A 115343-nucleotide genomic window follows, 5' to 3' on the forward strand; every position below is an offset into this window, starting at 1 on the left:
GCGGAGCCCAGCTCTGGTGGTGTTGCATCCTGATCGTCCGGCACCGTGACATTGAGCGGATCGCTCTCATTGCCGGCCTCATCGACGGCGGTGACAGTCAGTTGTTCACCGGCGCCCACTGCATCGGGGGCAAGGGCAACATCATAGGTACCATTTTCTCCAATTGTCCCTGTACCGACTTCTACACCCTCAGGATCTGAGACCACAACGGTGTCACCCGGTTCTCCGGCTTCACCAAAGACGTTATAGCCGTCAACGCTGTTCCCGTCAATATCGGCGGAGCCCAACGCAGGTGCTGTCACATCTTCATCAAATGTGATTGTATCCTGACTTTGAAGACTGCTTAGAAGTGCCGCATCAATCACTGAATCCTGGATGCCAGCGCCTTGTACAGGGACTTCACCTTGGACTCCTGCAGGGTTATCTACAAGAACATCCAGATTTACCGAAGTATTTCCAATGACTTGTGCACTTGCGAGGCTGTTGGCCAAATCAATTGATCCATCTGTCAACGCACCAGAAACATTTGTTACTTCATCTGTGATTGTACCCACAATCGGAAGAAGGACTTCATTCATTACTCCATCTACTAAATCTCCAATGCCTGGTATGCTGCCAAGAAGTTCTATTTCTAAATTATTTGCTGCGGTTGATACATCGTCCAACAGACTTTGAACGGTATCCACAACTGCTGTTTCCAGGTGGTTGCCGATACCATCGCTGAATTCTACAACAATCGCACCATCTTCAGTGATTGTATAATTCACTTCATCACTGTAGTTGGTAAGGTTCTGCAACGAAGCATCGAGATTATTCAAATTATCAATGGCTGTATTTAGCTCTTCAAGACCCTCTATATTAACAAGTTCCGGTGGAATAGCATCGTTTACTCCTGAAACCAGATCATTCACCAGTCCTGTTAATGTATCCGTTAATCCGCCCACGGTATCATATAGAGCGGGTAGATCTTCCTGCAGATTAATCGGCAGTGTTTCTACCTGCACAGTGGCTGTACCACCACTATGTTCTAGCGATTGGGCCAACTCAGGTGCGTGAAACACCACAGTCCTCTCTGGACTTGCAAGCTCAACATCTGCAAGTCCCGTGCCCGTCAGACCCAGGTTAAGATTATAATAATTCGAGTTTGCAGAATCTGTAAGATTTGCATCAATATTTACATCAGTCAATAATTGTACTTCACCGAGCGAGGCTGCTTCTGCAACATTTGTCTGACCATCGGTATCCTGTATGTACGTACCGACTGGTGCAACCATAATGTTCGCAGCAACAACTGTCATGCCGATTTTCTTCAGCATTGAATGTTCTGATTTTCGTTTGAAAGCACGTTTGTAGTCAAAGTTCCTGATCGATTTTTTCTTACTTTTGTTAGACATTACTTCCCTCCTCGTGAAATTGTCAGTTCAAAATTTAAAATATTCTAATAAAAACTGACAATTTTAGAGTAACAAAAATATACAAGAAAAGAAATATATGACAGCATTTTTCCAAATTTTATTTATCGTAATGATTAAGGTATTGGATATATCCCGATATATAATGCTGGACATCATCGATTCTGACTCTGTATCCATGATGTTTGATGAAGAAACTCCCCAATACACTGCCAGGATTTTTAAAATACATCGCTACTTCTGGATAAAAATATCCCGTTCGCTGGTAATCAACTCGTTTTTCTATCGTTTTATGAAACATTTCTTCATCCAGATGCTCTCCGATAACATCCTGCATCCCTTTTTCCTTCATGAGTCTTGTCATCTTATACCCAGCCATCAGCATTTCCAGGAATGTCGGGAATGTCGTCTCTCTCTGGTAGATATATTTCAACCTCTTGGAGACGTTTTTAAGCCCAAAGACAAAATATTGTTCTTCCGGTTTCACTTTAGTGAGTTCATATGTGCAATAGCTTAACCAGTGGTCTGAATATTTCCAGTAATCGTTTTTAATGAAATGATCAAACAGTATTTCCACATATTCCAGCCATTCCGGATGTTCATCAATCTGATAAAGTCTCATCAACCCGAAAGCTGCTTCGCCATCATAGTATATGACACGCTTTTCATCTTTGATCGTCAGATCCGGGTAGTTAAGTACATGCACCGTGTCCCCGTCGCCGATCATGCGTATCGTTCCTCTGGCCAGTTTCCGGGCAACATCCATATATTCATCACTGCCGGTCATAGACATGTATTTGGTCAATGTGATAAGTGCAATTCCATTCTGACCCAGTTTAATTTCATTAATATTATTCGTATCGTCATATATATAGGCGGTATCCTTTTCTTGCGGATTGATATAGAGATAGTTGTCAAGCACATAGTCTATAGCCTGCTTTGCCTGCCTTATACCTTTTTTATCATTCAGATATTCCAGACCTTCCAACAGTGAATATGTAGTTGAAGCATGTCTCAGCACATTATAAAATCCGATTTTCTTATTGAAATGCGGAAATTTCCCATATTCATATCTGCCGTTTTCATCCATTTGATCTGATAGATACTGGGTCGCTGTTGTCACCAGACGTCTGTACTCCGATTTGTTCTGGTTGGCTGTGATTTTTCTGATGCCGTGCATATAACCGGAAGATATCAGACTGAAAACTTTTTCTCCTTCGATTAGATATCCTTTCGTATAAAATTTCTTTACATTTTTATTGGCATATTTTTTATGGAAATAAACCCCTCGGTAACCTTTATATTTTTTTAAATATGTATTAATATTCTGCTCGCTGACAAAAAGTGTCTGATGATCTTTTCCTTGTACCGGTCTCACAAAGGCATTTGCATTAACTTCTTCAGGAAGGAAAGCCATACTGTAATTCGGATCGAATGAGATTCCATACTCTACATAATTTCGCCGCGTTTCAGTCAGTTCGTCAAGAAGTTCCGGAAATTCAGTATCAATTTCAGAGACAATGAAATCCACTTTTAACCAGTGAGTTCTATGCCCCCTGCGTTCAAATTTCTTTATCTCATCCTTTATCTTTTTTAATATGTAATTATTGTTCTTTAATTTGAACACATGTGCTCTTCGATTCAAAAAGCCTAAGGATATGAACAGCCATTTTGAATCCTGATGCTCTTTCTTCTTCTTTAGGTCGTTGATCAATTCGAGCTTCATCAAGTGCACTCCCCATACAATAATATTTATACATTCAGTATACATGACTTGTGCAATAATTGGAAAAAAACAGAGAATTTTCCTTAAAAATAAAGACTTCCACCGGAAGCCCTATGCCACTATTCATTTGTACCGGACATTTGTTTTTCTCCATGCAATTCATAGAGTTTCTCCAGATGATCCTCAGCACTGCTTAAATATTTGATACTGTTCTCAATATGGACATCAAGCAATCCGCCATAATTTTCATCATTCTCATTCATCTGCTTAAATTCAATCAGTGCAAGGGAACGATTGGAAATAGCAAGATTTAAATCTGATTTCAGCCCTTCGATACTGCTTGAATATTCCGCTGATAGAAATTCGGGATTTTCAATCTCCTTCACTTCAGATTCCAGCTCAGAATATTTTTCCTGAAGGTTTTGCAGTTCTGAAGCCACATCGTCTGTGCTGACACCGTCCCCATAATACGCATGATACATAGGTACAAATGCATCATTCCACACCATTGTAATTTCTGCATGAATGTTCTCTGCGTGCTCAGTGATTTCTTCCATGTCCGAAGGACCTGCTTCGCCGTACTCAACATTTTTGATAAATGCTTTTGTTTCATTTTCCGTGGTATACACATGGCGCTCACTAGCTTCCATTTCCCCGCCGGCTCCCTGAGCGTCTGTTTCATCCAGCGGAAGGCTGTAATGATGGAGAATATATAAATTTTTAGCTTCCTTGTTAAAATCAGCCGGCTCCCCCGCCTGTTTCGCATTCTGGCTGCCGCATGCACCAAGCAGGAGCGTGACGAATACTAGACATATTCTCTTCACATCATTGGCCTCCTCTGCTGAATAATTGTCACGGTTACCGAAACATTGCTGACTCATTGTAACACAACTGTAATATTTGTAAAATAGTTATCTTTAATTCGAGATAACATTTTAAAAAATAAAAACCTCCGCATTATACGGAGGTTCATTTTACAAATCTCTGCTGTCCTTATTCAAAATAAGATAGTCCAGTTCTTCCTTGGTCAGTGCGTTAAGGTTCTTGTATTGGAAAAGGAAGAATATTCCGCCGAGTATTACCCATGCCAGCAGTGCGATATAGGACGGGGCGGTCAGTGATGCCGGTGAACCCGGGTACAGGAGCAGCACAAGGAAGACGATTGAAATGATCGTGCCCAAACCACCAAAAATGATATATGTCAGATTGTAGTTCGCTTTCTGGCTGAAGAATTTTACAGCGACCAGACTGGTGATCAGGAAGGCTACAGATACACCGGTGGACGACATATCGACAATCCAGTTGAGTGCTGTTCTGCCAAGCCATGGTGCCGCAAGACAGACGGCCATGACGAACAATACAGCAACATAAGGGGTCTTGTGATCCTTATGCACTCTGGCAAATACCGGCGGGATGAATTTCGCACGGCCAAGGGCAAAGAGCAGCCTGGATGATGACAGATAGAAGCCATTCAGACCGGTGAAAACACCAAATGAAATTGCCATTGCCAGAAGTGTCATGCCGATCGTGCCCATGGAAGTCTGTACGACTGAACCGGTAACCCACAGCGCACCGCCGACTTCACTCTGATTCGGAAAGATCCATGAAGTGATCAGGATCATCGCTACGTAAGTGATAATGGATGCAACAATACCAAACACAATCAGTTTGAATGTTTTATTCGGACTGAATTTGAATTCTTCCGCCGCCTGGGGGATATTATCAAATCCGACATACATCCATGGTGCGATCGCTACGATTAAAATGATGGATGTCCAGATGCCGCTTTCATTGTTGAACAACGGTTCTGTATTCGCCAGAGAGAATTCCCCGACATTGAATGATGTGACAAAAAGAATCGCTACCGTCAATGCCATGAACAGACAGAACAGAAATTGAATATTACCAGAAAATCCGCTGCCCTTGATACTGATATAGGCAAAAAGAATCAGTGCCAGTGATGACAGGATGACTTCCATTATATAGACATCCCAGCCGGCTATGGAATATAAATAACCGACTTCAAGGAACTCGGGCAGCACGAACTTGAACAATAAGCTGAAGGCACTGGCGTTTAGTGCGACCACACATATGTAGCCGAGCGCCAGGAACCATGAAGCGATAAAGCTGACATGCCTGCCGAATCCGGCATAGCTGAATGCAAATTCCCCGCCGGATACGGGGAATTTTTTCGTCAGTGCCCCATAGGCCACCGCGATAATCAGCATCAGGATGCCGCCGATTGTGATGCCGAGCGACGAGCCGAGTGTACCGGAAGAAATCAGCCAGTCTCCCGGCAGGATGAAGGCGCCCCATCCAATGCTTGAACCGTAGGCAATCGCCCATATGAAACGCTTGGACATCGTATTGTCCAATTCGGTCCGTTCAATTTTCTGTGTACTCTGTACCATGTGAATTATAGCTCCCCTATTATTTGATTTACATTTCACATCTTACCAGAACGGGCATGAAATATACAACATTATTGTGATAGGATAGTGTGAAAAGAGGGAGGGTGGATCTTGGGCAGAATTTTATCAGCAGCTGCAGTTATTTTAATGTTGATGGCAGTCAGTGCATGTGAAGAGGACACAGCCAGCAACGAATCGATTGAAAATATTGATACATATGGTGCCGAAGAATGGTCACAATACCGTCTGCAGCCCGATAAAAATGCAGTGATTGATACGGGAGATGCACCGCTCAGCTATATGGAGCTGGAAACTGAAGAGGAGGTCCGGGCGACACCGGTAGTGGCAGACGGAAAGTTATTTGCCGGCAACCATAATTCCGGAGATCTTATGGCTTTTGATCTGGCCACCGGTGAAAGGGTCTGGGAAAATCAAGCGCCTAACTGGGTCCATTCAGAATCCATCTACCATGAAGGCACTGTTTACGTCGGATACGGCAACAGAAACTTCAGAGAAAGTGGAATACGCGGCACTGGTGACAACGGGATCCTCGCCATCGATGCGCAAAGCGGCGAAACCCTCTGGCAGTTCGAAACCGAAGGTGAAGTCATGCCCACTCCGGCCGTTTACGAGAACCATTTGTACGTAGCTACCGGAGATACACACTTGTATAAATTAACTTTGGACGAAGGTGAACTGGTCCATCGTTATGAACTCGGCTCCGTGGTCAGTATGTCCGCGCCCAATATACATGAGGACACCCTGTATGTCGGCGGCAGTGCACCGAAACCTTATACAGAACCCTATACATTTTATGCCTACGATCTGAGGACCGATAAGATAAAATGGGAAACGCACTTGCCGGAAGTCGCCATGGGGCTTGACGACGTGCCGCCGGCAGTACATGATGGGATCGCGGTAACCACTGCGCTTGTCATCAATGCTCAGGGTGAGTCGGAACATGAAATCTATGCACTCGATACCGATACCGGCAAAGTCATCTGGCAAGATAACTGGGGCAGCGGCGCGCTCGTCCAGAACAATAAATCCGGCGCACCCATGATACACGAAGACAAAGTATTTGTCGCAAGCCCAAAGACAGAAACCTATTATGCCTACGATCTTGAGTCCGGCGAACAGCTGTGGGCATATGAAGATGAAGCTGCCAAAGCGCCGCCTGTCGCACAGGACGGTATCGTTTATTATTCAAATGCCGCCGGGGCAGTCGCAGGGATAGACATTGAATCCGGTGAAAAAGTGCGAGAAAAAGAACTGGGCGGCGCACTCGCTCCCTCCGGACCCATTATTGTGAACGATACGTTGATCGTCGGGAGTCAGGACCACAACGTCTATGTCGTTCCACTGTCAGACTTTGATGAAGTCAATGAAACATAGATAAATATTGCTTGAAAATCAGCATAAACACGAAAAGATGCCAAATCTGAAATGCAGATTTGGCACCTTTTATCCTTAATCACTCATGGTTGTATGCTAACAGGTCTATGCCGAATATAAGCGGCATCAGGAAGTACACAAATGCAACGACAAGCAGAACACCTATGATATTCAGAGCAAACCCTGCTTTTGCCATATCCTGTATGGATATTTTATTCGTACCGAATACGATGGCGTTCGGCGGTGTGCCGACCGGCAGCATAAACGCACAGTTTGCAGCCATTGCTGCAGGGGCCATCAACGTCAATGGATGGACGTCAAGTGCTATGGTAAGTCCGGCCAGCACAGGCAGAATCATTGTTGCGGTTGCTGTGTTAGACGTAATCTCAGTCAGGAATAATATACCAAGAGATACGATTGTAATAATGATAATAATGTGCACGCCCTGAACATTTGTCAGCAGATCGCCAAGCCACTGGTCTACACCTGCTTCAACAATTGCTGCTGCAATTGCCAGCCCGCCGCCGAAGAGCAGCAGGACCCCCCATGGCAATTCTTTGGAGACTGACCAGTCCAGCAGGCGTCTGGATTTACGTTTGGTCGGTATCAGGAACAAGAGCAATGCGGCCAGCATTGCGATTGCACCATCCGTAAGCATGCTGGTGAGTTCAATATTTTCCCATATGAATCCCCTGGTGATCCACATGAATGCTGCAAATCCGAAGATGATAAGTACCAGCACTTCTTCTCTGGTGATCTTTCCCAGTTTGTCCAGTTCACTTGTGATGATTTCTCGTCCCCCGGGTAATGTTTTCATACTATGTTTGAATTGGACTCTGTTCATGTAAACCCAGGCGATGCACATGAAAATCACAACGATTGGCACACCGAACAGCATCCACTGGGCGAAGCTCATCTCTATATTGAAGAATTCATTCATTTGTCCGGTCATGATAATCAGTGGCGGCGTACCGATCAGTGTTCCTAATCCGCCGATTGTACCGGCATAACCGATGCCCAGTACGAGTGATTTTTCAAACTGTCTCAGATCATTTTCCAGACCTGGTTCTGACAGTGAATTCGCTTCATTTACAATTGCCATACCGATTGGGATCATGATCATGACCGCTGCCGTGTTGCTGACGAACATGGACAGCAATCCTGTAGCGATCATAAACCCGAGCAGTATTGTTGAGGTTGTGGTGCCTATAGCTTTGATGATTGTCAGGGCAACACGGGTGTGCAGATTCCACCTTTCCATCGCCAAAGCCAGCAGAAAGCCCCCGAGGAAAAGAAAAATGATGTCGTCCCCATAGGCACTTGTCACTGTGTCACTGTTCATGACACCCCCGAGCGGGAGCAGGACCAATGGCAGAAGGGACGTTGCAGGGATTGGAATGGCTTCTGTTATCCACCAGGCAGCAATCCACAGCGTCACTCCCACAACATACACACCAGCACTGTCCAGACCTTCTGCATCTAAGAAAAGTAGTGTAAGTATGAAAAGCAAGGGACCAAGGATAAGCCCGATCAGCTGCATACGGCCATAGGAATGTTCAGGTCCTTCTTCAGGTTCAGTATTTTGCTGATGATCTTGCTCAGCACGCTTTTTAGCTTCATCAACACTAAAGAATTTTAACATTGATTTTGTCTTTTTTGATTCTCGCCATAAATTATTATATGACTTTTTAAATTTGAAACCGGTCACAAAATTAACCTCCTTACTTGATAATATTAAACAAAGTATCATGTATTCAGAGCAAATACTATATTTTAGTAAATATTCATAATTATCAGATCTTTAATTTTGAAGGACAATTCTCTTTTTATGATGAACTGTAATTTAGATCTTTTATGTTAAATACAAAAAATACACTGCTTCCGCAGTGCATTTTAATCAGGGATATATTATAAGGCTAACAAGAGGGAAAGGGATACATTATGCATGTACCGGCCTTCAGATTACTGGAGGTGTATCTGAGGCTATTTTTATAATAACAAAGATTTTTGAACATTCATTTAAGTAAATGTAAATATTGTGTAATGAAATTGTTATGAGTGGATGCTGTTATCTTAACACAGCACTGGCAATCAACCGGTCGAACGCACGCACATCAACTTTCCTGCCCAGATTGATTTTGAAATGGCCGACTTTTGTCCACAGTTCAACTTCAGCGCTGATATCAAACATTCCTTTTGCATTTTCAGTCGACCACATATCAATCGAAGCATAAGGCAATGAATATACCTCCACTTTTTTCCCCGTCACCCCTTGAGAATCACGTATAATTAGCCTGCGGCTTGTGAAGATTGCTGAGTCCCTGATCGTCTTAAATGCTTTGACCGCCTTTTCTCCATCGACCAAAAGCTCGTCAATATCATCCGGGATCTCAGTTTCAAATTGCAGTGTCCATGAGAGTATGCTGTCTGTTTCCATAATTACCTCCAATATTGTATCTCTTATTTACTCCATTATAACCATACAGGAATTGATATCAATATTTTTAAAATTGATAGAAAATTTAAAATTAAAAGTCAATTGCTTTGGATAACCCGGCATCACTTGGTATCATTAAGATGATCACAATCAAGGGAGAGGATAAAATTGACCAGAGGAGAAGCGAAACAGACTGTTTACGTCGACCAGTTTACAAACGGTATACTCGATCCCGATGAAGCAATGCATTACCATGTCAAAGATGGCGGACACATCGTTGCAAACACTGCTCCGGGCTGTTGGGGTCCGATGATCACTCCCGAATTAAAAGGCGGACATGAGGTTACCCGGCCGGTATTTGTGGAAGGTGCTGAGCCTGGAGATGCTATCGCCGTCCATATTCACTCGATCCGTGTGACCTCAACAGCTACCGCTTCCGGCAATGACGAACCAGTAGAGGGGCGCTTCAATGGCGACCCGTTCATCGCCGGCATCTGTCCGAACTGCGGGGCGAAAAACCCAAAGACCAGGGTAGAAGGCATTGGCCAGGGCGCAGTCAGATGTGCGGAGTGCGGCGAAGATGTCACCCCCTTCAAATTCACAAATGCGTATACGATGGCGTTTAATGAAAGTAAAACGATGGGCCTCACTTTGAATAAGGAGAACGCGGAAATCATCGCCAGAGAAGGCAATGAAAAAATGCGCAAGCCGGAGAACTCCATACAAAATCCGGTGGTCACCTTCGCTCCGCATGACATTCCGGGTGTGATGGCCAGAACGATCCCATTCCTGGGTCAGCTCGGTACCACCCCTTCCCGCGCATTCCCCGACTCCCACAATGCCGGTGATTTTGCACAGTTCCTGATCGACGCACCGCATGAATACAGTATGACAGAGTCACAGATTGAAGACCGGACAGACGGACATATGGACATCAACTGGGTACGTGAGGGTGTCACAGTCATCTGCCCTGTCAAAGTCGCCGGCGGGGGTGTTTATCTCGGTGATATGCATGCCATGCAGGGTAATGGTGAAATTGCCGGCCATACCACAGATGTTGCCGGCATTGTCGACCTCCAGGTCGATGTTATCAAGGATCTGAGCCTTGATGGACCAATGGTCATGCCGCTGACAGATGATCTGCCGCCGCTTGCCAAACCGTTTACAGAACGTGAGAAATCTCAGGCGTGGCAGCTGGCAGATACGTTGAATATGTCCATGCTTGAGGAGAGCTATCCGATATCATTTATCGGGACCGGTGCAGACTTGAACGAAGCCACTGACAACGGCATGGAAAGGGCCGCAACGCTTTTCGGTGTCACTGTCCCGGAAATCATGAACCGCGCTACGATCACGGGATCCATTGATATTGGCAGAAACCCGGGTGTAGTCACCGTCACCTTCCTCAGTCCAAAAGCATATATGGAAAAGGCCAAATTGCTGGCATTGGTCAAAAATATGTACGAATAATACCCGCTGATTCCAGCATATTCTTCACCGGATATGCTGGTTTTTCATTTTCATACTTTAGACCGAACACGACTTTAATGCAATCATCGAGATACTCATTTATAATAAAAATATAGTTAGTTACTTAACATAAGGGAATGAAATGAATGGAACAGTACAGAATCGATCAGCGTAAAGGACTCGAATTCGGTCTTTATACCCTGGGCGATCACCTCCCCGAACCGCATACCGGGGAAAGGATTTCCGCCCAGCAAAGACTCAATGAAATCATCGAAGCAGCTAAATTGGCCGAACAGGCAGGCCTTGACATATTCACGGTGGGCGAAAGCCATCAGGAATTCTTTACGACACAAGCCCATTCCGTTGTGCTCAGTGCAATCGCACAGGCGACTGAGAAGATCAAAATTGCGAGCTCCTCCACAATCATCAGTACACTCGACCCTGTCCGTGTATATGAGGATTTTGCAACCATCGATCTGATTTCTGACGGCAGGGCTGAAATCATCGCGGGCAGAGCTTCCCGTCTCGGCAACTTCGAACTTTTAGGTTATGACCTGCACGATTACGAAGCATTATATGAGGAAAAATTTGATCTGCTGAGACAGATCAATGACAATGAAATCATCAACTGGGAAGGACAATTCAGAAAACCGCTACGGAACGCCGAAGTACTGCCGAGACCTAAATCGGGGGCACTGCCAATTTGGAGAGCTGTCGGCGGTCCGCCTGCCAGCGCGGAAAAAGCCGGGCGCGCCGGTGTACCGATGTTCCTCGCGACACTCGGCGGCCCCGTTTCTTCATTTAAGCACTCGATTGACGTCTACAGACAGGCTGCATTTGACAATGGCCATAATCCGGATGCGCTGCCGGTCGCCACAGCCGGATTCTTCTATACTGCAGAAACCACCCAGCAGGCACAAAGGGAAGTCTATCCTAACATCAATGAGGGCATGATGCGGACAAACGGCAGAGGATTTCCAAAATCGCATTTTGCACAAGGCGCCCATCCGAGAGACGTGATGAATGTGGGCAGTCCAAATGAAATCATAGAGAAAATACTCTATCAGCATGAGGAATTCGGCCACCAGCGTTATATCGGCCAGATGGACTTCGGCGGTGTGACATTTGATCAATTAAAACGGAATATTGATATCATCGGACGGGAAATACTTCCGGCTGTCAGAAAACATACACAGAAATAGGAGCGAATACCAATGAATATCGTACTTTTAGCTGGTTCAATTGTAGGTTCAAAGACGAGAACTGCATTGGAATATGCAGAACGTTCAGCGATAAATAATTACAGTGATCATCAGATTCAGCTGATCGATCTTGCGGAACATGACCTCCAGTTCAGCGACGGCAGAAATTACCTGGATTATGAAGGAGACACTGGTTACGTGACAAAAGCGGTCATGGATGCGGACATTGTCATTATCGGCACACCGATTTTCCAAGCCTCCATTCCTGGCACTTTGAAAAACCTGTTGGACCTGCTGCCACAGGACGGCTTTAGAGATAAAACGGTCAGCATGCTCGCTACAGCCGGATCATCCAAGCACTTCATGATACCGGAACAGCATCTGAAACCGATTCTTGGCTACATGAAGGCGCAGATCGTCCAGACCTATGTCTATATAGAGGAAAGAAACTTTGCCAATAAAGAAATCATCGATGATGATGTGCGCTTCAGGATCAACCGGCTGGTTGAAGATACAGTGACGCATGCAAAAGCATATAAACAATTCCAGAAAGAAAAAGAAGCTTCTTACGGCTTCTGATACAAACAGCCCGCCTCACGGCGGGCTGTTTTCTAAGCTCTATTATAAAAATTTATAGGCCTGTGAAATTCTTAACTGTACATCTCCATCACACGCCGGAATGAATCTTTCTTCTCCTGCCAGTCATGAAGATTGCACAGAATGAGCCAGTCCTCACACTGGTATAAATCACTGTAATAATCGAGCGCTGCTTTCACTTTTTGCGGACCGCCGATGATCATGCGGCGCTTATTCTTCTCGACGGAGTCACGCTCTTTTCCTGACAGGCTGTTCATCTTTTTCTCCGCTTCCTCTGCAGGGGGCACCTGTGAATTCAGCCCCTTTTCAACATTGAGCAGCCAAACATGCTGACTCTGGGCAATGTATTCGGCGTGTGCATCGTCCGCTCCGCATACGACAAATACACATGCTTTCGCATCAGGGGCTTCCATCAATCCGGGCGTGAAGCTGTTGCGGTACGCATCGAATGACGCCTTACCCCGGTCGGGCTTGATGAAGTGACCGAACACATAACCAATCCCCAATGCCGCTGCCGTTTTGGCACTGTTTTCACCGAGTCCCAGCGAATAGAGCGCCGGTTTCCCGGCTGTTCTCGGCGCCGGCTGTATCTGGCCCTCCCGATTGATATAACCGGCCAGATCTTCAAGTTTCTGCGGATATTCTGCCACCTGGTTCGGCTTAAAATCGGCAAGCCGCTCCCTGAGGAACTCCCCGCCGCCTGGAGAACGTCCGACTCCCCCTTCTATCCGCCCCGGATACAGTGATTCAAGTTGTGAGAACTGGGCAGCTACTTTATATGCGCTGTATTGAGGCAGTAAAATCCCGCCGCTGCCGACATTTATCCGCTCTGTATTAGCGGCTGCCGCCGCCATCATGACCTCAGGTGAGCTCGACACCATCCCCCGTGTGGCATGGTGTTCGGCAAACCAATATCTTTCATAACCAAGATTCTCTGCATATTGGGCCATCTCTATCGTATGTGCGGCCGTTTCTTCCGCTGTCTTTCCTTTCGGCTGAGGCATCTGTTCCAATATACCCAGTTTCATCTATCTCATGCACCTCTGAATTCGTAAGTATTTCCCAACCCTTTGATTATAAAAACCATACCATATAAATGATCGAACTTGCGATCATCATGGTTATGAGCGACAAAGGCGTACCCACTTTTATATAATCCCTGAACGTATAACCCCCGGGGCCGTAGACAATCAGGTTGGTCTGATACCCGATCGGTGTGATAAAGCTGGCTGAACTTGCGATTGTGATCGTCACAACCAGCCCCATATAGGCGATATCCATCTGATTGGCAATCTCGAGAGCAATGGGAAACATCAGTACAGCTGCGGCTGTGTTGGTGATGAGTTCAGTAAAGATATTCGTCACGATATAAAGCAGGACGATGATGCCGATGACCCCCAGCGGTTTTGCGAAATCCATCATATTTTCAGCAACAAATTGCGCCAGTCCGGACTCCCTGACAGCCGCTCCGACACCAAATGCACTGGCGATAAGCAGAATGACATTGACTTGGACATAGCTGAACGCTTCCTCTGCGTTGATCAATCTGAATGCCATCAGCAGCACGACGGAAATCAGCATGGCTTCGAACATCGACAGGAATCCAAAAGTCACCGAACTGATCATGACCAGAAGCAGGATCAGCGACCCCCATCCCTTTATACTGTTCTGTTTCAATGGTTCCGGCGGCGTGACTGAAGTAACGACATAGAAATCCGATGAATGCATATGCCGCTCGATAAAACTCTTACTGCATAACATGAGCAGCGTATCCCCGGGTTTCATGATGATGTCGCCCACACGGCCTTTGATCCGTTCGTTATTACGGTGCACAGCGATCACACCCGCATTGTATTTCGTTCTGAAGCGGGAGGATTTCAACGACCTGGAAACCATGGACGACTGATGCGAAATGACCGCCTCGACCAATTCCATATTTTCGTCTTCATTCAGACTGTCGAGCGTCAGATCCGTACCGGTATCCACTGACACACCTTTCTTCCTCTGTAAGGAGGCAATCGTGTTAAGCGTCCCGGAGAATAAAAGGCGGTCACCTGCTCGGAGTGTCGTCGTCGGGGTTACCGGAAAGATATGTTCCGCTTCACGGATGATTTCAATGATATATATGCCGTTTAAGGAATTGGAAGTAATATCGATAATATCCTGATCCACATGTTCAAAATCCTTGCCAATCGCCGCTTCGGCTAAAAATTCCTTCGATTCCTCCCTGATCTGCGCCTTCGCACCTAATGTTTCCGGCAGCAGCTTATACCCCAATGTCAGTATATAGATCAGCCCGGCAATAGCGATGGGCACCCCCACCACCGACAACTGGAAAAATGAGTAACTCTCGAGCCCCTCACCGATCAGCAGACCGTTGACAACGAGTGTCGTAGACGTTCCGATCAGCGTGATTGTACCGCCCAATATCGTTACATAAGATAAAGGGATCAGGAACTTGGACGGAGAAATATTATTACGCAGGCACCAGTCCCTGATGATCGGCGTCAAAGTCACAACAATGGGTGTATTGTTTAAAAACCCGGAAGCCAGTGCTACAGGCGGCAGCAGCCTTATCATTGACATGCGCGGACCATTGCTTTTCTGCAGCACATTGTTGATGAAATTTTCAATAATCCCATGTTTTTGAATCGCACCGGCGACGATGAACAACAGAAGCACGGTCAGCATCCCCTCATTGGAAAAGCCGCTGAGTGCCTGTTCCGTAGAAATGACGCCGGTGAGCAAAAATACAACGAGGAAAAAGAATACGATAAAGTCCGCCCGCATGACCTCAAAAAGCAATCCGAGCAGCATCAGGACAATCATCACCGCGACAAACAGCATTTCAAAAGTCAACGTCATCCCTCCCGCTATCCTCATATTTGTTAAAATATAACACAATTTATGGATACATTGTCAGTTATTATTCTGAATCTTTTGATAAACACAGGATAATATATTCTTTCCAATGTGAAATCAGTTTTTTATTATCTCTATGATTAAAATTTTTAAAATCGGATATACTGTTTTTGTTAAATATTATTGTAATTTGTCACACTGAGGAGGATAGATATGTTCAAGTACTCAAGTTCAGAGGTTACAGAATTATTAAAAGAAAAGCAGCGGGAAGCATTACTGAATTCCCGGATGCGCTGCCTGCACCATAATATTGTAAAGAGCTACAGTGCCGGCAGAATGAGCGCTTATGTATGTACAGAGTGCGGAATGATCAGCAGAAAACGGGCAGCATTCCATCATGAAAAATATATAGACAAAGCAGCTGATGAGCCCATTTCTGGGTGATGCCGTTAATTTCATCTATAATATTGTATAGATACTAAAATGAAAAGAGGTATTATAATGATTATATACGATATTAATGTAAGAAAAGCAAGCGGTGAATCCTACGATTTAAGCCAGTATGAAGGAAAGCCGATGCTTATCACCAACACTGCGAGCAAATGCGGATTGGCCGGACAATACGATGAACTGGAAGCACTCCACCAGGAATATAAAGATCAGGGGCTGGTGGTACTCGGGTTCCCTTCTAACCAGTTTAACAATCAGGAGCCGGGCAGCAATGAAGATGCCGAAAACGCCTGCCGCGTGAACCACGGTGTCACATTCGACATCCATGAAATCAAGGATGTGAATGGTGATGACGCCCATCCATTATTCAAACACTTAACATCGGAAACGGGCGGTACATTTGGAGACAAGATCAAATGGAACTTCACCAAATTCCTCGTGGACAAAGATGGCAATGTCATCTCACGGGTCGCACCGACCACATCACCGCTGAAGATGAAAGAAGATATAGAAAAAGTACTCTAGACATTGTGCCTTGCCGGAAAATAACTTCCCCAATGGTTTTTACTTTACTTTAAAACAAAATGGTATTATATTGTGTGCTACATCATAAATTAATGATGTAGCACATTTTACCTCCCCCTAAATATGACTCGGCTGCAGCTGTTACAGGTGCGGCCGGGGATATACATAATCGTTTATCGAAGAAGCCCCGCAATCCGGTGATTGCGGGGCCGTCTGCATTACGTGCCGCAAAATGTCTGATGGACGACTTCCTCCGCTTTCGGCGGATTTTTGTAAATATCGTCATGATTATCTTCAAACGGGCGTTTCAATACTTCGTTCAAATTGTGGAAATAGCTGTAATCCCCATGATGCATGGCTTCATTCAATGCCTCTTCAACCAGATGATTCCTTGGAATCACTGCCGGATTTACGGATTTCATCAGTTCGAAAGCATCTTCTTTTGAAACATTCTGTCTCTCCAGTTTCTGCTGCCATTTCGCATACCATGCTTCAAACCCTTCCTGCCTGAACAGCTCGGATTCTTCTATCCTGTCGAGCGACAGCAGTCTGAATGTCTCTGTATAATCCGCCTCGTGCTCAACCATCAGGTTAAGCAGCTCTTCAGCAAATTCACCGTCATCTTCACCTGCTTCAATAATCCCAAGCTTTTCTCTCATGCCGGAAAGAAAGTGGGATTCATACAGTTTGCCGAACCTGGACAGTGCTTCCTGCGCCAGTTCCTTTGCGGTCTCCTTATCTTCATGGAGGAGATCAAGCAGTGTCTCGGCAAACCTGGCGAGATTCCACTGGCCGATTCCCGGCTGGTTTTGAAACTGGTATCTGCCGCCCACATCCACTGAACTGAATTTCGTCGCCGGATGGTATTCATCCATGAATGCACACGGACCGTAATCAATCGTTTCACCACTGATGGCCATGTTATCTGAATTCATCACTCCATGGATAAAGCCAACCAGCATCCATTTGGAAATCAATGATGCCTGTTTGTCCACGACCGCATGCAGAAACTGCAGATACTTTTCATCCTCCGGCAGTTCTTTCAATTCAGGATAATGACGTTCTATCGCATAGTCCGCTAAAACTTTATGGTCATTCTCCCCTTCGGCACGCACCGCATATTCAAAAGTGCCGACACGCAGATGACTTGAAGCGACGCGTGTCAAAATGCCGCCGGGCAGCATTTCTTCACGGGTCACGGCTTCCCCAGTCGTCACAACAGCCAAGCTTCTCGATGTTGGAATTTCCAGTGCGTGCAGTGCCTCGCTAATGATATATTCCCTCAGCATCGGGCCGATCGGGGCCCGCCCGTCACCCATCCTGGAAAATGCCGTCTGCCCCGCGCCTTTCAGCTGGATATCATATCTTCCGCCGTCCGGGGTCATCTGTTCGCCGATCAATACCGCACGTCCGTCACCAAGCATGGTAAAACTTCCAAACTGGTGACCCGCATACGCCTGCGCAATCTGCGCACTGCCGTCAGGCCATTGATTGCCGGAGAATATATGTGCACCTTCGGTGGAATTCAACGCGTCATGATTCAAACCCAATTTTTTCGCTAAATCATCATTAAACGCAACCAAATTCGGGAAATCTACAGGTGTAGCCGCTGCACTCTGATAGAAACTATTGGGGAGATCCTTGTAAGTGTTGTTGAAATTGAAGCCAAATTCGTTCATCTAATCCCTTCCTTCATTAGGGTAGTCATTGCATTTTAACATTGATCCGCCCCAACGCCCTAACGAATCGTTTTTTAAAACCAATTGTTTGATTAAAAAATTTTATTCCATTAATCTGGAATTGTTGGAAATCATAGTTTATTAAAAAAGAAAGAGGTATTTAGAATGACAGAGGTCAAATTAGGCAAATCAGATTTATATGTGAACCCGATCGGTCTTGGTACCAATGCAGTCGGCGGTCACAACCTGTATCCGAATCTGGATGAGGCGGCCGGCAAAAGCCTGGTACGGACCGCCTTCGAGAATGGCATCACGATGATCGATACCGCTTATATGTATGGGAAAGGCCGTTCCGAAGCGCTGGTGGGAGAGGTGATCAACGCCTACGATAAACGGGAGGATGTTGTTCTGGCGACGAAAATTTCACCTGTTTTCGACGGCGAGGATGTGACGAACAATAACGAACCGTCATTCCTGAAAGAAGAAGTGGATAAAGCGCTGGAAAGACTCGGTACGGATTATATCGATCTGGTATATATCCATTATCCGGATGAAGATACACCGAAAGATCAGGCAGTCGCTGCCCTGAAAGACTTAAAAGATGAAGGCAAAATCCGTGCCATCGGCATCTCCAACTTCTCACTCGAACAGTTGAAAGAAGCCAACAAAGACGGCGACGTTGATGTGTATCAGGGCGAATACAACTTGTTGAACAGAGAAGCTGAGGAAGAGCTCTTCCCATATTTGAAAGAACAGAATATTTCATTCATCCCGTTCTTCCCGCTGGCTTCAGGACTGCTGACAGGCAAGTTTTCAAAAGACGATACATTCGATGACCTGCGCCAGGGACTTCCTGCGTTTCAGGGAGATCAATTCGCAGCCAATATCGACAAAGTAGAACAGCTGCGCCCAATAGCAGAATACAAAGATGTGGAAATCGCACACCTCGTGCTCAACTGGTATTTGACCCGCGACGTCATCGATACGATCATACCTGGTGCCAAAGACGGTGAACAGGTCCTGAATAATTTGAAGGCACTGGACATCGAACTGACGACAGAAGAAGTATATGAAATTGATAATATATTCAATGATGAAGAATAAGTCAGTTGAATCCCCCTCTGTGTGAGGGGGATTTTACATATTCAGGGACCTTTGATGTCTCAATACCATTAGGCGGCGTTGTCTCGGCCTCATCAACACCTCAAACATGCCTTCTTAAATACTTTCGTAAAATAATATAGTCATGCTTAAAGCCAAATTCAAAAGTTTTAAAATGGAACTGGTGAATGATTATACTTTACCATGATATAATCGCTTATTATGCACTGATGAAGTATACAGGAGATGAGAATTTTATCATGAAGAAATTGAGAAACACCCTCCCTCACGAACTGCCACTCTGGCTGATCTACCCTATTCTGATGCTTTGTGTTGTCATTTGGGGCAGCAACTTCATCATCGGGAAAATACTCTTGGATCATTTTGATCCATACAGCATTACCGTCATCCGTCTTATTGCCATTAATATATTCCTATGGGTTTTTTCCTCGAGATACTTCACAATGCCGAAAGTACCGTGGAAGGTATGGGGCATACTCGTTATCTCCGGCATCATTGGTATTGCAGGAAACCAGTACACATTTTTTCTGGGTCTTGTGACTGCGAATCCTGTCACTTCTGCCCTCATCCTGGCATTGGCACCGATTACGACGGCGATTCTCACTCTATTTATATTCAATGAAAAACGAGGGGTGAAATTTTGGACGGGCGCGGTTCTGGCATTCGCAGGTGTCACTCTGAGCACGGTAGACGGCGGCTCGATCGTGTTTGGCATCGGTGAATCAGTGATCATACTGACAATGCTGACATTTGCAATTTTCATGGTTCTGATTCAATGGCTTTCCAAATACCTCAATGCGATCCAGATTACGCTGCTGACCAACATATTTGGTTTGCTGGTCATGATTCCTTTCCTGCCTGCAGCAAATCTTGAAATGCTGAGAAGTGCAAATCTTTCAATGTGGCTGCTGCTCATCATCAGCGGCATTATCGTTCATGGGCTGAGCAACATGATTTGGAATAAGGAAATGCCCAAGGTCGGTGCGGCAAATGCTTCATTGCTGATGAATATGGAACCATTTGTCGCGATGATCGGCGCTGTACTTGTGCTGGGAACTTCCATACTGATTACGGAAATACTGGGTGCGATTCTTATCGTGCTGGGCGTCACCCTGTCACTGTACAGACAAAGACAAAATAAGAGCGAAAAGATATATGAGAAATAAAAACCCGGGCGCATCTCCTATAAGATCCGTCCGGGTCGATTTTACTTCACACCGGCAATGATCTGTATCTCCACCGGTGCTTCATTCGGCAGTGAACTGACGCCGATGGTTGTCCGGCTGGCCAACCCTTTGTCTCCGAGTGCGTCAACGAGGTATTCCATGGCAAAATCCGCCAGTTCGGTATGCTTGTTAAATCGCTGTTCTGCCTGGATATAGACATTGATGTTAATGATTTGGGCGATTTCTTCGTTGTCTGCAAGCTGGCCTTCGACTGCTGATAATGCGTTGGCGGTAGCCTGCTGGACAACCTGTTTATAACCGATCAGGGGATTGCTTGCCATGATTTTGCCGGTCTTTATCAGTTTGCCGTTTACTTCTGAAGTAATTCCGGATGTATGGATAATGTTGTCAAAACGTGTCGCAAGTACATAATTGCCTGCCGGTGTAAGTTTACCTCTTATGATTTCTGTCATTTTCGATACCTCTCTAATAGTGTAGTCACTCTTTTTATCGCGGATACTGCCTTATCATGATCCTGAGAGAAGTTTATCCTGAAGCTGTTTGTGAACTGTGCACCGAATTCTGTACCCGGTGTAACGGTGACACCTGCCTGGATCCTTAATATTTTGGCGAATTCCACGATGGATACTTTTAGCTCCGGGAGTTTTGGAAACAAGTAGCTGCCGGCTTCTGTCGGTCTGACTTGGACACCTTCTGCCATTCTCAGGATTTTAATGAGATCGTCCCGGATATTCTGATGTGCCTGGATTCTTGCAGCCATCCAGCCTTCCGGTTCACTGAACCATTGTTTCAAGACTGCCTGGTTATAACCGCTGGCACGCAATGATACGATGGCCTGCAGCTGTTCCATACGATCGATGATCGTTTTTGAACCGAAAGCAATACCGAGCCGGTAGCCGCTCAATGATTCGGTTTTAGAGGGGCCGATGACCGAAATGATCGCCTCAGGGTCCATTGATGGCTCTGCGGCCAGATGATGATAGTCACGCCCGTCGAACACCTGCCTGCTGTAGAGTTCATCGGCAATGACCGTGACACCATATCTCCCGGCCAGTTCTGCAATCCCTTCAATCTCTTCCTTAGAATAAATACTGCCGGTCGGGTTATTCGGATTGGAGAATATGAATAGTTTCACACCGCTTTTAAACGATGCTTCCAATCCGTCAAGATCAAGACCGGCCCCTTTCTCCGTCTCATGATAATTGAGTTCTACAGGGATCGGTTCCGCTTCGAAGAACTCAATCATTTTACGGTTGTCAAAGTAATCCGGCTGGATGATGGTTGCTTTGTCACCGGCAGCGATCATTGAGCCCACCGCCAGAAACAGCGCGCCTTGAGTTCCTGGGGTGATAATAATATTTTCTTCCGGGTCGATGCTGACACCGGCAAAATCACTGATTTTCTCCGCTGTCTCCTTTCGGATGCTGGCAGCACCGCGGTACTCTGTGTACGCCTGGCTGTTGCCGGCTTTAGTCACCCCTTCTGTGAATTGGGCCAACGACCCTGGAATCGGTGCGTGTGCGTCGACATCACCATGGGAGAAATCCACCGGCGCCCCTTCCAGCTGTCCGCCGATCACCTCTATACCGTCAGACTGCTGTCTGTCTTCCTGCCCGGGTGCATTCTCAACACCGAGCTTTGAAAATTTTTCTTCAATATTCATTGTCATCCCCTATTTTCTTTACTAATTGTATCTATTCAGCACTGCTTGTTCCATCTGCATCCATTTTAATATAAAAAACCGGTTTCATAAATCGATATATCCAGCATTGAGCCAAAAATCTGAGAGCATCCCCAATCACGTGACGGCCATCAATTCTGCTATTTATCCTTATTCTTGAACCTGCGTATCAGGTATACCAGTATGACAATCACACTGATGGTGAGTATCGCCAATGGAACGACGACCACAATCACCCGGTTCAACGGGGTATCCGGCAGGGGCTGTTCACCAGCGGCTGTGTTCAGGATGAGTGTACCCGCCGTCGGTGACAACATCAGGGCCCATGTACTCAATAATAGGAATAGATTCATAACCAATTCTCCTTTTTGTCAAACTGCAGGTAATAAAAAGACCGAAGTGTCCATCGCTTCACGACTTCACCTCAGTCAACTGCTATTCATGGACTGTCATGGGTCACATACGTACCGGCAATCAGATCATGGATGGCCCGCTTATCTTCTCTCAGCCCAACCATGAAGACAGATACAATCACCAACAGCCCTAGTGTCAGGCCATATGCCAGCCCAGCGACGAATTCTCTCATGATCATTGTCAATAATGAAACTTGCGAACCGTTCTTATGCACGATACGGATGCTGAACACACGCTTGCCGACGGTGTAGCCCAGCCACAGTACCGGTACAATGATGAAATACAATAATGAAATGAGTGACTCTGAGAACTGAACGGCTCTGGACTGTGTATCCAGGCTAAACACCGTCAGCACCACAGCAATAATGATTCCAATCATTAAAGCATCAATAATCCTCGACCCAAAACGAATCCAAAAACCTGCTGGATTGCTCATGTTCTTCGTCCTCCATTTTACGCGTTTGTTTGTATTGTATCATTTTCTAAGTACTATCCAAACCGAAACTTAGAACATATGCATTGCTATATAAATGACAAACGTCACCGTCAGACTGCTGAGCACAGTGGAATACAGGACCACCTGCGCACTGAGTTCCGGCTCTACATCATACTCAAGTGCAAGTGTTGCGGTGTTTCTGGAAGTTGGAAATGCACTGGCAATCAGCAAGGATTGTGCAATAACGCCTTCAATACCGAGAACGAATATCAGCAGGAGCGCGAGCGCCGGCCCAATGAATAGACGTCCAAACAAGCTCCAGCCGATCACCCGGTGAAAGGTTTTTAACTGAATACTTTCCAGCTGCATGCCGAGGAGAATCAGTGCAATCGCCGCAAACCCGCCGGCCAGCTGCTCGATGGGTACCATCAGGAAGTTCGGGAGTTCTGTATTGAAGACCTTAAGCAGTATCGCCAGCAATAGAGCATAAATGATCGGTAATCTGAACAACTCCCTGATAATATCAGCCACCGGCTTTGAAGCGGAATTCAGGTTGTACAGACCATAAGTGAAAGTGAGCAGATTCTGTACGACCAGTACGATGATCTGGACAGATACACCCGCAGGATTCGCGCTGAACACCAGCTGGCTCACCGGCAGACCGTAGTTGCCGGAGTTCATGAGTGAAATACTGTTTTTTAATGCCGTTTCCTCACCTTTCTCCAGATTCAAAAAACGGCTGATGACATTCGCTAGAGCCATGAGAATCGCAATGAACAATGTCAGATACAAAGCCAGCTGACCCAGGAGCGAAAGTTCAATTTGGGCATTATAAATATTTAAGAATACGGCGGCAGGCATAAAACAGAACGTGACCAGATTGGCAATCGGCCTCAGGCGGAATTGAAATTTCTTCTGCAGAATTACGCCAACCCCCAGAAGTATCAGGATCGGCACAATTACATCCAGGAAAACCAGACTGATATAAGACATATGATGCATCTTCTTTCTGTATAATAAGTTACCCTTACTATAATATAAAGCATTGATAAGAAAAACTATAATGATTGTTGGAGTGAAATTTTTTGGCGGGCTGATCTCATTGATGTGCTGCTGGACAGATATTGGCATTTATCCATCAGAAAGCAGGTGAAAGATACCAATATGTAAAAACGGCTTACATTAAAGTAAACCGTCTTTGAGTCTAGCTGTAATTTCGCAGAATTTGTTTTTCCCACGTTTTGCTGAAGCACTTTTCTCCATTATTGTAAGCGGTAAGTCTGTTGGTTAAATAGTAGTAATTCTCATCACAGGACATGATACTTGTCGTTATCATCTCCGTATCGATATCATCATCTTTGACGATAACGCTCCAATCACATTCCACTTTTGCTGATAAGGGATCATTTTCTTTGACTGTATAGACATTATGATTCTTTGTGCCGTAAGTGATATGAGCATCTGTCAATGTCCTTAATCCTTCATCAGAAAAATCATCAAGAACCCACTCCCCAGTGGTCAGTCTTTTTATCACGTCGCGTGTTCTTGAACCATCTCGATGAATGATCTTATCCAGCGGTGCAGCGGTTTCTGCCTGTGTGTGCTTTAACTCTACTTCAGTAAATTCATTGACTGTTGGTACAAGCAGTTGTGATTGAGCCATATCAACGGTCAACCCTGCAATTTCCTTTGACGGCCATATCTGCGGCCAGTAGGTCGGGGACACGGAGATTTCTATCTGATGGCCTTTAGGCATTTGATACCCAATGACATCAAGTGTGACTTCTGCGTCAATATATTCATCCACTGGCAGATCTTCCGGATATTCATGGCTGTTATAATGGTTCAGATTCAACTGTCCCATTGTTACCAATGTTTTTTCACCCGTCGGATGTACATCGGAGATCCTGACATGAACATTTGCTTCTTTTACATCGGATTTAACTCTGAGCCTGGCAATCGGCTGACCGACAAAGTTTACTGGTTCTGTCGAAGGCTCCAGCACGAAAGTACTTGTCAGTGCATTATCTATCGTCTGGTCATCCGGAAGATCCCCATCCTGTCCAAATGGGCAGAAAACTCCGGAATAAAGTCCGTGCTGCTGGATATTTTTAAGGTGTATTTCATTGTTTAAATTTTTAAACAAATCAATGTTTTCCTGCTTTTCGTCAAACAGATCCAGCCATTTTCCGTTTCTGTAATCATATGAGGTTGCCGGTTTGACACTATCCTGCACATAGACAAGGAAAGCGTCCTCATGATCCGGGCAGCTTTTATCCGTCATCCATTTGTCAAGCCATTCAGTAACTTCCTGCAAATATCCCATTTGTGGGCCGGGGATCGCCGTATCCGGAAATTCGTGGGCCCAGGGACCGACGATACCTTTCTTTGGCACGTCAAGATTATTCATGAGTCTGAATAAAGCGTCTGTATAACCGTCTGCCCAGCCGCTCATCGTAAGGACTGGGATTTTAATATCTCCATAGTTTTCACCCACTGAACCATGCTTCCAGTAATCGTCCCGCGTCTGATGAGAAACCCATTCTTCAATGAACGGCGGCGTATTCTCCATGCGATCCAACCACATTTCATACCATTTATCTCCCACAAATTTTGGAAAGGGCGGTCTTGCATTATATGCAAACATTGTTGAGCTCCACCAGAGCATATCTGAGCCCATCAGCGTACCACCGCGGTAATGGACATCATCTGCATAACGGTCGTCTGTTGAACACAGTGTGATGATTGTTTTCAGTGCTGCAGGTTGAAGAGCGGCGAGCTGTAATCCGTTAAACCCGCCCCATGACTTGCCGATCATTGCGACTGAACCGTTGGACCATGCCTGATTTTCAATCCATGAAATAATTTCCAGAGCGTCATCCTGCTCCTGCTTGGGATACTCATCTTTTATAATACCTTCAGAATCCCCGGTGCCTCTTATGTCTACACGGATAGATGTATATCCACAGCCAGCGAAGTATTTATGTCTGATTTCATCCCTCAGGGCTGTGAACTCATCCTTTCTGTATGGCAGGTACTCCAGGACGGCCCCTTTTGTTTTATCCTCAATATTTTTTGGCTGCCACAATTTTGCTGACAGTTTCACACCATCAGACATCGTTATCCATGTGTGTGCTGTAATTTCAACTTCATATGGAAAGTCTGTCCGCTCCTGTATCATATTATAGTCAACATCAAAAACGCCCACTGTTAATCCTCCTCAACTTTGTCTTTAAAATCTGCTTTTAGCCATTTCATCAGTGAAATGATTAAAAGTATATAAAGTATGACCACTGGCACCGCAACAACAACGGCCGATGTCTGTACAACATTCAAGCCTCCGATCAGAAGCAGTGAAATGGACAATCCAGCCATGATCAGCCCCCACACAATGATATGCCAGGATGGCGGTTCAACGCCCTCTCCGACTCTCACAGATGCCGTCGATGCCAGAATATAAGAAGCGGAATCCAACGAAGTAGCAAGAAATATGAACCCTAGAATTACGAAAAATAGAATTGCAATATAGCTCGCCGGCAGTGTTTCTAATACATTGATAATGGTTGATGCATCACCGTTTTCTGCCATACTTCCGACTACATCAAGCGCACCCGTCTGCTGAAGATTCATCGTGTAACCGCCGAAAACTCCAAAGTAGAGCCAGCTGCCGAGAGATCCCCAGCCAAGAATGTTAAGGACAAGGCTTCTTAATGATCTCCCTTTGGAAATCCTTGCAATGAACAATCCCATGAATGGTGCTGTCGCTGCAAACCATGAGAAATAGAATACTGTCCAAGCCTGTGGGAAACCGCCGCCGTTAATCGGATCTGTATAGAAACTCATTCTCAGGAAATTTTGTGCCATGATACCAAAACTGTCTGTGAAATAAGTTAATATAAATCCGGTCGGACCTGCGATGATAACAAAAATCGCCAGTCCCAATGCCAGATAAACATTTAGGTTACTCAATCTGCGAATCCCTTTATATATACCAAGAGAAGCACTTGTGACGTATATGATCGACCAGATAATCATGATAATGACGCTGAGCATCGCTGATTGTTCGATCCCCAGAAGATGGCCAATCCCTGCGGATACCATTGGTACACCAAGCCCAAGGGAAGTACCCAAACCACCGACCAGACTCCAAATGACAAGTATGTCGATAATGCGTCCGATATTGCCATCCGCATACTTGCCAATGGCACCTTTAACTGCCTGACTGATCTTCAGGGATTTATTCTGCTTGATAAAAAACGAATAAGCGATCACCAGTGTCGGAAATGCATATATACACCATGCGGAAATCCCCCAGTGGAACATACCATAGGCCACAGACCATTCTGCTGCCTCGTTACTTCCCGGCTCAAATCCGAATGGCGGGCCAGTAAAGTAATACATCGGTTCAATAATGGACCAGAACATAATACTCGTCCCCATACCGGCACAGAATAGCATTGCGCCGTAACTGAAATTGCCAAATGCGGGTTTGCCTTCACCAAGCTTCACTTTTCCGTATTTTCCAAAAGCAATCCATAACAACAGTATGAATAAACCAAATGTCAGGAATTGAAACACCCAGTCCATGCGAGTGTTAATCGCTGTAAGTAAACCGTCGAGAAAAGGCTCTGCTGATGATTGGAAAATGACCAGAGACAGCGTTATCGTTACTAAAACGACAATTGCCGGCCAGAAAACCAGATGATCTATCTTTGCTCTTTCTTTCATTTTATCCCTCCAAAAAAGTTATTTTATCAGCTTATAAAACGCTCATGGCAGCGTTTCATAAACATTTACCGGTTAACGCTAACAAAGATGCAAAAAGGAATCAAATGGAGATGTGAAAAAGAACCCATTATAATACATTTTATAAAGTTAATTTACGTCAAAGAATAAATCGGTTTTCATTGTCTTCAATCGAAAGTTTTACTATAATTATGTATGTTATTGAAAATTAGACGGGATGTAGCTCAGCTTGGTAGAGCACTAGCATGGGGTGCTAGGGGTCGCGGGTTCAAATCCTGTCATCCCGATAAGTTAAAACGCTTGGAGCGCAATGCGCTTCAAGCGTTTTTCAGTATGCGAGCCTTGGAAACGAGAGATGTTTTATACTTTGAAACGCCCCACTCATTCGAGATCTGCTAATGGGTGTTTCCTTTCAGGCCAGCTGTATTCGAAAAAGGAAGCAACGTCTGCATCCGAAACGTCCGATAAGGCTGCTGGCTGCCATGCCGGCGAACGATCTTTATCCACTAACACGGCACGGACGCCTTCATAAAAATCATGATGGTTCATAAAGTTCATCGCCATGTCCAGCTCCATGCGTAAGCAGTCTGTGTAGGAGCGGCCTTTTCCTTGTTGTTGTTTAAGTGCCACCTTTAAGGAAGTGGGTGATTTAGACAACAGTTTTTGTCTCATTTTATCTTCCCAATCATCCGTATTCCGGCTGGACTTTTCAAGTGAATGGATAATACCTTCTACGGTATCCAAAGAAAAATGGGCATCGATTTTCTCCTTCATTTCCTGTAAAGAAGACGGGACGTCATTCGTTTTCTTAAACGATCCAACGAGTTCATGTAAATCGTTTCCCGCATCGCCAGCCGTCCAGTCTTTCTCAGAAAGTACCTGCAATAGCTCGTCCCAGTCTTTTTCTTCCAAATAATAATCCGCAAGTCCTAAATAGACTGCGTCTTCTCCCTTGATAACCTCCGATGTCAACGCTAAATAACGGCCGATTGCGCCGGGCAGACGATTCAGGAAATAACTGCTTCCGACATCAGGGAAAAAACCAATGTTTAACTCAGGCATTGCCCATTTAGTTTTCTCAGTTACAATCCGATGAGAGGCGCCGACTGATATGCCGGCACCCCCGCCCATAACCACGCCATCCATATACACTAGAACGGGTTTCGGAAAATGCCAAAACATGGCATCCATCATATATTCTGCAGTAAAAAAATGAGCCGCATGTCCAACGATATTCGATGACCGGTAATCATACAATTTCCGTATATCCCCTCCAGCACACAACCCTTTTTCACCCGCGCCAACCACACAAACCATTACCACATCCGAACGGCTTTTCCATGTGTCTAAACGCTCTTTAATACGAGTTACCATATCAACATCAAGTGAATTCAGCACCTGAGGACGATTAAGCGTAATCCAGCCGATTCCATTGTGAACATTAAACAAGACCGTTGACGTTTGCATTTTATTTCTTCACCCCTTAAAAAATTCTCTCAGCATTAAGTCCGATGATTATGAACATCTGATCCATCAACAATTTATCACTCATACTAGTATATTGCCTTAATCGTTTTTAACATAGCTTTGTGAGCTGCACTATGTCCAAAACCACTGCTCTGATTAACCGTGCCTGTAAAGTATATGTCACGCTCAGGGTTGTAAAAGGCAAAGGCACCCGACTGCCCCCAAAAACCCAATATTTCTTTGATCGGTTTCATAGGGGAAATAATTCTCCCTAAAAGTTGATAGTTTGTGTCTGAATAATTCACTTCCTGTTTTTCCGGGTTTAAATTTGGGTTTTTGCTCTTTTACCAAAGTTAAGGATTTTTCTAAATGCCCTTTTTCATCTTTTGTCTCTACATTAAATAATAACTTTATCTGTTGATCGAAGCTGCCATTCTGCTGAACGTGTGCCGTCTGCCGCGGATGGCAATGGAATAGGTAAAAATGTTTTCAGGCACAGCAATGCCATAGAATCCGGCATCACCGATATGATGAATATCCGCCCCGGCCATCTTAGCGTTCAGTGCAATCTGTCTGATGGTCGCTTCATCCGCGCCTTCCTGGCTTGTGCCGATCGTCAGCATGACGAGTGCCCCTTTTGACTGGGCGTACTGGACATATTTCACTGTCTGATCCATCGTTATCCCCGGGACTGTCCCGGGTGCCGGCATGAGAATGATATCCGCACCCGCGGAGGTGAATCTGTCAATATCATCTTCAGTGATGATGCTGCTTCCTGATTCACTTCTAACACCGGCACCATGCATCTTACCGGCAATGATCAGTCCTTCTGATCCGAACACTGCACGTGCTTTTTGGATGGCTGCAGCGGTCTTGTCATTCGTCACCCCCGTTTTCGGGTTGCCTGTCAGGCAGATGAAATCGAATCCGAGATGCTTTGCTTCCCTCAGGGATGCTTCAGTCGCCGTTCTCCCCGGCGTCAGTGTTTCCAGCGGTTCTGAGGCGCCCGCCTCTTGATCCGCCGGTTCAAGATTAATACCGACCGGACGGCCTGTCAGATGCTTGACCTGATTCACGATATCCTCGCGCCCGCATCCTTTCACCTCAGGGTTGAACACATCGAAAACATTCAATAGCAGGAGATCCGCTCCGAAAGCAGCCGCCAGTTCAGAGTTTGTCACATTCGGATACAAAGGCGGCACCGTCGACATATTCTCCGACAGCATCACTCTGCCCTCACTCGCTTTAACCGCCTGTTTCAATTCCTGTCCCGTCATCGTTTTAAAGTCCGAAGCTGTACAGTCAAGTAACCGTTTCATATTATCGCCCCTTTGATTTCATTATAAATAAAAGCATCCAAAAATGCTTCTAGAAACTGATCTTATATGGATGATTGTTTTAATAGTTATAAAGTGTCATTTAATGCAGTTCTCGATGACCGTTAAACTTTTAATGGTCATTGAACATATCCCTGAATGACGGTTAACATCTTTCACTCCTCATTTCGTTGCAAATAGTAAATTGCCAGCTGGGTCCGATCCCGGATTTCCAGCTTATCCAGGATGACGGACAGCATATTCCGCACTGTACCTGCGCTCAAAAACAGATCGTCTGCGATTTCCTGATTTGACAGCCCTCGGGCGACGCACTCTACGATATCGTTTTCCCGATCCGTCAGTTCATCGAAAGATTTGTAGTCGGGCTCCATAATTGTCTTCAATACTTCGGCATCCAGCACAGTGGAACCGGAGGCCAGCGTTCTTATCTGCTGGGCCATATTTTCAATGGAAGCGGATTTCAATAAATATCCTTCTGCACCGGCTTGGAGTGCCTGCCTGATATTGCTTTCATCCTGAAATGTGGTAAGCACCATGATCTGGATCCCCGGCCAATGTTCTTTAATGATTCTGGTACTTTCTATCCCATCCATGACGGGCATCCGCAGATCCATCAATATGACATCGGGGGACGTCCCTGTCACAGAAATCCACCGCTTCTTGGCCGTTTTGTGCCGTTTCAACATTTTCAAAATCAACTTCTTTACTGAGCAGCAATTTCAAACTCTGGCAAATTAAAGGGTCGTCATCAACGATCAGCAGTTTCATCTGTACGTTCCTCCTCTTAATTACCTCTGAATGGGGATTATATGTATTCCATTATCTAATGAGCACTGACAAGCCTTGGGTGCAGTACAAAAACTCAATAAGAGTTGAGAATATTAGACAAAGATAATTGTACGTGTTTTTGTACTTACAACTATAGTGAATGTCAGTTTTGGAGTTATATGGCATAAATTTTGCACTTTAAATGGCACAAAGCAGATAGACAACTATTTCACTGTCTACCTGCTTTATTTTATAATGTTTCTCTAATTATTCTATAGATAGAACTCCTACTTAAACCGGTCATTTTAGCAATTTCTTCACCCGTATAACTATCGCTATCATATAACTGTTTAATATATTGCTTTTGGCTTTTTTCGATTTTTTGAGGCCGTCCTCCTTTTCGTCCTTTTTCTCGAGCAGCATTTAAACCATTTGACGTTCTCTCTTGTACTAGTACTTTTTCGGATTCTAATAACATTTTGAATAACCTAATAAAGTATTGCCCATATTCATTTTGAGTATTTATATTCAGGGTAAGTACTTCTAAATGAAAGTTTTTTGAAATTATTTCGCGATCTAGAAAGTTTATAAACTGTTTAGGCGTTAAACCTAAAGTTTTCAAGTCAGTTATAACTAAAATGTCATTCTCTTTTAATTCTTCTAAACAACTTTTGAGTTCTATTTGCTCTCTGTTATAAATGTTTACTTTTTCAGAAAAAACTAAATCACATCCATTGATTAATAAATGGGTTACTTGGGTATCTAAATTTTGATCAGCATAAGGTACACGTGCATATCCTATTTTTCTCATTTACGACAGCCCTTTCAAATCACTCATTTTCTCCGATTAGTAAACCTTCTCTAGCAGCTTCTATCACTTCAACATTTATTTTATTTAATTCATTAATCTCCATAATTCGTATAATTTGAGAAAACAGTCTTTGTACGAGTCTAAAATTGCCATTAGTTATTTTTATTACGGTATTAACAGATTCATAATCTTCAAAATCATCATAACTTAAAGGTAATGAAAGTTCATTCCATCTATATTCTAAAACATGTTTTAATTCATCGTTACTTAATTTTTCAAAATGATGGCTGAACCCAATACGAGAATACAATTGAGGGTACCTTGATAATCGCTTTTCTATACCTGGCATACCAATTAAAACAACACCAATATCAAGTTGATCATAAATATCTCTAATAATTTCCAAAGTTTTATAGTTTAATCTATCAACTTCGTCAATGATTATTAAATCAATTTCATAATTACTTGGTTGCAATCTAACAAGTTCTTCTAATCCATTAAATTCCTTTTGCTCTTTCAATGCTCTGTATCCAATTTTTCCCAATGTTAATTCACTAGCTAGGTTTAATAACTCTTTATAAATTCTTGAAGGCCTAACAGGAGGTGCTGTATAAAAAATTGTTTTACAGTTTAAAAATTGATCATTGTGTATATTACTTCCTTTATCATCAGCTTTTTGAAATTCAGTAATGATTGGATTTACATAATCCCAATTTGCATAATATTGAGCAGAAAACGTTTTACCGACACCTGGATTTCCATAACAAATACCCATATATTTATACTTAGCGCAGTTATCACAAAACTCTTCAAATCGCCGATATTGTTTCGTTTCAACAAAAACTTTATTAGTCATTTTTATACCTCTTAAGTTTTGACTTTTTAACTTTTTTATCATTATTGTTTAATTCTTCTTCTGCTAACTTAGGACGATTGAGGTTTTGAACAAGATTCCGTGTTCGAGTAATACTTGTTCCTAATTCTCTTTTTTTATTTGCTCTTAGCCTTTCAATTTCTTTTATACTTATACTTTGATTTTCTAAATCACTGCAATACGCAATACTTAAAAATTGATTGTTTAAATAGACTCGAATTTCTGAAATATCTTGAGGATCATATCTTATAAAAACTTCTTCTGTTATATAAGCAATGAGGTTAGTGGAGAAATACCTTAAACCTTTAAAATAAATACCATCTTTGTGTATTTTTCTAGGCTTAGTTGTAGTTAATAGTAGTAAATCTAATAATTCTCTAGATTCTGGTAATTGAGGGAGAAAGTCTGGTTGATTCCATTTTTCTATCGGGTTTTCTTTTGTTGTTCCATGTTGACGATAGTGGTATTCATTTAATATAAAGTGTTCAAACTTATTATTAAGGTCTTCCAAAGTAAGATATTTTCTTGATTTTTTATTTTTGGTATAACCAGGGAGCAATTCAAGAAACATTAAATTAACTGTTTGGAAAAAACGTTCTATTTTCCCCCTACCTTTTGGTATACCTATTTTGGAATATATCAGTTCTATTTTGAGATTAGCTGATACTTGTTGCATATGTTCTGAGGTATAGTCTTTGCCATGATCAGTATAGAATTTTTCTGGTATACCACAAATTGGCCAATTTGAATTTCCTTTTTTCCATATTGCTTGTCTTAGAACAAGTGCTGTTCTCTCGGTATCTGGTGTTCCAAACTCTATTCTAAAACCTGCAATTGCTCTGCTATAATCATCTAAAACGATTGTTAGCCATGGTCTTTCAATTTCGTTCTTTTCATTTAGTACTTCTATGTCTAACATGGTATGGTCGGCTTGCCAAATTTCATTAGGACGTTCGCACTCACGTGTGTATATACCATCGTATTTTTCAGCATATTTTTTTGAATTCATATTTGAATAAGCCTTTAAGTTTTCAGGTATTCGCTTAATAATATTATAAACTTGATAATAGCTAGGTTCAGAGAGATTCTTATTATTACACCACTGTTTTGTTTTACGGTGTATAGAAGCTATAGAAATTCCTCTGTTACTAAAATACTCATTCTGAACAAAATTGATAGTATCTTCATCTATCTTTATACGATTTCTGTCTTTTCTCGTTTTATCTATAAGACCTGCTAATCCATCATTTTTGTATCTACTAATCCAATTATAAAGTGTGCGATTTGGTACTTTTTCTGATTCACTAACTGCTCTTACTGATTTTAATTTTTTAAAATAAGGTTCAAGTATATAATACCTTTCCATAGCTTTTTGACGTTCTTCTTCGGTAAAGTCAGCTAAGTTTTTAATCATTTCAGCACCTCCATAAAAAAAAGGAAGCATACTTTTATGCTCCCTAATTTAATTGTTAATGATACAGCATTAACAACAACCTTTATTATTCTGTTGATCTTTATTTGTATTTTCTTTTTTGTTCTCTTCTTTTTCCTCAATTTCTACAGAGCAACAAGCTTGTTCTTTAGGTTTTAATTTAGAAATAGCTTTTTTAAATGCATTTTTTTCCATTTTAACACCTCCTTTAATTGGTTTTTAGCAACCACATGATGTATCGCAACATTCTTCTATATCAATTGCTTCTTCATTTTCATTAATAAATTCAAAGACATCTTTATATGGATTTTGCTGTAATATATTAAATGTTTTTTCACATACAAAGGCTCTTTCTCCACGCTCAAAAATATGATTATCATCATCTTCAATATGTTTAAATGGGCCTTTGTATATAACAGATTGTCCTTTATCAATACAAGGGCCTTCTTTGCCTTTATGAGCTATAACAGTCATACTTCTAAAGTTAATATCTTCTATAGTAGTCCATGTATCTTCGCGTTTATCTATTTCCACACCATAAAAGCCTACCTTTTCGAAAGCTTCAACAAAAGATTTTTCTTCAATAGCGCCTGAATAGCAACCACTCCACAAGTCTTCGTCTTGTCTCAATTGTTCAGGAACTTCTACGTTAGAAACAATATCTGAGATGACAGCTTTACCACCATCTTTTAAAACACGATAAATTTCTTTGAAAAGTTCCTCTTTTTCTTCGGTTGAAACTAAGTTTAGAACACAGTTAGATATAACCACGTCTATGCTATTATCTTTTATCATAGTCATTTCATCTTCTAAGTAATTAATATATTGATTGGTAGATTGATAAGTACCTAAATCACTAACAGGATGTTCTTGTAAATATTTATCCAAAACTTCTAAATCTAATTTTAAGTTTTGAATCTTTCCTTTATAAAAACTTACATTGTCATAACCAATTTTTTCAATCATTTGATTCTGATATTTTTTAGCAAGATTTAACATATCGTCATTCATATCTACGCCAATAACTTTACCTGTTTCACCGACAATCTGCGAAACTATATAAGGAACTTTACCTCCGCCAGAACCTAAATCCAAAACGGTATCTCCTTCTTTAATCTTACCTAAAGGATCGCCACAACCATAATCTTTTTCTATGATTTCATCGGGTATGATTTTTAAGTATTTCGTATCATATTCTACTGGACAACATAAATTTTCTTCATGATTTTTTGCAGCATTCCCATATCTACTGATTACTGATGCTTCTTGATTCATTAATTTATCCCCCTTAAATTTAAACAATCATATTAACAATTAATCCGGTAGCAATAGCTACAACTAAAATTGCGATAACAAATGAGACTACAAATTTTTTCTTAAATAACTTAGATAGCAATACAACTTCTGGAATGCTTGCGCCAGCGCCACCAATTATCAATGCAACAACTGTTCCTAGCGACATTCCTTTTGATACTAATGCTTCAGCGATAGGTAACATTGTTTCAGGTCTGATATACATAGGAATACCGATAACAGAAGCAATGAATACGGATATAATGCCATCTCCACTTGCATATTTAGTTATAAATGTTTCAGGTACGAATCCATATATAAAGGCACCAACAAACACACCAATAAATAAATAAGGTAACATTGGGTATAAAAATGCCCATGCGTCGTTTAACGCCTGTTTAAAACGAGACCCTGTTTTATTAGCGAAAAATCCATCGCCTTTAACATTAACTCCTTTATAACTTTCAGCTAAATTCATTTTTGAAAATACTAGACCTGTTAACATACTGAAAATAGCTAGTACTACAAAATAAACAACAGCAACTTTCCAACCTAATAAAGCCCATAGCATAAAGATCATTAGTGGGTTCATTAATGGCGAAGCAATTAAGAAACTCATTGATGGACCAAAAGGTACTTTAGAATTTAATAGACCTGCAAGTATTGGGATTGTCGAACAAGAACAAAAAGGCGTAATAGCACCAAATACCATCCCCAATATGTAATTAATCGCTTGATTGGGTCTGCTTAAAAATCTTTTGATTTTTTCTTCTGAAACAACTTGTTGAATTAAACTTACAATGAAACTCACGATTATAAATAGTACTAATAATTCAAAAAACAACATTAAAAATGTTTTTATGAATTCTATAATTGAATCTAACATTAGTGTAACGCCTCCGAATCTATTTAATCAAGTTTTTTTGATATATTAATCAAAAAAACTTGATTAATATTGTAATAAAAGAAGATACTTATAGTATCTTACAACAAGTATCTTCATTCAAAACTACCTGTATTTGTTGCTCATTAATTTTATAATAGTTCCATGTACCATGCTTTTCAGCAATAAGAATATTTGCATCTACTAATTTTTTTAAATGATAAGAAAGTTTTGATTGTTTTAGTTCTAATAATTCCTCCAAATCACATACACACAAAGATTTTGTATTACTTTGCCGTATTGAATGCAAAATTTTAAGTCTAATCTTATCAGCAAGAGCATTAAACATCTGTTCATAAAAATCCAATTGTTCTTCCTCAGTTCTATTAGGACTGGATTTAATAACTTCCATTGAAAGATCACCCCTTTTGTACTTTTAAACACTTCTATTTTTGTTTAAGTTCTTCTATTGCTAGATTAAAATGAGTTTCTGTCATTTTACCATACACATCAGTTTCTCCTTAAAAAAACTCTTTCTTCATATATAATATAGCTTCTTTTAAAGTGACTTCTCTTGATATCATAATTAAATTTAAATAACAAACAAAATAATCAACTGATAATGTACTTGCATGATTTACTCTCATAAAACAGAACTCCTTTATAAGATACTGAAACAATAAATCAACTTTTTTTGATATATTAACTATAAATGATTTTTTCTCTTTTTACAAGATACTAATAAAAAAGTAATATACGCAAGAGTGTACAGAAAATGGTTATTTTCTGTACACTCTCTTTTTATGTCTAAATAAGTAAGTATTATATATATTTTTGTGTTCATAAACCCAACCAAAAATCTATGTTCACAAAAGACCTAAGAATTAAGTTATGGTACACTAGTTATGTATATAGGAGGTTTGTATTTTGAAAATAGGTTATGCAAGAGTTTCAACGGGATTACAAAATTTAAATTTACAGGAAGATCGATTAAATGCATATGGTTGTGAAAAGATATTTAACGACCATATGAGTGGTTCAAAAAGTAAAAGGCCTGGTTTAGATAAAGCAATTGAATTTGCTAGATCAGGAGATACGATTGTCGTTTGGAGATTAGATAGACTAGGACGCAACATGGAAGATTTAATCACATTAGTTAATGAACTTAACGAACGAGGCGTGAGTTTTCATAGTTTAGAAGAAAATATAACGATGGATAAATCAAGTTCTACTGGGCAATTATTATTTCATTTATTCGCAGCATTTGCTGAATTTGAACGTAACTTAATTTTAGAGCGTTCTTCAGCTGGTCGAATTGCAGCTCGTGCCAGAGGACGTTATGGAGGAAGACCTGAAAAATTAAATAAGCAAGATTTAAATTTACTCAAAACACTTTATGACAATGGCACACCAATTAAAACAATTGCAGAGCAATGGCAAGTTTCACGTACAACAATTTATCGTTACCTTAATAAATTAGAAGAATAATTAGAGAAATTTAGTAAAATAAAGCAGGCAAACAGTTGTATTAGATACTACCTGCTTTGTGCCATTTAAAGTGCAAAATTTATGCCATATAACTCCAAAACTGACAAGTGAAGTCAGCTGTGTTTTATCTCCTTCCATTCTTCCAATAAACGGTCGTTAAATAAACTTGAAATTCACAGAAAAATATTGATAGGATGAGAAAATAAAGACTATCAGCATTGTAATAAATTTGATAAGTTAAGTGCTTTAAGAGAATGGGAAAATATAAAATAATTTGCCATTATTGTCAAACACAAGATGATCAACGTATGTATCATGAACTTACAGCGCAAAAGGACATCTTAAAGTGCTTCGTTAAACGGCCCCAATATTCTAATAAGAATCGGCACACCTTATGAAAATTGAATTACTAAGAAAGATAGTCAATTTTTAAATGTTATTGAAAAAGGGGACCAAAGCAAATGCTTAAAAAGTACAGCAATTTGTCAACAATTTTAGGTATTATTTGTGTGATAACAATTTTTACATCTTATGCAATTGCTCCAAGACAACCTGAAGGGGCAATGGTTGTTGTAATCCAGATACTATTTTTCACGTCCATTATTACAGGGTTGCTTAGTTTGATTTTTAGCTTCATAGGTTTTAAAAAGAAGGAGCAAGGATTTTTGAAAATGGTCGCACCTATAATAGTTATATTGATTCTATTGATATTTCTTATCTCCTTTCTCCTAATGGTTATAAGCTTTTTTTAAGCAATACCGAACATAAACTTTCTTCCGTTAACGGGCCATTTTGTGGAGGAGGTGTAAAGATGTTTAAACGAAAATTATACTGTTCCAATTGCAATCGAGAAATTCAAGGCGGAGAAGAAATCAATGCGAAAATGAAAGCTCCAGAGAAAATAATAATGGTCGAAATAAAAGCGTATTTGAAAAAGAATAGTAAAATAATCTGTAAGAATTGCATTGATGACTCTAAATAAATATGCAACAAAAGGGCGTAATTGTAGAATGAAACTATTGCTTAAAAGCTTAAGGGGTTGCCATCAAGGCAACCTCTTTTTGCTTGTTAATGAGGAAGCTCCAATATTCTATTTTTTGAAAAGGATATTGGAGATTCTTCTGTACTTATAACGTCTATCAATTAATTATCATATGTAAACTTACTTACATTTGATTTCAGCTAGTTAAAATAGAAGAAGAACATATCATTAATCATTACCTTGCATTATTAAGTATATTGTTTTATGTTATATGAAGAGGTGAACTCAGTGGAAGTTAATAAAGAAGTTTTAAAAGGAAATATTGATACGATCATCCTTTCCCTTTTGACGAATAAAGACAGATATGGCTATGAAATCGCTAAACTGGTTCGGGAAAAAAGTAACAATCAGTTCGACCTAAAGGAAGGCACTCTCTATCTTTCTCTAAAACGTTTAGAAAAAAATAAGTGGATTGCTTCTTATTGGGGTGACGAGCAAGGGCCTGGTGGAAGAAGGAAATATTATTATCTTACTCCTTTAGGAACAGAAGGCTATGAACAGAAATGCAAAGAATGGGAATTTGTTAAGCAAATTATTGATGAATTTATTGGAGGTGAAAAAAGTTTTGAAACAGATTGAAGAATACGTTGAGAAGGTCTATCGGCATGCGAAAGGCAACGATAAAGAAGTACAAGAATTAAAGATAGAAATGAAAAACCATTTAGTTGAAACAGTGTACGAATTGAAATCTGAAGGATTCTCTGAAGAAGAAGCCATGCGAATTGCCAAAGAACGGTTTGGCGAAGTGAATGAGTTACGTTCCCAAATCAATCAAATAGTTCAAACTCAGAAGTTTTTTGGAAAACGTATCCTTTATATCGGTTTGAGTTTACTCCTAGTATCAATCGCTTTATTCGGAATTATATTAGCAGCCAATAGTGGACAGGAATCAGACCAAGCTATTATTGCCTATGAAATAGCTGATCTAGTCGCTGACACTGAAGTACTTTCTTCAGCTGATGAGAATCAGATTCAATCGCTCATCCAAAACGCCCCTTATATTAAGGAAGTAAAAGCATATAGTACCGGAGATTTGATTGTAAATCATAACGCCATTTCATCTGAACCTTTGTATAAAATAGAAAGAGAGATGTGGGGCCCGCTCACTTTCCTATTGAATACTTATAGTTATGGTACCGATGATAGTTTTGTCGTATTGGAAGTGACAGATTACCGTATATTTGCCGCTATGATTTTGTTTGCTGGGTTAGCCAGTTCTGGAACGCTGTTTGCGATTCGGCTAATCATTAACGTATATCATAGAAAAATTGAATAATATATAAATTCACTGATTCATTAAAAATTCCGACTCACGAAAGGAGAAAAAATGAAGCATTTACTCAAAATGGAATGGAGGAAAGCAATAACTCTGCAGAAGATCCTTTTATGTTTAGCTGTCATTTTTATTCCAACAAGCTTCCAATTTTTCATAGTAAAAACCGGCTATACCTTTTACCGGCCTGTTGACGTGCATGCGGAAGTAGTCGGAAATGTTATCGCACTACTATTCCCGTTGCTTTTTATCGTACTATACGCAAACAGCTTCGCAGCTGAGAGGAAGGATAACTTCATTGCTTACACAAAAATACGAGCTCGATTGTCCCACTATATCATGGCAAAAGGTATTGTAAATGCAGGAATGGTCTTTGTTGTAGCTTTTGCCATGGTGTTTCTTCCCTTTGTCTTTCTTGTCTTTATTGAGCCATCTATCGGATTGATTGTTTACGAATCCAGAAGTCCTGGTTCTTTTTCTTCATCCATCGGAACACTCGAGATTTTTCTGCAATACGGGAGTTTAACTTATGGTATTATTTTTTCAACGTGGATTGCAATCAATGCAGTGCTTTATGCAACAGCCGCTTATGTACTGACGTTAATTATTAAAAATAATTTCCTAGCTCTTTCGTTGCCGTTCCTTTGGTATTTCGTCATGAACTTTATTGCTAGTATTTTAGGGCATCCGGAATTTTCGACAACCAGTACGGTCTTCCCTTTCAATATTACCGCACAACCAATTTGGACTATTCTTATCCCATTCTCAGTCCATCTCTTATTTTTATCTATTTTGATTGCTTATGTGAATAAGGACTATAAGGAAAATGTATATGAATATGCGGATTAATTTTTCTGGATTGAAGTGGTTTATAGTGGCTACTTTCATTTGTCTTTATTTATGGAATGAGCGTAATTCACTTTTAGCAGAAGCTGAAAGTGTATCTTTATCAGTCAATTTTTGGGATTTGACACTCCGTGGCGTTAGCGACGTGTACTTAATCGTCTACCTTATGTTTCCACTGTACCTTTTTAAAATTGGTTATCAATTGACCGTTTCGTTCGACTATACTCAACTCATCCGTTTCAAATCATATGGCCAATGGATTATCAACCAAATGAAAGGTTTCGCCTTATTTAATCTGCTAATTCTTTCTTTATGGAATATATGCAGCCTACTTGTTTCCATCGGCCTGCCTTTTTCCGGTCAGTGGAGTGAATTTTCAGCTCTTGAGAAAAGCGGAAATGAAATCCTATTCGTATACAACCATATTTTTTCAATGCCTGTAATTGCCTGGCTCTTGCAATTTCTACTATTTTTCATGACATTGATGGTAATTCAACTGAGTACAGCAATATTGTACACCGTTTCAAAAAGAAAATGGGCTCTCAATTCATTCCTTGTGTTGCTGATGCTGATATCTATCTTGTCTTTCCAGGTCATTCCAGCATCTTTTTCCTTCATTTCTCTGCCCAACTACTTAAGCTTGTTTCATGGAATAGAAAGTTTCAGCAGTCCTGTGACACCATTCCTCGTCTTGTTCATTGTCTTGGGGATCGGCTGCTTACTCTTGCCTTTCATCGGCAGAAATTTTCAATCTGTACAAGTTTTAGTCAAAGATCATTGGGCTGGCGGATTATTCGTCGGAATGATTGGATTTACGATTATTTCTAATGCCTTGCAGTATGAGAACGAAGCGATGACTGCAGTTGATCTTTGGATTCTCTCCTTTTTCGGTACGACAAATGAAGAGTTTAGCCTTTTATCCTTCAGCTTTTATATCATTGCTTTTATGGGTTTTGTCTATTTCGTCCAGCTCTTTTTGCACGAACAAATTGTGAAGATGAGTTATATGTCCATTATTCGATACGAATCATTAACGAAGTGGTTTTTAGCAAGTTTCAATCCAATAATACGCAAATTGATCCTTTTCTTATTACTGCTTTCGGGCTTCATAGCAATAGTTGCATTTTGTTTTGGTTACCCATTTCCACTACAGTCTAATTTATATCCGGAAAGTTCAATGGGAATCATTGCTTACCACTTTTTTGTAAATGGATTTTTGCAGGTCACTTTTTACATCTTATTGGTTGTTTTAATATCCATCGTCACCATGGATGTCATGAAAAGTTTTATTACTCTTCTCGCTTTAAGTATATTTATGTTGCCGAAACTGAATTTAAGTTATCTTTTTCCGGTTGGGTTGAATAGCATGGGACTACTGGGGGCATCACAATCAATTTTTCTTCACACCTCAGTTTTGCTTGCTTATGCTCTGTTAACATTAACTGTTCTTGCTTATATTTTGAATAAGAAAGATTTTAGTTTATGAAAAGGAAGTGTGTGTAATGTCTTTAATTGAATTGAAGAGTGTACATAAGTCATATAAGGGAATGGTTCTCTTTGAAGATACCGACCTTTCTATTGAAAAAGGAAAAATCTACGGTTTAGTTGGCCCGAATGGATCCGGAAAATCTGTTCTGTTCAAAATGATATGCGGGTTTGTCTTCCCGGATCAAGGAAGTGTGACAGTAAGGGGTGAACAGTTGGGCAAGAAAAACCGGTTTCCACAAAACTTTGGAATCATTATTGACCGCCCCGGCTATTTAGCCAATAAAACTGGTTTTGAAAACTTGAAGTATTTATCGATGATTAAAGAAAAGATAGCCGATAAGCAAATCAAAGAAGCGATGATTGCTGTCGGTCTACAGCCAACAGCAGAGCAGAAAGTAAAAAATTACTCACTTGGTATGAAACAGAAATTAGCTCTTGCGCAAGCTATCATGGAGGATCAGGATATCTTGATTCTTGATGAACCCTTTAACGCTTTGGATATTGACAGTACTGAAAGGATGCGCAACCTTATTTTTACTTTGAAGGAACAAGGAAAGACAATCATCTTTACAAGCCATAACCAAGAAGATATCGATATTTTAAGTGATCATGTCTTTAGAGTGAGGAATTTCAACTTAGAACACTTGAAATAAATGCTTGAGGAAGACTTTCGATAAGCACTTGAAAAAGACAATCAAGGATATACAGCTATTTAGCAGCATCTGCCACTTTTGTCTTTTTCCTTACTTAATAGTTCATCTTTCTTTCTAAATTTTTAACCGCTACCATTTCAATTCCCCCCTTATCTTCCTGGTCCGTACACTTTTTTCTGGCTAATCCCAGCAATTCCTTCACAGGTACATTGATGAAACAAACAGGTTTCATTACCGCATCAACAGGTTCAACAATTAATACTTCTTTTACTTGAGGTAATGTTTTAATATCTATAATGATTTTGCTCAGGTGATTTCTTTCTGTGTAGATTAGCCCTTGCTATTTCATTTCCTTATAAGCCCGTTGTTTTTCCCTCTTAAATTTTGATTGATTAGAGTAGACCCTAAATAGACATTATAGTGATATTGATTTTATTGGTTTCTAAGTATGTGCTTAGTATTTTTGATTTATGAAATTGAAAGAAGGATGCAGCGTCTCGAAGTAGAGATGCTGCACCCTTTTTTTATTATTATCATATCAGCTTTAGAACGTCCCCCACGCTACCAAATGAACGATAACCAAAGCTACGCCCCGATGCCATATACTAAAAGGAGGAATGGCCAGATAAATTTAAGCCAGTTATGACTGCTAAACTAAACTGGAAAGTTCTTGCTTGATGGAACTGAAAACTTTTCCCAAATACATTTTCTCATCAGTTACGCTAAGAAATTATAGAATAACTGGTGTATTGGAGGATTAGAAAGGTGTCGAAGTTAGAAGTAGTGATTGTAGAAGGTCGTTTTTTTAAAGGGATAGACCGTATGGTTGATGATAAATATGCGTAAAACTATATTTTAAAATTTGCTCTTTGACATATTCAACTTCAGCTCTCGTAATACCCTATCTTTTCTAGAACTGCAATATAAAAGTAAACTAAACTTTACATTTAAGAATTAATGATATATCTTGAAATTACATGAGGTGAGCAGATGATAATCAATTGTGTAAAAGAATATCGTAAAAAAAACAACTATTCACAAGAATATTTAGCTTCTCTTCTTAAGGTATCCAGGCAAACGGTTATCTCTATAGAAAAAGGGAAATTCTATCCATCCCTAGAATTGAGTTTTAAGTTAGCGCGACTATTCGAAGTCAACATTGAAGATCTATTCAAGTACGAGGGGGAATAAAAATGAGTCTATACGAAAAAAAAGAATACTCTAATCATTCAAATGCTATAAATTACATCGTTTACATCATATTAGTAATAGTTGGTATTGGAAGTATACTTTTGAATAACACAAACTTATTTTTGTTTAATATAGTTGTAATTACCATAGGATTAACAGGAATCATTGAAGAATATTTTTTTAAGTCCAACGAACCTCGTGATGAGAGAACAAAATTGATTAATTATAAAAGTGGATTCTTCTCTCATCATATAACTAATTCAAGTATCATTGTATTTTCTTTTTTAGTCACTGTTAACTATGTAAATGATGTTACCGTAGTTCTTCTATCACTCTTATTAATCAATTCTTTATCCTTTATAATATCGCTAACTATAAACAGTATAAAAAGTTAAATTATTTAGGACCATGGTTACTTCATTTCAATTACAGGGGGTGGGACAAAAGTCCCGGCCCCGGGGAAATTCGACTTTAGCTGGAAATTTTGTTTTGCTTTTGCAATAAAGGGAATTTTAATTGAATAAGATCACCTAGAAAAATCGGTTCCATTTTATTGTTTAGGAATCGATTTTTTCATGTTTCCACTTGAGCATTGAATGTCCTCCGTGTGCCGTGTCATCGTGGGAAGCATTTGCGTATCCTAAGCTGTAGTATTATAATTAATACAAGGAATCCTAGAAAAAAGAAATGAGTTTCTCGTGTCTAGGAAAACGTACATACTTGGAAAAAGAAGGGGCATACTAATGGCTATAGAGGAAACTGTAAGGAGGAGTGGAGATATGGCTCAAGGACCTAGAAAAAAAGCACGCCGTATATCTATATCCAACAAACGCCAAATCACCGTCCCAAAAGAATATTATGATTATCTCGAAATGAAATCCGAAGCAAATATTGAACTCGAAGGGAACAAAATCGTGATTACCCCGGTCCGGGAGACCAATGACGATTTCTCGGAGTTTATTCTGAAAGACCTGATTGACGAAGGATATGGAGGGAACGAACTGCTCCAGGAATTCAACCGTCGGAAAAATAGCATACGCCCTGCGGTCGAAGCTTGGCTCAAGGATGCTCATGAAAACGCTGAGGACGTAGAATCTGTGTCAGACCTGTTCGACGAGGACGAATAGCCATGGAAAAAACGAAACTGAGAGTCCAGAACCCGGCCAAAAAGTTCTTCAAGAAAATCAAAGACAAACAGCTCAAAGGTAAGTACGAAGATGCGATCGAGACCATACGCTTAGACCCCTATCAGGCAGGCGAACCGAAAACAGGAGACCTCGCATGGGTCTATGGGTATGATATCCGACATAACAAAACAGGGTACGAGTTGGCGTACACCATTGAAGAAGATGACATAGGAAGCACTGTCATCATTCTCCATGCAGGTACGCGGGAACAGTTTTACAAGGAACTAAAACGGTACCTTTAGTAATTGCTATACATAGTAAAATAGAGCGGAAGGCGGTTCAATCGCCTTCCACTTTATTTTATTCAGATAAAGAAAATGTAAATCAAGAAGGAGGCGAGGGAGAGAAAAAACGTTTTTATTCTGCCCTTGACCTACAATTGGGATGGCAGAGAAGATATTGGCGCAAATAAACAGTAATGATAAAGCCATTATATGGGTTTCAAACCTTCATTCGAATTACGATGTTACTTCCATAGAGTATACCAATGAGGTATATGTTGAGGATAAAATGAATGCGCGTGTTGAATCACTTGGTGCGTTGCTTCGAGAGAGTGAACATAGTGTTTATAATGCTGGCCTATTTCATAATGAAGCCGAGGATTATGAACTCCTTCCTGAGGATTATGCAACACCGAGAAGAGACAAAGATAAAACTTTGGAAGGATATATTGGGAATCAGGTTCAAAAAGATATCTTTATAGATTTTGCTACGAGTGATTTTATCGAAGAAAATCAGTATACAGTTCATTGGGAGGGATATTACGGCTATAGAATGGTACCTCAAGAACAATTTGATGGGCTAATCTACATTGATCACATTAAAGAATGACACCAGTACAATACTGAGTTCATCTACTTGCTGCATAACGCTTTTTAAACTGTCTAGATTGTGGGTTCCAGTTCATAACTTTAGTCAATAACTTTTAAGTTCATTATCAGCATAGTCTGGGTAGACCCCTGAAATTATACTGATTTGATTTTATTGGGTTCTAAGTACGTACTTAGGATTTTTGATGTATGAATTTGAAAGAAGGATGCAGCGTCTCGAAGTAGAGATGCTGCACCCTTCTTTCATTATTATCATATCAGCTTTAGAACGGCCCCCACCCTGTCAAATGAGCGATAACCAAAGCTACTGCCCCGATGCCATATACTAAAAGGAGGAATGGCCAGATGAATTTAAGCCAGTCCGTGTATTGAACCTTGGCAATGACAAGCGCTGCCATGAAATAGCCTGAAGTCGGATAGAATATGTTTGAGAAACCATCACCGAGCTGGAAAGCCAGCACCGCATTCTGTCTTGTCATTTCTGTGATGTCCACTACACCGATCATGATTGGCATGGTTGCTGCTGCTTGTCCACTGCCTGAAGGGATCAGGAAATTGAGCAAGCCCTGGGCAATCATCATCACAACAGGTACCAGGTTCTCAGGAATTGCAGTGATCATAACACTGATTCCATATACGACTGTATCAAGGATCTGTCCATCTTCCAAGACAATCGAAATCGCCCTGGCGACGCCGACAATCAGTGAACCCAGCAGAATGTTCTTTATACCGTCGTTAACGGAGTCTGCAATCCTGGACGGGCCCATTCCGGCAATCAAACCACTGATAATTCCTGCGAACAGGTAGAAGCCGGCGAGCTCTGTGAAATACCAGCCGTGGACCAACACACCGTAGAACATGCCGCCAAATGATAATATGAAAATTGCTGTGGCAATTTTCGTACGTATACTGGTTGCTTCTTCCAGATTATCGTCTTCATCTGTAATGAATTCTGACGCCGGCACTTGATTGGACTGTAAAGTTTTTGCCGGGTTATTCTTCACTTTATTCGCGTAACGCAGCACGAACAAAATACCGACAATCAGCATTACAGTCAGAAGAATCGCTCTGTATCCCATACCGGAATATAAAGGAAGTTCAGCGATCGCCTGTGCTGTCCCCAGATTTGCAGGTGCTGTCAGGGCTATCGCGAAACCGGTAACGGTCGCAATCAGAGTCGTTGCAGCAGCAGTTATCCTGTCAAAACCGAGTTTTAGAAATAGTGGCAGCAACGCTGGTAAGAATATCAATGAAGATTCGATATTTCCTGTCACTGCAACAAAAATAGCCAATGGAATCATCACTGTCGGGATGATCAGCAGTCCTTTATTTGAAAATGTTCTGGATAAATAGTTGATGATCAGCCTGATGATACCGGCATCCTCTACAATTTTAAAGAGTGCCCCAATCGCCATGATGCCGAAGATAATCTCGATTGTGGCAATGACACCCCGGGGAACGGCCGTCATATATTCCATGAGACCGACAGGTGTCTGTTCAACATTGCCATATGTATCCGGTATGATCATGTCCACACCGTCAACCGTTTCACGTTCATAGCTCCCGGCCGGAACAATATATGTAGCAATTACACCGATTGTTATCAGGGTGAATAGAATAACGTAAATATGCGGCATGGTAAATCCTTTTTTCCTGTTTGGTTTATCTTCTGCCATTTAAACACTCACCTTTTCTTCCATATATATTTGGTGGAGATATTATGAAATGGACCTCTCAATATAATTTTCATAATAGTCCGTATTTATATAATAAAATACTATAGCCATCATCTAATGTAAATAAGAATACGGCGAACGAAGGTAAGTATTTAAAAAAAGACATTCCGATAAACATCGCAATGTCTTTAGCATGCCTGCCTTTTGCACTTCATTCGGCTTTTATTTGATGGGATTCCTTTGCCACAGCGTAATGCTGGCGATGCACATCCATATCCAGACAGAAGCGTATAGTATCCGCTGCATTAAACCGGCCGGCAAGCCGATAACGAGGGCAGCGAGGGCGATGACTGAAATGATCATGAAAATATACGTCAGCCGGGACAGTTTTGGCATGCGTTCCCTGATTGCCCGGGCGGTGATCCACATTGCAGGTATCTGGAGGAACATGCTCGGAATCGCTGGTATGGTATGCAGCCAAAAATTCACATCATACGGATAGAGACCGGACATCGCATAGCCAAGTCCATATATGACCCATAACCATGCGGCTACTCTGGTTTTCTTGCCATTTGACCAGTATTGATGGAGGATGATTGCGCCCGCAGCGATAAAAACCCCCTGTATTATGAATGTACTGTTCATTAACGCGCTGGACGGTGAACATATCTCTGGATTACCAATCAAATATGTATCACTGACGCATGGCAGTATTCCCAGATCGCTCATTGCCTGGGTCATAAAATCATAAGGGACCGGGGATATGGCAATCGCTACCACTTCAATCGGGAAATAGAGCACACTTACAATCCATGTTAAAAAACCGAATAGCTTAGCGCTTGGCCACTGGTGCCGCTTTCCTCCAAAAAAAACCAGCGCCAGCATCGCCAAAAACGCGATGATATAGTATGCAGCCATAGTCCATCCCCTCCTCACTATAAAAATTTCCCTCCAAGCTTATTATACCTGAAGGGAATTCTTTCTATCCAGTACCCAGTTACACATTAAACAATCCATTAAATGATTCGGACATCACAGGGTGATTGTACATCATATCCCGCAGTGCCGTATAGGGCAAATCATGATCCATTGCAAGTTTCACGAGGTTGATCAGCTCTTCGGCATTTGCACCGAAAAGGGCTGCTCCGAGTATTTTCCCTGATGCCTTATCCACCACCGATTTGGATAAACCTCTCAAATCATTATTCACATGCGCTCGTGGATGCCCGGATAGATCCACTTTGCCTTCGGCGACATCATATCCTTCTTCCTTGGCTTCATCGGCAGTCAGACCGATCCTCGAATACGGCGGATCAACGAACATCGTATAATGCGTGTGGGCTCTCGATTCCATATTGTAGGCACCGTCATCTGCCAGACGGCTCTTCACCACCCTATAATCATCGAGGGAGGTGTACGTAAACTGCATACCGCCTTTAACGTCACCCATCGCCCAGATATGATCCACATTGGTCTTGAGGTGTTTATCGACACGCACAGATTTGTCTTCAGACAATTCAATGGAAGTGTTCTCAAGCCCAAGGCCGTATGTCATCGGCTTCCTGCCCGTGGCCATCAGGACTGCGTTTGAAGTGATCGTGTCTTTATTTGACAGAGTGACTTTGATTTCGGAGTCACTGACGTCTTCAAGCGCTTCAGCTTTTTCACCGAAGACGAACTTCACGCCTGCGTTTTCCATCTCCTGCTGGATCGCTTCAGCCATTTCCGTATCCTCAGACAACAGTAAGCCGTTCTCTGGGACGATGACGGTCACCTCCGAACCAAATGCATTGTACATCGTTGCAAACTCAAGTCCGATATAACCGCCGCCGACCACCGTCAGCTTATGCGGCAGTACAGTTTCTTCTATTAAGGAAGTACTCGTAAATACTTTATCAGAATCCACCCCTTCAATCGGGGGCAGTGCAGTCACCGCTCCCGTATTGATAAAGATGTCATCAGCGGTCAATTGCTGTACGGCTCCATTCTGTGATTCAATTTCTATCTCTTTATCATTCAGAAAGCGGGCTTCAGCGTCAAATACCGTGATATTATCATTATCCGCCAGATTATGGTAGTTTTTATCCCTGAGTTTCGGTATGGTATTATTCTTCCGTTCAACCGCCTGGGAATATTCCACGCCTGCGAGACTATCATGACTCAGCAGTTTAGTCGGAATACAGGCGATGTTGATACACGTGCCGCCATACATCATCGGATCCTTTTCAATCATTGCGACCTTGCTGCCGCCTTCGGCAAGATCACCTGCCAGCGTCTTGCCAGCTTTCCCAAAACCAATGATCAGAGCGTCAAAATGTGCCAAAGCAATACATCTCCTTCAAAAGTTAATATTCATACATGCATTCAGCCTCTACCCCAAAAGCTGAGATTTTAATCCGGCGCACTGCCGCCCTTATCTCACGACACCGATCAGAAAACCATCATAACCTTTGCCGCTCACTGTCTGAAGGGCTGTCGCTTCAATGCGGGGGTCATTTGAAATGATGTCGATAAATTCCCGGATATACGGTACTTGAGCCTCTTCAGTCTCATCATCGACCACTCTGCCGTTTCTCACCACATTATCTGCAACAATAACTGTCCCAGTCTTGGAGAATTCAAGCACCCATCTGATATATGCCGGGTAGTTCTCCTTATCCGCATCGATGAACACGAAGTCAAAATGACGATACCCTTTTTCCATCAATGAAGGGAGTGTATCGAGCGCACTGCCTCTGTAAACTTTCACTTTGTCGGCTAATCCGGCATTAAAGATATTTTCTTCTGCGACGTCTGCATGCGCCGCATTGAATTCAAGCGTGGCCATCTGACCGTCTTCCGACAGTGCCCGGCCCAGCCAGACCGAGCTGAAGCCGCCGTGTGTACCAATTTCCAGTATTGTTTTCGCATTTTTCATCTTCGCCATCAGATACAGCATCTTGCCGTGGGCGCCGGCCACTTCAATCGCCGGCAAACCGTTTGCCTCATTTTTTTCCAATATAGATTCAGTGATTTCATCCGATACATGAAGCTTATCATCAAAGTATTCATCCACATCTTCCCATGTGTCTTTCATGTGAATCCCTCCGTGGTTGAAGAATTCCCGTATCATTTATTCCTCAAACCGATAATTTGATCATGTCCCCGCTGATACCATACACATTCAATCGTCAGATATCCGGGAGAATAATGTGCATGGATCTCCCCGCCCATCTTCTCCATCAAACTTTTGGCGATGGACAAACCAAGCCCTGTACTTTTGTCCGCCCGGGATTGATCTGCAATGTAAAACCGGTCGAAAAACCGCTCCGGATCAACTGCATCCTTCAGTTCGGTACTGTTTTTGACATAAAGCTTCACAGCATCAACAGTCTCTTCTGTTCCAATTTTCACATCACCGTCACTGTATTTGACTGCATTCATGATCAGATTTTCCAGTACTCTCGTCACCGCGGATCTATCAGCTGTGACAGTCAATTCCCTATCAGGCAGTTCGACCACCGGCTCGAGCCCTTCTGTCTTGAAACTCTTATAGAAACCGAGCAGCACCTCCCCGACTTGACCAGCGAGATCAAATGTCTCCGGGGATAACTGGTAGTCACCTGTGTCGATCTTACTGAGTTCAAAGAAATCGTTGACAAGGTGTTCAAGCCGTTTTGCCCGTTCTGACACGATTGCCAGATACTCGGCCCGCTCGTCTTCAGGCAGATCTGCCGCTTCCGCCATTTGTATGTATCCTTTGATGGAGGTCAGCGGGGTCCGGAGATCATGGGAAATGTTGGCCACCGCATCCTTCAATTCCTTATCCGAACGAATTTTGTCACGTTGTGCCTTCACGAAATGATCGATCAGTCTGTTCGTCTCAGAACCAAGCGCCTCGATATCCCGATCCAGCAGATTGACATCGATTTTTTTCTCAGTTTCAAAATGATTATATTGGCCGAGCTGGCGGTTCACATTTTTAATTTCTTTCTTGAAAATAAACAGACGGGCGCCGAGATATGCTGACACAATCGTCATAAAGATTAAAATGTATAGCATTCAGAGCACCCGCCTCAAAATTATTTAATTTCTTTTCTGTCAAATATGAACATACCGAGAACCAGCACCACCACAATCGTTATGCCGCCAACCGTCAGTGCTTCAATGATCCCGCCTGCGGTCATTGAAACATCAAACACCAGGTTGAACTGCTGGAAAATGGAATAATCGTAAATGGTATTCAATATTCCACCCATATTGAACCGCTCTGCGGCAAACATCACGAGCGTCAGCAATATGGATAATATAATTGTTTTCCCACTGTCTTCGCTCATGATCGCCAGCAGCAGAATTATCGCACAAAAAGCAGCAAATTGCATCGTGAACAGCAGAAATGCCCGTACAAGAAACATGATATTCTCACCTGTAAATATGTCCGCATTCCCCATCAGTATATTCAGCAGCACCCCTGTCAATAAGGGACACAACACGGCAATGGCCACACTGCCGCCGGTATACACAATGAACTTGGACAGGTAGACGGCTGCCCGTTGCCGGCCGCTGAGGATCTGATTCTTGATGACCCCGTCCGTGCCGAATTCGGTAGATATATAGAATGCCGCCAGTGACCCGGTCATAAGGTTGAAATAGATTGGGATGACGAACATGGATAAAGCATTCAAATCACTTAATGCCGCAGCATCGAATGGTGTATTGGAGATCAGCCACCAATCTGTGATGATGAGATAATGCATCAGGGCACTCAGACCAAGGGAGACAAATAATATTACCCAGAACGATTTATTCTTTTTTAGTTTAAACATTTCAGCACTGATCAAATTAAGCATTCCGCCCATCCCCCACAAGTTTTGAGAAATAGCTTTCCAGGCTGTCTCCGTTCCGTGACAGATGTTCTATGATCAGTCCATTGCCTGTCAGTACCTTCGACACTTCACGGACGTCCTCCAAATGCCCGTAAAGGTTGATGATGCCGTCCGGCATCACGTCGAAATTTGTTGTAGAAAGCTGCGCTTCGATTACCGCCGCTGCTGAATCTGCATCATCCACTTTGATCTTCAGATGCTGGCTGCATTTCTCATCCAGTTCCCGAAGCGTCAATTCTTCGATCAATCTCCCTTCATGGATGATGCCGTAAGTAGTGGCAAGCTGATAAAGTTCTCCCAGAATATGACTGGAAATCAAAACCGTCAATCCTTTGTCGCGATTCAACTTTTTGATCAATTCCCGCAGCTCAACGATGCCGATCGGGTCGAGCCCGTTCGTGGGCTCATCCAGGATCAGAAATTCAGGGTCACTCAGCAGTGCAATCGCCAGACCCAGCCGCTGTTTCATCCCGAGTGAAAAGTTCTTCACCTTTTTACGTCCGGTATCCGTCAGCTCAACGAGCTTCAAAGTTTCCTCGATACATGAGACGCCGGGGACTCCCTTCTGTCTCCTGTGAACTTCGAGATTTTCATGTGCGGTCATGTTCATAAACAGTGCCGGACTTTCAATGATGGCCCCCATCCGTTTCTGTGCTTCATTCAAGCTTTTATCCGCATCTTTCCCAAACAGTTCCATTGTTCCATCCGTTGGAAACCCGAGTCCTGTCACAAGACGCAGCATCGTCGATTTACCTGCACCGTTCTGTCCGATAAAACCATAGATATCCCCTTTTCGGATTGTCAGCTCTACCTGATCGACAGCATGATGATTTTTATACGTCTTAGTGAGCTGTTTCGTCCTTAATATAAAGTCACTCATTTTTCATCCTCCTTAACAGCGATACACTGAGTATAAATGTTTAGTATTAAGAAGGTCATAAGTGAATCCTTAAGAAACCATTAAGTTTTCATACTGTAACCCATGCCCCAGACCGTTTCAATATATGTCTCATCCGGATTTGCTTCCGCAAGCTTCGTCCTGAGATGACTCACATGTACATTGACTGTGTTCACATCCCCGTGAAACGGTTCTTTCCAGACACTTTCAAATATATTGGCTTTGGAGAAAACTTTATCCGGCGAGCGGACCAACAGGTCGATGATCCTGTATTCTCTGGCTGTGAGCGGGAGGGCCTGACCTCCAACCGTCACTTTCATAGCCTCCGGGTCCACTATTATATCTTTAAAAGCCAGCTTTTCAGCCGGATCCTTTATCCCGCTTCTCTCGTATCGCCTCAGCACTGACTCAATCCTGGCGGAGACTTCTTCAATGTCAAACGGTTTAGTGATAAAATCATCCGCGCCCAGACGGAGCATCTCTACTTTCGTTTTCTGTGCATCCTTGGCGGAAATGATGATCACTGGCGTCTGTATCCCGCCAGCAGCCTCCAAAAGAATATTTTCCCCGGATTTTCCCGGCAGCATCAAATCAAGCAGTATCAAATCCCATTTCTCTTTTTCAAGGTAGAGCGTCGCTTCCGTCCCGGAATAGACAGAACGGGGTGTAAATCCATGCTTCTTAATGATTTTACTCAGCAGCTGATTGATGTCGTTATCATCTTCAGCGATCAGAATCTTTTTAGCCATATGCATTACCTCACCAGAATTTTAAACCCAGAATACATGAACAAAAAGCAGCAATGCAACGATTTGTATAAACCGTGCGGGACTGGGCCCCACAGATTATTTATATAGGAATAATCCGAAACTTATCATGCCTATATAATCAACATATCATTGTCATCAAACGTCCATTCTTCGCCGTAAGCCACTTCCCAGATATAGTCATCAAGATCACTGAAGCATCCGCCATAACCCCCCATTCTGTTGGAGCCGTTTGACGCATCACTTTACCGCCACACACCGGGACTTCATAATGTAATTATACACAATTTAACATATTTGTGTCGATCTCTATATTTTATTTATTATCGCGGCTAAAAATAATTAAAGTGTATCTAAACGGGTATTTTTATTGAAGGAGGGATTTTTATATGAAGCATTTAACACGTGTTTTTACATCGGCATTATTGGGCATTACGGTTATGCTCGGTGTGACCGTCGCACTCGATCAGGGAAGCGGCAATGAAGCAAAAGCAAATGAGACAGGCACATATACAGAACCCTGGTACGACTATCAGGGAAATACGGGACATGACGGCAGTTTCATATTAAATGAAGATTTCATCAATGCCGTTGAAAACCAGAATTTCACTATCAACGGTTATGAAATCGATGGCAGCCAGGACACATTTGAGGCACATAGCGAGAACTATACACCACTCAGGACTGGAGACCAGCACATCCTCAAGTATGATGACGGGGAAGCACTCGGCGTCAGCTTCCCTGTAGAATCAGGTGAAGTTTCACAAGCCCAATTATTCAACGCCTATGGCGAGCCGGAAAATACTGAATCAGATCCATTGAATGACATCGCCTTCTACACTTACAGCATCGGCGATCAGAACATCCAGTTCATGACCAGGGACGGATTCGTCACAGAAGTCCGGTATGGCGGAAACTTGATGAATCAATCGTAATAGTATTAAAATACCGCCCATCATCAGGGCGGTATTTTTCATTGTAAATAGATTTAGTATTTAACAGTCATCGAACGCATCCCTGGATGACCGTTAGACTTTTAATAGACATCGAACGCATTTTTGAATGACTGTTAAGTCTACATTTGAAGTGCTGTTTCGCATTCGCTGGCATCCATTAGTATTAAAAATGAACCATTCAGCCAAAAAGCAGTGCATACAAGCCAGGGAAGACGACCGGATTTAAAAAGAGTATGCCGACCAGAAAAAATGCGATGGCACTGACTGCCGGTGCGAGGGTTTTATACCGCTTGTATCCCGGCGCCTTGCTGTATCTGAAAAAAGTCATGCATGAGAGGACAAAGTATGCTGCCATATCGAGCACTATCAAAATGACTCCGCCCAGGATGATCAGATTTGCTATAGTCGTCGGCAGTATGACAGCGAATCCTAACACACTCACACATATCACCAATAATATGGATAGACACCAGATGTTGATGACACCATGATCATGCATGGCCTTTCTATGACTTGGCGGATATCCATTAAGTATCTTTACGGGGAGATACAGGCTGTAAAAACCTGCAGCAAAAAAGAGCAGGATCCAGATGAAAAAAGACAGACCGATCACAAACACAGACGCACTGAATGACACTTGTTCAGGAACGATATACCTGATTATAATTTCAGAAACTCCCGTTGTATAAAGAGATAACACCATCATCAGAATAATCGGCATCATCAATGAGCCTGTGAGCGGCACTGCATTTTCATCTTTTATCGTCTGAACCGGACGCAGAAAAACACCTACAATATATACCAAAGGATTCAAATAACCGCTCCAATCTCCGTTCTCAGAAAATTTTTTTGTTTATTTACCGTTTCCATCTATACACTATTCCCCTTATGCTGAAAAGCAACACATCATTCAAATAAAAATGAGCGGTCTCCCGCTCATTTCAGCCTCTTCATATAAAAGTATTCTTTAAACCCTGCCCGGATTTCAAACGCCCCGATCACTTCGTATCCAAGCGTTTCATAAAAACCGACGCCTTCCCATGAAAAGCTGTCCAGACGGATGATTTCGGCACCGATTTCAATCGCTTGACGCTCCACTTCCTTCATTAAAGCAGTCCCGGCACCCCGGCCGCGATATTCATCTTTGACATACAGTGTGGAAACGTACAGGAGGGTATCCACTGTCATTTCAGCATCCACCCCGCCGATGAATTGATTATCTCCATCATACAGGCCGATCTGCACGCTCCCGTCCGGACCGTCCGGCATATATTTCTCATTATACCGTTCAAGGCCCCGTTCAATGACTCTCAAGTCCTCTTTTGATAAATCGCGAATTTCCATACATCCAGCCCCCGTCAGGTTATATCAATGATATTAACATACCGCCGGCAGCACCGGACACCACAACCACCCACGGCGGCAATTTCCAGTACGCCAGCATGGCAAAGAGCACAGCCGCCAGGGCAAAGTCCGCCGGTCTCAGTATCGAGCTCGTCCAGATCGGCGTATAGAAAGCCGATATCAAGATACCCACAACCGCAGCGTTGACACCCATGATTGCGCCTTTGATATTCGGGTTACTTCTCAGTCTGTCCCAGAACGGCAGCGCACCGAATATGAGCAGGAACGCAGGTAAAAATATCGCAAATGTGGCGAACAGCCCGCCGAACCATCCGTTCATCACCGTCCCCAGATATGCAGCAAAGGTGAATAAAGGACCGGGCACCGCCTGTGCTGCACCGTAGCCCGAAAGGAATTCTTCTTCACTCACCCAGCCGGACGGTACAACTTCTTGTTCAAGCAGCGGCAGAACGACGTGTCCGCCGCCGAACACCAGGGAGCCTGCGCGGTAGAAACTGTCCATGACAGACACCCAATAAGAACCTGTGACTTCTCTTAACACTGGCAAAGAGAACAGCAATATGAAAAAAAGTATCAGACATATGGCACTAAATGTCCTGGATATTGGAAACTTGGATATTTCACCTCCGCTATCCTCATAATTTTTGTATAACAAAAAGCCGATCAGTGCAGCGATGAGGATGACACCGACCTGTGTGAATGCTGTCTGCCACAAGAGCGTACCGATCAGCGCAAACAGAACGATGGCCTTGCGCCGCAAGTCCGGGGCCAGCTTTGATGCCATACCAATGATCGCATTCGCCACAACAGCCACGGCGACGATCTTCAGCCCCTGCAGCCATCCGGCGTCAGCAGCATCGTATTCAGCCAGCAGTAATGCAAATGCAACCAGCACAATCACCGACGGCAGCGTAAAGCCAATGAACGAAGTGATGCCGCCCAGCACCCCGCCGCGCATCACACCGATACCGATGCCGACTTGTGAACTCGCCGGGCCGGGCAGGAATTGAGCCAGAGCGACCAGATCCGCATACCCTTTCTCATCCATCCATTGTCTTCTGCGTACATATTCTTCATGAAAATATCCCAAATGAGCCGTCGGCCCGCCGAAAGACGTCAAGCCCAGACGGGTGGAAACAATTAAAATTTCGAATAACGTTTTTAAAGTATGCATTATATCCTCCCGGTGATCAGTCTTTTATTTCCCTGAACAGCTCGTACGCTTTTGCACGTGCTTCTGCCAGAATGTCTTTTCCTTTGTCAGTTACTGTGTAGTACTTCCTGATATGGCCTTCGACATTCCTGTCCTCACGAGTCAGGAGACCATCGGCTTCCATTGAATGCAGAATCGGGTAAAGCGTGCCTGCGCTGATACTGTATCCATGGCTTTTTAACTCCTCTGCCATCCACGTGCCGTAGATCGGATGTTCGCTGGCATGATGGAGAATATGAATGTGTATGAATCCTAAGAATAATTTTCTTAACACTTTATCTTCCAATTAAGCTCCTCCCAAAATCGATATCGAATTTCAATATTGGATTTCGATATCAATAATATAACATACAAAATTTTAAAGAATATAATATTTACAGAATCTTAACAAACGGTTAAATTCAAAACGCAAAAAAATGCAAAACCCTCATTAACAAGGGTTTTGCATCTTTTTGCGTTCATCCAAATTGTTTCATCACACCGCTTGCAACCGCAAGATCGAAGTACCCGGCACCGACACATTTATATAATGTGATTTCCTTATCATCAATTCTCAAGTCTCCGCCATCGAAAATGTCGGCCAGCGATCCGCGGATGTCGTCCCAGCTGATCACGGCATTTTTTACCGCATGGATCAACTCCCCTGCTTCTTCCCTGACGGCATCCACGTCATCAACGTAAATTTGACCGGCACGCCGGATGGTTTCCACATCCATTTCTCTCATGGATGATTTGAATGAGCCGACGCCGTTGACGTGCGTGCCCGGTTTTAAATCAGCACCTTCAAACACAGGATGCATGGATTGTGTGGCACAATTAATGATATCACTGTCATCGGCCAGCATAGACACATCGTCCACAACTTTTATGTCAGCCTGAACGCTGGACGCGCTCAGTCGTTTTTTGAATCTACGCGCCTTTTCTAAAGTCCTGTTGAATAAAACAATCTTTTTAACGTTTCTCACTTCCAAAACGCCCAGAACCTGTTCGAACGCCATATTGCCTGTACCGATAACACCGAGCACGCTGGCATCATGACGGGCCAGTTTATCTGTCGCTATAGCTGTCATTGCACCGGTCCGCAGACGAGTTAAATACGAAGCGTCCATCGTCGCCTGATGCCTGCCGTCTGTCAGATCCGTGAGTAATATATTCCCCTGTGTGGTCGGCAGCGCATCATTGTCCGGGAAGATGGATACAGTCTTAATGATGGACGTTTTGGCCGCTTTACTGATGCACGGCATATAGAGCATGGATGAAGCACCACCTGCCGGCAGCACAGTTCTTACGGACTGAACAATCTGATCATCCCTCAAATCCTGCAGAATGCTTTTTACATCCTCAATCGCATGCGCAACCGAATATTTTTCCTGTATCTGTTCATCTGTAAGCCTGATCATCTTTAACCCCTTCATTATGTAAAGTTATATCAATAGTATAATTTTCAGAATTGGACGTCAACAATACACCATATAAGAAAGAGCCATACAGAAATCACATTTGATTTCTGCACAGCCCTTAGTAAACACATTTCTACTGGTAGAGACGACTTTAAAGTGTTTTTCTGTCGCTGTCAATTATTTTTATAGCAGCTGCGCCAAACCCTGTAATTTATTGCTCCTGGTAATTGAAGATGATCTGGTAGTTCTGCTCACCTTTAGTGGCGGATACCTGCACTTCATCACCATCTTTGAGTGCAGGCAGTGAATCCAATTCGAATTTACCATCCTGACCGGCAGCAGTGCTAAACGATGTCTCCGGGTAAGTCACTTCAACTTCCGCTCCCGGCACGGTTTCCCCCGTCACTTTTGTGCCGTCGGAACCGGTCTCACTGACAACGTTCGCATCGATGTAAATGGCCTGCATCTCCGTAGCTACGGACTCTGTATCCACCACGCTGCTGATATCCTCTGCCTGAACCGTCCCGTACGCGGGCATAGCGGATACCGCTGCAAGCAGTGCGCCGATGATCGCAAAGATAAAACTTTTGCCGCCCACTTCGTCCCTAGTGTAATAGCTCACCAAAAATCACTCCTCTGAGAAAAATCCGTAAACTACAGAATGCATCCTCAGCATTTTTAAGTCAAATAATTATATGCTCACGCTATTTTCCTCATATATAAAAGACACTCCCTCGTGAAAGAGAAAGTGTCTGGTAACAATGGTCCAGTAAAATATCTGGGATTTTTTCATTGACTAAATCATACCTGTAATATATACTATTAGAATTCCGACTTAAAAACTCTGATAAAGGATGATTATAGATGAGTACGCAGGTTCAACCGGTCAGTGAACAAAAAGATCCGGTCTATAGAGCTGAAGCATTAAAAGACCCGCAGAAATGGCTGATTGGCGGCGGTATCCTGGTCAGCCTCGTATTATTCGCTTATCTGGCAGCGACACAAAGTATTATTCAGCCTGTACTGATGGTAATTGGATTGCTGCTGGGCTACACATTATTCCATGCCAGATTTGGCTTCACTTCGGCCTTCAGAAGGTTCATGGCTGTCGGCAACGGAAAGTCGTTAAGGGCGCATATGCTGATGCTGGCGGTGGCGGCCACTTTATTCGCACCGATACTTGCCTTCGGAATTTCGTTCTTTGGCGCTGAAGTCTCCGGTTATGTCTCCCCTGTCGGGGTCAGCCTGATCGTCGGCGCCTTCTTGTTCGGCATTGGCATGCAGCTCGGCGGCGGATGTGCTTCCGGCACACTGTATGCCATCGGCGGCGGACGTACCGTCATGTTCATTACGCTGCTTTTCTTCATCATCGGCGCGACGATTGGCGCTGCGCATCTGCCGTTCTGGACCGAAGATCTGCCGTCTGCCGAGCCGGTATCGCTCGCAACTTCCACAGGACTCGGCTACGGCGGTGCCTGGATTGTCTCCCTGATCATTTTCGGTCTGGTGGCACTGGCGACGATTATCATCGAAAAGAGGAAAAATGCGCCAAAAACAGCACCGCTCCCTTCCACCACAGGATGGAAAAGAATTTTCAGAGGTTCATGGCCGCTTTTTGCAGCTGCCATCGCACTTGCTGTATTAAACGCTTTAACACTCATGACACGCGGTCAGCCTTGGGGAATCACTTCAGCATTTGCGCTGTGGGGATCCAAAGTTGCAGACTTCCTTGGCTTCGATGTAGCCAGCTGGGGCTACTGGCAGGGAGAGGCAGCAACTGCGCTGCAATCCTCAATCTTTGCCGACTCCACAACCGTGTTGAACTTCGGCGTGATCTTAGGGGCTTTCCTCGCATCAGCTGCAGGCGGCCTGTTCAAATTCACTAAGATCAATAAAGGCAACTTCTTTGCCTCAGTCATCGGCGGTCTGCTCATGGGCTACGGGGCGCGCCTCGCCTTCGGCTGTAACATCGGTGCCTATTTCGGCGGTATCGCATCATTCAGCCTTCACGGCTACATCTGGGGAATCCTTGCTTTAGCCGGCACATTCCTGGCGTTGTACCTAAGACCACTGTTCGGGCTGTCCGTACCAAAATCCAATGATTCGGTATGTTAGCTTTATAAAAACGGCCGGTGACCCGCTGTTCGGGATCACCGGTCATTTTTATTGGCATGAAAAGAATTTGTGAATAAAATTCACGTGTTTTTTGTTCAACTGGCTAAGTTCATTATAAAATACGCCTCTGGCGTATATCCGATTCGCAATCGAGTACAAGAGAAACCATCCGCGGGTACTCGATCCTAAATCGAGTACAAGAGAAATCGTCCGCGTATACTCGATCCTAAATCGACTACAAGAGAAATCGTCCGCGGGTACTCGACCCTAAATCGACTACAAGAGAAAACATCCGCGTATACTCGATCCTAAATCGACTACAAGAGAAATCGTCCGCGTATACTCGATTCTAAATCGAGTACACGAAAAGTCACTTTGAACGACCGCTTCCCCCCATTTCCGGGAGATATTCATATTTTTTACCGCCAATCTTTGATAATAATCGCTATTCTCTGACTGCCTTCCAGATAATTGTCCATGTTTTTAAACATCCGAATCTTTTCCCTAACTTTTACATGCATTTTATCATATGTTCTGCCCATCACTTTCCTTGAATTCCATAATGGATAAGCGTAACATTACAGATAACAAATGTAAGCGCTTACTTATGTTTGACAGGAGGTGCTAAAAAGATTGAAAACATATGATTTGATTGTAATTGGCTCCGGTCCAGGCGGTTATGTTTCTGCTATCCGTGCAGCACAGCTCGGTAAATCAACGGCCATTGTTGAAAAGGCAAAGGTCGGCGGCGCATGTCTGAACGTTGGATGCGTCCCTTCCAAAGTCCTGCTTAAACACGGTGCCATGGTTCAGGAGATTAAAAAGGCAGGCAGCTTTGGCATTGACACCGGTGAGATAAACATTGATTATGCCCGTCTGACAGAACGCAAAACAGATGTTGTGCAAAAACTGACGGACGGCGTCGGCTATCTGCTGGATAAGAACAGCGTTGCATTATATGAAGGCAGTGCTGACGTTAAAGACAGTCATACGGTAGCAGTCAACGGCGAAAACATCAAAGCGGATAATATTCTTCTCGCCACCGGCAGCCGGCCGTTTATCCCCCCGATTAAAGGCTTGGAGTCATCGGCTTATGAAACGACAGATACCTTTTTCGAGCTGACTGAATTACCGAAGGAACTCGTCGTCATCGGCGGCGGTGTCATCGGTTCGGAAATCGCATCAGCGGCTGCCATGCTCGGCAGCAGCGTGACCATCATTGAAGCCGCAGCAGATATCCTGCTCACTGAGGAAGAAGAAGTGAGCGCCGCATTGAAAGACCACCTCGAAAGTCAGGGGGTTCACATTGTCACGCAGGCAGACATTAAAGAAGTACAGGATGGCAAAGTACTATCGACAGACGACACCTTCTCTTATGACACATTGCTTGTGGCCACAGGCAGAACCCCGAACACAGAAGCTGCAGCAAATCTCAATTTAAAGACAGGCCCGGACGATAAATCCATCGAGGTCGATGACTATTACGAAACCAGTGAACAGAATATCTATGCCATCGGCGACCTGATCGGCAGGTATCAGCTTGCCCACGCCGCCAGTGCGGAAGGCATTGCCGCTGTGGATGCCATGACAGGCAAAGGCAGACCGAAGTTGAATCAGACGGATATCCCGCGGTGTATATACACTGCACTGGAGGCCGCCTCAATCGGTTTATCTGAAGCGGAAGCTGAACAGGCCGGCTTCAATGTCAGTGTCTCCAGATCTCCGTTCTCAAGCAACAGTAAGGCGGCGGTAGACGGCGATGAAGGCGGATTCATCAAGATCATCAACGATAAACAGCACGGCGAGCTGCTCGGAGCGTTCATCGTCGGCAAAAATGCCACAGAGCTGATCGGCGAGGTCCTGGCAACTCAAGCATCGGAAGGCACAATGCATGAACTGTCCGACGTCGTGCAGCCCCATCCGTCTCAATCTGAAGCCATTGGTGAGAGCGCTGGTTTATTCTTTAACCAGGCGATTCATATATAACCCAAATTTAAAAGGAGGAAGCATTTATGGAGAAACAGGACGCACTGTGGATTTATGAAAAAATGAATGAAATCAGACAGTTTGAAGATGAAGTACACCATATTTTCAGCAAAGGGTCCATCCCCGGTTTTGTCCACCTGTATGCAGGTGAAGAAGCGGTGGCGACCGGTGTAATGTCACAGCTCGATGATGATGACTACATCACCAGTACCCACCGGGGGCATGGACATGCCATTGCCAAAGAATGTGATCTAAGATATATGATGGCAGAAATCATGGGTAAAAAAGACGGACTCGGCAAAGGGAAAGGCGGCTCGATGCATGTGGCTGATATAGATAAAGGCATGCTCGGTGCCAACGGTATCGTCGGCGGCGGTTTCGGACTGGCCACAGGAGCCGCGATATCCATCCGCAACCTGGGTAAAGAGAACGTTGCGGTATGTTTCTTCGGAGATGGCGGTGCCAATGAAGGTATCTTCCACGAAGCGCTGAACTTCGCTTCAATCCTGGATCTGCCTGTCGTATTCATCTGTGAAAACAACCAGTATGCAGAAGGTACAGCCCACAGGTACGCCAGTGCGACAGAAACGATCGCAGAAAGAGCTTCAGCCTACAGCATGCCGGGTGAATTTGTTGACGGCATTGACGTGGAAGACGTTTTTGATAAAACTAAAGCCGCCATTGAACGCGCTAAAAACGGTGAAGGCCCGACGCTCATAGAATGCAGCACATACCGCAATTACGGCCACTTCGAAGGAGATGAACAGAAATATAAATCATCGGATGATGTAAACGCCGGACGTGACTGCATCGAGGAATTCAAGAAAAAAGCGATGGAGAACGAATGGCTGACTGAAGAAGACGCACAAAGACTCGAAACAGACGCAAAACAAAAAGTCGAAGCGGCGGTAGAATTCGCTGAGAACAGCCCTGAGCCGGACATTGACTCACTGTACGAAGATGTCTTCGCATAACTATAAGGAGGGAATTATCAATGAGTGAAAACCGTAACATGACGTTTATGGGCGCCATTAATGAAGCAATAGACATGTCGATGGAAGCCGATGACAATGTCATCGTCATCGGTACAGACGTTTCCGGCGGTGCTGAAATCGAGCACCTGGAAGAAGAGAAAGAAGATTCATTCGGCGGCGTTTTTGGTGTCACACAGGGACTGGCCGCAAAGTACACAAGAAACCGGGTCATCGATACACCGATTGCTGAGCATGTCACGATCAGTTCGGCGGTCGGGGCAGCTGCAACCGGTCTCCGTCCGATTGCTGAAACCATGTTCAACGATTTCGTTGGATTCATGCTTGACCCTGTGCTAAACCAGGGCGCCAAGATGCGGTATATGTTCGGCGGTAAAGCGAAGATTCCCATGACCATGCGCACGATACACGGCGCCGGTGCTGGCGCAGCCGCCCAGCACTCACAGACCCTTTATGGCATGTTTGCTGCGATTCCTGGTGTCAAAGTCGTCGTACCATCAAATCCCAATGATGCGAAGGGTTTATTCCTCGCTGCCATGGCAGATGATAACCTCGTGGTATTCTCGGAAGACAAAACATTGTACGGGACTAAAGGTGAGGTGCCGGAAGGCCATTATACAGTAGAACTCGGCAAAGCCGGAATCGCCCGTGAAGGCGAGGATCTGACAATCGTCGGCATCGGTAAAATGGTACAGGTTGCCCAGGAGGTCGCTGAACAGCTGGAAACCTCCAACGTTTCCGTGGAAGTCATCGACCTGAGAACGGTATCGCCATGGGATGAAGAGACTGTGCTTGAATCCGTGAAGAAGACCGGAAGGCTCGTCGTAGTGGACGAAGCCAATCCTCACAATAACACCGCCACTGATGTGGCTTCCGTCATCGGCGATATCGGCTTTGATTATCTGGACGGACCCATCAAAACCGTCTGTGCACCGGATACTCCCGTACCATTCTCCGCCAACCTTGAACAGGCTTATATACCACACGCCGACAAAGTTATGGACGTTGCCAGTGAGTTAATTGAAGATCTCAAATCTGTAAAATCCTAGGAGGTGATGAATAATGGCTGAAAACATTGTGATGCCCAAACTGGGAATGACAATGAAAGAAGGTACAGTGGAAGAATGGCATAAAAGTGTAGGTGACACGGTGGAAGCAGGAGAAACCGTCGCCACCATCAGTTCTGAGAAGCTGTCCCAGGATGTTGAATCTCCCGGTGCCGGGGAACTGTTGGAAATAAAAGTCGATGCAGGGGACTCCATAGAAGTCAAAGGCATTATGGGGGTGATTGGTGAAGCGGGAGAATCAACGGTTGAGGCAGGCTCAGCTGAAGATGAAGGAGAGGCCGAAACCCCTGAAACCGCCGGCAAAGATGAGCCTGCGGAAACACCTGCTGAAGCACCGCAAACTCAGAACGCAGACAAAAGGCCTGCCGGCTCAGCACAAGCAGACGTCCGTATTTTCATCTCTCCTCTGGCAAGAAGGATGGCTGCAGAACATGACCTGCCGATTGAACAGATTGAAGGCACAGGCGGCAATGGCAGAATCACCAGACTCGATATCAACAGAGTCCTGGCGGGCGGCCTGGATAAAGCAGCCGCTGCCGGTGAAACAGCCGAAGCGGCTGGTACCACACCACAGGCGGCGGACGTCGGAGAAGGACTGAATCCGATGCGCAAAACCATCGCCAGAAATATGCGCGCCAGCCTCGACAATACCGCTCAGCTGACCCTCCACCGTAAGGCTGAAATCGATCAGCTGATCGACTTCCAGAAGAAACTTCGGACGGAAGCAGAACAGAGCAGCATTGATGTCAAACTGTCACTGACCGTGCTGATAGCCAAAGCAACGGTGCTAGCACTGCAGGATTATAAGAAGATGAACTCAAGGTATGAAAACGGCGAACTGACAGAATATGATGCAGTCCACCTGGGAATCGCCACAGCACTTGACGAAGGACTGGTTGTGCCGGTCGTGAAGCACGCCGAGCAGAAATCCATCGGCGCACTCGCTGAAGAAATCAGAGACCTGTCCGCCCAGGCACGTCACGGTGAAGCTTCTCAGGAAACCTTATCAGGTTCGACCTTCTCCATCTCCAACATGGGTGGCAGCGGGGTTGAATACTTCACTCCAATTCTGAATACGGCCGAATCAGGCATACTCGGTGTCGGCGCATTCCAAAAAGAACTCGCCATGGTCAATGATGAGGTCACTGAAATTACAAAAATCCCGTTCAGCCTCACATTCGATCACCAGATATTGGATGGTGCAGCAGCAGGAGAATTTCTGACGATCCTTGTCAGATATATCGAAAACCCATATCTGCTGGTCCTTTAAAAGTATCTGAGATAGCCCAGTGCGGGCTATCTTTTTTATCGAATAAATAAATCCTGATGTTTTGAATGAGTGGTGCGAATGCCAGCGCTCACCAGCGCGGGCACTCGGAATCCAAACGAATGCCAGCGCTCACCGGCGCGGGCACTCGGAATTTGAACGAATGCCAGCGCTCACCAGCGCGGGCATTCGCAGCCTTTCGCGCCGATGCTGCATTCATCGCAATCTCAAACACAGAGGACCGCCCCCGGCGCCGGGGCGGTTCTCTGACTCAAATCATACTACGCCGCACGCTTCAATTTGTTCGCAACCAGCTCCAGCAGCACTGCGACGATCAGAATCATATACGTGATCATGCCGACTTCGTTCATATCGTAATAGAACGTACTGGACATGAACAGTTCATAACCGATACCGCCCGCGCCTGCGGCTGCGCCCATGGCGACCGCAACGCCGAAGTTGATTTCAAAACGCAGGAATGTCCAGGCGATCAGATATGATTTTGTCTGAGGCACAACGACCTGGAACAGGATATGAAAGTAGCTTGATCCAGTGGCGCGCAGTGCCTCAATCTTGCCTTCGTCGATTTCTTCGAATGCTTCTGAATAGGCTTTGACCAGATACGCGATCGAGTGGAAGAGCATCCCAATGACGGCGGCGACTGCGCCCAAACCGGCTGCGATGGCAAATATGAGCACCCACAGTACCGTAGGCACAGCCCGGATGATGGTGATAAATCCTTTGATCAGGGTGCTGAGCCATGGTTTGGACAGGTTCACGGCTGTGCCGAATGCCAGAAATATGGAAATCACGGCCCCCAGAATCGTGGACAAAAATGCCAGGCACAGCGTGATCAGCACCTGCATGACTGCGTTGTTAAGCGTTGTATTATTCAGCTGCGGTTCCAGGAACATGATCCGCAGATTGTCCACTGTATCTGCAATGGCGCTCCACAGCTGCAGCCCGCCATAATCAAGCAGGAAGAATCCGACAATGGTAAAAATGAATGTACAGATGAGCAGTGCCCGAAATCGCCGCTGTCCTTTGTTCGGCCGGCTGATTTTAATCTGCCCTTTACTGTTGCGATCAACATAATCCATCATTATAGGATCTCCCTTCTGATCAGATTGGAAATGCTTTCGATGATAAGCACTGCAATGACAATCGCCAGTGTAATGAGTGAGACCATTTCATAGTCCAGCTGTTTATAATAAAGATCGAACAGATATCCAATACCAGTGCCTGTCAGCAGGCCGACGAGGGTGGCACTTCTAATGTTGGTTTCAATCATGAAGAGCACCCAGCTGAACATCTGTGGCATACTTTCCGGTATCACAGCTTTTGAAATCATCTGCGGGTAAGTGGCACCGGTCGCTTTCAGCGCCTCGATGGAATCACTGGATGCTTCATCGATCGTTTCGATAAATGCCCGCACCAAAAACCCGAATGTCGAAAAGAATAAAGCCAGAAAGCCTGTCGCCGCATTCGTCCCGAAGCTGATGACCAGGATAAGCGCCCATGCAACGACCGGTATGTTACGGCTGATGGAAGCCGCAAGTTTGGCAATCCACATCAGCACCCCGCTGACTGACGTCTGCTTTGAACCCATGATGGCAAAAAACAGTGCAAAAAGTGCGGCAGTTGTCGTGGAAACTACGGAAAGCAGCACTGTTTCCCACAACACACGAAGAACATTCGGCAGATTTGCCAGGGTCGAGCTGCTGAAAAGCATGTTGCCAAACAGCCACTGGATGGCCGCCGGAACGCTCAACACACCGTCGATATGATTGTAATCGGTAACCTCCCCTGCTGTATATATCAGTGCTATGAGGATGACCGCACCGAAAATCAGCTTGAGATGTTTTTTGCGGATGATATCGATATCCTTGACATGCTGTACATTTGATTTTCCCATTCAATATTCACCTATTCCACGATTAATTCGTCAATTTTCGAACCATATATGCGGCTGACAACTTCAGTCTGGACCTCTTCCGGTGAATCGTTGTAGACCACCGTGCCGTCATTCAGCCCGATGATACGGTCGGCGTATCTCTTCGCCACATCCAGCTGGTGCAGGTTCACGATGATTGTTATGCCGCGCTCGATGGAAATCCGTTTTAGATATTCCATGATGATGCGGGATGAATTGGGGTCGAGTGAGGCAATCGGTTCATCACACAGAATGATCTTAGGATCCTGGATAAGCGCCCGCGCAATACCGACCCGCTGCTTCTGGCCGCCGCTCAATTCATCACACCGCTGATACACCTGTTCCCTGATGCCGAGCTCGGAGATAATGTCCAGTGCCCGCTGTTTCTCCGCTTCGGAATAGAGCGACAAAATCCCCTGTATACTGTTCTTATATCCAAGGCGTCCATGCAGCACATTCTCAAACACACTCAGCCGGTCCACAAGATTATAATGCTGGAAAATCATGCCGATATCCGTGCGCATCTGACGCAGTTTCTTTCCTTTCATCGACAGCGTCTCCCTGCCGTTGAACGTGATTGAGCCGCTGTTTGGTTCAATCATGCGGTTAATCACCCGGAGCAGCGTCGATTTGCCGGCACCGGACGGCCCGATAATTGCCAGCATCTCCCCTTCCTTAATATCAAACGAAATATCCTTCAGCACTTTCTTCGTGCCGGAATATGATTTATCCACATTTTCCAGCGCCATCACATCCGGTGCATCTGCCAGCCGGTGCGTTTTTGCTTCTGCCTGATTTTCTGGAAAAGGGAAAACCACCTGGTCTGTCTGCTTGCCTTCAGCCTGCTTGGATTTGTCATTCGTTATTACAGTCATAAAATGCCCTCCATAATTGAAGGCAGGGGGGTGTGACCCCCTCCCTGCCCAAAATGAATCTCGTTTAATTTCCAAGTTCCCTGATCGGATCAAACCATGAATCTTCGACAACCACAAACTGTTCGTCGCCCGTTTTCTCAAACAAGCCGCCCTGTTCTGAATCTTCCGGGACGAAAATATTTTCGTTGTTTGCGACTTCTTCGGACGTCATCGCATCCTGGATTGTGGAAATTTCCTCTTCACTCAATGTATCACTGTTTGCCGCGAATGGGGCATTGAGTACCGGGGTCACGTCAAGCAGTCCGAACTGTTCCCCTGCGAACTCTTCAAACGGTGCGGCTGCGCCTTCAGACACTTCATAGATGGCCCCCGGCGTATTTGCTTCCCCTTCGGCCACTTCCACGTAGTTATCGACACAAGTATCACAAAATGCTGCGATGTCCGCTCTGCCATTCAGCAGATTCACTGCCGAGCCCTGGTGGGAGTTGCCGAACATCACTTCGTTGAATAAAGTACCGCTCTCTGCAATCTGATCGGCTGTCAGATCGGAATACGCTTCCTGTTCACTGAAATGTCCCTGCAGCGTGGACGCTGGCACTCTGAAACCGGATGTGGATGATGCAGATACGAACGAGAAGTCTTTACCTTCGAAATTATCAAGTACGTATTCACCATCTTCGCCTTCATACTGTTCCATGTTCTCCGGAAGCGCCGCAAACCAGCTGTAGTAGATCGCGTCTTCCTCAGTGCCGCTTTCACCTGACGGCACAACAAGCGGAACGACGGCATCGTTACGATCCTTAGCCTGTATGTAGCCTTCAGCACCCATAAATGCCAGATCCGCATTGTCATTGACGATACTCTCGATAGCGATTGAATAATCCGTCGTCAGCTCATGTTCAACTTCCCTGCCGGTCGCCTCTTCAAGAACTGTACCGATCTCATCCCGTGCATCCGCCAGCTCATTTCCGGATTCATTCGGATACCATACCACGTTCAGCGGTTCATCGCTGGACGATTCACCGTCTGCACTCGCACTTTCCTCTCCACCGCCTGAATCGTTACCGCACGCCGATAGCACCAACGTCAATGAAGCAAGTCCAAACAACCATTTTTTCATTTTCATTTACACTCCTTGGATCATTTTATTCCCCGTTTAATTAAATCCGATTCCGGTATTCGAGTAAATGTAATTTACCGATACTTTACATAATTCGTTAAAACTTAAACAAATGGATGATCTTTTAACATACGCTTCTCTATGCCAATGCTGGCCTTTGCGCCGAAATCCCCATGATAATCGCTGCCGCCGGTGGTAAAAAGCCCGTACCGTTCACACAGGGCCGTCACCTTTCTAAAGTCCGCCGGCGTATGATCCGGATGGATGATTTCAATGCCGTCAAGACCCGCCGCAATCACCTCGGTGATCAAGTCATAGGAGTTCAGCTGGCCGGGATGTGCAATCACGGCATAGCCGCCATCTGCCCGGATGGCGCGCACGGCCTCAAATACATCCGCATAAACGATATCGCCGGCCGCCGGTCCGTCACCCTTAAACAGCCGCCGGTACAACGTCTGATAGTGCTCCGAGGTGAAATGCGCCGCTGTAATATCAGCCATGATGTGCTGCTTGTAGATTGTCTGACCCGGCTCCAGGCGGGAGGCAATCCTGCTGGCATCGACATCGACCCCTTCATGCTTCAACTGTTCAATTTGCCGGAGTGAATGGGCGTGACGGCGCTCGAGCAAAGGATCTGTCACTTGTCTAATATTGGGGGCTGCCAGATCGTAATCATAGCCGAGCACATGGACTTTGCGGTCTCTGCTGAAGTCATAGGCTGAAATCTCAACACCCGGAATCAATCTGATGCCCGCGGCATGGGCAGTTTCACGTGCCCTTGGGTAAGTCGCCGTGAAATCATGATCCACGAAACTTAACACATCGACATTGCGTGCTTTCGCTTTTTCGATCACGGTGCCGATCGAATCCGAACCATCGGAAAATGCGCTGTGGACATGAAGGTCGATATTGCCCATTCAGATCACCTGCTGCGCTTTTTCATTCATATCATACACGTGGTCGCACAAGCCTTCCATGAAATCCAGGTCATGGAAGATGCCGATCAGCGTCGTGCCGTTGGCTTTTAATTTACTGATAGCTTCACGGACTTTTAGCTTCGAATCATAATCGAGGGATGCTGTCGGTTCGTCGAGTAATAAAAGCCTCGGTGCCTTGACAGTGGCGCGGGCAATATTCAGCCGCAGTTTTTCGCCGCCGCTGAATGTATTCGGATAGTTGTTCCATAATGATTCCGGTATATCATAGTGCCGCAATGCATCCTTGGCCTTGTCCAGCGCAATTTCCTGAGGTTCGCCCATTTCAAGCAGAGACTGCGTCACCAGTTCCAGACTCGTCGTGCGGGGCATCACTTTAAGAAATTGGGAAACATAGCCGATCTCCGTCCGGCGCAGCCTGATCAGATCGTAATCGCTGATATCAAGTATATTGACCGTTCCATGTTCCTGGGAGTCATACATGATCGCCCCTGCGTCTGGTTTATAAGTGCCGTAAATACTTTTTAGGATTGTGGATTTGCCGCTGCCGCTTTTGCCGACAATACCGAGGAAACCGCCTTTGTCGACATGGAGGCTGACTCCACCGATGGCAGTGCGTGTCTGTTTGAGATGATGAATGGTAAAGGACTTTGATATGTTTTGTACACTTAACATTTTCACACCTCCTGATTGAGACGGTAATGGTATTGAGCGATGACCGCACCGTCGACAATGCATTCTGTAATAACAGGGAATCCATCATTCAACTGGATGACATTAATATCCGCTTTCTTGCCCGGCGTAATCGAACCGATTTCGTCATCCATCTTTACCGCCCTGGCCGGGTTAAGCGTGATCAGTTTCATCACATCTTCAAGCGCATAGCCAGACTCAGTATGCATTTTGAATATGGAATGCAGCATCGCCGCCGGATAATAATCGCTGCATAATATGGATATGCAGCCTTCACGGATCGCCCCTGCGGCGTTCAGGTTGCCGGAATGCGAACCGCCGAGCATAATATTCGGCGCGCCGGCCAGCGTATGCTGGCCTTTGGCATGGGCGTACTTGGCCACATCAATCGTGATCGGGAATTCACTGATGGTCGTGCCGAGCGAGGTGTTAAAATCGATTCTCTCAGTGAAATCGTCGTCATGGGAAGCAACCGCAATATCCCGTTCCTCAGCAAGTGCCGTCAGATGCTGCATATCGTCCAGGCTCAGACGCTCGTATTCCTTTTTCTCAGCGATCACTGTGTCAATGTCGCCATCCGTCAGTGACTGATATCCTTTCATCGTATCCTTATATACTGAAAGATTCCGGTACTGCCCCTGTCCCGGTGTGTGATCCATGAAACTGAGCAGATGGATGTCACCGGCCTTCAGATGGTTACGGATAGAGTCGAGCTGTTCCACTGCATCCAGTTCGAAACGGGCATGCAGTCGATGCCGGATCAGGTGCGCTTCATTATGCGTCCGTGCAATCGCATTGATGAGCGCTTCCACATTCGCTGGATCCCGGATCGGCTTGTGCCCGAACATATCCTTCCGATAGATGGATAATGAATGGAACATCGTCGTGATACCGTGGGCGCTCAGTATCCGCTCGGATTCCCGGATGCCGAGCGATACGTCCATGAGCGACGTCGGCCTCGGGGCAACAATACCTTCGATATAGTCGGAATGAATATCGATGAACCCCGGGCTGACGTACCCGCCCTTCGCATCGATGATCTGATCGGCATCTGCCAGATGACCGTTCATTTCACGCATCGGGATGATGTCCCGGATATACTGGCCGTCTATAATGACGGCTGCATTGCTGAGTACTGCCTGCGCTGTGATGACATTGCCGTTTATGATTACTTTCAATGTGTGTGCCTCCCTCTTAAAGGATTGAATATACCAGCTGCTGAGTGTAGTGATGCTTTGGATCTTCCAGTATCTGATCGGTAATGCCCGCTTCTGCTACTGAGCCGTTCAGCATCACCATGGTACGATCGCACAGCATCCTGATGATGGCGAGGTCGTGCGAGACCACAATCATGCTGATGCCGAGCTCCCGCTGAATTTCTTTGATCAGTTCCAGGACGTCCGCCTGGACGGAAACATCGAGCCCCGTGGTCACTTCATCAAGCAGGAGAATCGGCGGATAATTAGATAATGCCTTGGCGATCTGTACCCGCTGCTGCATGCCGCCCGAGAAATTTTCCGGCGGTTCGAATTTACGGTCCAGCGGGATGTTGACCTTATCCAGAAAATGGTCACCGGCAGCGGTCATTTCCCCCACATTTCTGGAGCCTGCTGCGATGAGTTTTTCTGCGATGTTACTCATGGATGAAAAATCCATTTTGAGACCATAGACCGGGTTCTGGTAGACCATGCCGAGGATTTCGTTTTGAATCTCCCGCCGGTGCTGACTGGACAGTGTGAAAACATTGGGCACACCCTCCGCATAGCCGGTGATGTAATATTCACCTGCAGAGCGTTCCTGGTCGAAATAAAGCATTTTCATCAGCGTGCTTTTGCCGCTGCCGCTTTCGCCGACGATGCCGAGAATCTCTCCCTTGTAGAGATCGAACGAGACATCATCTACAGCGAAAACCGTGCGGCAATACGGGCAAATATTATTATTGAGTGGATTATTTTCATTGCGGCAGTAGTTACACCGGTCGCCGTAGAATTTTCCGGCGCCTCTGACGCTCAGCGCAATATTATCGTGTGTACTCATTTGACTGAGCCCTCCCTGTTCATCGCTTCCTGCATGTAGCTGGTATCGTTGGTCTGATAATAGGTTTCACCCGTTTCTTCATCGATCAGTTCATCCATGTAGACGCCGGTGAGACCGGACTGCCGGCAGATGACATCATCGAACGATTCAACTTCGAACGGGTAGTCCTCAAAAGCCAGAGACTTGACCTTCGTGTATGGCGGAAGTGCGCAGATCTTCTTCTCACGGCCCGCGCCGAGCAAAATGAGCCCGTCGTTGTTGTCCATTTTCGGATTGTCGAATCTCGGAATCGGGCTTGGCGCCATGACGTACCGGCCTTCCACCAGCACCGGATAGTCGGCGTCTTCAGTAATCGAATCATAATTCATGATCTGTTCGAACAGCCGGAGCCACGCGCCGCTGTATTCCTTATCCGCATGGAGCATCTTCGTCACGCGTTCCTGCGGTTCTACGGGCCGCAGGGGCTCCGGCATCGGCACCTGCAGCACCAGGATCTGGTACGGTTTGAGCGGCACTTCCGGAATGCGGTGCCGGGACTGTATGAGGGTCGCCGCATCGGTATGGATCGTATCCGGCACCCCGGTCGTATCCTGAATGAGCTTGCGGATGTTGACTGCGTTGACCGATTCATCCGAGCCCTGGTCGATGACTTTGACAGTATCGCTCTGACCGGCCAGTGACAGTGTCAGCTGCAGTCCGCCAGTCCCCCAGCCGCGGGCGATAGGCAGCTCCCTTGAGGCGAATGGCACCTGATAGCCGGGGATGGCGATCGCTTTTAACGTTTTTCTTCTGATTTCTTTTTTGGAGTTTTCGTCAAGGAATGCATAGTTCTGTCTCATGATTCCGTCCCCCCTTTCGTCTTTCGGATGCGGTCGAGCACCGATTGAAATGTCACGTAATGCGGCAGTTTCAAATGCGATATGAAGCCTGTGGACTCGACGGAATCCACATGAAGCAATACGAATTCATCGTCGCCGGTCGCCACTCCCGGCACCGGGTGGCTCAGACTATAATCCAGTACGCTCATCGCGATCGCCTTCGTTTCGTTCTGACCGAACACAAGTCCGCAGCCAATCTTGAATTCCATCTCCTTTGACTGCTCCGCTGCATCCCCATCTGCCGGCATGAAGGCATCCACTTCCGTCAGTTCAACATCACCGATGAAATATCCCTCCCCGTCGCCAAACGGGTCGATATGGACCGGCTGCTGACCGACACGCACTTCACCGATGTTCGGATGCGAAGAATAGCCGTAGCCGCGGATTTCTGCATAGCCGAGGGAAGTCACTGCCCCAGTCTGGCCGCGTGTCAGGGATTGCAGTCTTTCACTTCTGGAGCTTGGGAATTCGATCGTTTGCTTCGTGATATCATCCGGTGTCTCATTATCCTCCGGTACTTTATTGAGCAGGCCCTCTGACGCCAGGTAATCGATGACTTTTGGCAGACGGCTAAGCGAATAGCCGTAGCTGTCCGCGTCCGTCATCTCAAAGGACGCTTCGCTGTAAGTCATGGTGTCATCGAGCAGACGGTGCGTGAAATCCGGCGAGGCGCCAAGGATCTGGCCGCCGGGAATATCCTTGAAACTGGCCGATACCCTGCGTTCAACAAACATTTCCCGCGTGTTCGTCACGGTTGAATAGTATAATCTCGGCAGTGTGGAACGGTGCGCTCTGAGCAGGAACACCGCTTCTTCCATGTTGCCTTCCGACTGTTTGACTGCCAGCGCGGCCAGATCCCTGTCGTACAGGCTTGCTTCGGACATGATCTGGTTGATCATCTGGGCCATGCCCGCTTTAATCTGTGAGATTTCCATTTCAAGCGCTTCGACGCGGTTTTTATTTTTATACATTTCAACAGAAGCCGAGATCGCTTTCGTACCGCCTTTGACTGCAACATATCCCATCTACTTCACCTCCACTTTCGTCGTCCGCGGGATGACACACAGCTGATTGTCCTGATCGGCGATGATCAGATCGATGCCCAGCGGAAATTCCAGACATTTTTCACTTCTCAGTGCCATCCATCCGGCGTCGATCGTCATTTCAAGTGTATTGATATCCTTGATGCCCGGTCCCCGGAGCGCATACTTCTGTCCTTCACCAATCGACGGGACTTCTATGATCAGCGTCGTCGACTGCTCCGGGGAACCCAATGTGCCGACAGCTGCTTCATGAAAAATCTTTTCAGTAAGCTCGCCTGCCTTGACGACCACGAATTCTGCATCCAGATTTTCAGTGCAGTGCGCACCGGTCAACGTACTGAATTCCTCTGCATCCTGTTTCAGCGATGTGCTGAACGACACTTCATTGTCGAATAAAGTCAGCACTGTCGCCAGCGTGCTGTCAGAAAATGTGGAATAATTGGAGGTGTCAAACCCTGAAATCCTGATCTCGCCCGGCCGGCTGTACAAATCCACCAGTTCCCGGTAATGCTGCTGCGTCATATGCACCATTGTCTGCATAATTTTCACTCCTTACTCCGTCATCATGTCGAAATCCACTTTGGTTTTAAGGATCTCGTCCGTCTTTTTTTTCACGTAATGCTGTTCGGCCATTTCAAGCCCCTTCAGAATATCCTGCAGTTCATCCTGGAGGATGCCGAGATTGAAACAGAGATCGATGAAACTCATCGCCATGCTGAGATTTTCATTCGATCCTTTCACAACACCCATGCCTACCGTTTGCCCCTGGCGGATCTTCGTTTCCGTCACAAGCATCTCACCAATATAGAACAGACTGCTTTCAGCATGTTCCCGCACCTTGATCATCGTGAGCCCTTCAGTCGGTGCCGAGACAATATCAAAATCAGCACTGTCTTTATAAGTATTGTAGAAATGGCTTGCTTCGTTCCTGCCGTACCTGATAAATAAAGACGTCCAGCGTTTCTTATCCATAATCCAACCTCCTCACCAACTACTCTAACTTGTTGCCAAGCTGATGAGTTTTAAGAGTCTGTAAATTATGTAAAGAAGCCATTGAGAACGTAAATGTTGGGGATAGGTTTGGAATTTTGAGGTTAACGGTCATTGAAAGTGACTCTCGATGACCATTAAAAGCCTAACGGTCATTCAAAGTAGGCCCCGATGACTGTTAAAACACACGCAAAAAACTGCAGACACCTGATCAAAGGCGTCTGCAGTTCTCATTTTTTAAATATAAACCACTTATTCCGTTTTTGCTTGCGCTTCTTCCGATCTGGCGATGCCAATGCCAGTGAATCCGTATATCATCGCGAACACGATACACAAATAGCACGGGATGGCCCATATCCAGTAGTCACCGATGCCCACGCCGAGCACTTCAACGTAATAGATGGTGGATACGCCCCAGGGTACCAGCGGGAGTATCATTGTTCCGGAATCTTCCAATGTTCTGGAAAGGTTTTTGGCGTGCAGACCTTTTTTGGCATACGTGTCCTGCAGCAGCACACCGACCATGATGATCGATATCGATGCGACACCGGCGGTGAATACGATAATGAGACTGCCGAGAATCGTCGCACCGATCAGCTGCCATACAGTCTGCACTTTTTCAGAGAATGCTGCGAGTATTTTATCCAGACAGCCGGCAGCTTCCACAATGCCTGCAAACGCATAGCCGCAAAATATCGTCACTACGATTGTCGTCATACTGAATATACCGCCCCGGTTTACTAATGAAGTGACTGTTTCCGATAAGCTCCCCGGATTGACGCCGGCAGACTGGATCATTGATATATTAAACCCGTCCGCCATGGCTGTGAACCCGTCGACAATTGAAAATCCATTGGAAAACATGCCGATAAACACTGCTGTAAGTGAGGCCAGCAGCATCATCGGGACAATCGGTTTTTTCCGGAGTGCGCCGTACAAAATAATGGCGAACGGCAGCAGCATAAAAAGATTCCAGTTATATATCGAATCCAGTTCCCTCAGTAACCCCTGGACATTATCCGCTGAAGCCGATGAATACTCGGTGTTTATGCCGACGAAAAACCAGACGGCAGCCCCGACGATTGATGCCGGCACCGTGGTCCACAGCATATGACGAATGTGTTCATAGAGATTGACCTCCACAACCAGCGGCGCCAGGTTTGTCGTATCGGATAACGGGGACATTTTGTCCCCAAATACGCCGCCGGATATAATTGCTCCGGCCGCTATTGCCGGTGATACACCGAGTTCGGCGGCAATACCCATCAGCGCCACACCGGCGGTCGCCGTTGACCCCCAAGCAGTACCGGTCGCCACAGAGACGATCGCAGTGATGGCAAAGGCGGTCACCAGGAAGTATGTCGGATTGATCATCTGCAATCCATAATAGATGAGCATGGGCACCGTGCCGGAGTATATCCAGGTGCCGATGATGATGCCGACCGAGAATAAAATAAACACCGCCGGCATGGCTGTTTTCAGCCTTTTAATGATGCCCTGTTCCATGTCACTCCAGGACAGCCCGACCCTTAATGCAATCATTGCCGCATAGGCGGCAGCCAGAAGCAGCAGCGGCTGTATCGGGATACTGAAGTAAGCGAAGCCGCCACCCACAACGGCCGCCAGAAATATAAAACATGATATCGATTCAAAGAATGTTGGTTCCCGCTTCATGTATACCTCCTATGTTTAAATCAGACGTTCTCAATCAGCTGGCCGGGGTCCAGACCAGCCAGTCCCAGACTTTCGAGCGTCAATCCGGTTGTAAAGAAATCCGTCTCTAAAATTGTGCTGCCCAGCGTAATGACTGAATCAATATTTGGTGTCCGGACGCCAGCTGCCCGTCCGAGGTCTGACCACAGCACCAGTCCGTTGGAGATATCTTCAGTGAAATATCTGGAATTGACGGCGGCAGGACCTTTGATCTGCGTAAAGACTTCACTCGTATTGAACAGATACTGCAGGTTCTCCGTTTCACTATTGAAATATCCTCTTCTTGCCCTGCTTTCCACTGCGTTCTCCAGATCAAAGCCAAATGCACGGCCAATCGCCATCCGTTCATTCTGAACAGCTTCCAGCACCTTCACCGTATGTTCGGTAATCCCCTCCTTATATAACCAGAATTCGCCGTCCGAATAATCGATCCTGCCGACGTTCAATAATGACGGGCCCGGATGGACCTCCGGATTGCCGTTCTCCAGTGTCGAGTGCCAGATATTATGCGCCGGCACCAAGCAGTCATATATTTGAGCACACACTTCAAACAGCACTTTTGTCTGAGCACTTGGGTAAGCCGCAAAAAACAATTTTTTTACATACAGGGACAATTCAACCTCGGCGGTTTCAGCAAATGCACGCGTGCCGTACGTCAAGGAGTTGCTTTCACAAATACGGAATGTTTTGTCTATGCCCATTGCCCGCGCTTTATTGACAAAGCGGATCGCGCTCAGTGACCCCGCCCCGTTCAGGAAAATGACCTGAGATTCCGAAACCGCCGGCGCGAGCTGCTCAGCAATGGATTCAATCGCAAAACTCGGCGCAGTAATCATCACAATTTGTGCATCCTTGATCGCCAGTTCAATATTATTCGTTACCTTGTTGAATGGGACGAAAATTTCACCGGACGCATCCTTTAGCTTAATTCCGTCATTTCTTCGGATACCAGCCAGATTATCCGAAAATTCCGCAGCGTCATACAGATGAACTTCAAAGCCTCTGTTCGTCAGATCGGCTGCCGCTGTGATCCCGCCATTGCCAGCCCCTAAAACCGCAACTTTATCCACTCTCATCGTATTGGCTCCTTTGTGTAAAATTAATCAAATTCATATTATCATACTCAAAATATTAATAATAATTTTATTGAAATAAACGGTTCGAATTCCGTCACAAAATTGTCTTAAAATATAGTCATTTAGCTCTTTTTCGTTTGAATTCGAGAATGGGAATGTATTATATTGGGCTATACTCAAGAGAAACGGGTATATTACTATCAGATTGATAAATGATGAGGGATTTTACTATGTCTCAAAGAAAAAGGTTCACCGAAATTGATGCGCTTCGCGGATTGGCAGCACTGGGTGTTGTACTTTTCCACTATACCATCCGCTACGAAGAACGGTTCGGCGAGGTGAATGGGGGGTATAGCGACCTGTTCGCTTTTGGTGAATACGGTGTGCAGCTGTTCTTCATCATCAGCGGTTTCGTCATCTATATGTCCATCCTTAAAGTCAGGTCCGTGTCCGACTTCGCGATCAAACGTGCTTTCAGACTCTACCCGGCATATATATTCGCTGTCGTATTGACATTCACGATTGTCTCTCTCGCCTCGATTGATCAGCTGAAGATCGACATCATGCCGGCACTGATCAACCTGACGATGTTCCAGGATTTCCTTGGGGCCCCGCGGGTGGACGGCGTCTACTGGACATTGCGTGTCGAAATGACATTCTATATCCTGATGGCCGTCCTGCTGTTCTTCAAAGTCGAAAAGAGGATCATGCCGATCGTTCTGTCATGGCTGGGGTTTTCCGTCATCATCCAGCTGGTGCATGCCGGTTTCGATACTGAGCTGACAACAATGATTAGAGAATTCTCAATCGCCAGCTTCAGTCAGATGTTCATCATCGGCATGATGTTCTACGCCATCTGGCAGCATGGAGACCAGCTGAAGTATTACGCGGTAATCGCCTTGTGCATACTCTACGACCTGGCGTTCATGAGCATTGAAAATACCCTGTTCACAACAGCGTTCGTCGCGATATTCTATCTGGTCATCAACAACAAACTGCAGTTCCTGAGCTCCAAAATACTCGTGTTTTTCGGAACGATTTCGTATCCTTTATATCTGATCCACCAGAATATCGGGTATGTCATCATCAATCATCTGCATGACCTGGGGTATACGCACCCGATCTATACGATCATCCTTGTCGGCGGTACCGTCATTGCCGCCTATCTGATCTACAGTTACGTCGAACAGCCGGTTCAGAACGCACTCTATAAAATTTACAAACGGAACCGTAAGCCCGATTCCAAAAAAGCAGTTTCAAACTAGCAGAAAATACGCCCTTCAAAGTCAGACACCTAAGAGGTGCAGCATTTTGAAGGGCGTTTTATGATTTATCAGTGGATATCTATCTGCTGCTTGAACAGATCACTTCTGTAGAGAATCCGGGTGTGTTCAAGCCGCCTGTCACTGTCAATATCGATGGTCTGGGTTTCATAGATGATCAGCGGCACGAGCTCCTGGCATTCCAAATATTCCTGTTCAGACAGTGTCGGAAAGGCAGTGGTGATCTGTGTGCCGGCGGATTTTAAGTTCGTAATGCCTTTTTTATTGTAGTACTTGAATATCGAACCCAGCTGATCCGTCTCATAACTGATGTCAGGCACGACATCTTCACGTATGTATGAAATATGGATGGCACAGGGGACATCGTTCACGATCCGGAGCCGCCCGACTTTGAATAAAGCCACACCCGTCGTACCGATCATTTGCTCATACCGCTTCTGTTCACTCTCAGTGGCGTATCGGGCAAAAATGATCCGGCTTTCATAAGGCAGACTCTGCGCTGCCATCTTGTCAGAGAAACTGCGCCGCCCGGTCATATCCAGCTCAATCACCGGCAGCCTTGCCTTCACAAACCGGCCGATCCCCTGCCGGCCCTCCAGCAGTCCCATCTTCTCCAGCTGCACAAGCGCATTCCGCACCACAATCCGCTTCTCCTTAAATTCATCCGCAATGACATTTTCACTGGGCATCTTGTCTCCAGGCGCCAGTTCCCTGTTAAGGATCTTCTCCTGAATCGTGTTTCTGATTCTGCTTTCACTGGAAATGTTGAAGTCAGGTTTGGACATGATAAAGACCTCCGGAAAATTTTTGGCATATCCATTCTAAACGATTTTCTGTATATATACAGAAAATCATCTTCACTCCATACTCATTTCTTCAATCACATCCCTGTTTATTTAGATATTCTTTATGGCGGGGTTGATTTTACAGTTCATTTTATTTAATATGTATAGTATAAAATGAATAAATTAAACTAGGAGGTGCCTGAATGTCAGATGAAATGGATTCAATCGAAGAAGCAAGAGATATCATGATCAGTGCGCTGGCCCAGTCCATGGTGATCTATGGAGTCACGCCTTCTGTCGGACGTATTTATGGGGTGCTCTACTTTTCGACCGAACCAATGACCCTTGATCAGATAAAAGATCAGGTCGCAATGAGCAAAGGCAGCGTGAGTAATGGTATGCGGGAACTGCTCGAGACTGACATGGTCACAAAGGTCTGGAAGAAAGGCGAACGGAAGGATCACTACGTTGCAGATAAGGATTACTTAAGAAATTTCCTTACTTTCTTCGTCAATAAAATCAGGCAGGAGCGCAACCTCATTATGAAAGGAACTGAACAGGCACAGCCAAAGCTGGAGAAGATCCTGCGGGAATCGTCCGATGATCAGGTGAGAGCAGAAGCAGAAAATGACCTTAATCTCATTAAGAACTCCCACCAGTATTTTGACTGGACAACGTCTCTGGCGAATGCCATGGAATCCGGGGAGATCTTTGATTTTCTGCCTAAACCAAAGAAAGATAAAGGGGAGACACCATGAATAAAAATAACACAGCACTCGTCCTCATTGACCTTCAAAAAGAAAGCAACTTTGGCATTACAGGTATGGATCAGGTGATTTCAAATACGAAACAACTGGCAAATGGATTCCGGGAGCTGGATATCCCTGTCATCTATACACGCCAGATCAATCGTTCAGATGGCGTCGCCCTGTCTCTGGGTGAACCGTTAAAAAGCGATGGTACGCCCTGCTATTACAATAGTAATGAAGAAAATGCAGAAATCATCGATGACATACAGCCAAAAGACGGGGATATTATCATTGATAAATACCGCTGGAGTGCTTTTTATGAAACGAACCTGGACCTAATCCTCCGAAATATGGGGATAGAACATGTAATAATCGGCGGTGTCGTGACAGACGGCTGTCTGTTAACGTCCGTGTTTGATGCCTATTTCAGGGATTATAACATCCACCTGGTCAGAGACATATGCGCAGCCTCCAATCAGGGCTCGCATATGTCAGCACTGATGATGATCGCCAATTGGGTATACGCACTCAAAATATACGATACGGAGAACATACTCAGACGTATGGCAGGCAAAACATTCGATGCATGGGAAGCAGACAGAGCAGATTCATTGCATTTCACCCCGGAGAATATGCAAGAAGTCTTTAATCAATTATTATAAGGTGGTTATATTTTATGTATAAGAAGATGAGATTATTCGGCCTGGCAGCAGCATTTGCTGCATTACTTGTACTGGCTGCATGCGGCGGCAGCGACGAAGACAGCAGTTCAGGCGAGAGCGAAAATGGCACAAGTGAAGACAGTACAGAGGAAAGCAGCGGCAGTGCATCCGACAGTTCAAGCACCGCCGAACTTGGTGAATCTGAACTGACGATCCCTTATGTTGCCTGGGCGGGCGCTATTGCACGGACGCCATTGGTTGCCCAGGTGCTTGAGGAAGTCGGTTATACTGTCGAGACTTCACAGGTTGAATCAGGCGCGATGTATTCCAGTGTTGCTACTGATGATGCATCATTTATGACCGCTTCATGGCTGCCGGCAACAGACCAGACATATTGGGATCAATATGGTGAGGATTTAGAAGATCTGGGTAACTTTGTGGATTCCGCACCGCTTTCACTGACCGTACCATCTTATATGGATGTGGATTCCATTGAAGATCTGCAAGGCAATCAGGCCGTTGGTGAAGCCACAGACTGGACGATTACAGGCATCGATGCAGGAGCCGGTGTCATGCTGCAGACAGAGACGGCAATTGAAGACTACGGTCTGGATAATTGGGAACTTCAATCCAGTTCCGAAGGAGCAATGCTGTCAGAACTGCAGTCAGCCGTTGACAATGAAGAACCGATTGTTATTACAGGATGGCAGCCGCATTGGATGTTCTCAGAAATGGATTTGACAATGCTTGAAGATCCCCAGGAAATTTACGGCGGTGAAGGTGACCGCATCGGCGCTTTGGCTCACACCAGCTTCCAGGAAGATTCACCCGCAGCATATGAAGCGATGCAGCGTCTGTTGGAAGATTACGATCAGGAAATGGAAAACGAACTGCTTGTCATGGTTAACGTGGATGATTTAGAACCTGCTGAAGCAGCCAGCCAGTTTCTCGAAAACAATCCAGATCTTCTGGAAAGCTGGACAGAAGGTTTGGGCGAATAGTTTCAGAACCGATAAATGAAACGATATCATAACGATCAATTGAACCCCCGGAGGCCAGGTGTTTTGTCTAATCTGGCAATCCGGGGGTTCAATTGATAATACCGTTGCAAATATTTTTACTGGATTTTTTCCAGTCTCCATTCTTTAAAAGCGTATAGAAATCTTCGTTCTATCAGACCACAAGCTGCCCCAGATTTCTCGGGTAACCGGTGATGATCTCTGTACCTTCTTCCTTCAGCACGACGGTGTCCGAATGCCTGAAACCGCCGACACCTGGGACGTAGATGCCGGGTTCAACGCAGAATACCATGCCTGATTTGAGCACCAGATCATTGTCGAACCTGAGCGACGGCGCTTCATGCAGCCCGATGCCGATGCCGTGGCCGGTCCGGTGAGCGATGTACTGACCGTAGCCGGCTTTAACGATAACGTCGAGCGCCTGCTGATTGACCGCTTTGGCGGTGACATCGACGCTGATAAAGTCCAATGCGGCCTGCTGGGCGCGCATCATGACATCGAATATTTCTTTCTGCTGCTCGGTCGGTTCCCCGACGAACAGCGTCCGCTCACACTCTGCCCGGTAGCCGTTCAATCCGACCTGCCGACTGTGAATGATGATATCCCCGTCTGAAATCTGCTTTGTATTTGAGAATACATGCGGCATGTTTGTCCGCTCGATGCCGGAGGGGGACATGACGAAATAATCCAATGTGGACGCCGGGTATTCCCTGGATATTGTATCGAACAGATACTGGTTGCCGAAGTGGTCGATCTCCATTTCAGTGAGGCCTGACGCCGTATTTTCGACTGTTTCCTCGAGCGCCCTGCTGACCAGTTCGCCTGATTCTCTGATCATGCTGATCTCTTCATCACTTTTGACCGCACGCATCGCCACGATGTCGCTCCCGATATCCTCTAATTCAAAGCCTTTATCCTGGATGGCGAAAACAAGCTCAGCCGGCAGCGAACTGTATTCAATTCCGACAATGCCGGCTGCCGGCAGCCCTTCAAGCACATCATCCAGCAGTGCCTGATAGCTGGTCCGCTGATCCGCACTTGTCTGCACTTCATGATACACATGGAGATGGTCAGCATCCGTCTTCACTTGCGCATGGTTTTCCTCGAGCTTCGGTATGATCAGGCTGTATTGTGTTTTTTCAACAATCAGTATGATAGGACGTGAATAGGTGATTGCCTTGAGACCGCTGAAATAATACTGATTCTCGAAATTGAAGATGATGGAAGCATCCATACATTTAGCTTCCATGACCCTTCTCAAATTCTCGATCCTTCCACTCTCTGTCATTACTCTCCGGCTCCCTTCAAATTTTTATCTTCCTTATTATTCTGCATAAGCATGTTACCCCTATAGCCAATTACAAACCAAATGAGTATTGGCTGATTGTCAAATTCCATAAAAGTCCCATATCGTTTATAAAATTGAATCTTCTGTAAATTTAACATATCGAATATTTTATTTCATTAGTATACATATGATTATCAGTTTTAAAGTCCTCGTTTTATAATAGTGAAAAAATTCAGATCCATAACTGCAATACATTGCACATCTATTATTTTAGAAAACGTTTACAATATGAATAAGGGGGTCATTCAATTGTTTACTCCACGCCAAAAACGGATGATCAAATATTTAACTTATCAGCAGGATTACACTCCAATCAGGACGCTGTCCAAACGCTTCAATGTCAGTGAAAGAACCATCCAATATGATCTGGAACATATCGAAGATGCGCTCCAAACACTTCGTGCTGAGATCATCAGAAATAAGAAAAAAGGGGTGAAAATCGACACAAATGAAGATCTGCTTAGTTTAATCTCTGATGTGTCTGAAGAATTCAAACCATTCTATTCAGCAGAAGAACGTTTTGAACAGATATTACTGATACTGTTCGAATCATTGTCGCCCGTCTCTTCCAATGACTTCTCCAATACTTTAAATGTCTCCAGAAGAACGATTGTTGAGGATATAAAAGCCGTCCAAAGATGGCTGGCTCAAAAGGCATTGGAACTTGAATATGTGAAGAATAAAGGATTTAAAGTCACTGGCGATGAAAAGAATTTTCGTGAAGCATATGTAGAGATTATCAGCCGGCATTACCAAAATCATGAAACACCGCTGCATCTTAAGTTTGCCGGCACCCATGCTGTAGCAAAAATTTATGAGGTGATTGAAGTTGCATTGAACAAATCCAATCACACTTTAATGCAAAGTTCTTTGGACGGCCTCGTTTTTCATCTGGCCATTTCACTTCACAGACTGCGCAATGATTACAGGATTGAAATGCCAGCATCTGAACTTGAGAAATTGAAAAATAAGAAGGAATTTAGAATCGCACTGTGCATACAGCAAGAGATGGAATCTGCCTTCGATATCATATTTCCTGATTCGGAAGCGGGTTATATCACCTTGCATCTGCTTGGGGCGAGACAATCTCTGAATGACCATCGTGATGGGTTTGAAGATGAAAAACTGCTGAAAGAATCGATTATAGAATTCTTAAGAAATATCACTTTACAAATGGAAATGAAAGTGGACCATGATCAGGAACTGATCGAGGGACTTATGGTACATCTGAAGCCTGCAATCTACAGATTCAAATATGGTTTTAGAAACGACAATCCGCTTTTAGAAGAGATCAACCGAAGATATCCGGATATTGTCTATGCTGTCAAAGCAAATCTTCATATCATCGAAAAAATGTTCAGTGTTCAGTTCAATGACGATGAAATTGCCTTCATCACCATACATGTTGGCGCCTCCCTCGAAAGACGCATTAAAAAACGGGAGAAGAAACTCAGGGTACTTTTAATATGCGGCAGCGGTATTGGTACTTCCCAACTGCTGAGAACACGCATTGAAAGCTATTATCCTGAACTGGACATCGTTGAAGTGCGCTCATACACCAGTCTGGATAATAATTATTTAAATGAGAAGGATATAGATTATATCATCAGTACCATTTACCTGGAAAAATTTCAAGTCCCTGCGCTGCATGTCAGTCCATTTTTAAATGCAGAAGATAGAAGTAATTTGAATCAAGTGGTCAATGAGCAACGGGAGAAAATGGTCACTCAGACAATCAAACTGGGACCGAAGATCAACCAACTTCTGTCACCTGATTATATCAAATGGGAAGCCAGTGCTAAAAACTGGCAGGAGGCCATACGGATAACTGTCGATCTGCTGGCCGCAGATGGACTGGTAGAAAAAGAATACTCACTGGAAATCATAGAACAATTCAATATTCACGGGCCATATATGGTCATAGGAAAAAACATCGCTCTCATACATGCTTCATCGATGAATCATGTCAATCGCACAGGATACAGTTTCGTAAAACTGAAAGATCCGATTAACTTTGCGCATAGCCGATATGATCCAGTCATCTATGTCATCTGTCTGGCGACCACATCGTCCAAGATTCATCTGAATGCACTGAGACAGCTGTCATTTGTATTGATGGACCAGACTTATATGGAACGGGTCAAAAATGAAGGCCGGGAAGGACTTATCAAATGTCTGGATGAAGTAAGTCAGCTATAGGAGGTGCTTTTTTGTTAAAAGAATATTTAAGTGAAAACAATATCATCATCAAAGAAGAAATAGAAGACTGGGAGAAAGCCATAGCACTCGCCTCCTCACCGCTTCTTGAGTCAAGAAAAATAGAGAAAGGCTATGTAGAGGAAATGATTGACAGCGTCAAACGACTCGGCCCCTATATCGTCATTTCACCTCAAATTGCCATCGCGCATTCAAGACCGAATGGCATGGTCAATCAGGTGTCTCTCAGTTTATTGAAATTGAACAGACCCGTTAATTTTTCAGCGGGCGATTATGAGGCAACCTTGATTTTCGTCCTCGCTGCTATAGATAACGAGCAGCATTTGGGCATACTGAGAAACCTGGCGGAAATGTTAAGCGATGAAGAAAAGGTTAGGCAGCTGATAAATGCCCAAAGCAAGTATGAAATCAGAAATTTATTAGATTAATACAGGAGGATTATTTATGAAATTTTTAGTTGTATGCGGTCACGGTCTCGGAAGCAGTTTCATGATTGAAATGAACATTGACCAGGCAGTAAAAGAACTCGATTTAGATCCAGGGACAATGGATGTGGATCATAGCGATCTGGGGTCGGCTTCATCGGATATGGGAGATGTCTTCATATGCGGCAGAGACTTGGCAGATAATGTTTCAGGACTTGGGGAGACGATCGTGCTCGACAACATTCTGGATAAAGAGGAGCTGAAAAATAAAATCGAGCAGCATTTGCAGGAAAAAGGAATGCTTTAAAAATGATCTGGACAAGGAGGGTCTTAAATGGGGAATATCCTTTCTATACTCGTCGATATACTCAGCGAGCCGGCAATACTGGTTGGTATCATTGCACTGGTGGGTCTGGTGGTTCAGAAAAAACCATCATCTGAAGTAACAAAGGGGACGACAAAAACAATACTCGGTTTTGTTGTGCTGAGTGCAGGTGCTGGTGTTGTATCCGGTTCACTTGAACCGTTCGGCAACATGTTTCAGGAGGCATTTGGCGTCCAGGGTGTCGTACCGAATAATGAAGCCATCATTTCCATAGCACTCGAAGAATACGGATCAACCGCCGCGCTGATCATGATTTTCGGCATGATTGTTAACATATTGATTTCACGCTTCACCAACTTGAAATATATCTTTCTTACTGGTCATCATACGTTCTATATGGCAGCCTTTCTGGCCATCATCCTTACAGTCGGTAATTGGTCAGGGGGATCACTGATTATTGTCGGATCCATTGCACTCGGCATTATCATGGCAATCTTCCCTGCGTTGGCACAACCGACTATGAAAAAAATTACCGGCAACAATCAGGTCTCATTGGGGCACTTTGGAACAGTGAGCTATGTTGCTGCTTCTGCTGTCGGATCTTTATTCAAAGGGAAATCAAAGTCTACAGAAGAAATCAATTTTCCAAAAGGGATCAGTTTCCTGAGAGACAGCTCAGTCAGCATTTCATTGACAATGGTAGTCATCTATATGATTGCCGCTTTGTTTGCCGGCCAGTCATTTGTGGAGGCTGAGCTCAGTGACGGTACGAACTATCTTGTATTTTCACTGATTCAAGGGGTGACATTTTCTGCCGGAGTGTTCATCATCCTATCCGGTGTCCGCTTGATCCTGGCTGAAATCGTACCTGCCTTCAAAGGTATATCAGAAAAATTGGTTCCCAATTCCAAACCGGCACTGGATTGCCCAATCGTATTTCCTTATGCACCAAACGCTGTGCTGATCGGTTTCTTCGTCAGTTTCGTATCCGGAGTCATCGGTATGTTCATACTGTTCCTGGGTGGTGGTGTCGTCATTTTACCCGGTGTTGTCCCGCATTTCTTCCTCGGAGCTACATCAGGCGTGTTTGGCAATGCGACCGGTGGCATGAAGGGCGCTGTTGTCGGATCGGCATTGAATGGGCTCATCATCACGTTCCTTCCACTGCTTTTCCTGCCATACTTGGGAGATCTCGGGGCTGCAAGTACGACATTTTCTGATACAGATTTCCTGCTTGTGGGCATTGTTCTCGGTAATATTGCCAAATATCTCGGAGAAATTGGCGTTGTTGTCACAATTATTGCAGTACTTATCGGCAGCATCCTGTTACAGAAAAAGTTCGGTAACAGGGGCGTAGAAAATGAAAATTCTTAAAACGCAGGGGGGCAACTGATTTGGAACAAATATCCGATCTTTCGATAAAAACGATAAGAACGCTGGCATTGGACAGCGTGGAAGCAGCACAGCACGGACATCTGGGTATGCCCCTGGGCTCGACGCCCATGGCATATGAACTGTGGATCAATCATTTAAATGTGAATCCCGATAACAGCCATTGGTTCAACCGGGACAGATTTGTCCTCTCTGCCGGCCATGGTTCCATTCTCAACTATATACTGTTGCATTTGAGTGGCTATGATATGACGCTGGATGATTTGAAAGGGTTCAGGCAAATCGGCAGCCGAACACCTGGTCACCCTGAATTTGGACACACAGACGGCATTGAAGTCACTACCGGTCCACTTGGCCAGGGCGTCGGTCACAGTGTGGGCCTGGCAATAGCTGAAAAATATTTGGGTGCAATTTTCAATAAACCAGGATTTAATATAATCGATTATCACACATACGCCATATGCAGTGATGGTGACCTGATGGAAGGTGTTGCATATGAAGCGGCTTCCATCGCCGGTCACCTTGGTTTGGGTAAACTTATTCTCCTCTTCGACTCGAATGATGTGGTGCTCGATGGTAATGTGGATGATTCATTTTCCGAAGATATAAAAGGCCGTTTTGAAAGTATGAACTGGCAGCATCTCTCTGTTGAAGACGGACATGATTTATCAGCCATTGGCGGCGCCCTGTCAGCTGCCAGAGAAGAAACAGAAAAGCCGTCAATCATAGAGGTCAAAAATACCATCGGCTATGGCATTGAACATATCCAGGGGACGCATAATGCGCACAGTGACCCGATTGGTGCTGAAGCTGTTAAAAAAGCCAAATCATACTATCGATGGGCATTCACGGAAGATTTCCACGTACCATCAGAAGTATATGAGCATTTTGAAAAAATCAGAAACAACGGCAAAACAAAAGAAAAAGAATGGCTGACATTGCTGGGAGCATATGAAGAAAAATTCCCTGAAGACTATAGGGCACTCAAGCAAGTAATACACAAGAAACTAAATGTAGATGCAGATTCATTAGAAAAATTATTCGAATATACAGACAAAATATCCACCCGCGCCGCATCGAATAAACTGATTAACCATTTCGCTAATGATAACATCAGCATACTTGGCGGTTCTGCCGACCTGTCAAAATCCAACAAAACAACACTGGAAAAGTTCCCGGACTTTAACCGTGATAGTGATTACCACGGCAGGAATATCAAATTTGGTGTCAGAGAATTCGCCATGGGCACCATAGGGAATGCACTGTCACTCAGCAGCCTGAGGCCCTACATCAGCACATTTTTTGTGTTTTCCGATTATATGCGGCCAGCAATCCGACTGGCTGCCCTAATGAGGCTGCCAATTACCTACATCTTCACCCATGACAGTGTTGCAGTAGGCCAGGATGGTCCCACCCACCAACCCGTAGAACATCTGGCTTCATTCAGAGCCATGCCAAACATCAATGTTATTCGTCCTGCCGATGCACTAGAGACTATTGGAGCATGGCTCGTCAGCGCATATGCCTCAGAGACACCTACACTTTTGGCACTCGGCAGACAGGATGTGCCTGTATTGAAACAAGACTGCAACTCTATTATCGAAGGTACTCAAAAAGGTGCATATATCCTGCAAGACAAAGAACATGCCAAGGGTATACTGCTTGCCACAGGTTCAGAAATTCATCTGGCATTACAAGCACAGACGCTCCTGGAAGATCAGGGAATCAAAGTGAATGTAGTCAGTATGCCTTCATGGGAACTGTTCGAATCCCAGGATGAAAATTACAAAAAATCCGTTTTAGACCCGAATATCAGAAAACGCCTCGCCATAGAACTCGGGTCCAAGCTCGGCTGGCAGCATTATATCACAGAAGACGGAGATATTATGAGCGTAGATACATTCGGTGAATCCGGGGCCGGCAATGATGTCGTGAATGCCAAGGGATTCACAGCTGATAGAATTGTGGCTCGATATAAGGCGTTATAGTCAAGGAGAGCAAAGCTTTTCGAAGATATAAATAAAAATCTGATATTTCCCCTTTGCTACAGAGCGAAACAATAAAAATTTTCTCCTGTTGCAAAGGGAAATTTTGTGTTTGAAAGCACAACAATTTATACATCTTTCTGGTTATAGGTGGAATGCATCTTTACTTAAACCCCTGAATATGCTGAAAATCCACCATCAATAGGGACTGTAATCCCTGTGACAAATCCGGCGAGGTGATCATCAGCCAGCCAAAGTACAACACCGAGCAGATCTTCAGGGTTGCCAAAGCGTTTCATCGGTGTTTGGGAAAGGATTTTATCCGATCTTTCTGTTGGTGAACCATCTTCATTTTTTAATAATTTATGATTTTGCGCTGTCAAAAAGAACCCGGGGGCGATGGCGTTAACCCTGATCCCTGTATCAGCCAAATGTACTGACAGCCATTGTGTTATATTTTCAATACCTGCTTTGGCGGCGCTGTATGCCGGAACTTTTGTCATTGGTGATGATGCACTCATTGAAGACATATTTATCATTGTGGCACCTTCCCTGTTTATCATTGTTTTTGTAAACACCTGAGCGGGGAGGATCGTGCCGAGCAGATTTAAATTAAGCACATGCTGGAATCCGTTAAAAGTCAGATCAAAAAAAGTTTTTAACGCTTCATCTTCTATATCTTCCGGTTTTAATGTTTCGTTAGTGGTGGTCCCGTCCGGATGATTCCCGCCTGCCCCATTAATTAGAATATCGCATCCGCCATATGTCTTAATGACTTGCCGATGAGCTGCCTGCACACTTTCGACACTCAATACATCACAGGGGATCGCTGTTGCTTCTCCCCCTAAATGCTTAATCTTTTCTTCTACTTGCTTGCCATTTTCAATGGTCCTATTAAGTATGGCCACTTTCACGCCTTGTCTGGCGAGTTCCATCGCAATGGTACTGCAAAGTACACCGCTCCCCCCTGTGATAACGGCTACCTTGTCTTTCAGATTTGGATTTATCGGTATCATATTTACGCCCCCTTATTTTAAATTCACTGATGAATCCCACAGTCCCCTCAGATACATGGCGCCCAGAGCGCGATCATATAATCCATACCCCGGTCGTGAGTTTTCATCCCAAATATCTCTCCCATGATCCGGTCTCAAATAACCGCTGAACTCAGATTCATATAATGCTCTGACAATTCCCGGTATATCCAATGATCCATCGGACATCAGATGAGAGGTTTCCATAAAACTGCCGTTGTCATAAAGTTTTAGATTACGTACATGTGCAAAGTGTATACGACTGGAAAACGTATTGATGATATCAATCAAATCGTTATCCGGATTCGCGCCTAATGAACCACTGCAGAACGTCAGTCCATGATTCGGACTGTCAAAGGTATCCAATAATTTATGCAAATTGGAATAATTCAATTGGTATCCGGGTAATGATATAAACAACAGAAACACAGTGGGGGATCGATGATGAAAAGAGCGGAAATTTTTGATTTTGTTAAAGAAAAGTATGGGATCGAACCGGATTACCCCTGGAGTGGAAATGACAGTTTCGCGACTTTAAGACACACTGACAGCCGAAAGTGGTTTGGGTTGATCATGGATATTACTGAAGATAAATTGGGGATTAATGGGGATGAAACAATCGATGTATTGAATGTTAAAGCCAGAAAAGAATTCATCGGCCCGTTAAGAGCGCAGGAAAACATATACCCGGCCTACCACATGGACAAAAATAATTGGGTCAGTATTGATTTGAGTGAGACAAAACGTTTGGATGATATTAAGGATCTGATTGCCGAAAGTTATGAACTAACGACTTAAAAAATATGCTTAACAAAAAATACGCCCCTTATGATCCCAAAGAATTGTGTAGACGCTCCAGGGGCATAAGGGGCGCAGCTATATTTTCACCCGTCATGGATCGATCCAATGATACAGTCCGATCCGGTAACCGGCGTTTTTTACGAGTTCGGTTATCCAGTAATACAAGGCATGCTCGCTTTCATACCATCGTTCACCGTCGTCACTGAGGGCGGCGATGTAACTGAAGTCAAGGCCCCGGCTGTTTTCTTCTTCGAATACGAACTTAGAGCGTTTGATATGATAGTCGCTCGTGACGATCATCGCGGAATCCATATTATATTTATCCATAATATCCATGGTGATGGTTGCATTTTTATAGGTGCTTGAGGCATCTTCTTCCGTGATCAGGTCTTCTGTTGGAATGCCGTATTCATTGGCAAGATCCACACTCTGCTTGGCTTCTTTCGATACCCTGACTGGTGTAATCAGCACTTTATCTGAATAGCCTTCTTTATACAGCTCTGCTGCTTTTGCCATTCTGCCCTCATCTCCTCCGCCCAGGAGCACGATTAAGTCGCTCTCGGCGGGGTCGTCAGTGTAATTATGGCTTAAACTGCTCATTAAAATTCCAATCATCAGCATACCGATCAGAAGTACCACAGCGGATATTATTCTTGTTTTCATACGCCTGTCCCCTTCCAAATCACATTACCAAATCTAACCATTGGAATTAGTCTTTATACATTATTGCAGTATAACATATGGGATTTATCCGCTGCTGAATTTTTCAAACATAAAAATTATCGATATTGTTACAAATTTTTTTGTTAAACAACCCCGCAGCCTCAGGCTGCGGGGTTATCTATATCAGCTGATAATCGCATTGTTGACGACCGTTTCAGTTCGGGCACCGAGGATCAGCATGAAAATTTCCGGCGCATTATCGTGTCTGTTCTGTGCGAGCAGCTGTTGGAATTTTTCAAACCCAGGCGTTCTTCTCAGTTTTTCGACTTCATCGACAAGCAGTGCAAGTACTGAAGCTTTGATGAACTTCGGTTCCGGCTCGCGATCTTCCTCTGTAATTAAATCTGCAAGATAGCGGTATTTCACCTGCAGCTGCCGGGCAAAACTCGTCACATGTTCGATTCTGCCGTAAAGCTCAGGATCATCCATCCTGATCCTGTCCAATGCCGTCTGTATCGCTTGGATGGTGTCTTTATTCGCGTACATGAAATGGCCTCCTCTAAGACAATACGCCTTTTCTTCTATGATATATTTCCACGGTAAGATATGAAAGCCTTTTCTGAAAAATAGCGAAAATGCATGGCATATATAGAATCAAGCTATGAAAGCGGTATGACTCAGCTATTGATAATACGCCTGGAAAAACTTGAGCCACTCCTGTGTGGTGAAATTCATATACCGATCCTGATTCCAGATGACACCGAGCCGCCAACGGAGCCCCGGATCCCCAATTTCCACTGTGACTGAAGAACTTTTTAACAGACTGGCAACACTCTGAGGCATGATGCAGATACCCAGTCCGGCATCAATCATCTCCTCGATAAAATGCCGTTGCGCAGTCTTTGAAAAGATATTCGGCGTGAAACCGGCATTTTTACATGCCGAAGTGATGATTTCATTCAGATAAAAATCCTCATTGAACATGATGAAATTTTCCGCTTTGAGTTGTTTCAATTGGACAGTATCCGCTTCGGCCAGCGGGTGATCTTGATTCACCACCAGACATAAAGGCTCTGTCAGAAAGTTGAAACTGTCAAAATACTGTCCTTCCGTCGGCAGTACAGTGATGCCGATATCAATATCATCCTGCCTGAGACGGGATTCAATCGTTCCGCTGCCGCTTTCAATCAGCTGAAAAGTGATTTCAGGATACATATCATGGAAATCCTTGATGATACCCATCAGCCGGCTGACATCCATGATCGGCGGCAGACCAATTTTGATGTGACCCCGGCGCAGACCCACCATGTGCTTCAGATCATTCGACAGCTCCGAGTGACGCCTCAGAATTTCCTCACTCTGGTCAAGAAAAACCCTGCCCGCATCCGTGAGCACAATCTGCCTGCTGTTGCGGTCGAACAGACGCATCCCAAGTTCGGCTTCCACATCATGAATCGCCTTGCTGATCGTCGGTTGTGAAATATACAGCTGATTGGACGCTTCCGTCATACTGCCGTATCTGACAATCGCAGTGAAATAACGCATATGTTTAATGTCCATCACAATTCCCCCTTCAAACGGACACCGTTTGTCCGTATCGAATCATTACAAATACATCGAAATCCCTACGCAATATTATCGTAAAACGAAAACATGAAAAAGAACACTCAAACGATTGTCGATTGAGTGTTCACTTATCCACTCCATTCATTTTTATATGAATTGATATACAAATGTTGTAATTTGACTGTAATGATTAAATTCAATAATATTAATGACAGAAATATCTGAACATTTAAAAGGGGTTGTTTCTATGGAATGGAAGTTTGAAACTCAATTAAAAGAAAATATCCAAAAAGAATTACCAAACCTATTATCCTTGCACGGGGTGACTGGAAATGAGGAAAATGTAGCTGAATATGTAAAAAATGCAGCCACACCCTTAGTCGATTCTATAAAAACAGATACTTTAGGAAATATCATTGCTTATAAAAAAGGTAATGCAAAGACAAAATTAATGGTCGCAGCACATATGGATGAAATTGGACTCATTATTAAATATATTGATTCTAAAGGTTTTATATTTGCGGAACCCGTAGGAGGAGTCAGGGCGCAAAATTTATATGCCAGAGAATGTGAAATAAAAACAGATCGTTCAAACATTCCCGGCATTATTAATAGTATTCATCCTGGAAGACCATATGGAGATGACACTATCCCGGATACTAACAACTTTTTTATAGATATTGGAGCTGACAATCTTCAGGATATCCGGGATATGGGAGTGGAAATTGGACAGCCAGTTAAATTCAAATATTCTTTTCAGAAATTAAACAATAAAATATCTGGAACCGGGTTGGACAATAGACTACTGATATTTATCTTAATAGAAGTATTAAAAATGATTGATTTAGAAGAAGCAAATGAAATTCCAGATATTTATGCCGCTTTTACTGCCCAAGAGGAGGTCGGAGGAAGAGGCGCGAAAACTGCAACGTATCAAATTAAACCGGACATTGCTTTAGCCCTCGATATAACAATGGCAAATGATTTACCTAAAAACCATGAAAGTGAATTCATTTCCAGTATTGGGGATGGGCCTGCTATAAAAGTCATGGATAATATTAAAAGAGCGATGATTGGTCAGGTAGTAACCAGAAAGACAATCAACGAGCTTAAAGGGATTGCGTTTGAGCATAATATTCCATTTCAGCTAGAGGTGCAGGCGGCAGGATCAACAGATGGAGCAGCTATCCATACTGAAGGAGAAGGTGTACCGACCGGCGCCATATGTCTCCCCACCCGTTATGTCCATGCATATGAGCTCGCCTCTATCGATGACATCATTAACTACAGTAAATTGTTGTATGAAAGTATAAAGTATTATAAAAATTAACGCTGAAGTACTTCTAAAAAGGAGGGATTCTTGTGTCTATAACCTATATTGTACCTATAATATATTTAATCCTAATGCTGATTATAGGTTTTATCCTGTCAAGAAAACAACAAAGCCGCTCCGATTTTTACGTTGCATCCAATCAAATGAATTCCAGTGTATTATTTGCAACAATCTTTTCTACAGTTGTCGGTGCTAACACATATATGGGCTTTAGCGGGGAAGTGTATGAGCTGGGCTTTTCTCATATATGGATGTTAGTCGCTGCAGGTTCAGCATACTATGTCTTATTTTTCATATCAGGAAAAATAAGACATATAGCAAAATACCATGAAGTATTTACTCTGCCGGATATGATGGAAGTTAGATATTCCAGATCGGTTGCAATTTGGACTACAATTTTTTCATTCATCGGCTTAATAGGTGGCGCTGGAGGAAGTATTTTAGGTATAGGAATTATACTGAATTCCACTTTAGGCATTGATACGAACCTGGCCATTTTAATAACAGCTGTTATCACTATCGTTTATACAACTTTCGGCGGTCTGATGGGCGTAGCCTGGACGGACTGGGCACAATCCGTAATAATGGTATTAGGTTTGATTTTAGTTGTTATTTTTGGAATTATTTTAATAGAACCTAATTTGGGCCCTGTTGAATCTTTTACAAACGTTACTGATTCATTGAGCAGCCATTTAGAATCAGGCCAATTAAGTTTCATAAAAGGGGTTACCTTCTTTATTGTAATGGGTTGGTGGCTGACATTTCTTCCTCTTAATACAATATCTCAAACATCAATACAAAGAGTATATTCTGCGAAAAGCGAAAAAGTAATTAAGAGAATCAGTTTATTGATGGTAATCTTTGTGGGACTGTTTATGAGTTTTGCTTTAGCCTTAGTAGGAATAATGGGGAAAATATACTTACCTGACCTGGATAATCCAGAAGCAGTATTCCCTTTGCTCGCTTTGGAAGTAGTTAATCCATGGGTAGGTATAATTATCGTAACTGGGATATTAGGTGCAGCAATGTCTACAGTCGATTCTAATTTACTTGGGGCTTCTATTCATATTTCAAGAGATGTATATGAAAGATACAAAAAAGGCAGAGATGAGGCAGTAAGTGAGGAACAGGGGATTAAATTATCCAGATGGGCGATCGTCACACTTGGTGTCATTAGTACTATTGCGGCTATATTGACGCCTTCCATTATGGATCTGTTGGTAGGTACAATGCAGATATTTGGCGGCGCGACCTTTGCGCCTATTATCGCCGGCTTATACTGGAAAAGGGCGAATTCCAACGGGGCCCTGGCCGGTATAATCTTAGGCGGATCCAGTACCATTCTTGCTCAAGTTTTAAATTCAGAATACGCAGTGATTATCGGGGTTATTATATCTTTAGTTTCTTTAGTAATAGTCAGTATTTTTACCAAAGAAGAAAACACTCTATCGCATGTATTTGATTTTAAATCGATTACGAATAAAGATTATATCGCTCTATCATTTGTTTTGTTATTTTTTGTTTTATTCTTGTTAGGTTTAACCAGCCTTTCGCTATGGCCAATATTAATAATCTTAGCTTTAGCAGGTATGACATTTGCCCTTATAATGATGCTAATATTAGTCATCCCCAAAAAGGAGGATGACAATACAAAATAAATAATCATACAAATTCACATGATGCATGGTCTTTTTAGGATTAAAATACCATGCATCATTCATAGACAAAACATCATTTGACCGTCAGAGGCATTTTTTCTACCTTTTCAGATCAATGCTGTATTGATATTTATCACTTCTATACTTGGTCTTGGTAAATTCTATGGGATGGTCATTCATACCGAAGCTTAGGCGGGTCATTTCCAACAGGGCTTCCCCGGGTCTGATGCCCAGTAAATCCGCTTCTTCAATCGTGGCGTTTATGGCGCGTATATTCTCCTGTGCATTTTTTAAATATATATTATGTGCTTCCAATACATCATAATAATTCACCTGATTCAGATCATGCCTGATCAAAAGCTCACCGATGTCTTTTGGCCACGATGTCTTTTCTATGGCAATCGGTACATCATCGGCAAAACGGATTCTCTCTATCAAAAGGATTTCTTCCGCCTGACTGACATTCAATTCTGTTTTTTCCTGATACAGAGTCGCTCTGAATTCTGAACGGATCAGCCTTGAATGAGGCACCTGTCCTTTTGAACGCACCTCTTCTGCAAATCCTTTCAATCGCCCCAGGCTCCCCAAAAGATTTTGAGGCTTTACAATGGTCCCTCTGCCTTGTGTTTTTTTGAGCATTTCATTTTGCACAAGAATATTTATAGCCTGCCGAATGGTTGTCCGGCTGACACGGAATTCATTGATCAGCGCCTGCTCCGTGGGTATGAGGGTATCAGGTGCCCATATGCCCTTTTGGATGCGCGCCACCAATATATCTTTAACCTGGAGATAAAGTGCCTCATCGTCTCTGAAGTTATAATTCTCTTTTTCCATCGTTCTCTCTCCTTGGTGCAAGTGAAGGATATGACACCATTTTGTTGTCAACAAGCGGCTTTAACCAATTGTAATAAGCGGATAGATCTGAAGAAAATTGTTCGGGCATCTGACGCTCTCCATAGTCAGCCACTGCCTTCAAACTGACCGGTTCAATATTTATATGATAATGAGCATCATCACTCCTTTGAAATGCAGCCATCATATCAGTAAGCCCTGCTTTAACCCATTTTCCGCCTGCCGCTCCGGCCTGGTATGCTTCCTCCCTGTCTGTTTCAGTGACCAGCGCTGACGCACTGCGCTGATTCATGCCTAACAATTCCGATCTTGAAGTAAACCCCAGTTCTTTTTGTATCTCCGCTTCAATGCCGGCGGAAATCCCGCCCAGCACAGGACGCCCATTGATTACTTTGCGGTTCATTTGGCTCCCGCTGTCCCACTGTACCCCTTCGCTTGTGACAATCAAAGCACATCCATATTTATTAACTGAAGCTTCAACGCTTTTTAGTAAATCCTGTTTTACAAGCTTCTGTTCCGGTATAGCGATAAAATGAGGACCGTCTTCCTCATAGGCTTTAAATAAACCGGAGGCAGCTGCAAGCCAGCCTGTGTTCCTCCCCATTGTTTCGAGTATACGCACCTGCTCGAAGTTTTTCATTGCATACAGGTCACGGCCCATATCCAGTGTCGCGCGGGCAATATAATTAGCAGCACTTGCGAATCCAGGTGCATGGTCCGTACATCCCAGATCATTATCCACTGTTTTCGGCAGACCGATGACCTGCAGCTGATAATTCCTCTCCATCGTTTTCTGCTCTATTTTTCTCAATGCTTCCATCGTCCCATTGCCGCCGATCACAACTAAAGCATCTGCATTCAATCGCTTAAGGTTATCTGCACAGGCTTCCAGCTTTACCCCATCCAGAGCGTATCTGCCTGAACCCAGGCATGCCCCCGGTATATTTTTGTGACTGAGTATCCAATCAAGCACATACGAATCATCATTCAGAAAACGGTTCTGACTTAATCCCTCATATCCCTGTTTGAGGAATGTCAGGGAATTTTCCTCCATCAGTGCTTCGGTGAGGCCGGCCAGCGTTGCGTTCATCACAGATGTCGGACCGCCAGCCTGGCCAATTACAATATTCTTCATACGCCTGCTCCCTTTCACTCCGTTCTGTAGACAATCGTTTTGAGTCCGAGCTGATGCCCCAGTTCAATCAGCTGATCGGAAACATCGGCATACACAAGCGCATAGTGGGGCTCCATACCTTCTTCAATCAGCTCGGAAACAGTTTCAGTGACATTGGTGTCAAACGCCACTTCTACTGAAGTGCCGTTAAATCTTTGGGGCACGTCCAATGCGTTGCCGTTCATCACCAGCAGCTGATATCCACCCGCCGAATAACTCACTCTGAATATGGTCACCTTACCCGGCTTCAAACCGAACTCCATCGTAAAACCGAGCTTCCTGTTTGGGTGCACCCCTGCCCTGGCGCCTTCCTGCGGGCGCGCCAGTGAATATGCTCCTGCCCCGCAATGCCAGAACACTGCGGAGTTGCTTTCCTGGTTGACATGGACAAGATCCCCCAAATATGGCGGATGTCCTTCGGAGAGCTCCTGAAGGATATACATGGATACTGAACCGTGAATATCCGATTCACATGCTGAAACGATGCCATCTTCAGTAAATTGTGACAGTGTTGAACAGGCAGCGGCCCCCAGCTGGTTAAAGAATTCCGGATAACACCTGACCGCGATACCATTGATATCCTTCTCTTCAATTTCTTCTTTAAGGTAAGTTGAAAACTGGGCAAACCGCTCGACCGTCTCTGCATTTCTTTTGAGGCCGACCACCTGTTCCTCTGCCCGATCGATCGCTTTTTCCCATCTCTCACGAGGAATATTGACACAGTCTTCTAAAATCGCCTCCAAATCATAATAGTTTACAGTGACACCCAGCGTTTTCCTTAATGCCTGATCATCCGCACCCGAAAAATAAAATCCTGGCGGGTGTTCGCCGATCACGCCAATATTAATTGACTTTAAATCCTCTATCAGGCTGCTGACTTTCTGTTTATCCCGGGGTTCTAAAACAGTCGTCAGGTCTTTATTTCTCGTCGGATATTGTTCTTTTTCCTCAAAATGGCTGATGTAGCCAACTAAGTTTTCTTTCACGTCTTTTTCCTGGGCGTTCCCCAGTATGAATGCGTAAGGGTGATTCGAATATCTCAAATGGTGGCTGGTACTGTTGCCGCCAGTCAGTGAATTCAGTTGGAGTCTCCCCCCAATTTCAGGTTCACGTATACTCCAGACAATAACAGGCGCGCTGACGCTCTGGATTAATGCTTCAGCAGCTTCTGCATCGGCAAAGGTAACGCTCTGATAGATGGATAATTCTATCTTTTCAGTATCGATTTCATCCAGAAACCCATTGAGTTCGTCAGGCGATGTGACCACACCGTCCGGCTCATAAACTGAATTCGATAATTCATTTAACAGTTTAGAACTTTCTTTTCTTTGTTTTTCCCCTTCCTCCATATTGAAGGTTTTCTTACCCACCGGAATGTACAAAATATTTTTATCACTCATTCGATTACACGCTCCTCATAAGAAATTTTGAATTCACGCTGACATCGATCATTATGATTGAAACCCATTTAACGCTCCGACTTTTTCAAACAGTCCGGCGTCCGCTGACTGCGCTTTATAGAATACTGGCGGTCTGCCTAACGGGGCTTCTATACTGATAAAACCGCCATTAAATCTTTGGCCGCTCCATAAATGAATCCAGTCATCGTCTGGCAGATATACTTCCCAGGCGCCGGCATCTTTCTCATATACCGGAGCCACCAGTAATTCTGCCCCTAACATATACTGATACTGAACATCATAACTGTACGCGTCATTTTCATATTCATAGAACAGCGGACGCTGCACTGGCAAACCTGTCTCTGAGTTTTCTTTCACACATTTCTTAATGTACGGAGACAGTGTTGTGTAAATGTCCGTCATTTTCTTAAGATGGCTAAACGTTTCCCAGTCACTGTCATATTGGAAACAATCCTCCGGCCGGTTGCCTTCATGTGTTCTCATCACTGGTGTAAAAGCGGCCATCTCAGTCCAGCGCATAAGCAGCTCCTTACTTCTTTTGTTGCCATGCAAACTTGTATAACCTCCAATATCAGAGTGGTGGAGACCCATGCCGCTTACCCCTGCAGATAATGCGGCCGGAATCACGGAAGCCAGCCCGTCATCGATGCTCCAGTTCACACTCTGATCGCCTGCCCAAAGGAGTGGACAGTTCGATTGTATCCCAGTGTAACCCGCTCTCATGAAAAAGACGATATCCCCGGCCCGATCGGATTCTGCCACAGCCTCCCTGTTAATTTCCGCCCACAGTTTTGGCCATTCGTTATGTCTTTTTAATGCTGAGGACCCATCGTGGAGCACCACATCTGTCGGCAGATATTCTCCAAAATCCGCCATCCATCCCGACATCCCTAAATCAATCAAATAGTCTTTGATCACTTTTTTGTACCAGGTCACGGCTTTTGGATTCGTAAAATCCACCACCCCACAGTAAAACTCCCCAAAGTCGACCAGGTAATCCGCGCCCGCTTCATTTTTTGCCAAAAGGTTCAGCGCCTGCGCTTCTTTGAACAACATGCCATCATCCACCAGATAAGGATTGATGTAACCCATGAATTTTATATTTCTGTGATTCCATTCTTTTATCTTTGTATCCAACTCCGGATACTGGCGCGCGTCCCATTGCCAGTTCCATTGCAGCCGTTTACCGAAAGAGGTCGTTCTTCTGCCCTGCCAGTCCTGGAGCCAGACGGCGCCTACTTTCAAGCCGGCCTCTTTTGCTTCATCCAGCTTCTGTTCAACGACCTCAGTGCCGCCCTGGATACCCAGCCAGACACCATTGTAAGTCCATGCCGGCAATTCAGGCTGTCTGCCCAATAAGCAAGTCAGTTTCCCCTGAAGATCCTTAAACGTGTCGGCCACAGCAAACACAATCGAATTGGGGACTTCCCAAAAGTGCAGTTCATGAAAATCATTGTTTTCAAAATTAAAATCAGCGTATGCGGTCGTCTCTGAATGACAGAAATATTTTTCGGTAGATATGAATGTCGGCTGTGGATAGTTTGTGTTGTAGTAATCCCCGCCCGCCTTATCCTTCACATCGGCCTGGAAGGTTGTATAGGTCTTCTTATTTCTGCCGACGCCGGGTTCAGATGTCCAAAGCGGGAAATTTTTACCCTTGAGATTAAAATAGGACAATTGCTCTCCACAGCCATAGACTTTTTCTTCTGCGGTCGAAGGGATCCTTATCCAGCAGCGGTTATACCAGTCATTCCACTGTTCAAAATTCAGATAAAGGGAACCTTTGTCTTCCTTAATCTCCGTTGTAACCACTATATGGTCATCATTGGGATGCAAATGCCATTGGATGAGAATTTTATGATCTGTTTGTTCGATCGTCTCCGGATACAAGGGGAATCTTTCCGATACATAATCATTCATCTCGAAATTTCCCCGGTACATTTTTATATCTTCATGACCCTTTCCAATGAACAGCGCCGGGTTTTGTCTGGAGTGCTGGAATAATAATCTGTCAAAATATCTTAGCTCAAACGTACGTCCGTCACTGACAACATTGACGCCATGCAGAGCATTCACCATCATAAAACGTTCCTTTCAAATAAGTATTAACCGCTTTCTTCCAGTTGTTCCTCATGTTTGGTTAAGATAAAGTCCCCATACTTTTTATTCCATGACTTCACAGACACATAGAATAATAGTGCAGTGACAATAACCAGGACTATTGTTACCGGCCAGAACCATCCGGAGACAATATTTTCAGGGCTCGCCAATCCGATCGTTGAGAATACGATGAAGGTAAACACCATGCTGCTAAATAGTATGATGGACACCGGAATCGCGTATTTCCATGGTGTCATATCGACAGATGCGTTTGGCTTGAAGACAAACTTCTCCGGCAGCGGTCTGAGGAAACCGGCGATAAACATGATTGCCAGGGCTAAGACAAACAACAGACCTTGGACGTGGATAAAATTAATCGGCACATCGATACCAAAAATCATCGGCAGCCCCCACAGCAGCATGTAATACACAATCACATGGACAATGATGGCAATTTTAGGCCCGATCGGCGGAATCCGTTTCGAAAATATGCCCACTAATACGATTGCGATAATTGGTATATTGAAGAATCCGGTGAATTCCCTGATAATCACCCACAGTCCCTCCGGTGCGTTTAACAGCAGCGGTGAAATGAAAAAGGTGATTAAAGCGAGTGAAACCGCAAACCACTGGCTGACCCGGATCATTTTTTTGTCGGAGGCCTCCGTGTTGATCAATACTTTATATATATCATATACGAACATTGTTGCTGCACTGTTTAACAAGGAGTTAAAGCTTGAAAACACCGCCCCTAACAGCACTGCCAGGAAAAACCCATTGAGAAAAGTAGGAAATAGATCTGCAATGAGCGTCGGATAGGCAAGATCAATCGTCTCCAGGCCGGGACCATACAGATGAAAAGCGATAACACCCGGAATCATCATGATGAATGGCACCAGGATTTTCAGGAACCCTGTATACAATGCCCCTTTCTGACCTTCAGCCAGACTCCTTGACCCTAACGTCCGCTGGATGACATACTGATTCGTCCCCCAGTAGAATAAGTTAGCGAAAATCATCCCTGTAAATATTGTCCCAAAAGGCACGCCGTCCTCACTGGAACCGATGGAATTCAGCTTCTCCGGATTTTCAACCGTGATCGTTTTCATCCCCTGGAATATATTGCCGTCCCCCAGCGCAACAAACCCAAGGATAAGTACAAGAAAGCCGACCAGCAGCAAGCCGATGCCATTTAACGTGTCAGATATCGCAACCGCTTTCAAACCGCCGAAAATTGCGTAACTGGCGCCAATAATGCCGATGATCCACACCACCAGCCACATCGATTGTTCAAATGAAATCCCCAATGCCGAAGGTACATCAAATAATTGTAATACCGCTATCGAGCCGGAATACAGCACGGAAGGAATCGTTACCAGCCCATATCCGAGCATGAACAGACAGACGACCAGTATTCTGGTGCCCTGGTCAAATCTGTTATTGATAAATCCCGGCAGAGTAGTGAATCCGCCACCCAGATAGCGGGGCAATAATACCAAAGCTAACACAATGACTGAAAAACCAGCCGTCACTTCCCAGGCCATATTGGATAAATTTCCGCCAAAGGCCTGCCCATTCAGACCGATCAGCTGCTCCACAGACAGGTTCGTCAGGATCAAAGAACCGGCGATAAAGCCCCCGGTCAGTCCGCGGCCGGCGAGAAAATACCCCGTGGAATCACTAATTGTGTTTTTCGTTTTCTGGTATGAATACCAGGCCACCAAAAACATGAAAAACGCACAGGACAATATCGTGAATAAAAACTCACCCATCAGTAGTCCCCCATTGTTTAAAATTTTTGCTGTTTGCTTTTAATGACAACCATCATTTATCGTAAGTTTGAAATATAGGGCAACACTCCTTATTTTTAGTAATGATGTTTAAAAATAGATTATTACCTTTTCGGACATTATAATGTAACCGCATTCATTATTGCAATGATTAGATTTAATATTCTTTTAATTCTGTTAATTTTAATCAATGGATAGACTCATGCTGATACAACCATACAGGCCATATTATTTTCACATATAAAAACACATACACTTCAACTTGTGCATGTGTTCCTACTTTTTAATCAGTCGTTATCTTTTTCTTGATTGTTTTCCTGATTCAAATACTCTTCAAGATCATTTTTAATATTGCTAACCTGAGGGCCATAAATCACCTGTACACCATTTCCTTTTTTAACTATGCCATTAGGACCGGTACTATTAATCGTATCCTCATCTATTTGTTCGATATCTTTTAAGGTGATTCTGAGACGTGTGGCACAGTTATCAAATTCTTCAATATTGTCTCCGCCACCTAATCCTTTTGCCAGTGCCATTGTTTTTTCGCTGGCATTGACTTGCTGTGACATATCCTTTTCTTCACGTCCTGGCGTTTTAAGTTTCATTTTTGTAATCATGAAACGGAAAGTGATGTAATAAAGGAGGAACCAAACAATGCCGATTGGTATGACATATAGGAAATTTGTTTTATCATTGCCCTGCAGCACACCGAACAGGATATAATCGATGAATCCACCACTGAATGTCTGTCCAATTGTTATACTGAATAAATCTGCCATCATGAATGCCAGACCATCATAAACCGCGTGGATGACATAAAGGATTGGTGCGACGAACAGGAATGAAAACTCCAGTGGTTCTGTAATACCTGTGAAGAACGATGTCAATCCGGCTGAAAGCATCAAACCGCCGACAAGCTTTTTGTTTTTAGGTTTTGCAGTATGATAGATTGCAAGACCTGCACCAAGCAGACCGAACATCATTGTGATGAATCGGCCAGACATGAACCTGGAAGTGCCTTCATAGAATTTTTCAACATCCGGATCAGCTAATTGTGCGAAGAATATATTTTGTGTACCCTGAATCAGCTGACCATCCACTCTTTTCTTTACTTTCCCGTATGAATTCTCCGCCTCAGGTGATCCAATCTACTCTTTCCAACGTATATACAGTAAGAGACGATAAATCATTTGAAACGAGGTGTAAGTCGTGCAGAAACTGTTAATGTTGATAATGATGATGGCACTCCTGCTTGTGGGCTGTGGTGGTGAGGATACGGAGACGGCTGATGAGAATGTTGCTTCTGAAACAGAAAGTACAGAAGCCTCTTCTGAGTCCCCGGAAGACACCGGCAAAGTGAAACCCACGGCCTCCGCTTCCGAGGAAAACAGCCAGTCCAATACTTCAAGTGAATCCGTTGAAATATTGAAAGATGAGCGCGAGGGCATCATACCTGAACGGATAGAAATCCCCGCAATCGATGTGGATGCTCCGACCCAGCATCTCGGCCAGCTGGACAACGGTGAGATGGCTGTACCGGATACACTGCACGAGGCGGCGTGGTATGAACCTGGATATAAGGTGGGTGCACCGGGTAATTCCGTTATTGCCGGCCACGTGGATGATACGGTAAATCCTGGCGTGTTTTCCCAGCTCCACACTCTTGAAGCGGGTGACGAGATCATCGTTCACGGAGAGGACGGCACCTCGCTGACATTCACCGTCTATGATAAGGAGCTGTTTGATGCTGACTCGGCGCCGGTGGATAAAATTTTCGGCTACTCACACAACAGTCTGCTAAACCTGATTACCTGTGAAGGGCCGTACGACTATGAAGCAGGCGGCACACCGAATCGATGGGTCATCTATACTGAACTGAATACGGATGTCTGATCATTGCATGGAGGCCATTGAATTTAAAGCCTCCATGTCTTTTTATTCCGTGTTAATATATAATAGTAAAAAAGATTGCAAAACAAAGGAGAATCGTATGGCCAGCACGGATTCAGAACTGTATGATGGTCTTTTGGCAGGTGACAAATCCTGTCTGGAAAGACTATACCGGAAGTATGAAAAGCTGCTCTATTCCTATGCATACAAGATGACCTCAAGCCACGAGAAATCGGAAGAGGTGGTTCAGGATGTCTTCATGAAACTATGGCAGAAAAAAGGCGCTTATGATGCCGCTAAGGGGAAAATGTCGACGTGGCTCATTACGCTCACCCGCAACGCTGTCATTGATCTGTCCAGACGCAAACAGCTGGATACGTTCGAATACGATGAACGGGATGATGTGGATAACGAAACTAATCCTTTTAATTCAACTGTTGAAAAGACGGCAGAAAAGCACGAGGATCAGAAAACAATTGCGCACGCCGTAAAGTCACTGAATGACGAACAGCAGCGGATTGTTACATTGTTCTACTTCAAGGCCTATTCCCAATCCCAGATTGCGGCGGCTTTGGACCTGCCGGTCGGTACGGTAAAAAGCCGCCTTCGGCTGGCACTCGGCCATTTGAAGAAAAATATTGAACGCTCAGAGAAAGGGGGCACTCATGATGAATAACAAACACTCAAAAGAATGTGAACAGCTCATCGATTATTATAATGGACAGTTGAATCGAGCAGACGGTGAAGCGTTCGAAAAGCACCTTGCAGAGTGCCCCGACTGCCAGCAGGAACTGGCGGAATTAGAAGCACTGAATGCTGACCTCGTCCATGGGCTTGAACAGGTTGAACCGCCGGAAGATATGGAAAGCCGCATTCTGACGAATATCTTTGATTCGGATACAGAAACCAACGAAAAACAAACGGAAAATGGCGATGTTAAACCAGATAAGAAAAGAAGTGGGACATCAAACATCTATAAAAAAATGATGCTGCCGCTTGCGGCCGCCCTCTTCTTGTCGGTAATCGGCAACATATATCTGTGGTCCTCCCAGGAGCCATCGGATTCCCTGTCACAGGCACTCGTCAACGAGGAAGAGGCTGTCACTCTGCAACCGTCAGCGGAAACCCAGGATATGGATGCTCAGATGGCGATGCATGAGGAAGATGGCCAGCAGACACTTGTACTGGAAGCCAATAACTTCACCAACTTGAATGAAGGCGAAGTCTATCAGGTATGGCTCATGGAAGATGAACAGCCATACAGAGCGGGGACATTCGTGCCGAATGAAAATGGGAACGGCTATATTGTCTTCACCCTTGATGAATCCGCTGATATCAATTGGGATATGGTGGCAATCACGATAGAAGGGTCGCCGCACAATGATACACCTCAGGGCGACATCGTTATGTCCAGCGAATTTTAAGGGAACAGAACCTGTTTCGACAAAAAGTCGAAACAGGTTTTTCAGTTTTTTCAGAAATAATGTGATCCAATCGGCCATCTCTCTCGTATACATTATGAAAACTATAAAAGGAGTGAGAGGATGGACGTTAAGAAAGCACTGTTTGTACCTGTTGCCGCATTACTGGTATTTTCAAATGCTGGCATGGCACAGGCAAACGAAGCAGACCAAGGGGAAGAACACATGCCCACAGTTGACACAGAAGCCGCGGATTTAAGAGCAACACTCGACCATCAGTTGAGTGAGCACGCATTTCTTGCAGTAGAAACGATGAGGAAAGGCGCCGACGGTGCTGAAGACTTTGACCAAAGTGCAGCCGCATTGGATCAGAACACAGCAGAACTTGCGGAAACAATCACGTCGGTCTATGGAGAAGAGGCAGGACAGCAGTTTGAAACAATGTGGAGTGAACATATCGGCTACTTCGTTGACTATGTGAATGCGACCGCTGAAGAAGATGCGTCCGGAAAAGAAGAAGCATTGAATCAGCTGGCACAGTACCGAGAAGATTTCTCGATGTTTTTAGAAAATGCCACAGAGGAACGTGTTGAAGCTGAAGGACTGGCAGAAGGATTGCAGATGCACGTTGATCAGCTCATTGGCGCATTTGATGCCTATGTCATGGGCGATTACGAAAAGGCATATGAGTATGAGAGGGAAGCCATCAATCATATGTACATGGTCAGTAAAGGGCTGTCAACTGCGATCGCTGACCAGTTCCCGGATCAGTATAACCATACCGACCCGGCAACACCGGCAGCAGACTTGCGTTCTGAACTGAACTATCTGTTCAGTGAACATGCTGGCCTTGCAGCTGTTGCCATGCAGAACGGCATCGACGGTTCAGAAGACTTTGAAGCCTCCACCGAGGCATTGAATCACAACACAGAAGATCTGGCTGCAGCAGTCACTTCAGTTTATGGTGAAGAAGCAGGACAGCAATTTAAAACAATGTGGAGTGAACATATCGGCTACTTTGTCGACTATGTAAATGCCACAGCGCAAGACGATGAGAATGCCAAGCAGGAAGCACTCGATAATCTAATGATGTACAGGGACAATTTCTCAGAGTTTATGGATACAGCGACAGAAGGCAACCTGCCAAGTGAAGATCTGTCAGAAGGTCTGCAAATGCATGTTGACCAGCTGATCGGCGCATTTGATGCTTATGCAGAGGGCGATTACCAGACGGCTTACGATCAGACAAGAGAAGCCTATCATCATATGTTCATGACAGGTAAAGGGCTCTCAGGTGCTATTGTCATGCAGATGCCAGATCAATTCAAATCAGAAATGCCTGAAGAAATGCCAGATACGTCAATGGCACCGCCAGTGAAAAAATACGAAACAGATGACTATCCAACCAGATAGAGGAAATGATTGACCATTTTACTGACGCCCGGCTCCGCCTTCAGAGCCGGGCATTTTATGTAAAAATGGCTTCCGTTGCGATAAAAACAGCCGAAGCATGGATCACGAAAAGTGATCGCAGTGCTTCGGCTTGTTTATATTCATCCAAATTTTTCAGTTTTCTGCCTATTGTCTTTCTTTGACCCAGTTAATGATGCCGCCGGCAAGCAGAAGATCAATCTGTCTGTGGGTCATATTATGTTTCACTTTGATATAATCTCCTGAACGTTTCAACTTAACATCGAAAGTGTTATGCTCCTGAACTGTCTGGTGGATGTTCCTGAATTCGAGGATATCTCCTTCTTCGATCAGTTCATGATCATCTTCATTAACGAATGTTACCGGCAGGATGCCGAAGTTGATCAGATTCTGCAAGTGGATCCTTGCAAAGTCTTTGGTCAGCACCACTTTTAATCCCAGATAACGGGGCGCCAGTGCGGCGTGTTCGCGGCTTGAACCCTGGCCGTAGTTGAATCCGCCAACGACCATGTGTCCGCCGGCATCGCGTTTTTCCTGTGCTCTTTCATAATAGCTCTCGTCGATGCCTTCGAAAGTGAACGTACTGATTTTTGGAATATTACTGCGGTACGGCAGCACTCTCGAACCGCCGGCAAGAATCTCATCTGTAGAGACGTTGTCCCCCATCTTCAACAGCACTGGCAGATCGAAGTCGTCCGGAATCGGATCGAAATCAGGGATTGTAGAGACGTTCGGTCCTTTTTCGAGTTCAACTTCACTGTTTGTTTCTGCCGGTGCTTCCAGCATCTCCTGCGCATTTATGCTTGCTGGCTCGGGAATCTCAGGATAAGGCATATCCATTGTTCTCGGATCTGTGATGACACCAGTCAGTGCTGAAGCTGCTGCGATTTCAGGACTGCAGAGGAAGACTTTGTCTTCTTTCGTACCAGAACGGCCAGGGAAGTTTCTCGGCACAGTCCGCAGACTGTTCTCTCCGGTCGCCGGTGCTTGTCCCATACCGATGCAGCCGTTACAGCCGGCCTGGTGCAGCCGTGCGCTGGCGGACAACAGGTTGGCGATATGGCCATTTTCAACCAGCTGCTGCAGCAATTGTCTGGATGTCGGATTGATATCAAGTGATACGCCGTTGGCGATCTGTCTGCCTTTGACCATTTCACTGGCCACCGCAAAATCACGATAGCCTGGGTTCGCAGAAGAACCGATATAGGATTGATAGATCGTTTCTCCAGCCAGTTCAGTCACCGGTACGACATTGTCGGGACTCGTTGGTTTCGCAACCAGCGGTTCCAGTTCTGAGAGGTTGATCTGGTCGTGATCATCATATTCTGCCCCTGCATCCGCTTTTAATTCGGACCATTCATCTTCGCGGCCCTGTGTTTTCATAAAACGCTTGATCTCGCCGTCTGCCGGGAACACTGTCGCTGTGGCACCCAGTTCTGCACCCATGTTGGCAATCACGTGACGGTCCATCGCAGAGAGCTCGTCCAGTCCCGGACCATAATACTCAATGATCTTGCCGACACCGCCTTTAACACTGTGACGACGCAGCATCTCCAGGATGACGTCCTTCGCGCTGACCCAGTCAGGCATTTTGCCTGTGAGTTCTACACCCATGACGCGCGGCATCTTGATATGGTATGGCTCACCGGCCATGGCCATCGTGACATCAACACCGCCGGCACCGATTGCCAGCATGCCCATACAGCCATTTGCACATGTGTGGCTGTCAGAGCCGAGCAGTGTCTTACCGGGCAGCGCCAGTTCCTGCATGTGCACCGGGTGACTCACCCCGTTGCCGGGTCTGCTGTAATGTACGCCGAATTTCTTGGCCGCGCTCCTTAGAAATATGTGGTCGTCCGGATTACGATAATCCTCCTGGATCAAGTTATGATCCACGTACTGGGCTGAAACTTCCGTCTTCACCCGGTCGATGCCCATTGCTTCCAGCTCCAGCATCACCATTGTACCTGTGGCATCCTGCGTCAACGTCTGATCGATCTTCAGACCAATCTCTTCACCAGGATTCATCTCTCCAGTAACCAAATGATCCTGAATTAACTTCTGAGCAACATTCAATGCCATGTTTTTTCGCCCTCCTCATATTTAATATATTCATCAATTGAGAATATACGTATATAACTACTATTCACTGATTTGAGAAGGTTAAACTGGAAATTTAGCAAAATCCTCCAGATAATTTGGGAATCATTGAATTTTATGTGTAGGTTTGCACGGTGAGGCGTTTTTTATTATCATTTTTCAATGAGGAGGCTGACAATGATTGATAAAAAGACGACCGAAAAGATCAGAAGCCAGGCAGGATATATGGAGCAGAAAGGACGGCTGAGCAATGAAGCACTGGAATATATCTATGATAAAGGCCTGTTTAAATTATTCGTCCCTGCTGAAATCGGGGGCAGCATCAAACCGCTGCCGGAAGCGTTAAAAATTTTCGAGGCAGCCGCTCACGTGGATGGCAGTTTCGGCTGGGTCGTACAGATTGGTTCCGGCGCCGGGTTCTTTGCCACCACGATAAAACCGGACCAGGTGAGGAAATATTTTTCTGTCCGTGATTTCTATATTGCCGGCAGCGAAAAAGCGAACGGTACAGCCAGAAAGACGGATGACGGCTACATGATCAACGGTACATGGCGCTTCTGCAGCGGTGCAGACCATGCCAGCCTATTTACTGCAAGCTGTATCATAGAATCCAATGATACAGAAAACGGAAGTTTGTATGCTTTTGCCTTTACTCCGGATCAGGTGACAGTTGAAGCGGATTGGAACGCTTTCGGTCTAAAGGCAACGAGCAGCCATACGATTCATGTGAAGGATGCATTAGTCCCCACTAAACGACGTTTCGACGTGAGCGATCCCCACTTCCATTTTGATCACCCAGTCTATCATTACCCCTTTACACCATTTGCTGTAGCAAATATCGCGGCCACAGTTATGGGTGTCGCCAGCCATTTCTTTGAGGCTGCACGAAACCACATCGAATCGAAAAAAGCCCGGTGGTCAAAGAACGGCTCAAACCACTACGCTCATACGAAGAAAATTCTGGCAGAGAATGAAGCAGATTTCCTGAAATCACGTGCAAATTTTTATGAAAAAATTGAGTCAAGCTGGAATAACCACTCCAAGGGTATTCCCCTCACTTCCAAAGAAATGGAAACAGTTTTCTACCAAAGTAAAATTGTTGTCCACTTTGCGGTCACAGGCGCTCAAACGCTCATTCGCTACCTGGGAATGGATGTCGTTATGGCAGATCATCCATTGAACCGGATATACCGGGATCTCCACACAGCATCACAGCATGGGCTATTGGTGGATACAGAAGGTGAAGTCAATAAATTTTAATTGGTATCTCATGTAAAAAGGTGCGCTGAGACAGTACTGTCTCAGCACACCTTTCCCTATTTAACCGTTAAAAGCAGGAGTGAAATTAAGTGGTATAAAACTCTGAGATACTACAAGTAAATGTAGTGTAATTATATATGTAAGGAGGTGAAAATCCTGGCACATGATACAAAAATCCTGG

General features: G+C 44.4%; 112 protein-coding genes, 1 tRNA gene and 2 pseudogenes. 44 read left to right on the plus strand and 71 right to left on the minus strand.

Translation table 11 applies throughout. The annotated features are described in order from the left end of the window. From G343_RS14575 to G343_RS0110375, 4 genes are all read right to left on the minus strand, one after another. Nucleotides 1-1394: adhesive domain-containing protein (locus tag G343_RS14575; protein WP_020008078.1), on the minus strand; the 1394-nt coding region annotated here is incomplete at its 3' end. Nucleotides 1395-1512: 118 nt separating this feature from the next. Next, the gene (locus G343_RS0110365) at nucleotides 1513-3138 is read right to left on the minus strand and encodes a hypothetical protein (RefSeq protein WP_020008079.1); all 1626 of its coding nucleotides are present in this window, start codon (nucleotides 3136-3138) and stop codon (nucleotides 1513-1515) included. A 119-nt stretch (nucleotides 3139-3257) separates the two neighbouring features. Then, the gene (locus tag G343_RS0110370) at nucleotides 3258-3962 is read right to left on the minus strand and encodes a hypothetical protein (RefSeq protein WP_020008080.1); all 705 of its coding nucleotides are present in this window, start codon (nucleotides 3960-3962) and stop codon (nucleotides 3258-3260) included. Between the two features lie 150 nt (nucleotides 3963-4112). Beyond that, nucleotides 4113-5549: an APC family permease gene (locus tag G343_RS0110375; protein ID WP_020008081.1), complete on the minus strand. Its 1437-nt coding sequence runs from the start codon at nucleotides 5547-5549 to the stop codon at nucleotides 4113-4115. A gap of 111 nt (nucleotides 5550-5660) precedes the next feature. Here G343_RS0110375 and G343_RS0110380 point away from each other — a divergent pair, with 111 nt between their 5' ends. Further along, nucleotides 5661-6944 carry an outer membrane protein assembly factor BamB family protein gene (locus tag G343_RS0110380; protein ID WP_020008082.1) on the plus strand — a complete coding sequence of 428 codons (1284 nt, stop codon included), beginning with the start codon at nucleotides 5661-5663 and terminating at the stop codon, nucleotides 6942-6944. A gap of 79 nt (nucleotides 6945-7023) precedes the next feature. On the opposite strand, the gene G343_RS14580 is transcribed toward G343_RS0110380, so the two are convergent. Together G343_RS14580 and G343_RS0110390 are read right to left on the minus strand one after the other, a co-directional pair. Next, the gene (locus G343_RS14580; RefSeq protein WP_083931392.1) at nucleotides 7024-8586 is read right to left on the minus strand and encodes an SLC13 family permease; all 1563 of its coding nucleotides are present in this window, start codon (nucleotides 8584-8586) and stop codon (nucleotides 7024-7026) included. Between the two features lie 426 nt (nucleotides 8587-9012). Beyond that, complete coding sequence (locus G343_RS0110390) at nucleotides 9013-9381, minus strand: PH domain-containing protein (RefSeq protein WP_020008084.1); 369 nt, start codon at nucleotides 9379-9381, stop codon at nucleotides 9013-9015. Between the two features lie 168 nt (nucleotides 9382-9549). On the opposite strand from G343_RS0110390, the gene G343_RS0110395 reads away from it, so the two are divergent. The 3 genes from G343_RS0110395 (at nucleotide 9550) to G343_RS0110405 (ending at nucleotide 12632) form a co-directional block, all read left to right on the plus strand. Then, nucleotides 9550-10851 (plus strand): acetamidase/formamidase family protein, encoded by a 1302-nt coding sequence (locus G343_RS0110395; RefSeq protein ID WP_020008085.1) that lies wholly within the window; start codon nucleotides 9550-9552, stop codon nucleotides 10849-10851. A 146-nt stretch (nucleotides 10852-10997) separates the two neighbouring features. Beyond that, a complete protein-coding gene (locus tag G343_RS0110400; protein WP_020008086.1) occupies nucleotides 10998-12053 on the plus strand; it encodes an LLM class flavin-dependent oxidoreductase in 1056 nt (351 codons plus the stop codon). 12 nt (nucleotides 12054-12065) lie between these two features. Next, nucleotides 12066-12632: an NADPH-dependent FMN reductase gene (locus G343_RS0110405; protein WP_020008087.1), complete on the plus strand. Its 567-nt coding sequence runs from the start codon at nucleotides 12066-12068 to the stop codon at nucleotides 12630-12632. Between the two features lie 71 nt (nucleotides 12633-12703). On the opposite strand, the gene G343_RS0110410 is transcribed toward G343_RS0110405, so the two are convergent. Continuing rightward, nucleotides 12704-13678 (minus strand): MsnO8 family LLM class oxidoreductase, encoded by a 975-nt coding sequence (locus G343_RS0110410; protein WP_020008088.1) that lies wholly within the window; start codon nucleotides 13676-13678, stop codon nucleotides 12704-12706. Nucleotides 13679-13724: 46 nt separating this feature from the next. Continuing rightward, nucleotides 13725-15509, minus strand: coding sequence for an SLC13 family permease (locus G343_RS0110415; protein WP_020008089.1), 1785 nt, complete (start codon nucleotides 15507-15509; stop codon nucleotides 13725-13727). 216 nt (nucleotides 15510-15725) lie between these two features. On the opposite strand from G343_RS0110415, the gene G343_RS0110420 reads away from it, so the two are divergent. Together G343_RS0110420 and G343_RS0110425 are read left to right on the plus strand one after the other, a co-directional pair. After that, complete coding sequence (locus G343_RS0110420) at nucleotides 15726-15956, plus strand: hypothetical protein (protein ID WP_020008090.1); 231 nt, start codon at nucleotides 15726-15728, stop codon at nucleotides 15954-15956. Nucleotides 15957-16013: 57 nt separating this feature from the next. Beyond that, a complete protein-coding gene (locus G343_RS0110425; protein ID WP_020008091.1) occupies nucleotides 16014-16487 on the plus strand; it encodes a glutathione peroxidase in 474 nt (157 codons plus the stop codon). Nucleotides 16488-16705: 218 nt separating this feature from the next. Here G343_RS0110425 and G343_RS0110430 read toward each other — a convergent pair whose 3' ends face one another. Next, nucleotides 16706-18166 (minus strand): protein adenylyltransferase SelO, encoded by a 1461-nt coding sequence (locus tag G343_RS0110430; protein ID WP_020008092.1) that lies wholly within the window; start codon nucleotides 18164-18166, stop codon nucleotides 16706-16708. 165 nt (nucleotides 18167-18331) lie between these two features. On the opposite strand from G343_RS0110430, the gene G343_RS0110435 reads away from it, so the two are divergent. Next, complete coding sequence (locus G343_RS0110435) at nucleotides 18332-19270, plus strand: aldo/keto reductase (protein WP_020008093.1); 939 nt, start codon at nucleotides 18332-18334, stop codon at nucleotides 19268-19270. A 185-nt stretch (nucleotides 19271-19455) separates the two neighbouring features. Continuing rightward, nucleotides 19456-20454, plus strand: a complete 999-nt coding sequence (locus G343_RS0110440; protein ID WP_020008094.1) for a DMT family transporter — start codon at nucleotides 19456-19458, stop codon at nucleotides 20452-20454. A gap of 41 nt (nucleotides 20455-20495) precedes the next feature. Here the strand turns inward: G343_RS0110440 and G343_RS0110445 are convergent, their stop codons facing one another. The 7 genes from G343_RS0110445 to G343_RS0110475 all read right to left on the minus strand — a co-directional run bounded on the left by G343_RS0110445 (nucleotide 20496) and on the right by G343_RS0110475 (nucleotide 27734). After that, on the minus strand, nucleotides 20496-20927 hold the full coding sequence (locus G343_RS0110445; RefSeq protein ID WP_020008095.1) for a RidA family protein: 432 nt from the start codon (nucleotides 20925-20927) through the stop codon (nucleotides 20496-20498). Next, nucleotides 20924-22138, minus strand: coding sequence for a pyridoxal phosphate-dependent aminotransferase (locus G343_RS0110450; protein WP_020008096.1), 1215 nt, complete (start codon nucleotides 22136-22138; stop codon nucleotides 20924-20926). The genes G343_RS0110445 and G343_RS0110450 overlap by 4 nt, the downstream gene beginning before the upstream one ends. 158 nt (nucleotides 22139-22296) lie before the next feature. Then, nucleotides 22297-22509, minus strand: coding sequence for a hypothetical protein (locus tag G343_RS0110455; protein WP_020008097.1), 213 nt, complete (start codon nucleotides 22507-22509; stop codon nucleotides 22297-22299). 86 nt (nucleotides 22510-22595) lie between these two features. Continuing rightward, nucleotides 22596-23006 (minus strand): RDD family protein, encoded by a 411-nt coding sequence (locus G343_RS0110460; protein WP_020008098.1) that lies wholly within the window; start codon nucleotides 23004-23006, stop codon nucleotides 22596-22598. A gap of 69 nt (nucleotides 23007-23075) precedes the next feature. Continuing rightward, nucleotides 23076-23999: an AEC family transporter gene (locus tag G343_RS0110465; RefSeq protein WP_020008099.1), complete on the minus strand. Its 924-nt coding sequence runs from the start codon at nucleotides 23997-23999 to the stop codon at nucleotides 23076-23078. A 211-nt stretch (nucleotides 24000-24210) separates the two neighbouring features. Continuing rightward, nucleotides 24211-26214, minus strand: a complete 2004-nt coding sequence (locus G343_RS0110470) for a CocE/NonD family hydrolase (protein WP_020008100.1) — start codon at nucleotides 26212-26214, stop codon at nucleotides 24211-24213. 2 nt (nucleotides 26215-26216) lie between these two features. Beyond that, nucleotides 26217-27734, minus strand: a complete 1518-nt coding sequence (locus G343_RS0110475; protein WP_020008101.1) for a BCCT family transporter — start codon at nucleotides 27732-27734, stop codon at nucleotides 26217-26219. A gap of 231 nt (nucleotides 27735-27965) precedes the next feature. Between G343_RS0110475 and G343_RS0110480 the strand changes: the two genes are divergently transcribed. Beyond that, nucleotides 27966-28039 (plus strand) — tRNA-Pro (locus G343_RS0110480). A 94-nt stretch (nucleotides 28040-28133) separates the two neighbouring features. Here G343_RS0110480 and G343_RS14585 read toward each other — a convergent pair. The 13 genes and pseudogenes from G343_RS14585 to G343_RS15770 all read right to left on the minus strand — a co-directional run bounded on the left by G343_RS14585 (nucleotide 28134) and on the right by G343_RS15770 (nucleotide 37264). Beyond that, nucleotides 28134-29219, minus strand: a complete 1086-nt coding sequence (locus G343_RS14585) for an enoyl-CoA hydratase/isomerase family protein (protein WP_020008102.1) — start codon at nucleotides 29217-29219, stop codon at nucleotides 28134-28136. A gap of 86 nt (nucleotides 29220-29305) precedes the next feature. Then, on the minus strand, nucleotides 29306-29473 hold the full coding sequence (locus G343_RS15220) for a hypothetical protein (protein WP_020008103.1): 168 nt from the start codon (nucleotides 29471-29473) through the stop codon (nucleotides 29306-29308). A gap of 156 nt (nucleotides 29474-29629) precedes the next feature. Beyond that, on the minus strand, nucleotides 29630-30538 hold the full coding sequence (locus tag G343_RS0110495; RefSeq protein ID WP_020008104.1) for a DUF7916 family protein: 909 nt from the start codon (nucleotides 30536-30538) through the stop codon (nucleotides 29630-29632). A 173-nt stretch (nucleotides 30539-30711) separates the two neighbouring features. After that, nucleotides 30712-31149 carry a LuxR C-terminal-related transcriptional regulator gene (locus G343_RS14820; protein ID WP_342662115.1) on the minus strand — a complete coding sequence of 146 codons (438 nt, stop codon included), beginning with the start codon at nucleotides 31147-31149 and terminating at the stop codon, nucleotides 30712-30714. Continuing rightward, on the minus strand, nucleotides 31118-31324 hold the full coding sequence (locus G343_RS15890) for a response regulator transcription factor (protein WP_342662116.1): 207 nt from the start codon (nucleotides 31322-31324) through the stop codon (nucleotides 31118-31120). Before G343_RS15890 ends, G343_RS14820 begins: the two co-directional genes overlap by 32 nt. A gap of 250 nt (nucleotides 31325-31574) precedes the next feature. After that, nucleotides 31575-32135, minus strand: a complete 561-nt coding sequence (locus G343_RS0110505) for a recombinase family protein (RefSeq protein ID WP_020008105.1) — start codon at nucleotides 32133-32135, stop codon at nucleotides 31575-31577. Between the two features lie 19 nt (nucleotides 32136-32154). Continuing rightward, a complete protein-coding gene (locus G343_RS0110510) occupies nucleotides 32155-32991 on the minus strand; it encodes an AAA family ATPase (protein WP_020008106.1) in 837 nt (278 codons plus the stop codon). After that, the gene (locus G343_RS0110515; protein ID WP_020008107.1) at nucleotides 32984-34423 is read right to left on the minus strand and encodes a Mu transposase C-terminal domain-containing protein; all 1440 of its coding nucleotides are present in this window, start codon (nucleotides 34421-34423) and stop codon (nucleotides 32984-32986) included. Before G343_RS0110515 ends, G343_RS0110510 begins: the two co-directional genes overlap by 8 nt. 69 nt (nucleotides 34424-34492) lie before the next feature. Continuing rightward, nucleotides 34493-34636, minus strand: coding sequence for a hypothetical protein (locus G343_RS15460; protein WP_020008108.1), 144 nt, complete (start codon nucleotides 34634-34636; stop codon nucleotides 34493-34495). A gap of 24 nt (nucleotides 34637-34660) precedes the next feature. Next, nucleotides 34661-35716, minus strand: a complete 1056-nt coding sequence (locus tag G343_RS0110525) for a methyltransferase domain-containing protein (protein WP_020008109.1) — start codon at nucleotides 35714-35716, stop codon at nucleotides 34661-34663. A 19-nt stretch (nucleotides 35717-35735) separates the two neighbouring features. Continuing rightward, a complete protein-coding gene (locus G343_RS0110530; protein ID WP_020008110.1) occupies nucleotides 35736-36620 on the minus strand; it encodes a permease in 885 nt (294 codons plus the stop codon). A gap of 88 nt (nucleotides 36621-36708) precedes the next feature. Next, nucleotides 36709-37029 carry an ArsR/SmtB family transcription factor gene (locus tag G343_RS0110535; RefSeq protein ID WP_020008111.1) on the minus strand — a complete coding sequence of 107 codons (321 nt, stop codon included), beginning with the start codon at nucleotides 37027-37029 and terminating at the stop codon, nucleotides 36709-36711. Between the two features lie 34 nt (nucleotides 37030-37063). Then, a pseudogene (locus G343_RS15770) lies at nucleotides 37064-37264 on the minus strand (hypothetical protein). Nucleotides 37265-37544: 280 nt separating this feature from the next. On the opposite strand from G343_RS15770, the gene G343_RS0110545 reads away from it, so the two are divergent. From G343_RS0110545 to G343_RS0110605, 12 genes are all read left to right on the plus strand, one after another. Further along, a complete protein-coding gene (locus G343_RS0110545; protein ID WP_020008113.1) occupies nucleotides 37545-38105 on the plus strand; it encodes a recombinase family protein in 561 nt (186 codons plus the stop codon). An 811-nt stretch (nucleotides 38106-38916) separates the two neighbouring features. Next, a complete protein-coding gene (locus G343_RS15465) occupies nucleotides 38917-39087 on the plus strand; it encodes a hypothetical protein (RefSeq protein WP_020008115.1) in 171 nt (56 codons plus the stop codon). 288 nt (nucleotides 39088-39375) lie between these two features. Next, nucleotides 39376-39726 carry a PadR family transcriptional regulator gene (locus tag G343_RS0110560; RefSeq protein ID WP_020008116.1) on the plus strand — a complete coding sequence of 117 codons (351 nt, stop codon included), beginning with the start codon at nucleotides 39376-39378 and terminating at the stop codon, nucleotides 39724-39726. Further along, on the plus strand, nucleotides 39713-40423 hold the full coding sequence (locus tag G343_RS14600; RefSeq protein ID WP_020008117.1) for a permease prefix domain 1-containing protein: 711 nt from the start codon (nucleotides 39713-39715) through the stop codon (nucleotides 40421-40423). Before G343_RS0110560 ends, G343_RS14600 begins: the two co-directional genes overlap by 14 nt. A gap of 51 nt (nucleotides 40424-40474) precedes the next feature. Next, the gene (locus tag G343_RS0110570) at nucleotides 40475-41269 is read left to right on the plus strand and encodes a hypothetical protein (RefSeq protein WP_020008118.1); all 795 of its coding nucleotides are present in this window, start codon (nucleotides 40475-40477) and stop codon (nucleotides 41267-41269) included. Nucleotides 41270-41294: 25 nt separating this feature from the next. Beyond that, nucleotides 41295-42752: a permease gene (locus G343_RS0110575; protein WP_245541951.1), complete on the plus strand. Its 1458-nt coding sequence runs from the start codon at nucleotides 41295-41297 to the stop codon at nucleotides 42750-42752. A 16-nt stretch (nucleotides 42753-42768) separates the two neighbouring features. Then, a complete protein-coding gene (locus tag G343_RS0110580; RefSeq protein WP_020008120.1) occupies nucleotides 42769-43407 on the plus strand; it encodes an ABC transporter ATP-binding protein in 639 nt (212 codons plus the stop codon). Between the two features lie 990 nt (nucleotides 43408-44397). Next, nucleotides 44398-44598: a helix-turn-helix domain-containing protein gene (locus G343_RS0110585; protein ID WP_020008121.1), complete on the plus strand. Its 201-nt coding sequence runs from the start codon at nucleotides 44398-44400 to the stop codon at nucleotides 44596-44598. Between the two features lie 2 nt (nucleotides 44599-44600). Then, entirely contained in the window at nucleotides 44601-44993 is a 393-nt protein-coding gene (locus G343_RS0110590) for a hypothetical protein (protein WP_020008122.1), read from the plus strand. Between the two features lie 384 nt (nucleotides 44994-45377). Continuing rightward, nucleotides 45378-45725: an AbrB/MazE/SpoVT family DNA-binding domain-containing protein gene (locus tag G343_RS0110595; RefSeq protein ID WP_020008123.1), complete on the plus strand. Its 348-nt coding sequence runs from the start codon at nucleotides 45378-45380 to the stop codon at nucleotides 45723-45725. Nucleotides 45726-45727: 2 nt separating this feature from the next. Continuing rightward, nucleotides 45728-46027 (plus strand): type II toxin-antitoxin system RelE/ParE family toxin, encoded by a 300-nt coding sequence (locus G343_RS0110600; protein WP_020008124.1) that lies wholly within the window; start codon nucleotides 45728-45730, stop codon nucleotides 46025-46027. Between the two features lie 157 nt (nucleotides 46028-46184). Continuing rightward, entirely contained in the window at nucleotides 46185-46616 is a 432-nt protein-coding gene (locus tag G343_RS0110605) for a TraB/GumN family protein (RefSeq protein ID WP_020008125.1), read from the plus strand. A 262-nt stretch (nucleotides 46617-46878) separates the two neighbouring features. Here G343_RS0110605 and G343_RS0110610 read toward each other — a convergent pair whose 3' ends face one another. The 8 genes from G343_RS0110610 to G343_RS0110645 all read right to left on the minus strand — a co-directional run bounded on the left by G343_RS0110610 (nucleotide 46879) and on the right by G343_RS0110645 (nucleotide 54803). After that, nucleotides 46879-48291 (minus strand): YfcC family protein, encoded by a 1413-nt coding sequence (locus G343_RS0110610; protein ID WP_020008126.1) that lies wholly within the window; start codon nucleotides 48289-48291, stop codon nucleotides 46879-46881. A gap of 222 nt (nucleotides 48292-48513) precedes the next feature. Continuing rightward, nucleotides 48514-49209 (minus strand): DUF998 domain-containing protein, encoded by a 696-nt coding sequence (locus G343_RS0110615; protein ID WP_020008127.1) that lies wholly within the window; start codon nucleotides 49207-49209, stop codon nucleotides 48514-48516. A 79-nt stretch (nucleotides 49210-49288) separates the two neighbouring features. Continuing rightward, a complete protein-coding gene (locus tag G343_RS0110620; protein ID WP_020008128.1) occupies nucleotides 49289-50614 on the minus strand; it encodes an FAD-dependent oxidoreductase in 1326 nt (441 codons plus the stop codon). 90 nt (nucleotides 50615-50704) lie between these two features. Then, the gene (locus G343_RS0110625) at nucleotides 50705-51367 is read right to left on the minus strand and encodes an O-methyltransferase (protein ID WP_020008129.1); all 663 of its coding nucleotides are present in this window, start codon (nucleotides 51365-51367) and stop codon (nucleotides 50705-50707) included. 32 nt (nucleotides 51368-51399) lie between these two features. Continuing rightward, the gene (locus G343_RS0110630; RefSeq protein ID WP_020008130.1) at nucleotides 51400-52332 is read right to left on the minus strand and encodes a sensor histidine kinase; all 933 of its coding nucleotides are present in this window, start codon (nucleotides 52330-52332) and stop codon (nucleotides 51400-51402) included. Between the two features lie 20 nt (nucleotides 52333-52352). Further along, nucleotides 52353-53120, minus strand: coding sequence for an ABC transporter permease (locus G343_RS0110635; protein WP_020008131.1), 768 nt, complete (start codon nucleotides 53118-53120; stop codon nucleotides 52353-52355). After that, the gene (locus tag G343_RS0110640) at nucleotides 53113-54036 is read right to left on the minus strand and encodes an ABC transporter ATP-binding protein (RefSeq protein ID WP_020008132.1); all 924 of its coding nucleotides are present in this window, start codon (nucleotides 54034-54036) and stop codon (nucleotides 53113-53115) included. The genes G343_RS0110635 and G343_RS0110640 overlap by 8 nt, the downstream gene beginning before the upstream one ends. Before the next feature lie 80 nt (nucleotides 54037-54116). Beyond that, nucleotides 54117-54803 carry a winged helix-turn-helix domain-containing protein gene (locus G343_RS0110645; RefSeq protein WP_020008133.1) on the minus strand — a complete coding sequence of 229 codons (687 nt, stop codon included), beginning with the start codon at nucleotides 54801-54803 and terminating at the stop codon, nucleotides 54117-54119. 407 nt (nucleotides 54804-55210) lie between these two features. Between G343_RS0110645 and isaB the strand changes: the two genes are divergently transcribed. Next, entirely contained in the window at nucleotides 55211-55756 is a 546-nt protein-coding gene (isaB, locus tag G343_RS0110655) for an immunodominant staphylococcal antigen IsaB family protein (protein WP_020008135.1), read from the plus strand. Between the two features lie 199 nt (nucleotides 55757-55955). Here the strand turns inward: isaB and G343_RS0110660 are convergent, their stop codons facing one another. The 6 genes from G343_RS0110660 to G343_RS0110685 form a co-directional block, all read right to left on the minus strand. After that, the gene (locus tag G343_RS0110660) at nucleotides 55956-56591 is read right to left on the minus strand and encodes a hypothetical protein (protein ID WP_020008136.1); all 636 of its coding nucleotides are present in this window, start codon (nucleotides 56589-56591) and stop codon (nucleotides 55956-55958) included. A 122-nt stretch (nucleotides 56592-56713) separates the two neighbouring features. After that, nucleotides 56714-57121 carry a GNAT family N-acetyltransferase gene (locus G343_RS0110665; RefSeq protein WP_020008137.1) on the minus strand — a complete coding sequence of 136 codons (408 nt, stop codon included), beginning with the start codon at nucleotides 57119-57121 and terminating at the stop codon, nucleotides 56714-56716. 19 nt (nucleotides 57122-57140) lie between these two features. Then, a complete protein-coding gene (locus G343_RS0110670; protein WP_020008138.1) occupies nucleotides 57141-58316 on the minus strand; it encodes a chromate transporter in 1176 nt (391 codons plus the stop codon). A gap of 16 nt (nucleotides 58317-58332) precedes the next feature. Continuing rightward, a complete protein-coding gene (locus G343_RS0110675; protein ID WP_020008139.1) occupies nucleotides 58333-58641 on the minus strand; it encodes a PadR family transcriptional regulator in 309 nt (102 codons plus the stop codon). A gap of 172 nt (nucleotides 58642-58813) precedes the next feature. Further along, nucleotides 58814-59755, minus strand: a complete 942-nt coding sequence (locus tag G343_RS0110680) for an ornithine cyclodeaminase family protein (RefSeq protein ID WP_020008140.1) — start codon at nucleotides 59753-59755, stop codon at nucleotides 58814-58816. Between the two features lie 211 nt (nucleotides 59756-59966). Further along, nucleotides 59967-60377 (minus strand): Ig-like domain-containing protein, encoded by a 411-nt coding sequence (locus tag G343_RS0110685; protein ID WP_020008141.1) that lies wholly within the window; start codon nucleotides 60375-60377, stop codon nucleotides 59967-59969. A 242-nt stretch (nucleotides 60378-60619) separates the two neighbouring features. Here G343_RS0110685 and G343_RS0110690 point away from each other — a divergent pair, with 242 nt between their 5' ends. From G343_RS0110690 to G343_RS0110715, 5 genes are all read left to right on the plus strand, one after another. Then, the gene (locus G343_RS0110690) at nucleotides 60620-61870 is read left to right on the plus strand and encodes a YeeE/YedE family protein (RefSeq protein ID WP_020008142.1); all 1251 of its coding nucleotides are present in this window, start codon (nucleotides 60620-60622) and stop codon (nucleotides 61868-61870) included. A 633-nt stretch (nucleotides 61871-62503) separates the two neighbouring features. After that, entirely contained in the window at nucleotides 62504-63856 is a 1353-nt protein-coding gene (gene lpdA / locus G343_RS0110700; RefSeq protein WP_020008144.1) for a dihydrolipoyl dehydrogenase, read from the plus strand. 26 nt (nucleotides 63857-63882) lie between these two features. After that, nucleotides 63883-64830: a thiamine pyrophosphate-dependent dehydrogenase E1 component subunit alpha gene (locus G343_RS0110705; protein ID WP_020008145.1), complete on the plus strand. Its 948-nt coding sequence runs from the start codon at nucleotides 63883-63885 to the stop codon at nucleotides 64828-64830. A gap of 20 nt (nucleotides 64831-64850) precedes the next feature. After that, nucleotides 64851-65897, plus strand: a complete 1047-nt coding sequence (locus tag G343_RS0110710) for an alpha-ketoacid dehydrogenase subunit beta (RefSeq protein ID WP_020008146.1) — start codon at nucleotides 64851-64853, stop codon at nucleotides 65895-65897. 13 nt (nucleotides 65898-65910) lie between these two features. Beyond that, complete coding sequence (locus tag G343_RS0110715; protein ID WP_020008147.1) at nucleotides 65911-67185, plus strand: dihydrolipoamide acetyltransferase family protein; 1275 nt, start codon at nucleotides 65911-65913, stop codon at nucleotides 67183-67185. Between the two features lie 278 nt (nucleotides 67186-67463). Here G343_RS0110715 and G343_RS0110720 read toward each other — a convergent pair whose 3' ends face one another. From G343_RS0110720 to G343_RS0110785, 14 genes are all read right to left on the minus strand, one after another. Further along, entirely contained in the window at nucleotides 67464-68285 is an 822-nt protein-coding gene (locus G343_RS0110720; RefSeq protein ID WP_020008148.1) for a PhnE/PtxC family ABC transporter permease, read from the minus strand. Beyond that, nucleotides 68285-69097, minus strand: a complete 813-nt coding sequence (locus G343_RS0110725; protein ID WP_020008149.1) for a PhnE/PtxC family ABC transporter permease — start codon at nucleotides 69095-69097, stop codon at nucleotides 68285-68287. Before G343_RS0110725 ends, G343_RS0110720 begins: the two co-directional genes overlap by 1 nt. A gap of 11 nt (nucleotides 69098-69108) precedes the next feature. After that, on the minus strand, nucleotides 69109-69990 hold the full coding sequence (gene phnC / locus G343_RS0110730; protein WP_020008150.1) for a phosphonate ABC transporter ATP-binding protein: 882 nt from the start codon (nucleotides 69988-69990) through the stop codon (nucleotides 69109-69111). A 64-nt stretch (nucleotides 69991-70054) separates the two neighbouring features. Beyond that, entirely contained in the window at nucleotides 70055-71116 is a 1062-nt protein-coding gene (locus G343_RS0110735; protein ID WP_020008151.1) for a PhnD/SsuA/transferrin family substrate-binding protein, read from the minus strand. A 98-nt stretch (nucleotides 71117-71214) separates the two neighbouring features. Then, complete coding sequence (locus G343_RS0110740; protein WP_020008152.1) at nucleotides 71215-72027, minus strand: PHP domain-containing protein; 813 nt, start codon at nucleotides 72025-72027, stop codon at nucleotides 71215-71217. Beyond that, the gene (locus G343_RS0110745) at nucleotides 72028-72720 is read right to left on the minus strand and encodes a phosphonate C-P lyase system protein PhnL (protein WP_020008153.1); all 693 of its coding nucleotides are present in this window, start codon (nucleotides 72718-72720) and stop codon (nucleotides 72028-72030) included. It lies immediately after the preceding gene. 2 nt (nucleotides 72721-72722) lie between these two features. Next, complete coding sequence (locus tag G343_RS0110750; RefSeq protein WP_020008154.1) at nucleotides 72723-73916, minus strand: alpha-D-ribose 1-methylphosphonate 5-triphosphate diphosphatase; 1194 nt, start codon at nucleotides 73914-73916, stop codon at nucleotides 72723-72725. Between the two features lie 16 nt (nucleotides 73917-73932). After that, nucleotides 73933-74775 carry an ATP-binding cassette domain-containing protein gene (locus G343_RS0110755; RefSeq protein WP_020008155.1) on the minus strand — a complete coding sequence of 281 codons (843 nt, stop codon included), beginning with the start codon at nucleotides 74773-74775 and terminating at the stop codon, nucleotides 73933-73935. Beyond that, nucleotides 74772-75614, minus strand: a complete 843-nt coding sequence (locus G343_RS0110760; protein ID WP_020008156.1) for an alpha-D-ribose 1-methylphosphonate 5-phosphate C-P-lyase PhnJ — start codon at nucleotides 75612-75614, stop codon at nucleotides 74772-74774. The genes G343_RS0110755 and G343_RS0110760 overlap by 4 nt, the downstream gene beginning before the upstream one ends. Next, nucleotides 75611-76678: a carbon-phosphorus lyase complex subunit PhnI gene (locus G343_RS0110765; protein ID WP_020008157.1), complete on the minus strand. Its 1068-nt coding sequence runs from the start codon at nucleotides 76676-76678 to the stop codon at nucleotides 75611-75613. The genes G343_RS0110760 and G343_RS0110765 overlap by 4 nt, the downstream gene beginning before the upstream one ends. Further along, on the minus strand, nucleotides 76679-77236 hold the full coding sequence (gene phnH, locus G343_RS0110770; RefSeq protein WP_020008158.1) for a phosphonate C-P lyase system protein PhnH: 558 nt from the start codon (nucleotides 77234-77236) through the stop codon (nucleotides 76679-76681). Between the two features lie 12 nt (nucleotides 77237-77248). Further along, nucleotides 77249-77668, minus strand: a complete 420-nt coding sequence (locus G343_RS0110775) for a phosphonate C-P lyase system protein PhnG (RefSeq protein WP_020008159.1) — start codon at nucleotides 77666-77668, stop codon at nucleotides 77249-77251. Nucleotides 77669-77938: 270 nt separating this feature from the next. Beyond that, on the minus strand, nucleotides 77939-79360 hold the full coding sequence (gene nhaC, locus G343_RS0110780) for a Na+/H+ antiporter NhaC (RefSeq protein WP_020008160.1): 1422 nt from the start codon (nucleotides 79358-79360) through the stop codon (nucleotides 77939-77941). A 20-nt stretch (nucleotides 79361-79380) separates the two neighbouring features. Then, entirely contained in the window at nucleotides 79381-80475 is a 1095-nt protein-coding gene (locus G343_RS0110785) for an NAD/NADP-dependent octopine/nopaline dehydrogenase family protein (RefSeq protein WP_020008161.1), read from the minus strand. Nucleotides 80476-80705: 230 nt separating this feature from the next. Between G343_RS0110785 and G343_RS0110790 the strand changes: the two genes are divergently transcribed. Then, a complete protein-coding gene (locus G343_RS0110790) occupies nucleotides 80706-81740 on the plus strand; it encodes an acyltransferase family protein (protein WP_020008162.1) in 1035 nt (344 codons plus the stop codon). A gap of 68 nt (nucleotides 81741-81808) precedes the next feature. Here G343_RS0110790 and G343_RS0110795 read toward each other — a convergent pair whose 3' ends face one another. Beyond that, nucleotides 81809-82543, minus strand: a complete 735-nt coding sequence (locus tag G343_RS0110795; RefSeq protein ID WP_020008163.1) for a GntR family transcriptional regulator — start codon at nucleotides 82541-82543, stop codon at nucleotides 81809-81811. 203 nt (nucleotides 82544-82746) lie between these two features. On the opposite strand from G343_RS0110795, the gene G343_RS0110800 reads away from it, so the two are divergent. The 3 genes from G343_RS0110800 to G343_RS0110810 are packed head-to-tail and all read left to right on the plus strand — an operon-like array spanning nucleotide 82747 to nucleotide 84955. Next, entirely contained in the window at nucleotides 82747-83301 is a 555-nt protein-coding gene (locus tag G343_RS0110800) for a GbsR/MarR family transcriptional regulator (RefSeq protein WP_020008164.1), read from the plus strand. Beyond that, nucleotides 83298-83954 (plus strand): cysteine hydrolase family protein, encoded by a 657-nt coding sequence (locus tag G343_RS0110805; RefSeq protein WP_020008165.1) that lies wholly within the window; start codon nucleotides 83298-83300, stop codon nucleotides 83952-83954. The genes G343_RS0110800 and G343_RS0110805 overlap by 4 nt, the downstream gene beginning before the upstream one ends. Before the next feature lie 14 nt (nucleotides 83955-83968). After that, nucleotides 83969-84955, plus strand: a complete 987-nt coding sequence (locus G343_RS0110810; protein ID WP_020008166.1) for a glycine betaine ABC transporter substrate-binding protein — start codon at nucleotides 83969-83971, stop codon at nucleotides 84953-84955. 172 nt (nucleotides 84956-85127) lie between these two features. Here G343_RS0110810 and G343_RS0110815 read toward each other — a convergent pair whose 3' ends face one another. Next, nucleotides 85128-86261, minus strand: coding sequence for a M24 family metallopeptidase (locus G343_RS0110815; RefSeq protein WP_020008167.1), 1134 nt, complete (start codon nucleotides 86259-86261; stop codon nucleotides 85128-85130). A gap of 309 nt (nucleotides 86262-86570) precedes the next feature. Between G343_RS0110815 and G343_RS0110825 the strand changes: the two genes are divergently transcribed. The 5 genes from G343_RS0110825 to tkt are packed head-to-tail and all read left to right on the plus strand — an operon-like array spanning nucleotide 86571 to nucleotide 92668. Then, a complete protein-coding gene (locus G343_RS0110825; protein WP_026366371.1) occupies nucleotides 86571-88520 on the plus strand; it encodes a BglG family transcription antiterminator in 1950 nt (649 codons plus the stop codon). Between the two features lie 11 nt (nucleotides 88521-88531). After that, on the plus strand, nucleotides 88532-88966 hold the full coding sequence (locus tag G343_RS0110830) for a PTS sugar transporter subunit IIA (RefSeq protein ID WP_020008170.1): 435 nt from the start codon (nucleotides 88532-88534) through the stop codon (nucleotides 88964-88966). A 16-nt stretch (nucleotides 88967-88982) separates the two neighbouring features. After that, complete coding sequence (locus G343_RS0110835; protein ID WP_020008171.1) at nucleotides 88983-89270, plus strand: PTS sugar transporter subunit IIB; 288 nt, start codon at nucleotides 88983-88985, stop codon at nucleotides 89268-89270. Nucleotides 89271-89297: 27 nt separating this feature from the next. Then, on the plus strand, nucleotides 89298-90662 hold the full coding sequence (locus G343_RS0110840; protein WP_020008172.1) for a PTS ascorbate transporter subunit IIC: 1365 nt from the start codon (nucleotides 89298-89300) through the stop codon (nucleotides 90660-90662). A gap of 20 nt (nucleotides 90663-90682) precedes the next feature. Continuing rightward, nucleotides 90683-92668: a transketolase gene (gene tkt / locus G343_RS0110845; RefSeq protein WP_020008173.1), complete on the plus strand. Its 1986-nt coding sequence runs from the start codon at nucleotides 90683-90685 to the stop codon at nucleotides 92666-92668. A 164-nt stretch (nucleotides 92669-92832) separates the two neighbouring features. On the opposite strand, the gene G343_RS0110850 is transcribed toward tkt, so the two are convergent. After that, the gene (locus G343_RS0110850) at nucleotides 92833-93681 is read right to left on the minus strand and encodes an SDR family oxidoreductase (RefSeq protein WP_020008174.1); all 849 of its coding nucleotides are present in this window, start codon (nucleotides 93679-93681) and stop codon (nucleotides 92833-92835) included. Nucleotides 93682-93693: 12 nt separating this feature from the next. Then, nucleotides 93694-94128 (minus strand): mannonate dehydratase, encoded by a 435-nt coding sequence (locus G343_RS0110855; RefSeq protein ID WP_425413875.1) that lies wholly within the window; start codon nucleotides 94126-94128, stop codon nucleotides 93694-93696. A gap of 15 nt (nucleotides 94129-94143) precedes the next feature. Between G343_RS0110855 and G343_RS0110860 the strand changes: the two genes are divergently transcribed. After that, complete coding sequence (locus G343_RS0110860) at nucleotides 94144-94497, plus strand: MmcQ/YjbR family DNA-binding protein (protein ID WP_020008176.1); 354 nt, start codon at nucleotides 94144-94146, stop codon at nucleotides 94495-94497. A 93-nt stretch (nucleotides 94498-94590) separates the two neighbouring features. Here the strand turns inward: G343_RS0110860 and G343_RS0110865 are convergent, their stop codons facing one another. The 3 genes from G343_RS0110865 to G343_RS0110875 form a co-directional block, all read right to left on the minus strand. After that, complete coding sequence (locus G343_RS0110865; RefSeq protein ID WP_020008177.1) at nucleotides 94591-95163, minus strand: YdcF family protein; 573 nt, start codon at nucleotides 95161-95163, stop codon at nucleotides 94591-94593. A gap of 183 nt (nucleotides 95164-95346) precedes the next feature. Then, nucleotides 95347-95709 carry a hypothetical protein gene (locus G343_RS0110870; protein ID WP_020008178.1) on the minus strand — a complete coding sequence of 121 codons (363 nt, stop codon included), beginning with the start codon at nucleotides 95707-95709 and terminating at the stop codon, nucleotides 95347-95349. Nucleotides 95710-95844: 135 nt separating this feature from the next. After that, the gene (locus tag G343_RS0110875; protein WP_020008179.1) at nucleotides 95845-96723 is read right to left on the minus strand and encodes a LysR family transcriptional regulator; all 879 of its coding nucleotides are present in this window, start codon (nucleotides 96721-96723) and stop codon (nucleotides 95845-95847) included. Between the two features lie 253 nt (nucleotides 96724-96976). On the opposite strand from G343_RS0110875, the gene G343_RS0110880 reads away from it, so the two are divergent. Then, a complete protein-coding gene (locus G343_RS0110880) occupies nucleotides 96977-98059 on the plus strand; it encodes a M42 family metallopeptidase (protein ID WP_020008180.1) in 1083 nt (360 codons plus the stop codon). Between the two features lie 32 nt (nucleotides 98060-98091). Further along, nucleotides 98092-99720 carry a sodium:solute symporter family protein gene (locus G343_RS0110885; protein WP_020008181.1) on the plus strand — a complete coding sequence of 543 codons (1629 nt, stop codon included), beginning with the start codon at nucleotides 98092-98094 and terminating at the stop codon, nucleotides 99718-99720. 99 nt (nucleotides 99721-99819) lie between these two features. Here G343_RS0110885 and G343_RS0110890 read toward each other — a convergent pair whose 3' ends face one another. The 6 genes and pseudogenes from G343_RS0110890 to G343_RS14605 form a co-directional block, all read right to left on the minus strand. Further along, nucleotides 99820-100554: a GntR family transcriptional regulator gene (locus G343_RS0110890; RefSeq protein ID WP_020008182.1), complete on the minus strand. Its 735-nt coding sequence runs from the start codon at nucleotides 100552-100554 to the stop codon at nucleotides 99820-99822. Continuing rightward, the gene (locus G343_RS0110895) at nucleotides 100535-101707 is read right to left on the minus strand and encodes a diphosphate--fructose-6-phosphate 1-phosphotransferase (RefSeq protein WP_020008183.1); all 1173 of its coding nucleotides are present in this window, start codon (nucleotides 101705-101707) and stop codon (nucleotides 100535-100537) included. Before G343_RS0110895 ends, G343_RS0110890 begins: the two co-directional genes overlap by 20 nt. A gap of 14 nt (nucleotides 101708-101721) precedes the next feature. Further along, on the minus strand, nucleotides 101722-103146 hold the full coding sequence (locus G343_RS0110900) for a hypothetical protein (protein ID WP_020008184.1): 1425 nt from the start codon (nucleotides 103144-103146) through the stop codon (nucleotides 101722-101724). 51 nt (nucleotides 103147-103197) lie between these two features. Then, complete coding sequence (locus G343_RS0110905) at nucleotides 103198-105249, minus strand: alpha-glucosidase (RefSeq protein ID WP_156823615.1); 2052 nt, start codon at nucleotides 105247-105249, stop codon at nucleotides 103198-103200. 23 nt (nucleotides 105250-105272) lie between these two features. Then, nucleotides 105273-107039, minus strand: coding sequence for a solute:sodium symporter family transporter (locus G343_RS0110910; protein WP_020008186.1), 1767 nt, complete (start codon nucleotides 107037-107039; stop codon nucleotides 105273-105275). Nucleotides 107040-107344: 305 nt separating this feature from the next. Beyond that, nucleotides 107345-108160 (minus strand): annotated as a pseudogene (locus G343_RS14605) (PTS transporter subunit EIIC); the annotation flags it as partial. A gap of 109 nt (nucleotides 108161-108269) precedes the next feature. Here G343_RS14605 and G343_RS0110920 point away from each other — a divergent pair. From G343_RS0110920 to G343_RS0110935, 4 genes are all read left to right on the plus strand, one after another. After that, on the plus strand, nucleotides 108270-108953 hold the full coding sequence (locus G343_RS0110920) for a class F sortase (RefSeq protein WP_020008188.1): 684 nt from the start codon (nucleotides 108270-108272) through the stop codon (nucleotides 108951-108953). A 97-nt stretch (nucleotides 108954-109050) separates the two neighbouring features. Next, the gene (locus tag G343_RS0110925) at nucleotides 109051-109626 is read left to right on the plus strand and encodes an RNA polymerase sigma factor (protein ID WP_020008189.1); all 576 of its coding nucleotides are present in this window, start codon (nucleotides 109051-109053) and stop codon (nucleotides 109624-109626) included. Further along, on the plus strand, nucleotides 109619-110374 hold the full coding sequence (locus tag G343_RS0110930; protein WP_020008190.1) for an anti-sigma factor: 756 nt from the start codon (nucleotides 109619-109621) through the stop codon (nucleotides 110372-110374). The genes G343_RS0110925 and G343_RS0110930 overlap by 8 nt, the downstream gene beginning before the upstream one ends. Before the next feature lie 120 nt (nucleotides 110375-110494). Further along, nucleotides 110495-111784 carry a hypothetical protein gene (locus G343_RS0110935; RefSeq protein ID WP_020008191.1) on the plus strand — a complete coding sequence of 430 codons (1290 nt, stop codon included), beginning with the start codon at nucleotides 110495-110497 and terminating at the stop codon, nucleotides 111782-111784. Between the two features lie 165 nt (nucleotides 111785-111949). Here G343_RS0110935 and G343_RS0110945 read toward each other — a convergent pair whose 3' ends face one another. Beyond that, complete coding sequence (locus G343_RS0110945; protein WP_020008192.1) at nucleotides 111950-113884, minus strand: aconitate hydratase; 1935 nt, start codon at nucleotides 113882-113884, stop codon at nucleotides 111950-111952. A gap of 195 nt (nucleotides 113885-114079) precedes the next feature. Here G343_RS0110945 and G343_RS0110950 point away from each other — a divergent pair, with 195 nt between their 5' ends. Then, a complete protein-coding gene (locus G343_RS0110950) occupies nucleotides 114080-115162 on the plus strand; it encodes an acyl-CoA dehydrogenase family protein (protein ID WP_020008193.1) in 1083 nt (360 codons plus the stop codon). The last annotated feature ends 181 nt before the right edge of the window (nucleotides 115163-115343 follow it).

It is taken from the genome of Salinicoccus albus DSM 19776 (assembly GCF_000385175.1).
Lineage (GTDB): Bacteria > Bacillota > Bacilli > Staphylococcales > Salinicoccaceae > Salinicoccus > Salinicoccus albus.

Bases quoted from the DNA above. Each gene is read 5' to 3' on its own strand.
- G343_RS0110610 (WP_020008126.1), bottom strand. From the start codon at position 48,291: ATGGCAGAAGATAAACCAAACAGGAAAAAAGGATTTACCATGCCGCAT.
- G343_RS0110625 (WP_020008129.1), bottom strand. From the start codon at position 51,367: ATGAAAGACACATGGGAAGATGTGGATGAATACTTTGATGATAAGCTT.
- G343_RS0110435 (WP_020008093.1), top strand. From the start codon at position 18,332: ATGACAGAGGTCAAATTAGGCAAATCAGATTTATATGTGAACCCGATC.
- G343_RS0110910 (WP_020008186.1), bottom strand. From the start codon at position 107,039: ATGGGTGAGTTTTTATTCACGATATTGTCCTGTGCGTTTTTCATGTTT.
- G343_RS0110535 (WP_020008111.1), bottom strand. From the start codon at position 37,029: ATGGAAGTTATTAAATCCAGTCCTAATAGAACTGAGGAAGAACAATTG.
- G343_RS0110775 (WP_020008159.1), bottom strand. From the start codon at position 77,668: ATGGATAAGAAACGCTGGACGTCTTTATTTATCAGGTACGGCAGGAAC.
- G343_RS0110640 (WP_020008132.1), bottom strand. From the start codon at position 54,036: ATGAGTGACTTTATATTAAGGACGAAACAGCTCACTAAGACGTATAAA.
- G343_RS0110760 (WP_020008156.1), bottom strand. From the start codon at position 75,614: ATGAGACAGAACTATGCATTCCTTGACGAAAACTCCAAAAAAGAAATC.
- G343_RS0110585 (WP_020008121.1), top strand. From the start codon at position 44,398: ATGATAATCAATTGTGTAAAAGAATATCGTAAAAAAAACAACTATTCA.
- G343_RS0110740 (WP_020008152.1), bottom strand. From the start codon at position 72,027: ATGGGCAATATCGACCTTCATGTCCACAGCGCATTTTCCGATGGTTCG.
- G343_RS0110865 (WP_020008177.1), bottom strand. From the start codon at position 95,163: ATGAAAACAAGAATAATATCCGCTGTGGTACTTCTGATCGGTATGCTG.
- G343_RS0110860 (WP_020008176.1), top strand. From the start codon at position 94,144: ATGAAAAGAGCGGAAATTTTTGATTTTGTTAAAGAAAAGTATGGGATC.
- G343_RS0110720 (WP_020008148.1), bottom strand. From the start codon at position 68,285: ATGATGGATTATGTTGATCGCAACAGTAAAGGGCAGATTAAAATCAGC.
- G343_RS0110615 (WP_020008127.1), bottom strand. From the start codon at position 49,209: ATGGCTGCATACTATATCATCGCGTTTTTGGCGATGCTGGCGCTGGTT.
- G343_RS0110365 (WP_020008079.1), bottom strand. From the start codon at position 3,138: ATGAAGCTCGAATTGATCAACGACCTAAAGAAGAAGAAAGAGCATCAG.
- G343_RS0110460 (WP_020008098.1), bottom strand. From the start codon at position 23,006: ATGAGCAATCCAGCAGGTTTTTGGATTCGTTTTGGGTCGAGGATTATT.
- G343_RS0110455 (WP_020008097.1), bottom strand. From the start codon at position 22,509: ATGAATCTATTCCTATTATTGAGTACATGGGCCCTGATGTTGTCACCG.
- G343_RS0110705 (WP_020008145.1), top strand. From the start codon at position 63,883: ATGGAGAAACAGGACGCACTGTGGATTTATGAAAAAATGAATGAAATC.
- G343_RS0110525 (WP_020008109.1), bottom strand. From the start codon at position 35,716: ATGAATCAAGAAGCATCAGTAATCAGTAGATATGGGAATGCTGCAAAA.
- G343_RS0110630 (WP_020008130.1), bottom strand. From the start codon at position 52,332: ATGCTATACATTTTAATCTTTATGACGATTGTGTCAGCATATCTCGGC.
- G343_RS0110665 (WP_020008137.1), bottom strand. From the start codon at position 57,121: ATGGAAATTCGCGATTTATCAAAAGAGGACTTGAGAGTCATTGAACGG.
- G343_RS0110870 (WP_020008178.1), bottom strand. From the start codon at position 95,709: ATGTACGCGAATAAAGACACCATCCAAGCGATACAGACGGCATTGGAC.
- G343_RS0110785 (WP_020008161.1), bottom strand. From the start codon at position 80,475: ATGAGAGTGGATAAAGTTGCGGTTTTAGGGGCTGGCAATGGCGGGATC.
- G343_RS0110635 (WP_020008131.1), bottom strand. From the start codon at position 53,120: ATGCTTAATTTGATCAGTGCTGAAATGTTTAAACTAAAAAAGAATAAA.
- G343_RS0110600 (WP_020008124.1), top strand. From the start codon at position 45,728: ATGGAAAAAACGAAACTGAGAGTCCAGAACCCGGCCAAAAAGTTCTTC.
- G343_RS15890 (WP_342662116.1), bottom strand. From the start codon at position 31,324: ATGAAACTGCTGATCGTTGATGACGACCCTTTAATTTGCCAGAGTTTG.
- G343_RS0110900 (WP_020008184.1), bottom strand. From the start codon at position 103,146: ATGAGTGATAAAAATATTTTGTACATTCCGGTGGGTAAGAAAACCTTC.
- G343_RS0110690 (WP_020008142.1), top strand. From the start codon at position 60,620: ATGAGTACGCAGGTTCAACCGGTCAGTGAACAAAAAGATCCGGTCTAT.
- G343_RS0110905 (WP_156823615.1), bottom strand. From the start codon at position 105,249: ATGATGGTGAATGCTCTGCATGGCGTCAATGTTGTCAGTGACGGACGT.
- nhaC (WP_020008160.1), bottom strand. From the start codon at position 79,360: ATGAAGCGGGAACCAACATTCTTTGAATCGATATCATGTTTTATATTT.
- G343_RS0110495 (WP_020008104.1), bottom strand. From the start codon at position 30,538: ATGAAACGGTTACTTGACTGTACAGCTTCGGACTTTAAAACGATGACG.
- G343_RS0110850 (WP_020008174.1), bottom strand. From the start codon at position 93,681: ATGATACCGATAAATCCAAATCTGAAAGACAAGGTAGCCGTTATCACA.
- G343_RS0110595 (WP_020008123.1), top strand. From the start codon at position 45,378: ATGGCTCAAGGACCTAGAAAAAAAGCACGCCGTATATCTATATCCAAC.
- G343_RS0110765 (WP_020008157.1), bottom strand. From the start codon at position 76,678: ATGGGATATGTTGCAGTCAAAGGCGGTACGAAAGCGATCTCGGCTTCT.
- phnH (WP_020008158.1), bottom strand. From the start codon at position 77,236: ATGCAGACAATGGTGCATATGACGCAGCAGCATTACCGGGAACTGGTG.
- G343_RS0110645 (WP_020008133.1), bottom strand. From the start codon at position 54,803: ATGGCTAAAAAGATTCTGATCGCTGAAGATGATAACGACATCAATCAG.
- G343_RS14580 (WP_083931392.1), bottom strand. From the start codon at position 8,586: ATGTTAAAATTCTTTAGTGTTGATGAAGCTAAAAAGCGTGCTGAGCAA.
- G343_RS0110375 (WP_020008081.1), bottom strand. From the start codon at position 5,549: ATGGTACAGAGTACACAGAAAATTGAACGGACCGAATTGGACAATACG.
- G343_RS0110410 (WP_020008088.1), bottom strand. From the start codon at position 13,678: ATGAAACTGGGTATATTGGAACAGATGCCTCAGCCGAAAGGAAAGACA.
- G343_RS0110880 (WP_020008180.1), top strand. From the start codon at position 96,977: ATGGAATGGAAGTTTGAAACTCAATTAAAAGAAAATATCCAAAAAGAA.
- G343_RS0110450 (WP_020008096.1), bottom strand. From the start codon at position 22,138: ATGAATATTGAAGAAAAATTTTCAAAGCTCGGTGTTGAGAATGCACCC.
- phnC (WP_020008150.1), bottom strand. From the start codon at position 69,990: ATGACTGTAATAACGAATGACAAATCCAAGCAGGCTGAAGGCAAGCAG.
- G343_RS0110895 (WP_020008183.1), bottom strand. From the start codon at position 101,707: ATGAAGAATATTGTAATTGGCCAGGCTGGCGGTCCGACATCTGTGATG.
- G343_RS14585 (WP_020008102.1), bottom strand. From the start codon at position 29,219: ATGCAAACGTCAACGGTCTTGTTTAATGTTCACAATGGAATCGGCTGG.
- G343_RS0110890 (WP_020008182.1), bottom strand. From the start codon at position 100,554: ATGGAAAAAGAGAATTATAACTTCAGAGACGATGAGGCACTTTATCTC.
- G343_RS0110800 (WP_020008164.1), top strand. From the start codon at position 82,747: ATGTCAGATGAAATGGATTCAATCGAAGAAGCAAGAGATATCATGATC.
- G343_RS0110745 (WP_020008153.1), bottom strand. From the start codon at position 72,720: ATGTTAAGTGTACAAAACATATCAAAGTCCTTTACCATTCATCATCTC.
- G343_RS0110810 (WP_020008166.1), top strand. From the start codon at position 83,969: ATGTATAAGAAGATGAGATTATTCGGCCTGGCAGCAGCATTTGCTGCA.
- G343_RS15220 (WP_020008103.1), bottom strand. From the start codon at position 29,473: ATGAAACCGATCAAAGAAATATTGGGTTTTTGGGGGCAGTCGGGTGCC.
- G343_RS15460 (WP_020008108.1), bottom strand. From the start codon at position 34,636: ATGGAAAAAAATGCATTTAAAAAAGCTATTTCTAAATTAAAACCTAAA.
- G343_RS0110790 (WP_020008162.1), top strand. From the start codon at position 80,706: ATGTCTCAAAGAAAAAGGTTCACCGAAATTGATGCGCTTCGCGGATTG.
- G343_RS0110755 (WP_020008155.1), bottom strand. From the start codon at position 74,775: ATGAGTACACACGATAATATTGCGCTGAGCGTCAGAGGCGCCGGAAAA.
- G343_RS0110735 (WP_020008151.1), bottom strand. From the start codon at position 71,116: ATGAAAATGAAAAAATGGTTGTTTGGACTTGCTTCATTGACGTTGGTG.
- G343_RS0110725 (WP_020008149.1), bottom strand. From the start codon at position 69,097: ATGGGAAAATCAAATGTACAGCATGTCAAGGATATCGATATCATCCGC.
- G343_RS0110510 (WP_020008106.1), bottom strand. From the start codon at position 32,991: ATGACTAATAAAGTTTTTGTTGAAACGAAACAATATCGGCGATTTGAA.
- isaB (WP_020008135.1), top strand. From the start codon at position 55,211: ATGAAGCATTTAACACGTGTTTTTACATCGGCATTATTGGGCATTACG.
- G343_RS0110515 (WP_020008107.1), bottom strand. From the start codon at position 34,423: ATGATTAAAAACTTAGCTGACTTTACCGAAGAAGAACGTCAAAAAGCT.
- G343_RS0110925 (WP_020008189.1), top strand. From the start codon at position 109,051: ATGGCCAGCACGGATTCAGAACTGTATGATGGTCTTTTGGCAGGTGAC.
- G343_RS0110590 (WP_020008122.1), top strand. From the start codon at position 44,601: ATGAGTCTATACGAAAAAAAAGAATACTCTAATCATTCAAATGCTATA.
- G343_RS0110420 (WP_020008090.1), top strand. From the start codon at position 15,726: ATGTTCAAGTACTCAAGTTCAGAGGTTACAGAATTATTAAAAGAAAAG.
- G343_RS0110390 (WP_020008084.1), bottom strand. From the start codon at position 9,381: ATGGAAACAGACAGCATACTCTCATGGACACTGCAATTTGAAACTGAG.
- G343_RS14820 (WP_342662115.1), bottom strand. From the start codon at position 31,149: ATGGATGGGATAGAAAGTACCAGAATCATTAAAGAACATTGGCCGGGG.
- G343_RS0110950 (WP_020008193.1), top strand. From the start codon at position 114,080: ATGATTGATAAAAAGACGACCGAAAAGATCAGAAGCCAGGCAGGATAT.
- G343_RS0110945 (WP_020008192.1), bottom strand. From the start codon at position 113,884: ATGGCATTGAATGTTGCTCAGAAGTTAATTCAGGATCATTTGGTTACT.
- G343_RS0110475 (WP_020008101.1), bottom strand. From the start codon at position 27,734: ATGAAAGAAAGAGCAAAGATAGATCATCTGGTTTTCTGGCCGGCAATT.
- G343_RS0110935 (WP_020008191.1), top strand. From the start codon at position 110,495: ATGGACGTTAAGAAAGCACTGTTTGTACCTGTTGCCGCATTACTGGTA.
- G343_RS0110815 (WP_020008167.1), bottom strand. From the start codon at position 86,261: ATGACAGAGAGTGGAAGGATCGAGAATTTGAGAAGGGTCATGGAAGCT.
- G343_RS0110445 (WP_020008095.1), bottom strand. From the start codon at position 20,927: ATGACAGAAATCATAAGAGGTAAACTTACACCGGCAGGCAATTATGTA.
- G343_RS0110530 (WP_020008110.1), bottom strand. From the start codon at position 36,620: ATGTTAGATTCAATTATAGAATTCATAAAAACATTTTTAATGTTGTTT.
- G343_RS0110405 (WP_020008087.1), top strand. From the start codon at position 12,066: ATGAATATCGTACTTTTAGCTGGTTCAATTGTAGGTTCAAAGACGAGA.
- G343_RS0110840 (WP_020008172.1), top strand. From the start codon at position 89,298: ATGGGGAATATCCTTTCTATACTCGTCGATATACTCAGCGAGCCGGCA.
- G343_RS0110670 (WP_020008138.1), bottom strand. From the start codon at position 58,316: ATGCATACTTTAAAAACGTTATTCGAAATTTTAATTGTTTCCACCCGT.
- G343_RS0110425 (WP_020008091.1), top strand. From the start codon at position 16,014: ATGATTATATACGATATTAATGTAAGAAAAGCAAGCGGTGAATCCTAC.
- G343_RS0110440 (WP_020008094.1), top strand. From the start codon at position 19,456: ATGATTATACTTTACCATGATATAATCGCTTATTATGCACTGATGAAG.
- G343_RS0110835 (WP_020008171.1), top strand. From the start codon at position 88,983: ATGAAATTTTTAGTTGTATGCGGTCACGGTCTCGGAAGCAGTTTCATG.
- G343_RS0110795 (WP_020008163.1), bottom strand. From the start codon at position 82,543: ATGTCCAAACCTGACTTCAACATTTCCAGTGAAAGCAGAATCAGAAAC.
- G343_RS0110715 (WP_020008147.1), top strand. From the start codon at position 65,911: ATGGCTGAAAACATTGTGATGCCCAAACTGGGAATGACAATGAAAGAA.
- G343_RS0110580 (WP_020008120.1), top strand. From the start codon at position 42,769: ATGTCTTTAATTGAATTGAAGAGTGTACATAAGTCATATAAGGGAATG.
- G343_RS0110930 (WP_020008190.1), top strand. From the start codon at position 109,619: ATGAATAACAAACACTCAAAAGAATGTGAACAGCTCATCGATTATTAT.
- G343_RS0110505 (WP_020008105.1), bottom strand. From the start codon at position 32,135: ATGAGAAAAATAGGATATGCACGTGTACCTTATGCTGATCAAAATTTA.
- G343_RS0110570 (WP_020008118.1), top strand. From the start codon at position 40,475: ATGAAGCATTTACTCAAAATGGAATGGAGGAAAGCAATAACTCTGCAG.
- G343_RS0110680 (WP_020008140.1), bottom strand. From the start codon at position 59,755: ATGATCAGGCTTACAGATGAACAGATACAGGAAAAATATTCGGTTGCG.
- G343_RS0110805 (WP_020008165.1), top strand. From the start codon at position 83,298: ATGAATAAAAATAACACAGCACTCGTCCTCATTGACCTTCAAAAAGAA.
- G343_RS0110465 (WP_020008099.1), bottom strand. From the start codon at position 23,999: ATGTCTTATATCAGTCTGGTTTTCCTGGATGTAATTGTGCCGATCCTG.
- G343_RS0110875 (WP_020008179.1), bottom strand. From the start codon at position 96,723: ATGGACATTAAACATATGCGTTATTTCACTGCGATTGTCAGATACGGC.
- G343_RS15465 (WP_020008115.1), top strand. From the start codon at position 38,917: ATGTTTAAACGAAAATTATACTGTTCCAATTGCAATCGAGAAATTCAA.
- G343_RS0110430 (WP_020008092.1), bottom strand. From the start codon at position 18,166: ATGAACGAATTTGGCTTCAATTTCAACAACACTTACAAGGATCTCCCC.
- G343_RS0110400 (WP_020008086.1), top strand. From the start codon at position 10,998: ATGGAACAGTACAGAATCGATCAGCGTAAAGGACTCGAATTCGGTCTT.
- G343_RS0110710 (WP_020008146.1), top strand. From the start codon at position 64,851: ATGAGTGAAAACCGTAACATGACGTTTATGGGCGCCATTAATGAAGCA.